Below are 115,343 nucleotides of genomic sequence, written 5' to 3'. Positions count from 1 at the left end.
GGCTGGGTAAGCAAGGGTTTTCAAAGAAAAAATAAATTACCTAAACAACCCTGTCAGTAGAACCGTACTTGTGAGTATTAGCGAGCGCTATGCCAATCAGCATATCGGGTAAGGCGAAGATGTTGATGGCTAACGGTCACGGGATTTTCAAAGCTTTATTCTACTTATCTATTTACATAAACTAGCAGCAAATACTCTTAAGCCAGAATTGAAATGAGAAGATTTGTTTGCTAGAATATAGTCAAAATGTTTAAAATAGTCAAAACTGCTATGCAGACCTATACTCTCACAGATGCTCGTAACAAACACGGTGAGGTTTTTGATAAGGCTGCTACAGAGCCAGTTCTACTCACTAAACAATCACGGCCTAGCCATGTGATTATTTCAGCCGAGAGCTACCAAAAATTAATGAATCGGCTGGAAGAATTAGAGGATATGGTTTTCGGTCAAGCTGCTGAAGTTGCTCTGATTCAGTCTAAAATGATTGGTACAGAGGCTTTTACATCTGCATTAGAGCATTTAGCTAATGGCGAAGCTTGATGGTCTAGCAACTGTTCTTGATTTTCTGAACGGTTTACAGCCTAAAATAGCAGCACAGATTGCAAAAAAGGTTTTGGCTTTGAATGTTGAGCCTTTACCAGCTGATAGTGAGCAGCTATCTGGTTATCAGGGTTTATATCGAGTTGATAGTGGTGAATATCGAATTATTTATAGGTATTTTCCCGATCGCGATTTAATAGGAGTGATTTTAGTCGGTAAGCGCAATGATGATGATGTCTACAAAAGATTGAAGCGTTTACTGGGTTAAGCTTTGGTTTTCATTAAAATGCTAGAATCTCTCCAGCACAAATGCTTTCAGGCATCTTTGATGACTTTCGACCTTCCCAACTCTCTGATTCTTGAGACAGCGCTTTCAGTATCTGGATTAACTGACTATATCCGCTTGCTGTTAGAGCAAGATGAACAACTGCGGCAAGTTTGGGTAACTGGGGAAGTTTCCAGTGCTAACTACCATCGCAGTGGTTTATTTTTTACGCTGCAAGATACCGATCGCACTGCCGGCATTAAATGTGTGGTATGGAATAGCCAATTGCCAAAACTCGCCCAAATGCCAGTTGCCGGTGAGCAAATAATTATTTTGGGTAGTATTCGCCTATATCCACAACGGGGAGAGTATCAGTTATCAGTTTGGCAGACTTTACCTGCTGGTGTTGGTTTACAGGCGTTGCGGTATCAACAACTCAAAAATCGCTTGCTGGCTGAGGGATTGTTCGACGCGCAAAGAAAGCGATCGCTCCCCATTCACCCTCAAACGATCGCTGTTGTCACTTCCCCAACGGCTGCTGCTTGGGGTGATATTCAAAAAACCCTTAAACAAAGGTATCCAGGTTTACACGTTTTATTTTCTCCGGCGACAGTACAAGGTGAGCAAGCGCCGGAATCTATCGTCAAAGCAATTGAGCGAGTGGAAAGAGATGGCCGCGCCGAAGTGCTAATTTTATCGCGGGGTGGTGGTGCTGTGGAAGAGTTAGCCTGTTTTAATGACGAACGTGTAGTGCGATCGCTGGCTAGTTGTTCTATTCCGGTAATTACTGGTATTGGGCATCAACGAGATGAATCTTTGGCGGATTTAGTTGCAGATGTCTGTGTGCATACACCAACTGCGGCGGCAGAAATGGTTGTACCAGCACTTTCAGAGTTGTATACTGAACATCGGCAGCGAGTTGTGGCTTTACATGAGGCGGTACATGACTCTTGGGAAACTGCTGAGAATAAACTGCAAGGTTTGCGGAATCGTTTGCGGCGTTTGCGGTTAGATCGGCAAGTGCAACAGGAGGTGGAAAAGCTAACTTGGAAGCGTCAGCATTTGGTGCAAATTACGATGGGGCGATCGCAGCAAGCGGCGCAGCATTTAGAATTATTACGGCAAAAGTTGGCAACTCTTGACCCGAAAGCGGTATTGCAGCGTGGTTATGCGGTGGTGAGAAGGGAAGATGGCGCGATCGCTCGTTCGGCGGCGGAGTTGGCTGTGGGAGAAGATTTGTTGATTCAGTTGGGTCAGGGTGGGGTTAGAGTGAAGGTTGTAGAAGTAAACGTAGACGCATAGCGGCTTGCCGCAGGCTACCGCAGAGGCGCAGAGGACACGGAGAGATTAATGGTTAAACGTAAAAGTGCTTCTAGTTCTGATTCGATGGAAGGTTGGAATTATGAGGCGAAGGTTGCTGAAATAGAGGGAATTATTACTCGCATTGAGGCGGGTGAGTTAGAATTGGAAGCGGTGTTTGACCAATTTGCCAGTGCTGTTGAGTATTTGCGTCAGTGTGAAAGTTTTTTGCAGCAGCGACAGCAGCAGGTGGATTTGTTGATTGAAACATTAAGCGAAGAATAGAAGCCAGACTTTTTAGTGTAAGTTCTTTAGTAAGTTAAATATAATTAAAAAGCTAAACTGGTTAAAAATAAATAATTTTTAGTATAAATACTTTTTAGTAAATCTCCGTTTTCACTCATATTTAAATCTTCCCAATATCCAATACCCAATTCAGAGTTCTAACCAGGAGTTTGAGAAGTTGAGAATAACTGATGAGACGATTGATTTAACGAACTGCGATCGCGAACCGATCCACATTCCAAATCTGATCCAGCCTCACGGAGTTTTACTGGTTTTGCAAGAGCTTACCCTGGAAATCGTTCAGGTAAGTAGCAATAGCCAGGAAGTTGTTGCCCGTAAACCGGAAGAATTGTTGGGCAAGCCTCTGTCATACTTATTCAATGCCACGCAAATTAAGCTGATTCAACAATGTCTGGCGGAAGATTTTGAGAGCATCAATCCCCTCAATTTTTCTATTAAGCGCCTAAACAAATCAATCTATTTTGATGGTATTGTACATCGTTTAGATAATATCATTATTCTGGAATTGGAGCCGAAACAAGCGAAGGGACAAATAAGCTTTTTTAACTTTTATCAACAGGTAAGAGGAACAATAACCCGCATTCAAAAAGCACCCACACTACTGGAAATGTGCCAGATTGTGGTGGCAGAAGTCCGGCGAATCACTGGCTTTGAACGCGTCATGGTCTATAAATTTGATCAAGAAGGGGCAGGCAGCGTCATCGCTGAAGACACCAATCAGGAAACGCCTTATCTGGACTTGCACTATCCACCCTCTGACATTCCCAAGCAAGCCCGACAGCTATACACTCTTAACTGGCTGCGGCTGATTCCCGATGCCAGTTACCAGCCTGTTGCCTTAATTCCAGCGAACAATCCTTTGACAAATCAACCCCTTGATCTGAGTTTATCGGTGTTGCGGAGTGTTTCTCCGATTCATCTAGAGTATCTGCAAAATATGGGCGTTACTGCCTCTATGTCTATTTCTCTGATGCACGAAAAAAAGCTTTGGGGATTGATTGCTTGTCATCATTCTTCGCCCAAATATATTTCTTACAATATTCGCACTGTGTGCGAGTTCATTGGACAGGTGATGTCTGTGGAACTGGCAAACAAAGAAGCAAGTGAAGACATTGATTACAAAAGCCAATTGAAATCATTGCAAACTCAATTTGTTGAAGAGTTATCTCAGGCTGAGTATTTTTTGGATGGTATGGTGCAACTAAAATCTCAATTACTTAATCTGGTTACTGCCACGGGAGCGGCGATATGCAGTGGCGACCAGTGTATTCGAGTGGGTAAAACACCCTCTGAGGAAGAGGTTCATGCCTTACTCGATTGGATTAAACCGCATCTTTATCATAACTTGTTTGAGACGCGATCGCTCACGAAAAATTATCCTGCCGCCGAGTCATATCAAGCGATCGCCAGTGGAGTGTTAGCCCTGGAAATTTCTAAAGTTCATCACAATTACATTCTCTGGTTTCGTCCAGAAGTAATTCAAAGCGTGAATTGGGGCGGCAACCCCGACAAACCTGTAGAAGTTTTCTCAGATGGCAGTTTACGAATGTCTCCTCGCAAATCTTTTGCATTGTGGCAAGAAACGGTGCAAGGGTGTGCCCTACCTTGGAAACCTTGCGAAGTTGAAGCGGTTACTGAACTGCGAAGCCTGGTTGTGGGTGTTGTGTTGCGGCAGGCAGACAAACTGGCATCGATGAATTTTGAATTACAACGGAGTAACGAAGAACTTGATTCCTTTGCCTATGTTGCCTCTCATGACCTGAAAGAACCTCTGCGGGGCATTCACAACTATGCCAACTTCTTAATGGAAGACTATGCAGACGTATTGGATGATAATGGAATTGCCAAACTCCAAACTCTGGTGCGCCTGACGCAGCGAATGGAAGACCTGATCAACTCACTCCTCCATTTCTCCCGCTTGGGACGCGCCGAACTGATTCGGCAACCAGTGAATCTGAATGACGTAGTGCAACAGGTAATCGGCACTTTGACCATGGCCCGACCCCAAAGCGAAGTCGAGTTTCGTATTCCTCAACCCCTAAGAAGCGTTCAATGCGATCGCGCTCAGATTAATGAACTCTTCAGCAACCTAATCAGCAACGCCATTAAGTACAATGATAAACCGCAAAAGTGGGTTGAAATTGGTTGCGTTGAAGGAAATGGCGAAAGCAAAATTGTTCCTACTTCTCTGACTTTCTACGTTCGTGATAACGGCATTGGCATTTCAGAAGAACATCTTGACAAAATCTTTCAAATCTTCCGCCGTCTACATGGGCGGGACGACTTTGGAGGTGGGACTGGCGTAGGGTTAACCATTGCCCGCAAAATTGTGGAACGGCATGGTGGTAGAATTTGGGTGGAATCTACCCCAACTCTTGGCAGTACCTTTTACTTTACCCTGTCGGCGGAGGCAAATAGATGACTCAGATTTCAGCCTCCCTAATCCAGCAAACGCCAATACTTTTAATTGTGGAGGACAGCAACGAAGACTTTGAGGCACTGCAACGATTTCTAGGGCGATCTTCCGTTGCGATCGCCATCGAACGGTGTGTGAATGGGGAACAAGCCTTAGCATTTCTTTATCGGACTGGTAGATATATTGAGCGCGAAAGTGCGCCTCGTCCCGGCTTGATTGTCCTTGATTTGAACCTGCCCGGAACCGATGGACGGGAAGTGTTGCGCCGGATTAAACAGGATGACAGCTTGAAAATGATTCCGGTAGTGGTGTTTACTACCTCTAACAATCCCAAAGATATTGAAGTATGTTATCAATATGGTGTCAACAGCTATATTGTTAAGCCAATCAATTTTGCTCAACTGAAACGAGATATTCAAATGCTAGTGGAATATTGGTTTGAAGTGACAACGCTGCCTGATTTCCTAGAGTATTAGCCATAAGTCGATATGGTTCAGTTAAGGGCTACTGGCATTTTGGGTTTTTTAGTTTTTTAGACGCGATAAATCGCCGTCTATACAAGTCTTTTGGCCTTATCTGAACTGTATTGTCTTTCCCCCTGCCCCTTTCCCCCTTCCCCTTTCCCCTTTTCCCTTTCCCCTTTTCCCTTTCCCCTTTTCCCTTTCCCCTTTTCCCTGCCTGCTAGAACCTCAGCCATTCCTACCAATCAGAGTTGCGATTGCCTTGACTAACTCATCTGGTTCAACGGGTTTAGACAGATGCCTTTGAAATCCTGATGCGATCGCTTGTTGCTGGTTGATTTCTCCAGCATAAGCAGTTAAAGCGATCGCGGGAATCTGTTTAGCTTGCTTTAGCTGCAATGCTTTAATTTGGCGCATTAGCATATAGCCATCTGTCTCTGGCATTCCAATATCACTGATCAAAATATCTGGTTCTGCCTCTGCCAATGCTTGCAGTGCTTCTTTTGCTGATGCCACAGCAATTACCCTTGCCCCAACCTGTTCTAGCACAAATGTATGAAACTCACGGGTATCATCGTCATCGTCTACAACTAAGATTTGAATGCCTGTAAGGATTTCAGTTGGAGAAGAAGCATTTATAGGGTCAATATTTATCTGTTGTTTTGGGGTTAACTCTTTTTTGATCAGGGGTAGCCTAACTCTAAAAATAGCTCCTTGCCCTTCCCCTAAACTTTCTGCCCAAATCGTGCCACCATGTAATTCTATCAAATGACGGACAATTGCTAGCCCTAACCCCAAACCACCAAACCTTCGGGTTGTTGTGCCATCAGCCTGACGAAAATATTCAAATACATAAGGGAGAAATTCAGGGCTGATTCCTTTACCTGTGTCGCTGACGGTAATCTGAGCTTGAGAATCAATGCGTTCCAGTTGAATATTAATTTTTCCTTCTTCAGGAGTGAATTTGACGGCATTCGATAACAGATTCCAGATTACTTGTTGTAAGCGATCGGAATCACCTAAAACTTGCCCCAAAGAAGCATCTAGCATTGTCTGAATTTGAATGTCTTTAGCCTCTGCTGCCAACCGTACTGTCTCCAATCCCGCCTCAATCACCAGTACTAGGTTGACGGGAAACATCTTCAGATTGAGCTTGCCTTGTAATATCCGAGAGACATCAAGCAAATCTTCAATGAGTTGAGCTTGTAATTTAGCATTCCGCTCGATGGTTGCAATAGCTTTCTTGATCTCTGCTGGCTGAAATTCACGGGTTTGTAAGAGTCTTGCCCAACCAAGAATGGGATTGAGAGGCGATCGCAATTCATGGGAAAGCACCGCCAAAAACTCATCTTTAATCCGGTTGGCTGTTTCAGCTTCAGTTCTCGCACCTTGCTCAAGTTCCAGGAGGCGATCGCGTTCGGCTTCTGCTGTCTTGCGTTCTGTAATGTCAATTACTGAGCCAATGTAACCTTTAAATTGAGCGTCCACCCCAAACCAAGGATTAGCAGCATCGATTGTCCAGCGATACTCGCCATCTTTGCGGTGCAAGCGGTACTCCATACGGAAAGCCTCACACCGCTTGCTAGCTTTCAGGAAAATATTCCTAACCTCATCGCAATCTTCTGGATGTACGGCATTCAACCAGCCAAATCCCAGACTCGTCTCTTCGTTGTGACCGGTAAAGTCATACCAGCTTTTGCTCAGATAGGTGCAATAGTTATTGGTATCTGTTACCCAAACCATGAAGGGGGCATTGTCAGCCATGTTGCGGAACTGTTCTTCGCTTTCACGAAGTGCTTTCTCTGCTTGTTTGCGATCGCTGATATCTGTAACAAAGATGCTTACTCCGTCAGCAAAGGGGTAGAGGCGATTCTCAAACCAGCGTTGCCAAGCAGGATAAAAGTATTCAAACTGAACAACCGTCTGTTCTGCCATCGCCCGATGAACCTGGGTATAAAACTCGCTTTTGGCCAAATCTGGAAACAGTTCCCAAATCATCCGATCTAGCAACTCTTCTTTTGGGATGCCCACAACTTCTGCTACGCGATCGTTGACAAAGGTGTAATTCAACTCCCGATCCAACACAAAAAATTGGTCTTGGATGCCAGCGAGGACAGTTTCTAAGTGTGCTTTTGCCACCTCAGCTTCAATGCGTAGCTCTTGCTCTCGTTGCATTGCCTCCTCACGGAGACGAGCCATTTTTAGGGCTGCCTCCACCCGTGCTAACAATTCCCGAGCCGAGAACGGTTTAATTAAATAATCATCGGCTCCCGCTTCTAAACCTTCCACCCGTGCCTCTTCCCCCGCCCGCGCCGACAGCAGAATGATGGGAACTTTTTTCGTTTGCGGATTGGCCCGTAATTCTTGCAGCAGTCCAAAGCCATCTAATCCAGGCATCATTACGTCCGTCAATACCAAATCTGGGACACGCCCACGGGCAGAATCCAAAGCCGCTAAACCGTCCGCTACTGATTCCACCTCATACTGCTGACTTAACAGCCGCTTGACATAATCGCGCATGTCTGCGTTATCATCAGCCAGCAGAATTCTGGCAGAGGTGCAGAGGGGCAGAGGGGCGGGGGAAGAACTTATATATGTGTAGTCGCCTTCTTGAATAATTTCTTCTCCTCCTGCTTCTCTTCTCCCCCTGCTTCCCCTGCTCTCTTCGGGTAGCCAACGCAAAGCTTCTTCTAGATAGGGGGTTGCACCTAATGCAGTTGAAGCTAAGGTTCGAGGGGCGCTAATCCGGGCTGGAGGCAAATGAGCATATCCCGTTGGAATTGATACAGTAAAGCAACTACCTGCTCCTAGAACACTGGTTACTTTGACTGTTCCACCATGCATTTGCACCAATTCTTGCACCAGTGATAATCCAATTCCTGACCCTTCAAAAGTTCGTCCTTGCGCCCCTTTGACGCGGTGGAATCGTGTAAAAAGATGGGGAATTTCTTCTGCTGGGATACCGATTCCTGTGTCTTTGACTGCAAACTCAATATGGTCGTTTGCCCACTGCAAGCTTACCGCGATTTTTCCAGTCATCGTGAACTTGAAGGCATTGGAGAGCAGGTTAAGAACAATCTTTTCCCACATTTCCCGATCTACATACACTGCTGCTGGAAGGGAAGGACAATTGACTGATAATTCCATCCCCGCGCGTTCTACTGCTGAACGAAATACACTAGCTAGTTCTGCGGTGAAAGTGGCCAGATCGGTGGGTTCATAAGAAGCTTGAACCCTTCCGGCTTCGATGCGCGAGAAATCTAGCAGACTGTTAACCAGTTTTAGCAGGCGGAGTCCATTTCGTTGCACCATTTCTAACTGCTCTCGTTCGTTGGCTGGCAGCAGGGTGGCACAATTAGCTAAGGTTTCCTCTAATGGCCCCAACATCAGGGTTAGAGGGGTACGAAACTCGTGGCTGACGTTGCTGAAAAAGACAGTTTTAGCGCGATCGAGTTCTGCCAAAGCTTCAGCGCGTTTGCGTTCTTCCTCGTAAGCTTGGGCGTTGGCAATGCTGGCTGCAATTTGAGCCGCAACTAAATCAATGAATCTTCTATAGTTATCGTCGAATAGCCTGAAGGGATTCAACCCAGCAATTAATATACCAGCTTTTCCCGTCTGACCGGATGGTGCAATTGGTACTGCGATCGCTTGATGGGGCGATCGCTCCCAAACACCACAGGGTAAGCTACTAAAAGACACTTCCAAATTAGAAATTAGTTTTGCCTGATGCGTTTCGATCACTTCCGCAAACGGCCAAACGCAATCAGAATCAAGATCGACTGTTTCGGGTGCTGCTACATGATTCTGCCCGATGCGGCACGTTCCAGCCAGAAAAACTTGTTGCTGATCTGGATCAACCAGATAAATCATTGCGAAAGGCAAATCGTAAGGGTTGCTTTCCAGACAATTTGCACTTAGTGTACAGGCTTGATCGAATGTCCTTGCGTCTGCCGTCCTAGCTGCTAGTTCGCGCAAAAGTGCTAACTGACGTTCACCAATGATGCGCTGAGTGTCGTCTGTATTGGCACAGATTATCCCGCCTGTTTCGCCCTGGTCATTAGGAACTGGGCTGTATGAAAAAGTATAATAGGTTTCTTCTGGATAGCCGTTGCGCTCCATAATTAGCAGCAGCGCTTCGTCATAAGTACCCTCGTTCTTCAACATCGCTGATTCTGCTCGCGGGCCAACCTGATCCCATATTTCCCGCCACACGCAGGAAGCTGGCTGCCCAAGTGCTTCTGGATGTTTGCCGCCAATAATAGCCTTGTAAGGGTCATTATAAAGGTTTATGAGTTCTTCGCCCCACCAAACAAACATAGGTTGGCGGCAAGTCAGCATAATTCGCACGGCAGTCTTTAAACTCTGTGGCCACTGCTGTGTTGGGCCAAGGGAGCTTTTTGACCAGTCCCATTCTCGCATCCTAGCACCCATTTCACCCCCGCCGATAAGGAAATTTACGTCGGCGTTGCTTGCTGACGTTGACTCGTTCTTCATTAATTCCTCTCGGTTGGTCATGCGTCGGTTACAGGCTATATCTGTGATCGTCTTTTTGGCAAAATCCCCTCTAAATTAGACGTTGATGCTCCTAAATAGTCATTTTAGAGGATATTCAAAGGCATATACAATTACATACAGGCTCTGCCGTGACTTTTCAAAGCATTGAAATCGTCTTTTAGGACAAGTTGCTGTTTTGGCTCTCTTCGATTGTCAGCTTATATGACTGATATTCCAAGCTACCAAACAAGGTCAATTCTTATTCAGAACTCACAATGCCTACTCCTCTTATCGGTAGTCTATTTTCTTAAAAATTCAACCTGGTTCACTTAACTCCTTGAGTAGATTATTAATTCGCTCTATTCTTAAGAGATAAGGTCTTACATCTCCATTTCCCAAGGGTTAATTGTTAGGGAAGTAACACTAAACTCGGCTGCAAACCTTTCTTTAGACATATTTAACTCTTGCCGCAGGGCACGAATTAGTTTGCCAATATTAGGTTGCTTTGCCACAAGTCGGCTTACACTATGAGTCATATATATTAAAGTTCATAAAGCACCATATATTAACAATTTTTACGACAAAATCTTATTTTGCGTCTACTGCTCTTGAGATAGAGATTGTGAACTCAAATCAGAGCATCACAACATTATCATAATTTTAATTTATCGTTTTAAGAAACAAGACTATTTGATTTTATTCTATAACTCGCTTTATCCTGAAATCAGTAGAGATTTGAACTTTACAAGACTTACACAAACAATACTGAAAATCTTTCTTTTCAGTATGGGCAATTTATGTAGACGCATACTCTTAGGTCGAAGCAAGCTACGCGGAGTGTCTGTCTGCGACACGTTGCGCGTTTGCGTAGCCTCCCGCAGGGAACCTAGAGAAGCAGATACTTTACGAGTTCTCCAACAGACTACCCGCAACGTATTATCCCTATAGCGTGTAGTTTTGCGTATGAGATAAAAGTAGGTGTCTTGCCAAAATTTAAATACCAAACTAACGCTAAATTTACCAAAAAAATTTTGGTGTACTGATCTTTAAACTTTGATAAAACAAATAAGGAGAATAGCTAAATGCTAGATCAGCAGATTGATTGCCCCAACAGACCTAAGACAAGCGCAATGATCATGAAACTTTTCCAAATCACTCTAGTAGTCTTAGTACTTTTAATCAACTTAGTAATTGCTTTCCCTTCTTGGGCAGAAAAAACGCCTTCTTCAAATAACAATCCTGACTATTTTCAAGTAGGGCAAAAAGTCATTTGGCTTTACAAGGCTCGTGCAGATTCTAGCGATGTCCAAAGGATTCCCGCCGAAGTAGTTCAGTTAAGTTCTAAGCAAGTACAAATCAAGGTATACAAACATAACCACGAATTTGTCAATCGTTGGGTAAATCCAAATAAGCTTGAGAATTTGAAAAAAGTCAAAGAGTCAGTATTTTAAAGTTTAGCTATATGGAAGTAAACCTACTACAGCACCAATACTTGTCGGTTAAGGGGAAAAGGGGAAGGGGAAAAGGGAAAGAAAAAACCTTTAACCCTTACCCTTTAACCTTTTCCCCAAACCAAATTCTGAGTTCAAAATGCTTAACCGAGTAGTATTGACTACAGCACGACGTAAATCCATCTATCATCTCAACTAACAATAGAGGTAGGGTAATTCATGAATTACCCCTACCAAGGTTAATAATTTTAAACTCTATTTATTTTTTATAGATCAAAAACACTGAACCAATTGGCCCAAGATTTTCTACATAAGTTTTCTGGTTATAATACAATCCTGGAGACATACCTCCATCAAATAAAATTCCTTCTTGAATATTACCTAAACAGTTATTGTTAGCAATGCCTTGTAAGACATTATCAAACATATCTGGCAGTAACTCTTGATTAAGTTGAGATAATTCAATCTCTGAATTAGCTTTCAAGTCATTAACTAATAGTATTACATAGCCTTGAGTAGTGATAGCTGCCAGAGAGCGATTAGTTGCATTTTTACAAGCAAATTCTCCCAAATCTTGACAAATATCTTTAAACTTACCCTGACGATAGAATCTGCCATTACCGCCTACTAAATTGTAATTGAGAATATCGTTGTTTCTTCTACCAGCTTGGATAGTAGCCTGCCTTTGGTTGGGTGTACCTCCTGATATCCCAAAGGAAGAACGTTTGTTTTTAAACGCTCCTGAATATTCTATACCACGAGAGACATTTAAACCTTGTGGCTTATTATCAGTATCTATGTAGTCGGCATTAATTGCGGCAATGGGTAGCTGTCCGTTCAATTTGGCATTCTCATCGCCAATGAGTTCATGAAACTGCTTTGGAATGTATTCTTTACGCAGCTTACCTCTGGCATCTTTGGCGTAGAGCTTATGAGATAGACCAACATTAACTTTGAAATCCAATTCTGCTGATTTAGGATTAAAAATAATTACATTGTTAATACCTCTGGAACTTTTTTTACCTTGATTATTGGTTTTAAAAAAATCAATACTGAATTTAGGATCTTTGCCAGGGCAAGTTTTAGATGCTTTGGGGACTGGATTTGCTTCAATCTGTTGACAACCTGATAACAAGCTTGCACCAATTATCGAGATAAATAACAAAAATAATTTTTTGGTTGACATAATAATACAAAAAAACCGCTACAGAATTACTATAGCGGGGAATAATTTAAAATTTCAGTCTGAAATTAATCTGAATAACTACAACTTAAGAGAACCATTCTAAAACAGCTTCTTCTTTAGTGTTAGTATTCCGAGATGGTGTCTCACGATTAAATTTCATCTGAATTGACCGAGTTTGCTCACCATCCGCAGCTACAGCCAGAATTGGATAGTCAATTAAACCATCCTGGAAGGACATTTGGAAGCGGAATGTCCCATCTGGATTTAGCTGAATTGGACGGCCACCAATGGTTACGGTAGCGTCGGGTTCTGTTGCACCGTAAACTATCAATTCAGCATCGGCAATTAACCAGAACTTTCGGGGACGCACTGGAACGGCGGAAGCGGAGAAGCCAACACCTGACATTCCTGCACCGGAAGCGGTTAAGCCTGAGACAGTGGGAACTGCCCACATACCCACACCAGATGGGAAAATGTAGGAACTAAGGGCTTGTTCAGGACGCGCTGAACCTGGTACTTGATGCTGAGAACCAAAGATAGAACCAGCAACTCGTAGTGCTTCAGCAGATTCGGCTAAACCAAAGATTTGGTCGTAGATAGGATTACCGTTGGTATTCACAGCATTACCATTGGTGGTAGCTGCAATCTTCTTAGCGGGGGGAACTAGTTCGTATTGAGTCTTACCGCGCAAATCTTCTTCAAAGTTGACAGTGATGAAGACATCTTCAATCCAGTCTGAAGGATAGACGGGGGGAATGTGTACTCTAGCAGAACGAGCTAGTACTAACCAGCGACCATCAGCAGCACGATAGCCGATATCTATCACATAATCGCGATCGCTAACTGGAACTGGTAGATACCATTCTCTAGCTAATTCATCAGCAGGATATTCTTGAATGCTGTGAGGGCTTTGGTATTCGATATTGATATCGGTGACATCATAAATCCGTAGCGCGAGTTGTTGTCCCCCTTGGCGGCGCAGTTCCTCTTTATGTTCATTGGGGATATCCCAGTAAGTGTAAGCCCACTGTGGATCGCGCGGTAAGAGTACAATCCGGCTTTCACCATAGCCAGAAGGCAAATCTGCGAGTCCTTCATCAACATCAGCTAGAGATCCACCTGTACGATCTTCCTGACCTAATTCAAACTTAGCAGCTTCCACGGTTTCCTGTGCCTCCAATGAACGAGATGGACTGAGCAAACTTTTGCTTCGCTGGACTTCTAAAATTGATGCCAGCAATTGTGATTTACGCATTCGGCTATAGCGAGAGATGCTATATTCGCTGGCAACTTTTCGTAGTTGCCGTAAGGTCATCTCCTCTAGGGGGGGGCGTTCTTTTGCCATTAATTTGGCCTCCAGTAGTGTAAGCGGTAAATGATTTCCCCTGGTTAAAGAATGCTATATAAAAGGTCATCCACATCCAGATGAATTTCTTATTCCTGACTCCTGGTTTTGCCCAGTTTTAAGTTTTTTAATCTGTTTTTAAATTGAGTTAACTTCTAAAATTCCTGGTTATGCCAAAATTAGCATTTCTTTGGGATCGAAGAAGTTCTGTTTGTTAAGTCAATATTAACCACTAAGCATATCTAGGGATCAAGTGGTTTCTATAGCTTTTTTGACTATATTACGAATTTATAAGCTTTTCTGGGATCAAAATGTCATGAAAACATAACATTGGTAGCTAGCACAGTGTTGCTCGCTGGCACAAATATCAATATTCCATGACATTTAGCTGTGGGGAAGGGGCAAGGGGGAATTTAACCCAGCTTGTTGAAGTAGCGGACTCAAACCCATCTTCCGGTTCCATAGCAGGAGTCATTTTCCTCTTCCCCCTGCTCCCCTGCTCCCCTGCTCCCCTGCTCCCCTGCTCCCCTGCCCCCCTGCCCCCTCGCTATGATTAGTTGACATCCTCCCAGTAATGCGAAAAAGTGAAATGAAGGGCGATCGCTCCCAGGATAAACTCAAATGACTAAACTGATTCTGGTTGTAGACGACGACAATTTTATGCGAATGCATCTGTGTAAGCAATTGACAGATGCAGGGTATCAGGTGGAAGAAGCAAGTAACGGGCTAGAGGCGATCGCTATCTATACTCGCCTCCAACCAGATATAGTACTGTTGGATATTATGATGCCGGTGATGGATGGGTTTAGTTGCTGCGCTCAACTGCAAGCACTTTCCAATGGCAAAAACACACCAGTGTTAATGATTTCTACTTTTTCCGATCAGGCAACCGTAGATAAAGCTTTTGCTGTGGGTGCAACTGACTTTATTACTAAGCCGATTCAATGGCCAATATTACATCTAAGATTGCGCCGTCTTTTGGAAGCTAATCATGTCATGCAGGAATTACGACAGCAAGCTGCACAGGCACAATTGCGGGAAGTCGAACTCAGGATAGCATTAGATGCTGCTCGTATGGGCATCTGCAACTGGGATCTGTTGACGAACAAAATTACTTGTTCAGATAATCTAGAAGCAATTTTTGGCTTAGAGAAAGGCACTTTCAACTACACATATCAAGCTTTTCTCCACTGCATTCATCCCCACGATCGCGATTTCGTCAGGCGATCGCATCAGCAAGCTGTTGAGGATAAAGCCAAATATGAAATTGAATTTCGAGTTATTTTACCCGATGGGAAAATTCGTTTTTTAGCAAACCAAGGAGTTGTCGTTGTAGATAAGTCTGGTACATCTGTGCAAATATCTGGGGTATACATGGATATCACCAAGCGCAAGCAAGCGGAGGAGGCGCTAGAAGTTCATGCTAACCAGCAAGCAATAGTGGCAGAACTAAGTCAAATGGCTCTAGCTGGTACAGATTTGACTACACTGATGAACTCATCTGTAACAATCGTCGCCCAATGTCTCAAAGTTGAGTTTTGCAAAATTTTGGAACTCCTGCCAGATAATCGAAAATTGCTGCTACGTGCTGGAGTCGGTTGGCAACCTGGACTTGTAGAAAAGGCGACTGTTAGTGCGGGGATAAATTCTCAAGCTGGCTACACCCTACTTTCCAACGAACCAGTGATTGTTGATGATCTCCGTGCCGAAACACGATTCAATGGGCCACCACTGCTACATGAGCATCAAGTAGTGAGCGGCATTAGCGTAGTGATTCATGGCAAAGAGCGACCTTTTGGTGTCTTTGGGGCACACACAACCAGACACCACATTTTTACCAAAGATGACATTTCTTTTCTCCAAGCTGTTGCCAATGTTATCGCTACAGCCATTGAGCGCCAACGCGTGGAAGAGGCACTCAAAGAAAGCGAAGAACGCTGCCAGTTAGCTGTGCAGGGCAATAATGATGGCATTTGGGACTGGAACGTTAAAAATAATCAAGTATATTTTTCTACTCGCTGGAAAGAAATGTTGGGTTACGCAGAACATGAAATTTCCAATCATTTAGACGAATGGGCAACACGAGTACATCCAGATGATATTGGATTTGTCAGAGAAGCGATCGCCGATCACTTTGCTAAGATTACCCCGTTTTTTATCAGCGAACATCGAATCCGGTGCAAAGATGACACCTATAAATGGGTTTTGGATCGTGGTCAGGCAGTGTGGGATGAAGATGGTAATGTTGTGCGGATGACAAGTTGCCATACAGATATCACTGAACGGAAACTGGCAGAAGAACAACTGCGTCAGAGCGAAGAACGTTTCCAAATAGTCGCTCGTGCTACCAACGATCTTTTATGGGACTGGGATTTGCTGACTGATGAGGTGTGGTGGAATCAAGCTTTAGAAAAACTTCTGGGTTACTCGAAAGAGCAAATAACATTTACCGCTAATTGGTGGTATGAACATATACATCCAGACGACAGGCAGAGAATCGCCTCCCAAGCGCGGACACTGATAGATAGCGGTGAAAAATTCTGGTCAAATGAATATCGTTTTCGTCGCAGCGATGGTTCTTATGCCTATATGTTCGATCGCGGTTATGTCGTTCATGACCAAACAGGTAAACCAGTGCGGATGATGGGCGCGATGATGGATATAAGCGAACGGCAAGCTGTACTGCGCGATCGCGATCGTGCCCAAGCAGCATTAGAACTCCAAAATTTGCGATCGCAACTATTCGCTAATATCACCCTGAAAATTCGTCAGTCTTTACAAATCGATGAAATTCTGCAAACCAGTGTCAAAGAAGTGCAAAAGCTACTGCTTGCCGACCGAGTATTAATCTTGCGCCTACAGCCAAATGGCTCTTTCATAGCGGTTCAAGAGGCAATAGTTCCTGGTTTACCTGTTGTACTGGGGCAGCAAATCATCGACCCTTGCTTTCGCGATGATTATATTGAGCAGTACCGCCAAGGACGAATTAATGTCATTAACGATATCAAAGAAGCTGATATCCAACCTTGCCACGTCGAATTACTGGAACGATTTGTGGTTAAAGCCAACCTTGTAGTCCCGATTTTCCTCAAAAATCAGCTGTGGGGACTGCTAATTGCCCATCAGTGCGCTCATCCCCGCCAGTGGACTAGCTGGGAAATTGAACTTTTACGACAGCTAGCAGATCAAATAGGCATTGCCTCAACTCAGAGCCTCATCCTAGAACAAGAAACTCGGCACAGAGAAGAACTCACGCGTTCTAATGAAGAACTAAAACAATTTGCATTTGTCGCCTCCCACGATTTGCAAGAGCCGCTGCGTAAAATTAAAAGTTTTGGCGATCGGCTCAAAAGCACCTGTGGCGACACCTTAAGCGAACAAGGACGTGACTATCTAGAACGAATGCAGAATGCTGCATCAAGAATGCAGATATTAATTGAAGACTTGTTAACACTTTCACGAGTTACTACCAGAGCGCAACCTTTTGTATCAGTAAATCTGACAAAGATTGCCCATGAGGTATTATCTGATTTAGAAATTTATGTGCAGCAAACTGGAGGAAGTGTAGAAATAGGACAGTTACCCACCATTCAAGCTGATCCTATACAGATGCGTCAATTGTTGCAAAATCTAATTGGTAACGCCCTCAAATTCCATCGCCCACAAATACCACCAGTTATCAAAATCTATAGTAAGATATTAAACAATCAAGCAGATAACATATCTAGTAATTCTGAATTTTGCCAAATCATCGTAGAAGATAATGGTATTGGTTTTGAAGAAAAATATCTCGACCGGATTTTTAATGTTTTTCAACGTTTGCATAGTAGCATTGAATACGAAGGCACTGGCATAGGTTTAGCGATCTGCCGGAAAATAATTGAGCGTCATCATGGACATCTCACAGCCCAAAGCAAACCTGGGCAAGGAGCAAAATTTACAATCATATTGTCAATTAATTCCCATTCTTGATTTTTATTCCTAGAGAGGGATTAATAATAAATCCCAAAATTAGCTTAATTGTACAATTGCCACTCGTAATTTCTATGACTGATTGATTGTACAAATCAACCATAATGTTAATTATTAATAAGATTAGATTATTTCAGGCTATTGGCTACCACCACAGCTATTTGTTGTTAGACATCGCCTTCTATTAGCAAAGAAATAAAACTTTCAGATCCTAGACAAATAAATTGCATAAGTAATGATTTTTGTCAACGGAAGAGTTACCATCTATGCCAGGTTAATAACTTGATTCATAATAAATTACTGCAAAGGAGACGATGTGGAGGGTCGAAAAAGAAATCTCACCATCTTAATGGCTGATGACGATGAAGACGATGGCATCTTGGTTCGTGAGGCATTGGTAGAGAGTCAAGTGCCAATTGAACTATACATCGTGAATAATGGTGAAGAGTTGATGGATTATTTGTACCATCGTGGTCGATATGCAAACAGGAGCAGTTTACCGCATCCTGGTTTGATTTTATTAGATTTGAATATACCGAGAATTAACGGTCTTGAGGCACTCAAAGAGATAAAATCTGACCCCCAACTGCGGCAAATTCCAGTTGTAATACTGACAACATCACGAAGAGAAGAAGATATATATAATGCTTACGATTTAGGTGCGAACTCCTTCATCATTAAGCCAGCGCCTTTTGCCTCATTAGTCGAGGTCATGGACACTCTAGTCAAATACTGGTTTGAAATCGTGAAACTACCACTACAAGCAGTGGGAGAAAAACATGGACAACAGCCCTATCAAAGTTTTGTTCATTGATGATGACGAAGATGACTATATTTTGACTCGTTACTGGTTCAGTGAATTTCACGTAGCAGACTGCGAGTTGGAGTGGGTGAATAATTATGAAGCAGCAAGAAATGCGATCGCTCGCCACCAACATGACGTTTATCTTGTAGACTACCGTTTGGGGCCACACAATGGACTGGAACTTTTACGCGAAGCAATTGCCAACGGCTGTTCTTCTCCCATAATTTTACTAACTGGTCAGGGCGACTGGGAAATAGATATCGAAGCGATGAAAGCTGGAGCCGCAGATTATCTTGAAAAAAGCCAGTTGACTGCACCTTTGTTAGAGCGTTCTATCCGCTACGCCATCGAGCGCAAACAGACAGAACAGAAAATCCGCGAACAAGCCGCTTTACTAGATGTTGCTACCGATGCAATTTTTGTGCGTGATTTAGACGATAAAATTTTATTTTGGAACAAAGCTGCTGAGAGTCTGTACGGTTGGAAAAAAGAAGAAGTAATTAATAAGAAGACACGATCTCTCTGGCATGAAAAACATCCGTCTAAAGTTCAAGAAGCACTCAGTGTTTTGATGAAAAATGGCTCTTGGGAGGGCGAATTACAGCAAAAAACAAAATCAGGTAAAGAAATTATTGTCGAAAGCCGTTGGACACTAGTGCATGAATTCGGCAATAAAGCACAATCCTTTCTCGTTGTTAACACTGATATCACACAAAAAAAACAACTTGAAGCGCAATTTCTCCGCGCCCAGCGATTGGAAAGCATTGGTACTTTAGCCAGTGGTATCGCCCACGACTTAAATAATATTCTTGCGCCTATTTTGATGACAGCCCAACTGTTAGAGGCACAAGTCCATGATGAGCGTTCTCGGCGACTGTTGCCAATATTGATTACAAACACTAAACGCGGGGCAAATTTAGTCAAGCAAGTATTATCTTTTACTCGCGGACTTGAAGGCGATCGCACAATATTGCAATTAAAGCATTTAATAATAGAAATTCAGCAAATTATTAGAGAAACATTTCCCAAATCCATTGAAGTTTCCACTCAAATTTCGCAAAATCTCTGGACTGTATCTGGTGATGCCACCCAACTGCATCAGGTATTGATGAATTTATGTGTTAATGCTCGTGACGCTATGCCAAATGGTGGAACTTTGAAAATTTCGGCGGAAAATCTCTTAATTGATGAAAATTACGCCAAGATGCATATCGAAGCTCAAGTTGGTCATCATATCGTTATTACTGTTACTGATACAGGAATTGGGATTAAATCAGAAATATTAGATCGCATATTTGATCCATTTTTTACTACCAAAAGACTCAATAAAGGTACTGGTCTTGGTCTTTCTACAGTCCTTGGCATTATTAAAAGCCACGGTGGTTTTATCAACGTATGTAGCGAACAGAGAAAAGGTAGCCAATTTAAGGTATATTTGCCAGCACAAGACGCGGTGGAAACTATAGAAGAAGAAGACCAAAGACTACCTTCAGGACAAGGAGAATTAATTTTAGTTGTAGATGACGAAGCTGCCATTCGAGACGTGACAAAAACATCCTTAGAAAGCCATAATTATAAAGCAATGACAGCTAGTGATGGCATTGAAGCAATAGCCTTATATGCAGAACATCGAGATGAAATATCTCTTGTCTTGACTGATATGGTAATGCCGTCTATGGATGGGATAACTACTATCCGCACCCTGCGAAAAATTAACCCAGATGTCAAAATTATTGCCGTCAGCGGACTAACTTCGACAGATAAAGTTAATACAGCCTATGATATGGGTATTAAAGCCTTTTTATCTAAGCCTTATACAGCTAGTCAATTACTGCAAATTATTAGCACAGTTCAAAAGATTTAGGAATTTGAAATTGAGCATGGGGCATTGGGCATTACTAATTTATTTGTCAAACTTGAGAGTTATAATTTAGTAAATCCTAACTTCTAACTCCTAACTATTAAATTCCCCATGACAAAGGATGAAGTCTTAGCGGCTAATGCAGCTTTTTATCGAGCTTTTGAAAGAAAAGATATTGAGATAATGAGTGCCGTATGGTCACAAGGAACTGGTAGTTTTTGTATTCATCCTGGAAGTAATATACTACGAGGTTGGAAGGAGATTCGTATATCTTGGGAGCAGATATTTAAAAACACCGCTTATATCGAAATAAACACAGATATAATCGCTACAGAAATAGTTGATAATATTGCTTATGTTGTGCTGAGAGAAAATGTATTCCAAGTAGTAGCTGGGAGAAGACTTGAAGCACAATCAACAGCTACAAATATATTTCACTTTCTTGGTGGAAAGTGGTATTTAGTTCATCATCATGGCAGTCCCATTTTGCGGTGAGGAATGGGGAATGGGGAAGAGTTTTGCAATGACTCAATGACTAATGACTAATGACTAATGACTAATCAACTCTACTGCATCTCGTCCATCGTAATTTTGTAAGTAAACTTTTACAACTTCTTCTTTAGCAGTAGGCAATTTCTTTCCAATAAAATCTGGATGGATTGGTAATTCTCGATGGCCCCTGTCTACTAACACAGCTAAACGAATCACCTCTGGTCTACCGTAATCGTTGACTGCATTCAAAGCAGCGCGAATTGTCCGTCCTTTAAAAATCACATCATCCACGAGTACAACCGTTTTCCCCGTCAGGTCAAAAGGAATTTCACTTTTCGTTGGAGTCCGCAATCCAATTTTGTCGAGGTCATCTCGATAAAATGTAATATCCAAAGCGCCAACTGACACGGCTACACCTTCTAGCGTCTCAATCTGACGTGCCAACAATTCGGCTAATAACGCACCCCTGGTATAAATACCAAGAAGCACCAACTGAGACAAATCACGCGTCCTTTCCACAATTTGAGAGGCCAGGCGAGTTAAGGTACGACGGATTTCTTCGGATGAGAGAATTTCAACGACTTTAGCAGACATAGGGAATAATAAGTTAGGAGTGATGAGTTAAAAGTTAGAAGTTTTTATTCTTAACTCCTAAATTTACTTGTTTGGGAGTATTAAGAATATTGCGATCGCTATGCCTAACCATAGCAAAAAACAATATCGAGTTAGCTGCAAAGCATTTTGAATAGAAGTTGCAGTAATGGGATAAATAGCATCTCCTAGCAGTGGTTTGTACTTAGCCACCCCACGATACCAATTTGTACCTCCCATCTGCACACCCAAAAAAGCAGCATAGACACACTCACTCCAGCCAGAATTGGGACTAGGATCGTTAATTGCATCCCGACGACAAATTCGCCAAACCTGCATTGGTTTACCCGATAACAACGCCAGAGTCACGACTGTTAACCGACAAGGTAGCCAAGTTAAATAATCTTCTAACCGCGCACAAAACCATCCCAAATAAGTATAGGGTGCTTCTCGGTATCCCACCATTGAATCAAGGGTACTGCTGGCTTTGTATGCTAAAGCCAAGGGAGTTGGCCCCACAATTGGCACAAAGACACCAACAATTGCATAAAAAAGCGGAGCCATGACTCCATCGGTAGCATTTTCTGCAACCGTTTCTAAAACGGCTCGCAAAATTTCTGTTTGTGAGAGGTTTTGGGTATCTCGACCAACGTAATTACTTAAAATCTTCTGAGCTTTCTCTAAATCTCCTGCTGTTAAAGGTTGTAAAACAGCTACTGCTGCTGCTCGCAAACTCCTACCAGCAAAACAACTAGCTAAAAGAATGGAATCAATTGCAATTCCCAACCACGGATGAACACATCTGGCACTTTGGATAATCAAAAAACCAACAAGACCGCTACCAATTATTAAAATAATCCCTAGTACAATTCCAGCTAGGCGTTGTGTAAGAGGATTTTTACACAATTGGAGAAAAAATTTGCTTAGGCGAGAAATTACCCACCCCATAATTTGTACTGGATGAGGGCAATCCCAAGGATCGCCAATTAAGTAATCTAAAAATGCAGCAATTATTAAGATATAGATGCTATCAGTCATAAGTCACGAGTCAAGGGTCAATCAATTTTGGATTTTGGATTTTGGGTCGCACCTTTGGTTCGCTTCCAGCGCAACGCCGGATTTTGGATTGACCCCGACCACGTTAACGTAGCCGTACAAAATCCAAGTACTTGGCTCTGATGGCGCAGCGTTAGCGGTAGCGTACTCCTGCGGGGAAGGAAGCTACGCGCAGCATCTTGTAGAGAGGAATGAGCATCCATAGAAGCGTCGGATTTGAAATTAAGGATTTTCGATTTGTTCCCCTCACGAAAGCGTTGCGGGACGAATTACCGATTAGCTTATCAACCAAAAAATCTAAAATTCCTAGCCAATATTTAAGCTATTGACCGGAGGCGGAGCGTCTCCGGCTCCACTCTTGGCTAAACCACAAAACTAGCTTCTTCCCCAAGGGAAGCTTGCCAACTACGAGCATCGTAATAAAGGTCTGCCAGAGTAATACTGTACAAAGCTTCTTTGAGCTTTTGGTTGAGTCTTTGCCAAAGGCTAAATGTTACCCAATCTTCAGCTTGTGTAGGTGCTGGGGTGTGATGAGGTAAATGGCTAGTCTCACCAACTGCTTCTAAAATTTGTCCTATAGATATTTGTGCAGGCTCTCTTGCCAATTGGTATCCGCCGATGCTGCCACGAATTGATTTAACTATTGATGCACGACGCATTTCTATTAGTAGTTTTTCGAGATAAGGAGCAGGGATATCTTGACGTTTAGCGATCGCTCTTACAGATACAGGCCCATATTTTGGCTGTAAACTCAAATCTAGCAACGCCTTTACACTATAGTGTCCTCTGGTAGTTAGTTTCATTTTGGCAAGCTTTGTTGTTTATCCTTTGTCATTTGTCCTTTGTAAATAACCAATAACCAACGACCAATAACTAAGGATCAGTTTTACTTATCATTCTGTAACTCAATTATCATCCTCAGCAAATAAACAACCTTTAGAGCGTTAGTTTAGAAAACTTAAACAAGTATAGTTTAGCAGTGATTTACAAACTATATATATAGCGATCAGCATTGCCAGCATTCTCTAAAATAGATTGTCTTGACAATATTGTTAATGGCATAACAATTGTGCATCTGAGTGTAATATACTTGGCTAGGTTGAGATAAAAACTAAAGGATTATGTTCCTATTAGCTCAACCTCAGCTAAAATAAAATCGATTCCAACACTTCAAACATCCATTTTTGATCTAAGTTGATGCCTAAACAGAAAAAAATTGAACCCCTACTCGGTGAAGAACTGCTCAAAAAAGTTAAAGAGCTAGAGAACGAGAGCAAAGAAGACAAAGCCAAGAAGTGCGGCTACTATACCGTTACTAAAAACGGTATAGAGCGCGTCAATATGATGAAGTTCTTAAATGCCCTAATTGATGCTGAAGGGATTCAGTTGGACAGTACACCAAGTGCTAATGGGCGTGGTGGACGTAGTGCTAGCTATAGAATTAGTGTGCAATCGAATGGTAACTTACTTATAGGTTCAGCTTATACAAAACAGATGAATCTGAAACCAGGAGATGAGTTTATCATCACTTTAGGCAAAAAGCACATTCGTCTGAGACAGGTAGATCCAGAAGATCGGGAAGGTGATGAAGCCATAGAAGCTACAGCTTAATAAATGGTCATTAGTCATTTGTCCTTTGTCCTTTGTGAAAACCAATGACTATAAAAAGTCATTAGTTAATCGTCATTTGTCCTTTGTAAAAATCAATGACTAATGACCAATGACTAATGACTAATGACTAATGACTAATGACTAATGACTATATCTGTAGTGGGTAAGGTTGGTAAATAGTGGCGAAGTGCCTTGCGCGTAACTGCTAAATTGCAGGTTAAGGCAATTTGCTCTTTTTCTAGTAAACCCAAAATGCGATCGGGTTTGTCTCGTGCTACCACTGGTAATTGATGTAAACCTCGAAGACTCATACGATCTAAAGCTTCAGATAAGAGTTCATCTTGCCATGCATAGAGAATTTCAGTAGTACAAATATCTATGAGAGTTTGACTGGATAAATTATCTGGAATTTCAGTTAGTGAATTCGGGTAACTTTGCCAAAGAGCAAGGGCACGGTTAATATCTTCTAGAGAGAGTATACCAACTAATTGCTCGGCTGCATCAATTACTAAAGCACTTCGGGTGCGATCGCGGATCATTTCCACAGCTGCATCTAAAACTCCCAGGGTTGCAAGTAACTTTTTGGGATAAGGGTGCATAGCATCTTCTACTAAAATGTGCTGCACAATTTCCGCTTGTTCATCTTTCAATTCCGAAAGACCAATTTGTTGTAGATTAGAGTTAGAGTTAAAAGTTGGTTTAATCCTTTCCACTAGCCAAACACTCAAACCCACAGCTGCCATCAACGGTAAAACAATGCGATAGTCACGGGTTAATTCAAACAGCATTAAAATAGCCGTTAACGGCGCTCTGACACTAGCAGCTAGTACTGCTGCCATTCCTACCATTGCGTAAGCAGGGGGAGCCGCCATTTGATCGCAAATAGTCGGGAATGCCACAGCTAAAAGTTTGGCATACGCTGAACCAAAAGAAGCACCTAAAAACATGGCTGGTGCAAACAAACCGCCAATGAAACCACTACCTGCACTAATTGCAGTCATCAGTAGCTTCACCATCAACAGCACTATTAACAGGGAGAGTGGAAACTCCACATCCTGAAGCATTGCTTCTACAGTTTCATAACCCACACCCAAAATTTGTGGGAAATGCAAAGCAACTGCGCCAATTATCACACCGCCAATAATTGGATGAATTGGCTCAGGAATTCGTCCCAAAAAAGCAAAACCTCGAACCTTTCCAGCAAAGCAGGCTTTTGCTAAACGAATTAATTGAGTATAAGCCAGAGAAACAAGGCTGGCCCCTAAACCCAAGCCAAGATAAAGGGGTAATTCCAAAGGACTGCGGACTTGGTAAGCAGGTAAATCAAAAGCAGGTTGTGCCCCCAAACCAATTTGGGCAATTAATGCTGCTACCACCGCCGCTAGCAGTACCACACTGACCGCAGAAGTAGCGAAAGATGTCGCTCCCATCACCACCTCTAGAGCAAAAAATACTCCAGCAATGGGAGCATTAAATCCTGCCGCAAGTCCAGCCGCCGCGCCAGCACCCAATAGCAAACGTTGTCGCTCTTGAGATACATTGAGGATCACAGAGAACAACATCCCAAAATTTGCGCCAATTTCTACACTTGGCCCCTCTGGTCCCAAAGAAGCACCGCTCCCCAAAGAAACAGATGCGGCCAGCATTTTTGTAACAGGTCGTAGTGGTCGCTTAATCTCTTTTCCCTGAGAAGCGGCGATGAGAGATGAAAGTCCAGGACCAAAATCTTGAGTGCGCCAGCGCATCAAGCCAACGATTAGCCCTCCAAGGGTGGGAACGCAGGCTAAAGTCCAAGCACCCCAGACACCGATTTGACCCATTAAATTTTCCAGCATCAGCTGGTGAATCAACTGGATTAAATAGTGAAAGGTGACTACACCCATACCCGTACCACCGCCAATCAGCATGGCTAAAAACAGGACAACTGTTTCTGGGGATGGTTGAAAACGATTAATTAGGTCAGCTAAACGAGCGGAAGGTGTAGGAAATGCAGGTTGTTCCGTTACCTTCCTCAGTTGAGTGGGAGGTAGGAGAGTCATTGAGAGGCGAGGTAAATGTAAGAAAAAATTTAAATTTTTATCTGTTACTTCTCATTGTGAGCCATTATTTAGCAACGAGACAAGTAGACTTTATTTGCTTGATTTACAAAGCTTTAGCAAAAAATGTCATTGTGCAAAATTTTTGTGGGGAGAATGGTTAAATGGGAGACAATTGTTATTTGAGGGTCAAAGATCCCTAGTGGGGTGCGAGTGAGCGCCAACACTATTTTTTCTAGAGACAACAAAGTTTTTGTGGTCTGGTGGATACACCTGCAAACATTAACTAGGAGTCATCCTTGCCTAAATCTAGCTATACTCGTGTTGCGACCATTGAGCCATCCTTGGTAGTAATACAATGTATGTATGATTTATGGCTGTTGTCAGACCATACTTGGAAGTCTGCTAAGTATTGATCGGAATTCAATATAGCTATTCTTATAGAGCGAGTAAATGGACTAGGCGGACGAGGTAAATGAATATACACACCTTTGATAATCATTATGTTACTTGCCCAATTTGCCAAAGAAATGCCACTCCCAAACCAGTTAAAACGCGCATGGGCTTGTTTTGCTGTCCCTATTGCCAAGAACGGCTAGTAGTTTGCCAAAGCGGTCATTATGTGCGCGATCCGTTTACTTGGAGACAACTGATGATTGCTTCCTCGTTACGTCGTCAAAGCCGACCTTTAGCTAGGATTATCAGAGATTTTGTCTTGCTCAAGCGTCCGATGGTAGCCTTAGCTGTAGGAAGTGCCATTTTCTTTAGTGCGATCGCCCTAACTCAAGAAAAGACAAGTTACGAGCGCCAAATCTCTCCGACAACAGAGAAAGTTAATCAACCAGGAAATAAATCTCAGTAACTGGATTACTTTGGTATAAATCAAATCTTACTTTGATTTTTGTAATATTATAACTAAATACTTTTATAAAACCGTGTCTTATTACCCCAAATAGGACGCGGTTTTACATATATTTCAGCAAAAAATGTATTTTAATTTACCAAACTATTGGCGATCGCTCTCTTTTCGATTTACTGATATTAGCCTTTTCTAGCTGCTAAACGGAAATAAACCAAAAGCTAAAAGCCGATATTTGTGTAATTATTTTTGTTTTCATAGCTTGATATGTTTGGATATTAAAATGCCACTTTCTGGTAGATAGCCTTATACATTTACTATTACCAGCATCCTAAATTGCTTTGTGTATGGTTCCCCAAAAATCAATAGCTAAAACATTAAAAGACAAGATTTTCTACAGATACTTCCAAGCTTGACCTTCTTCTGAATATAACCACACTTTCTTTAGTAAGCGGGGTTCCTCCCAGCACCTTCATAGCGTTATGGTGGAGACTTTCTAGCGCCAAGGTAGAAGATTCGGCTTCGCTGGGCGATCGCTGCGACCCATTGAAATAATCTTGCTGAAAAACGGGAAGACTATGGTTACTCCCTAATGGGGAAATTTCCATGAAAGTCGTGAATAGAAAAATGCTCAAAAAATCCCTGCTTAAATGTTTGATTTTGCCTTTTTCTCTAGTACCTTGGCTGTGCGTGGGAACGCTTTTTGATTCCCAAGCCAATGCTTTACCAGGTCAAAGTACAGAGGAAGTAGGCACTTGGATTAAAGCACATCCTACACTCCGCCCTAGAAGTGGGGAGTTATTGTTTGTGCAAAAGACTGATACTGCTGCTCAACGATTCACTTTTCAAGCGTCGGTATTGCCCCCTGGTAGGGTGCAATTTTCTAAAGACCGTGGCACAATTCGTAGTGAGCGCATTTCCATGTATGATGCCATTAACGGCATGACCTTTGCGCGTCTCCAGGAATCCTTGCGGGTGATTTATGGCTTGGAGATTTATCAAGACTACGATCGCGCCCAGGTAGTTTACCAGTATCCCAACCAAAAGGTAGTTAACTCGGCGCGTCTGGCTAAAACTCCTATTCGGGAAGCTTTAAAGGGAGAATTACGAGTAGGCGATCGCTATGTATATTGGGTGGAAATTGCTCAACCCAAGAGTGGCAAAGCTTTTACCGGGCAAATGACGGTTTTGCTCAAAACTGACTTAGACAAGTTAGAAGGTGAACTGCAAATTCGGTAATGGGCATTGGGCATTGGGTATGGGGCATTAATTATTCTTCCTCGCTCCCTCATCTTCCTCTGCCCCTGATTTTCCACTTAAAGGTTACTGAAATAGTGTTCTATAGTTTCCCTAGGCTGATGGGAGCTAGGGTTTGCCATATACCTGAAAAGATACTTTCAGATGCTAAGGAAATTCGTAGCAAATCTTCCTTTAGTAGTGGTGGCCAATCTATGCCAGCTTTACGCCCTGCGGCAAATAGCTGTTGTGCCTTAATGCTTAACTGATAAAGGGCTAAAGCCAGTTCTCGGTCTAGGGTCTTTGCATCTTTAAGGGCTTCAAACACCACTTTCAATGCCAACAAAATTGAAGTGATCTGACCGGGTACCGGCGGTTTCCCCTGTTTCATACGCGTTAACAGCGCATCTGGGTTTTCCTCGGTTGTGATTGTCTGATCTATGAGGAGTTTCCGAGCTGTTTCGTAATTCATGTAGTCAGTTTAGCGTACATTTTGCTTCAGCAGTAATACCTAATTAAAAAGTCATAAAATTGGCTTCTAGTTATTTATAGCAATCTCATTTGATTTGTGAAAAGATAAGCTTGGGAAAAATAATGGATAATTTGCGATGCTATAGGTTAACCAGATAGACTGACATATAAGAATATCTTTGAAAAATACGCCCCGCTTGGAATCAGAAGCAAAATGATATCACTGAATTTACTAGAAATTGAGCGCTCAATCCGTGCCTTGTCTGTAGAAGAGCAACTTTGGCTCTTAGAAAGCATTGCTAGACAAATCAGAGAAAGTGAATATACAAAAGATAAATTTGCTGATGTCACAAATCAGGAAGAACAACTGGAATTAATGGTTGATGAGTCAAAGATTTCAACAGAAATTGCTGCGATCAAAGATGAATTTGCAATTTCTGAAATCCTCTGATATGTAAAAGTAAAAATTATGAGTTTGCCAGATTTAAAAAGTCAAATATACAAGTTATAGGTGAGCGATCGCTTAGAGAATGTTTGAGAAGTTACTAGTTAAGATAACCCCTGCTCTTGAGAGCGGGGTTTTGTACTTGATGCATAATCCTAATGACGTGAATTATCCGTCTTTCAAGTCATTGCCGACAAGAGTAAGCGTAGCTCAACCTGGGCTACGCTTATTTTTATCCTGCTTTCAGTAGTGCATTTATTGTCTAATTTGTCAATAAATGCACTACTGAAATAGGACTTAGGAACTTGCTCGGCGGTGATAATTTGGTAAACTCTTGGGTAGCTTCGAGCAACTGGTATTGTTCCAAGCCCAAGAAGTGTAAAGTGTTAAGTGTTAAGTATTAAATAAAAAAAAATTTGAATTTGAGCCTTGGAAGAACAAAAGATAGATAATCAACGACTATTGAGTAGTGATTGTTGACTATTGACTAATGAGCATGAAATTGAGTGTTAAGCACACTGTTGATCAGTGGTTCAACAAAATAGCAAAGAATCCAGGTCTCAGTGTCACTGTGTCGGGTTTGTGGTTAATGGTGGTTGGCTGGATAGCTTTTGGGTGGAATTTGGGCAATATTGGCTTGATTGATGAGACAGAGCCACTGTTTGCCGAAGCTTCCCGCCAGATGTTTGTCACAGGTGATTGGATAACCCCATTTTTCAATGGTGAAACTCGTTTTGATAAACCTGCTTTAATTTACTGGTGTCAGGCGATTGCATATTACATTCTTGGAGTAAATGAGTGGGCAGTACGCCTTCCTTCTGCGATCGCAGCATTTGGCTTAATTTGTTTAGCTTTTTACACCGTACAGTGGTATTTCGCTAAACAAGATGAATTAGAGCAAGTTTCACGTCCTACTCGCCGCTACTTAACATCTTTTATCGCAGCAGCGCTCATGGCACTCAATCCCGAAACTATTATTTGGGCGAGAACCGGTGTCTCTGATATGCTGCTCACCGGATGCATAGCATCAGCTTTGTTGTGTTTCTTTCTAGGGTACGCAGGGAAGGAAGGGAGTAGGGAGCAGGGGAGCAGGGGAGCAGGGGAAGCAGGGGGAGCAGAATTAATAACCAATACCCAATCCCCAATGCCCTATGCCCTATTCCCTAATAAATGGTACTTGGCTTGTTATGTGCTAATTGCTGGCGCAATTTTGACTAAAGGCCCAGTGGGAATTGTCTTGCCAGTGATAATTGTTGCCGCCTTTTTGCTTTATGTGGGAAGATTTAGAGAGGTATTGCGGGAAATGCGCCTCTTCGTGGGTATACTGTTAATTCTAGGTTTGTCAGTGCCCTGGTATGCTTTAGTAATTTGGCGCAATGGCTGGAATTATATTAATGCCTTTTTTGGTTATCACAACCTGGAACGCTTTACAGAAGTAGTTAATGGTCACTCAGCACCTTGGTATTTTTACTTTGTAGTAGTGCTGCTGGGTTTTGCACCATACTCCGTGTATTTACCAGTTTCTATAATAAGACTAAAGTTTTGGCAGCGATCGCACTGGCGATCGCTTGAACGTTTTCAGCAGTTTGGTTTATTCGCCTGGATTTGGTTTGCTAGCATCTTTGGCTTTTTCTCCATTGCTGTCACCAAACTGCCTAGTTACGTCTTGCCTTTAATGCCAGCAGCAGCGATCCTAGTGACGCTTTTATGGAGCGACTTTTTGCAGGATACAGAAGACAGACAAACATCTCCTGTTTCTTCCTCTCCCACTCCTCCCCCTTCCCCTACTTTTCTCCGAGTGAGTGGTTGGTTGAATGTAATGTTTTTATCAGTTCTAGCAACAGCACTGTTTAACATAACCCATATATTAGGTACTGATCCAGCTATCAGTAACTTTCACGAACTAATTCAAAAATCTGGTTTACCAGTAATAGCTGGCGTAATGTGGTTGATTTGTGCAATATTAGTTGCTGGTTTCTTACTGAGTCGCCAATGGAACTACATTATTGGAATTAATTTACTAGGGCTTGTGGCGTTTATAATTTTTGTCTTAACGCCTGCTTCGTTTTTTATTGATCGAGAACGTCAATTACCCTTAAGGGAATTATCTGCGGTCATTCTAGAAGCAAAACAACCAAATGAAGAATTGATCATGCTTGGCTTCAAAAAGCCCAGTGTGGTATTTTACAGCCACATTCATGTAAATTATTTAGGACTTCCTCAAGAAGCTATAGAGCATATTAAAAACCAGGCCGCTAAGGGATTACAACCCCCCTCACTGTTGCTGTTGGCTGAACAGAAAAAGTTTTTACAAATGGAATTACAGCCCGATGATTACAAAAGTTTATCTACCAAAGGTGCTTATAACCTAGTTCGGGTTCCTTTTAAGAAAAAGAAAAATGAAAAAATAGACATATCTTAAAATTGTCATTAGTCATTTGTCCTTTGTCCTTTGCGAATAACCAATGACTAATGACTAATGACCAATGACACAATTAACATTTGCCATTGTAACCATTGACAGCTAAGGCTTGATTGATCTGGTTTAATAGGTCTTCCATTGATATCGATCGCGGTAATATTTGGGTAGCGATCGCACCAACAACAGTCTCTATCGATTCCAAGCTATTCTTTTTCTGCTTGTCAATTTCCTTATAAGCTACCCCAACCGGAAAACTGGTGTCTGGGCGATTTAATCGCTGATTTAGTACCAAAATTGGTGGTAATTTATCAGGTGAATTTCCCAATGTTTTCAGGGCTTTTAGCACATCTTTCTGGATAGCGGATTCTCCTAAACAAATTAGCAGTAAATCAACGCTTTGGTGGCGAATTTGTTGTAACACTTCTGCCCAACAGGGACTCATAGCTGCTTTAAAGCCTGCTGTTTGTAAATACTGAATTAAAGCTTGGAACCACTCAGACCCTCTTTCAGCAGTTTCACTACTAATTGAGCAATTTTTTGCTGTCCGATAACCCTTAGCTGGCTTACGTCTTACCTGTGGAAAATCACGCAGCATCGTCAAATCCACAACCAAGATGTTAGGAGGGCAGCAAATACCAGAAGCAATTTGCAGTACTGATAGTAAGGCATCTGTTTTTTCGATGCGACTGCTGTTGTCTTTGGTAAATGGTGTTAAGTAAGGAAATACAGATAACCCTGGTACTTTAGAAGCCACTAAGGTAGTTGCAACATCGCAAGTAACCAATGGTAGAGCTGCCAAACGTGGGTGCTGGATTAGTTGTTGCAGATAAATTTGGGCGGTGGTAGTTTCGACATCTAGTAAAATGACATCAAATTGCCATACCCGCGCCAAAAGTTCAGCTTGATCTAAATCATCTACTTCAATCACCCGATGTTCTCGAAGTGAGGGGTGAGGATTGACCGATTCCAACTGGGGATTCACCAACCTGAGAATTCGCAGTGGGGTTTTAGGTGGGATAATGGCGCTATTTTCCAACCCTACCTGCGGAGCTACTTGGGCAGTACATAATTTTTCGAGAACTGGTGCCAATAACTGATGCGCCACTGGCAAACTTAAGAAACCATCGGCTCGGTTAGCAAATGCTTTGTCCTTTTCGGCCCCCGTTGCGGTAACTATTACAGATATATGACGGGTTGCGGTGTCAGATTTTAGTAAAGTCAATACATCCCAGCCTGACAGCAAGGGTAGCAACGGATTCAAAAATATTGCTATTGGTTGTAAGCGCCGAGCTTTTTCGACTGCTTCTGTCCCGGATCGCGCAATTACTACCCGATATCCTAAAGATTTGAGTTTTTCGGTCAAGTCTTCAATATATCGGGCTACTGCCTCGACTACTAAGACCAACCGTTGAGAACTCGCGGGATGATGCTGTGTAGGCGTAACGATCTGCTGACGAGTGGCTGCGGTGTTTTCCCGTGTCTGTTGGTGTCGTGTCTTCTCGTCTGCTCTGATTACCATATCTGGCTCCGAAAAGCCTGTTTTCGGAGGACTGGGCGGCAGAAGTAGTGTAAACTGGCTACCTTTGCCTTCACGAGACAAGAAGCTGACATCTCCTCCGTGGAGCCGAGCTAAGGCCCGAGTTAATACCAGCCCCAAACCAGTGCCTTCAAATTGGCGGGTGAGGGGATTTTCTAGTTGTTGAAATTTTTGAAAAATTAGGTGTTGCTGGTGTTCTGGAATGCCAATACCTGTATCCCAAATTGTAAAGGCAATCCATCCTTCCCAACGACTTACCCGCAGCCCAATTTCGCCGGATATTTCAGTGAATTTAAAGGCGTTGGAAAGTAAATGTACTAGCATCTGGCGCAAGCGCAACTCATCTGCCACCATTTCATCTAAACCTAGTTCAATGGAAAGGCAGAATTGGGGAGCAGATGAACGGGCATTTTCTTGAGGTTGGGATGTTGTTTTAGTAGTTTGAGTGTGGATGGCTTTGGCTTCCGATAGGGCGCGATCGCACACAGCACTAATTTTCACTGGTGTCAGCGTCAAATCCATTTGTCCCGTTTCCATTCGGGTCAAATCTAAAATGTCATTAACCACACTCATCAGGTGGCGGCCACTTTGATGGATTAGTCCTGCATAACGAGCTTGACGCTCGTTAAGTTCTCCCAACTGCTGATCCACCAGCAAGCGCGATAATCCTAAAACGGCAGTTAGGGGAGTTTTGAGTTCATGACTAATACAAGCTAAAAACTCATCCTTCAACCGATTTAGTTGAATTAAATCGGCATTTTTTGCAGCTAACTCTTTGCAAAGCTGCTGCTGTTCAGTTACATCAGTAGCTAAAACTAACCATAAATCATTGCTGAGTACAACCTCTGACTCTGCACTCATGACTTTAAACTCAGGACTATCTAAGGGAATTTTGGCAAACTGCCAGATTCGCTCCTGACCATTTTGCACTTCCACAACACAGGTACAAGTACCCACTTGACTATCCAAATAGCAGCGACTGTATACAGTATCTGGTGATGCTTCTTGCTGAGTCAGTTCCTCTTCACCACCATATTCATTCTCCCTGCCATTGGGATGAACCTTGATTGCTCGTTGGGTGACATATTCAGATTTTTCGGAGGGCTTAGGGACAAGTATTGCTTCCACTTGTTGCCTAACTCCTTCTGGATCTTTTAAGGCTCCTAATTGTTGCCACCAGGCGGGATTTCGGGCTAACACTTCGCCAGTAGACGTTTGCAACATTAAAGGCCAAGGCAATCTTTCCAGCAACTGTATCAGTGGCTGGTGTCCCAATGATTTTGCTTTATTTGGGGGCTGTACATCAGCATCATACTCATGGCGCGACCCCTGGATTCCTGAGCTTTGTAAACCAACCATGCGTTCCTTAGCCAGCGATCGCAACAGGCGAGAACTATCCAGCAGACCCAAATATCGGCCATCAGAGTCAATCAGGGCCCAATCTAAGTTCTGGTGTTTTTCGGCTTGTGGATAACCCAAGTGCAAGTTTAATTGCTCTACACGCTCAGAAGCTGATATTGTCTGTATTGGCTCAATTAAACCTTGACCCCATGTAGAGAGTGGTTGATGTAAATTTAGATTTTTATTGTCACTATGTGCTAATAATTTTTGGATTAAACGGGCAGAATACAGCAATCCAATGGGGCATTGCTGCTGATTCACTACTACCAAGCGATCGCACTGCTCTTGCTCAAAAATCTCCAGCACCACTGCCAAAGAAGATGTTTGGAGGCAGCTAGCTACGGTTGCCTGAAAGTCAGAAAGCGGGTAATCTAGCATTAACATAGGGCTTTGGGGGTCATTCTTCCTGTGGGAACCTCCGGCATCTCCATCTGCCAACTGTTGATGGTCTTTTCGCCTGAAGCCATATCCTCTAAGAAGACTCATATAAGCAACTCTGGTTATTTCAACGCCATTAAATAAAACAACGGGATTTCCCCTCACGGACACTTGCTTGTGGACGAGTGCATTTTTCCAAGAGGCGACGTTTCTGATTTATAGCAACTAGCCTCCCCAGCGTCTTACTGGTATTTAAACTCCCGATCGATAGTGACGGCTACAACAATTATGGCCCCAAAGATTCGCTTTAGAACCTTGAGGAATTATAATGATTTAGAATGCGACAATCCTTTAAGTTCGTTTAAGTATCTTATCAAGGAGAAAAATTAAAAAATATATCTATTTATATACATAGATACAGATACGCAAACAATAAATTAGGTAGTGTGTCTCTTTATGGCGACAAATACCTCATCATCAAAGATTTACTAAGTCTTAACACTCAGTTGCTGAATTAAGCTTTTGAGTTGCCAGCACAAGCAGGCATAAATAAATATCCAGTTGAAAAAAACTAAAAAGTTTAAGTTTAGTGCATAAGCTTTCTTACTTCCCACCTCCAGCAAGAACTGCCTTCTTGCAGTATCTGTGAACACAGAGCGTTATTTTGGGGTAAAGTCGCTAGTTTACTGCACATCAAGAGGTATTCCCCTAGAAGCGTTAGCCAAACTTATCAGCCCACGTTTCTTGGTCAAGGCGATCAAGGAGATAGATTAAAGAGTAAATGTTATTACCGATATTGATTCTGCGACCTGATATTAACAAATGTTTAAATAATCTAGTTTACTTAGCCAAGCAAAAAGATTGGATTGCTTGGGTGTGGAAATTTATTGACGCGATTATCGCCCAATTTTACAATTTACCTGTTACTGCAACGACCTCTGAAAAAATCAACTATTTACCAAATTGGCCGCAACAAAATCCAAGTAAGGCATACACTAGCAAGTACGTCTATGTATTTGCCAGCCAGATGCAAAAAAGCCAACAGCATTTCCACGAGATGAATCCAGCCGAAAGGCAAGGATTATTAAGACAGCTTAAATTAGATTACAGTCTAATCCTTATAAATTATTTTACCACAGACAAAACACTCAAAGAAAAAATTGATAAATTCATCAATACGATATTTTATGCTAATATTCCTGTGCCCCAAATAATCGAAATTCACATGGAGGTAATTGAAGAATTTTCTATCCAGCTAAAATTAGAAGGAAGAAGCAGTGAAACCTTACTTGATTACCGCCTGACGTTGATAGATATATTGGCTCACTTGTGTGAAGTCTATAGGAGTTCGATTCCTAAATAAAATAAGTTTATTTATTAATATTTAACTTGGAACAAGCTAACACTGTTAGTTATTACCAACGTGCGAACACATCTTGTATTTCTACGATCGTAACTAGCCTGTAAATATATGATTAAAGCCAAAAAAACCTACGTTCTCAAGCTTTACGTAGCAGGGAACACCCCTAATTCAGTTCGGGCGTTGAAAACACTCAAAAATATTTTAGAACAGGAGTTTGAAGGTGTTTATGCTTTAAAAGTGATCGATGTATTAAAAAGCCCACAACTGGCAGAAGAAGATAAAATATTGGCAACGCCAACATTATCCAAAATTTTGCCTCCACCCGTTCGCAAAATTATTGGCGACCTTTCAGATCGAGAAAGAGTATTGATTGGATTAGATTTGCTTTATGAAGAACTGAGTGAAGCAGATTTTGAAGAGTAAAATAATTAATGATATAAGATAGCGTTTATAAAGTAAATTTTAACTATGTAGGGTAGCCATTATATTGCTCTAGTTAAGATAGCTTTACTACCTTTTATCCTAGAGCATTACAGCAAAATATTTATTCTAAATATTAAATATATTTATTTTTACTATTTTTTTGTCAGATTGTTACCTAATACACCCCACTTGCTTAACATTTAGTTTATAATTAGTCTGGAAAAATTGAGTAAAAATTTTACTAATAAAACAACAGTTTTTAATACCCTTTTATTATCAAGCAATGAGTCAAAACGAGCAAGTAGAACCCAATAAGACACCAAAAAATGGGGGTGTAGAAAAAATTCGCACGATGATTGAAGGGTTTGACGATATTAGTCATGGTGGTTTACCAATTGGTAGAACTACCTTAGTCAGTGGCACTTCAGGTACAGGTAAAACTTTATTGTCTCTCCAGTTTCTATATAACGGTATCACCTATTTCGATGAAGCAGGTGTATTTGTTACTTTTGAAGAATCACCCAGCGATATTATTAAAAACGCCCATGTTTTTGGTTGGAATTTACCCCGCCTAATCGAAGAAGGCAAGTTATTTATTCTTGATGCATCTCCCGATCCAGAAGGTCAAGATATCGTTGGAAATTTTGACCTTTCTGCACTAATTGAACGCTTGCAATATGCCATTCGCAAATACAAAGCTAAACGAGTTTCAATTGACTCAATGACAGCAGTATTTCAGCAGTATGAAGCGATGGGAGTAGTACGACGCGAGATTTTTCGCTTAGTAGCACGTCTCAAAATACTGAGTGTTACCACTGTAATTACCACTGAACGCAGTGAAGAATATGGCCCCGTTGCTTCTTTTGGAGTGGAAGAATTTGTTTCTGATAATGTAGTAATTGTTCGCAACGTCTTAGAAGGAGAACGCCGCCGTCGCACAGTTGAAATTCTCAAATTGCGTGGCACAACTCACATGAAAGGCGAGTATCCCTTCACAATTACTAATGAAGGAGTTAACATTTTCCCACTAGGAGCAATGCGTTTAACTCAGCGTTCATCTAATATCAGGGTATCTTCTGGTGTCAAAATCTTAGATGAAATGTGCGGTGGTGGTTTCTTTAAAGATTCTATTATTTTGGCAACAGGAGCCACAGGTACTGGTAAAACCTTGTTAGTAAGTAAGTTTATTCAAGATGGCTGCCTGAATGGAGAACAGGCAATATTATTTGCTTACGAAGAATCACGCGCCCAACTATCTCGTAATGCTTCTTCTTGGGGAATTGATTTTGAAGAATTAGAGGAGCAAGGTTTACTAAAAATAATTTGTACCTATCCTGAATCAACTGGTTTAGAAGACCATTTACAAATTATTAAATCAGAAATTGCTGTCTTCAAACCAGCTCGGATTGCCATTGATTCCCTATCAGCATTAGCTAGAGGAGTGAGCAATAATGCATTTAGGCAGTTTGTAATTGGTGTAACAGGTTATGCTAAACAAGAAGAAATTACTGGTTTCTTTACCAACACAACTGACCAATTTCTAGGAGCGCATTCGATTACTGACTCTCACATATCTACGATTACCGATACAATTCTAATGTTACAGTACGTAGAAATTCGTGGAGAAATGTCGCGGGCAATTAACGTATTTAAAATGCGCGGATCTTGGCATGATAAGGGCATTCGCGAGTATAATATAACTGCTGACGGGCCCGATATTAAAGATTCTTTCAGAAACTACGAACGGATTATCAGCGGTGCTCCTACTCGCGTTAGTATCGATGAAAAGGCGGAACTTTCTCGCATTGTTAGACGTTTTGAAGATAAACAGAGTTCCGAACCCTAAATTTAGTATCGTAGTATATTCTTTCCTAAATTTAGTATCGTGCTATATTCTGTGGTGAAGAAAGGTTTTCTGCCGCTAGATTGATTTTCGTGTGAGGGATGCGGTGAAAGGACAGCAATTATTCTATAGCTTCTTGCCTGGTGTCACGGCAGCGGTTTTAACAACTCAGCCTGCTTGGGCTGGTACTGTAAAACTAACTGGGGTACAGCTGGCTTCTTCTCCTAGTGTTTTGACTTCTACTTATGGTCAAAGCTCGGTTGTGGATATGATGAATACGCAATTGCCGCATGGTGCAAATGTTAGTGTTCCAACCCTACTACCTGGTTTTGGTTTTACTAAACTTAGTATGAAGCCTTTAAGTAATAACAGTATTCCAGTATTTACGGCTGGAAATACTGTTGTGCCAATAAAACAAGTACTTAAGAAAGATGAAGGTAGATTTGTCAGTTTGACACCTACCTCTAGTTCTTCCCAACAGCTAGATGTTAGCAGTTCTGCTCAAAATAACCAAAAACAGAGTAACTCAAGCATTTCTGGGCAGAAATCAGAGAGCATAGTAGTTCCCAACTACACTTCAAAACCTTCTTCTGTCCAAAGAAAAATTTTACCCCTGTCTTCTGCACAGCAGCCAGTGGTTAAAAAGAAAAATGCTGTGACTGAGTTGCAAACATTTTTACAAACTTCAGCTACAGGTGGAGAATCAGCAAAACTGTTGTCAGCGCCAAGATGCCCACAGGAATCAGGGAAAAGCAAGACTGATTCCTCAGCGGCTTTGCTACTGGCTTCAAACACCTGTTTACAACAAAATGCTATTGGCCGCATTGCTCAGAACAATACCTCGATTCCGGCAAATTCGACACAAGTTCCAACTGTACCAGGAACCGTAACTCCTGCACCGTCAGAGTCAGTACAACCTTCCACTGTGCCGAGAACCATAACTCCTGTGCCATCAGGGCCGGTGCAAATTCCCGAGAACTTGATTCCTAGCTCAAATCCCTTGCAATTTCCTACCAAACCGGAGGAAGTGACACTTCAGGGAAATCAGCCGATTACTTTGGCACAAGCTTTGGAGCTAGCACGGCGTAACAATCGGGATTTACAGGTGTCTATTTTGGAGCTAGAACGCAATCGAGCGGTTCTACGTGAGGCACAAGCTGCTTTATTGCCAACTCTGGGAATTAGCGCTGATATTACTCGTAGTCAGTCTGCCAGTAGTCAGCTCTCGTCGAAACTCCAAGAACAACAGACGGGTATCTCATCGCCAGATGAAGCTGGTACATCTTTTTCCGGTCAAGCACAGCTGTCATATAACATCTACACTTCTGGGAGAGTGCAAGCTAGCATCAGAGCGGCTGAAGAACAGGTACGTTTCAATGAATTGGCTGTAGAAACTCAGTCTGAGACAATCCGTTTGAATGTTGCCACTGACTACTACAATCTGCAACAGGCGGATGAACAAGTACGTATTGCTCAGTCGGCTGTGCAAAACTCCGAGGCTAGTTTGCGTGATGCGGAAGCTTTAGAGCGAGCTGGGGTTGGTACGCGGTTCGATGTGTTGCGATCGCAGGTGAATTTAGCAAATGCCCAACAAGATTTGACTAATGCTAGATCCCAGCAGGCAATTTCCCGTCGTCAATTAGCAACTCGGATAAGTTTGCCGCAGGGAATAAATATCAGTGCCGCCGACCCTGTACAATTAGCTGGTCTTTGGAACCCAACGCTAGAACAAAGTATTGTGCTGGCTTATCAAAATCGTCCAGAATTGCAACAGCAGTTGGCACAACGCAATATCAACGAACAACAGCGTAGACAGGCTCTTGCAGAACTGGGGCCTCAAGTTAGTTTGGTAGGCAGTTACAACCTACTAGATCAGTTCGATGATAGTGTCAGCATTACTGATGGTTATTCATTGGGAGTTAGAGCCACCATCAATTTGTATGATGGGGGAGCGGCAAGAGCAAGAGCAGCTCAGTCTAGTGTTAATATTGCGATCGCAGAAACTCAATTTGCTGAACAGCGCAACCAAATTCGTTTTCAGGTAGAACAAGCCTACTCTACCCAGCAATCTAGTTTGGAGAATGTTCAAACCTCTAACACCGCTTTAGAACAAGCTAGAGAAGCTCTACGTTTAGCGCGTTTGCGATTCCAAGCTGGTGTAGGAACTCAAACTGATGTTATTAACTCTGAAAACGACCTCACAAGAGCTGAAGGTAATCGAGTCACAGCAATTTTGGATTACAACCGCGCTTTAGCTCAGTTACAACGGTCTGTTACCCTCAGAGCGCTACGCTAGTACTGCTGACTTAACCTCTCAATTAAAAATTCTGAAAGCCTCATTGAAAGATGAGGCTTTTTAATTAAAAAAGACCGGAATTTTAACTCTCTACACACCTAAAATTCCCACCGATCAGCTGAAAGTGATTTAAATTGCATAACCTAAATTAAATATCAGTCTTTGTGGCAATACTTGTCGGGTTTTGGGGAAAAGGGGAAGGGGAAAGGGGAAAGAAAAAACCTTTAACCTTTAACCTTTTCCCCAAACCCAATTCCGAGTTAAAAATTCTTAACCGAGCAGTATTGGTCTTTGTGGGGTGGGCAACATGAACGCTCTCTAGATGAAAATTAAATATGGCACAGTTTAATTCTTAACTGAACCTTCTCACAGAGATTTTGAATTTTGAAAGTGCCGCGAAAACGCATAACAGGAATTTTGTGAAATGATGTAGCATAACTGAATGTTCGATTGCTAGCCTTGTCAAAGACTCATGACTAAAGTAACATCTCAAGAAATTGCACAGTTTCGCTCTCAATTGGCTGACGATCCTAGCGATATGGAAGCGCTGGATTTGATTGAAGACTGTGATGGAGATTTAGAAGATGCGGCGATGACGCTAGCTATTAGAGCAGGACAACAACCAGAAAGAGCAAATTCTGAGTGGTTAGATGCCTTGGCTAGAAAATGGCGTGTGGTTATTTGCGAACAAGAATACCGGGAAGATTTGCTTAATACTTCACCTCAAAAGATGATGGAACATCTAAAAGCAATGCCGACATTTCCCAAGATTTTGGCAACGCCAGTTTTGATATATGTCCTCAAACAAGGCGTAAACAATTTTTGTGAGCCACTAGATTCGCTCAAGTGATCGGCTCATGTATATTTAACTGATGCTTACTTGCGCGATGCCTGCGGTGGTCACTGAGCTTACCGTTCGCGGAGCGTCTCGTAGAGAAGTGCGGGCTACGCCTACGCGATTTGCAGTTGAGTTTTAATACAGACCTAACCCCCAATCCCTTCTCTACAATGGAAGAGAAGTAAGAATCAACACTTTTCGGATTTTGGGGGAAAGGGGAAAGGCAAAGGGTTTGAATTTACGTTTCCCCAGACCAAAAGAGAGATTATTGGGTTTATCCGAAAAGTATTGGAGTAAGAATCAAAGCCTTTCCAAACTCCAAACTCTTACCCAATGTAAGATCGATTCGACCAAGACTGATACGCTGTTAATTAAGGCAAAACTTATATTAGACAAATTGTAAAATCAATGAATTACCTTGTTGCCGTATTACCAGACCGCATTCAAGCCGAAGCTGCTTACTTAGCTTTAGAAGAAGAAGGCATAAACAGTACTATCCTTGGGAAGGGCTATAAAACGGCTGACGAGTTTGGCTTAATTGACCCCAAAGACCAAGCCAAAAAGCAAGCACAACTGATGGCAACCTGGCTGATACCATTTGGCTTTTTTGCAGGTTTTACATTCAGCCTCATCACTGGTTTAGATACTTTTGCCTGGGCGGGTGAAGTTGGCAATCACATCGTTGGCGGACTGCTGGGTGCTGCTAGTGGTGCTATGGGTGGTGTGGTTGTAGGTGGTGGAGTCGGTTTACTCGTAGGTGGTGGTGATGCCTTGCCTTATCGAAACCGCTTAGACGCGGGTAAATACTTAGTTGCCGTTCAAGGCTCTGAAACTCTCACTCGGCAAGCGACCCGAATATTACGCCAGTTTGATCCAGAAAATATCCAAGGTTATGCTGACACAAGTAGCGTCTGACAAAAAATCCTGGTTTACGCATTACAACACACAAGGATTTACTTTTGAAGCAGTAAAAGCACTGGTCAATTTTGCCTTTACTGGGCGAGAACTGAAGATAATTATCACTCATTCTCCAGACGGTCGTGTTGCCTCGGTTCGCATTTTGAAAAAACTAGGAATGCAACAAATTCCTAGAGATGGGAACCTGTTGAAATGGGAATTAAAGTTAGAATCAAGACAGTTATAGTAGTTTAATTCTCAATTCATAACTCATAATTTTTAAGAATGTTGCCACGAGAAGAACTTTTAAAGGGTGTTGAAAATCGAGATAGTGTAGCTCGTGTAATTGATCAAGCCGAACAAGCTATCAAAACTTGGGAAGTGGTTTTGACAGATTTTCTATCTCCCCCAGAATTAGCGGAAATTCAACGGGTGTTTAACCGATTAACAGAAGTGCAATTAGTTGCGTGGGGCGGATATCCCCAAGCTGAACGCCAAAGAATAGCGATCGCTCGTTCAGAACTTCCCCTAGACCAATCTCAAGTCAGCCTTGTCGCCGTGGAAATTGCTGGTAACTTCTTGTTTGATACCGCCTCTCACCGCGACTTTTTAGGCGCAATGTTGGGAACAGGAATTGTTCGTGAAAAGACAGGAGACGTTATTGTCTTAGGAGAACGAGGGGCCCAGGCGATTGTCGCCCCAGAGTTAGTAGAATTTTTGGAAATGAGTCTTAAACAGGTGCGATCTGTTCCTGTGAAGACTCAGCGAATTGAGATAACTGAATTAAGGGTTCGGGAACCCAAGAAAAAAGAACTAACTACTGTGGAGGCTTCTTTGCGGTTAGATGCGATCGCATCTGCTGGTTTTGGTATGTCCCGCAGCAAAATGGTTGACTTCATTGATGCTGGTGATGTCCGCGTTAATTGGAAGGAAGTTACACAAGCTAGTTCTCAAGTCAAATCAGGTGACTTAATCGCCATTCGCTCTAAAGGGCGTTTAGAAGTTGGGGAAATCGCAGTTACAAAAAAAGACCGTTACCGAGTTCAATTAACAAGGTATATGTAATCAGTGAGGAGTTAAGAGTTTTAAATTCACCAGTTTCTTTACCCCCCAATTTTTAACTCCTAAGAGGATATTTGAAAAGTCTACCCTTATATTGAGATCCCCCCTATCCCTCCTTAAAAAAGGTAAAATAACCTTCTCAAAGTCCTCCTTTTTAAGGAGTACTTAGAAGGATCTCAAGTTTTGGATACCTCATCACTACTTTTCAAAAAACCTCTTAGGCTTTAAAGTGTTTTGCTAATATATTCAGCAAAAGTCTGCGCGGTACGAGCCGAGATAATTTGCTTCTAATTTGAGTGCTAGTATCAGAACTAATAACAGTTGGATAGCCTTTTTCCAAAGCATCTAAACATTCCCAAACAATTTTTTCGGCAGAATACACTTTATCTGTAGTACTTGCCAGCGCTGGAGGAAAATTAGCTTCCGCAAAAAAATTTGTTTCTATTGGCCCTGGACAAGTGACCAAAATACGGACACCATATTGACGATTTTCTGCCCATAGTGCTTCACTAAAACTAAGAATAAAAGCTTTACTGGCAGCATAAACAGAAAGGTATGGTATCGGTTGAAATGCGGTAATAGAGGATACGTTAATAATACTTCCAGACTGTCGTTGCCGCATCAAGGGTAGAAATTTATGGGTTAAATCTACCAATGCTAAAACGTTTAATTGTACAATTTTAATTTGTCTTTCTCCATCCCCTTCAGCAAAGTCGCCATAGTAACCAAAACCAGCATTGTTGATTAATAAGTCAATAGTTAATCCCTTTGTTTTAGTGACATCAAATACAGCAGCAGCTGCATTAGGTTCCGTCAGGTCTTGGATTATAACGTCTACTTGAATTTTGTGTTGTTCTTGTAGTTGTTTAGCTAATTGACTTAGTTTCTCTTTGGAACGAGCTACGAGTATAAGATTTGTCTTGCGTGCAGCTAGTTCCTGGGCAAAAGCTTTACCAATACCACTAGAGGCACCAGTAATTAAAGCAGTTGGCATTCTAGATATTTAGATAGTTTTTAAGCAGCTTATAAATCTTACCTATGCTGGCTATAAGTTTTAACTACCTAAAGTGATATACCCAAAAGGGTAAAACCATCACTTAGTAATGAATAAGGGTCATGTCCCAAATAATGATTTTTATCATAGTGATTCAAATTTATTTTGGATTGCTAGCTACCATTTTTCAGACCAATAGATTATTTCTGAGGCGGAACTATTAATAGCGACACCATAGCTATCTCCATGATTCCATTTGAAGCCAGGTCTGCCTTTGTCGTCTGCATTTAATACTAGTATTTCATAAGTAGCTGGAAAAGATTCTGTAGAAGAGTCACTGGTGTAGAAAAAAGTTGTCGGCACACCGTTAAGTTGATTTATGTGGTCGTTTGTGTTACCACCTCTATATTTGTACTTTGCACTATTTCTGTATTGTGACAGTAATTTTTCTATCTTATTTGGTGGCTGTTTCAGCCTAATTTGAAAAAAAGTACTTCCTTGCAAAAATTCTGGAGAGTAAGCAATACGAACATCTTTAGCATCAGTAGGAATCTGATTAGGAAAATGTTTTACTCGATCATTATCAGACCATAGCTGATTACGAATTTCTTTGTAGCGTGATGTATCAGTTATTATTTTAGGCTCGCTAGTACTGCTAAAAGCTGTTCTGATAAAAAAGCTTCCCCCGACAATACAAAGGCTAGCAAGGGCTAATAGAAATGGCGATCGCTTCATGAAGTTGGGTGCGTCTAACTTTCATAGTCATATACCCAACTAATAAACTAAATTCGTACTATTGCGGATATAGCATCAGAGATATTAACAAAAACTTTGCGTATTTAGGTAAAATTGAGGATATTTGTAAAATTACTGTGAAGCTAGTCAATGATTATCTAGTCAAAAACCGCAGGTTGTCCTCGTTCAGACTAATACTACTTTTAGAGCTAACGAAATCAATTCCACAGTTATCCATTTTTTTCAATTCTTCCTGATGCAGCAAGAACTAAGGCGGATATATAAATAATAGATGCACCTTAATTAAATCATAGCCCTCAGCTAAAAGCGGAGGGCTTTTTTTAATTAAATTTATAATTTTAAAAAAATAAATTTGTTGGAAAACCTAATTTTTCCGGATATAGGAATTAATAAAGCGGATTAATAAATGGTAGATGCACCTTAATAAATTACAGCCCTTAGCTTAACGCTATGGGCTTTTTTATTACTTATAGTTTTTAATGCGTTGATAAAATAAATTTGTTAAAAAAACTAATTTTTCCGGATATAGGAATTAATAAAGCGGATTAACAAATGGTAGATGCACCTTAATAAATTACAGCCTTTAGCTTAACGCTATGGGCTTTTTTATTACTTATAGTTTTTAATGCGTTGATAAAATAAATTTGTTAAAAAAACTAATTTTCCCGGATATAGAAATTAATAAAGCGGATTAATAAATGGTAGATGCACCCTAATAAATTACAGCCCTTAGCTTAACGCTGCGGGCTTTTTTATTACTTATAGTTTTTAATGTGTCGATAAAATAAATTTGTTAAAAAAACTAATTTTCCCGGATATAGGAATTAATACAGCGGATTAATAAATGGTAGATGCACCCTAATAAATTACAGCCCTTAGCTTAACGCTGCGGGCTTTTATTATTTAAATATAGATGGCAGCAAACCAGGAGCTAACCATACTGCATAACCAATAAATCCAAACATCAAGGTAATTAAGACAGTAACGCCGTAGCTGATGCAAATTAATAAACCGTCAGATTCGATGGTGGCAACAGTTAAAAGTAAAATACCTATAGTGGGGATAGGATTCGTAAATGGAATTGGTAATATTAAAAATATTGTTAATAAAGAGATACAAAACCCATTAATTCGCCAAATCAAAGGATTATGGGCTATTTTGGCCAATCGGGGACGGGCGATTTTCTGTAAAACTTTGGTAAAACGTCCCAAATTTTGTAAAAGTAACTCGGCAAAGGGACGAGGAAACTTGTAGTTCGCGATTCTTTTCGGTAGCCAAGGCGATCGCCTCCCTAAAACCATTTGCGCTGACAACAGTAAACAAGCACCACCAAAAGGGCCAGTTAATCCTGGTGGCATAGGAAATAAAAAAGGCAAAACTAATAATGTAATTACCAGGCTGAATCCTCGTTCTGAGGTTTCTGCCAGAATATCACCTAGAGTAAGCGGTTGTTCCGCTAGGCGTTGTAACAGGGACTTTATATCTTGAGAAAATCTCAGATGCATTTGGCGTGAGTTGATGCGACTTCCCACATTTTTAGCAGAGGGAAATAGAGTAACTGGAGGAGATGAGGGAGAATACTCCTAACTCCTAATTTCTGGGGGTGCTAAAACAGCTATAGCTTTAGGTATAACCCTAAAATGAGCCGGTGTGTAAGTAGTAATTTCACCATCTGTATTGATAGGACGAGGTTTGCGAGTATATACTTTTATTTCTTGACCTTGAAGAGAACGTACACTCTGCCAATGTATATGTCGCCCTTCTCGCATATCAGGGAGTAATAGTATAATCTGCCACCAGTGTTTAATTTCCAAGCTATAGAGGTCTAGCCTTTGGTCATCTATTGTGGCATCGTCAGCCACTGCCATACCACCGCCGTAATAACGGCCGTTACCTACAGCAATTTGTACTGTTTTTACGCGAACTGATTCACCATTGATTACAATCTCCGCAGTAAAAGGTCTAGCTTCCCAAGTCACTTGCAATGCAGTGGCGGCATAAGCAAATATTCCCCAACGGCGTTTGACTTCTTTGGTAAGTCGCTGGGTAATTTTTACACTCAATCCCAGACTGGCAACGTTAAAAAAGTGCTTGCCGTTTACCCAACCTAAGTCGATGTGGCGTAAATTTCTATTTGCAATAATTTGGCAAGCTTCGCTGAGTGAATTTGGTATTTCCAAAGTCCTCGCTAGGTCGTTGGCAGTTCCTAAAGGTAAAATTCCCAAGGGCAACTGAGTCTCAACTAAAGCATCTACTGCTGCATTGAGAGTGCCATCTCCTCCACCAATGATTACTAGATCAACTTGATGCTGATAGCGAAATATGACTTCAGTAAGATGTTTTGGATCTTCTGTAGACTCCTCAATTAAATCAAAGCCGAGTGTTTTCAGATATTCAATCGCTTCCGACAGACTCTTTTGCCCTTGGCGGGCATGACGATTTATTAACAGCAGGGCGCGGGAACTCATGGGTAGTACCTTTTGTAGTTGATATGTCCAATTATCCGCATCTATGTATTCTGCTTTAAGTTGGCTCTAAAAAAGTGTTTAAATTGTTATGATTTTCATCAAAATTTTATTTTTTCAATACTTATTATGTTATTGTAAGCAACTTTTAATTTCTCTTTTATCTAGTTTATCTCTATTAGTCCTTGCTGTGTTGATACTCAGTAGATATGATTGTTACTCACTAAATGACTGTATTTGAGTATTTTTATTGTTAGTACGATATTTCTTACAATTTTATAATAACCAGACAATAATTACAAACAATGCAATATTTATTATTTGTATAGATACATACTTATAGATTAAATTGTATAAATAAATTTTATCCAGGTTGAAACCATTAGCTTTTACAGTATTGGCTGCAAACTTTATATAGCAAAAGCTACATATTTCAAATGGCTGTTGAAAAAGCTCTAGTTTTTAAGCGGTAAAAAAGACCCCTTTAAAACATTGTTTAAACTAGACTTTATCAAAATAGAATTCAGGAGTCATAATTTAGAAGAATTCTGTACGACTGGCAAGCGAATGAATAAAAAAGTCACCTGTGCCGTTTAACTGGATTCATCCACAGTTCTAAGTGACTAAATGCCTGTGAAAAAAGTAACGTTAAACATAAATAAACCACCGCTACACCTGCGTAAATTTCAAAGGCGCGATAGTTGTCAGCAACAATTAACTGTCCTTTACGTAGTAATTCTTCCAACCCAATTACAGAAACTAAACTAGTATCTTTCAATAAACTGATAAAGTCATTACCCAAAGGTGGAATCATCCGGCGAAAAGCTTGGGGAAAAATGACATAACTCATCGTTTGTATAGAACTCAAACCTAATGATTTTGCTGCTTCTGCTTGTCCTATTTCAATCGATTGAATCCCTGCACGCACAACTTCGGCGGTGTAGGCGGCGTTATTCAAACTTAAGGCAATTATTCCAGCAGTTAGGCGATCAAAAGTAAATGTAAAACTAAGTTCTTGCGAAATTGCTGGTAAACCAAAGTAAATCATAAAAATTTGCACCAATAAAGGTGTTCCCCGAAAAAAATCTACATAGGCTCTCGCTAGCCAACGCACAGGTGCGATGCGAGAAAGTCGGACAATACCAATTAGGGAACCTCCAATTAAACCAAAAACTACAGAAATTATTGTTAATTGTAACGTTACCAATGCTCCCTGTAATAAAGTTGGAAAAGCCTGCAAAATTACGGCAATTGAGGTAAATATTTTAGGTGAGCTAGTACTATTCTGGTTTTCAAATGGTGATTTAGCTGGTAGTGATGGCGGTTTGATTTTAAACCATTTTTGGTAAATTTGGGAATAGGTGCCATTTTTAAACACTCTCTCCAAACCATCATTTATTAATGCCAAATTTGGCGAATTTTTAGCTGTAGCAATGCCATAGAACTCCTCCGTCAGCAATTGCTGTACTATTTTTATTCCCTGAAGATTGCCCGTATTAATAGCATATAAAGTCACTGGCGCATCATTGATTACCGCATCCACATTACCATTGGCCAATTCTTGTAGGGCTACAGGTGCTGAATCAAAACTACGAAGTTGCACTCCAGGAATACTCTTAGCTTTTGCAGCTCCAGTTGTACCAATTTGAACAGCAATTTTTTTATTTTTGAGACTGTCAAAGCCAGTAATATTTTGATCGTCTGCACGGATTGCGATCGCTAACCCAGCTTTAAAATAAGGACGGGAAAAAGAAATTGTCTTTGCCCTTTCCTCTGTAATCGTGATCGAACTAATCGCCGCATCTACCGTTTTGGCTGCCAAAGCCGGTATCATACCATCAAAAGGCATACTTTGAAAATCGACTTTAAATTTAGCTGCAACTGCGATCGCATTCATCAAATCAATCGAAAAACCCTGTAACTCACCACCTTGTTTTTTAAACTCAAAAGGTGGGAATGCTGGTTCTGTCGCAACTCGCAAAGTTTTTCCCGCATTAGAGTTCACAGCACACCCAGCCAATAACAAACAACCAAAACTAACAACCACACACCAGCGCAGCCAACGCCCAAAACCAAACTTAGCCATATTATTTTCTCTTACCTCTGCGCCTCTGCGGTTCCTTAAAACCTTACAATCAACTGTAGAGCAGCTTGACACAAGTAATGAACAATACCATCCCCGCAATTATTTTTGACAATATCGAAAAAAACTTTGGTTCCCTAAAAGTCCTCAAAGGAATCACAGGCGAAATCAACCGGGGAGAAGTTGTTGCAGTTATCGGTTCCTCCGGCTGTGGTAAAAGTACTCTATTACGCTGCTTTAATCGCTTAGAAACCATTGACAACGGGCGTTTAATAATCAACGGTATCAACTTATCTCGCCCCACTGTCAACTATAATCAACTGCGCCAACTACGGACACAAGTAGGTATGGTTTTTCAACAGTTCAACCTGTTTCCTCATCTCAGCGTCCTGGAAAATATGACACTTGCACCGCGTAAAGTTCTGGGTAAAACACCCAAGGAAAGCGCCCAACTAGCGAGATTGTATTTAGAGAAAGTTGGCTTACATGACAAAGCAGCTGCTTATCCCGAACAACTTTCTGGCGGACAAAAGCAACGAGTAGCGATCGCTCGTAGCTTATGTATGAATCCCCAAATCATGTTATTTGACGAACCCACCAGCGCCCTAGATCCCGAACTCGTCGGCGAAGTTTTGCAAGTAATGCAACAATTGGCAGCAGAGGGAATGACAATGGTGATTGTCACCCATGAAATGCAATTTGCAAAAGAAGTAGCCCATCAGGTGATATTTTTAGACAAAGGTATTGTGGCAGAAAAAGGTTCAGCTTATGAAGTACTGACCAATCCTCAAAGCGATCGCCTGCGTATTTTCCTCAGTCGCCTTCAAGTAATTCGTAATTCGTAATTAAAGGCTTCCTTTAAACTCACGATACTCAGCACTAAGTAAGTCGGCGCGAAAAAATCCAAGTATATTACGAAACGTAAATAGGCTTAAAATCTTTACTAATGACCAATGACAAAGGACAAATGACAGCCTTAGCTAGTTAGCTTTAATTGCGCCGACCTACTTACTTAAAGATACTCGCGCAAGAAATCAAAGGGATCGTCTTCCCAACAAGGCTCAGGTATCAGCCAAAACAAACTAGCACTGATGTCGGCTTCAATTTCATCACCATCGTCTCTATCAAATAGTTCTATCAAAGCTGTCAAATCACGTTCTCTCAGAGACGTTAACGATGGGGTATATACCTGGCAATTATTTGAGTAATTCACGCGCAAAGTTGTGCTTGACAGCCGTAAAAATTTAGTATAGAAATTTGTAAATAATCGGATTTTAGGTTTGACAACCGTAGTTAAATAGTTATTTTGATACTATTTAGATATAGGCTACTCTCATTAGTGTCTCATAATTTCCATAGGGCTGCTATAGTATTTGTTACATAAATACAGACTAAATTTACTCAGACCGGAAAAAGTCTTGAGGCTGTGATTCGATTACTTCCACTCCAAATACTTCAGCAAAGCACTGTGCCATATAAAAACGGACTTCTTGGCAAGTAATACCTGGAATCCACTCGGCTAAACTGCCTACAGGTTTATCAGAAATACCGCAGGGTACAATGCGCTCAAAGCCTTTCATATCTGGACAAACATTTAATGCAAAGCCGTGCATAGTAATCCAACGGCTGACTTTAATCCCAATAGCCGCAACTTTTCGCCCTTGTAACCAAACACCAGTAAAAGCTGGAATTCTTTCTCCCTGCAACCCATAAACTCTCAATACGCGAATTATGACTTCTTCGAGTTGGCGTAAGTACCAATGCAGGTCTTTACGATAACGTTGCAGATTTAAAATTGGATACCCCACTAGTTGACCGGGACAATGATAAGTAACTTCGCCGCCTCTTTCAACTCGATGCACATCATATTCACCTTTATCAATATCAAATTTGATAAAGTCTGAGTTGCTTCCTTGCCCCAAAGTGTAGACAGGTGGATGTTCTAGCAAAATTAACACGTCATCTAGACTAGGGTCATGGATGCGTTCAGTGAGGAGCGATCGCTGCCATCCATGAGCATCTAAGTAAGGCATTAATCCTTGGTTATACAGCAAACAAAGGTTATTGTGTGATTCTTTACTACGGATCATGCCAAAAATCAACTGGTATTAGGAATAAAATATATTGCGATTTACAGGATTGAAGTCCAAAAGTGTCAAGATTTGCAAAGGATTTTAAAGGAAAGTCAAGGGAACATGCATTAGAAAATACAAAGTGCTAGTTTGAATATACAACCTCAATAGGTTTTAGGAGGAATTCTCTGCAATAAGCATCATGCCAAGACAATTAAGAACGATGCACTGGCTGATGACTCTAATAATCTTGTTTTGCATATTAAAGCAAGATCAACTTCTATAAATACTCGTGTTGTCGATCAACAGAGAGTAAACCTCAATCGGACACAGAAGGAGCAACTATCAACAGTTCTGTAAGCGTTGTTTTAATAGAGAAGACAGTTACGAGAGCTACCGCTAAAATTTCCTCACCAAATAGTTCTATGTGGAAATCCAATTGGATATCAGCGCAGAGATGAGGAGGAAAATTAAGGGTATAATGAGCAAAAACTTAGATGCAGTAAGCTTAAAGATAGCTTACCAGCATTAGATAGAAACAGTTCACAATTTGTTTTGGCGGGAGTAATAGACCTTACCGCAATTTCTTTTCATACAAAGCAAATTCACACATCAAATATTCAGTGGGAGAGTTTACATGAAGCTTGTCATCCACAGCAAAAATATTGAAATCACCGATGCGATTCGGGAATATGTACATCAAAAGATTGAAAAAGCAGCTAGTCACTTTCAGAGCATCACAAATGAAGTGGATGTGCATCTTAGCGTAGCCCGTAATCCTCGAATTAATACTAGACAAGCAGCTGAAGTAACTATTTACGCTAATGGTAGCGTTATCCGTGCCGAGGAAAGTAGCGAAAATCTATATGCCAGCATTGACTTAGTTGCAGATAAAATTGCCCGTCAACTGCGGAAATATAAAGAACGCCGTCAAGATCAAAAAACTCAGCCCCAACCAACAGAAGTAGTTGTTGCAGAGTCGGTAGTCCCAGATTTAATTGGCGATCGCACTCCCGAATTGCCCAACGAAGTCGTCCGCACCAAATACTTTTCCATGCCACCGATGACCCTTGCAGAAGCCCTGGAACAACTGCAACTTGTGGGACACGACTTTTATATGTTCCGTAATTCTGAAACTGGAGAGATTAATGTAATTTATGAACGCAACCACGGCGGTTATGGTGTGATTCATCCCCGCAATAGTAACGGTCATACTAACGGCAAGAATGGCAAGTCAAGCCACAATAATATTGTCATGCCGGAAAAGTTGCATTCTAAATAGGGGCTAGGGAGAAGCGACTGGGGACTGGAGACTGGGTACTGGGAAAGAGTTTCTCAATCCCCAGTACCCAATCCCTAATCCCCAATCCCTCATTTTGCAATCTGTTGCAAAGTTTTCAATGCTTCCTCAACATGACCTTTAAAGTTCAACATTGAATCAAAAACGTATTGCACAACTCCCTGTTGGTCTATGACGTAAGTAACGCGACCAGGGAATAAGCCAAAGGCTGCTGTTGCGCCATATAGCTTCCGTACTTGGTCGCCTTTGTCAGTTAACAGGGTAAAAGGTAGATTATATTTTGCAGCAAATTTTTGGTGAGATTCGCTAGAGTCAGCACTCACGCCGACAACTTCAGCACCAACACTTTTAAACACTTCATATTGATCACGAAAGGCGCAGGATTCAGCCGTACATCCGGGTGTGTCATCCTTGGGATAAAAATATAGGACAACAGCTTTCGTGCCGCGAAAATCTTGAAGGCTCACTGTTGAACCGTTTTGAGCAGGTAGAGTGAAATTAGGAGCAGTATCTCCAACTTTGACTGGCATAACAAATGGTGGTAATTACTTAACAAAATTTTACCTTGTATCCGAGTATATAAATTTTGCTTGATTAGCTGCATGAGGCGGAGTAACTTAGATACTCATCAAAGAAAAAATTCCCTTTATGCGCCTGACTTCACTGGATGTTTTTCGCGGCATTACGATCGCTGCTATGATTCTCGTCAATATGGCGGGAGTCGCAGATGATGTATATCCTCCCTTAGCCCACGCCGATTGGCACGGTTGCACGCCAACTGATTTGGTATTCCCTTTCTTTCTCTTCATTGTTGGTGTAGCGATGACTTTCTCGCTGTCAAAGTACACCGAAGATAACAAACCAACTTCAGCTATTTACTGGCGTATCTTCCGCCGCGCCGCTATTCTGTTTGCCTTGGGATTGCTACTAAATGGCTTTTGGAATCAAGGTGTTTGGACTTTTGATTTGAGTAGCATCCGCATTATGGGAGTATTACAGCGCATCAGCATTACCTATCTCCTGGCTTCCTTGATAGTTCTCAACCTTCCGCGCAAAGGTCAATGGATACTTGCAGCAGTAATACTCATTGGCTACTGGCTAATGATGATGTATCTACCAGTGCCAGATTATGGCGCGGGAGTTCTAACACGAGAAGGTAATTTGGGCGCTTATATTGACCGGATGATTATTCCCAAAGCACATCTATATAAAGGTGATGGTTTCAAATTTATGGGAGATCCAGAGGGACTGTTCAGTACTATTCCTGCGATAGTAAGCGTTCTCGCTGGCTACTTTACAGGTCAATGGATACGCAGCCAACCTGTACAATCACGCACAAGCATCGGGTTAGGATTATTTGGAGTTGGTTGTTTAATTATCGGTTGGGCGTGGGGCTGGACATTTCCCATCAACAAAAAGCTGTGGACAAGTTCTTATGTAGTCTTTACTAGCGGTTGGGCATTACTTTTGCTAGCAGCTTGTTATGAACTCATCGAAGTCCGGCTGAATCGTCGCTGGAGTAAACCTTTTGAAATTATGGGCTTAAATGCGATCGCTCTTTTCGTTCCATCTGTTTTGTTGATTAAAATCTTAGTGAAAACCACTATCGGCACAGGCAAAGACGCTCCCAGTACCTACAATTGGATTTACCAGAATTTTTTCGCATCTTGGGCAGGACTTCTGAATGGTTCCCTGTTGTTTGCTCTAGTCACCGTGTTTTTGTGGTGGGGTATTGGTGTTCTGATGTATCAGCAACGTTGGTTTCTCAAAGTGTAATATTATATCTGGTAAATCACACGTCATTAGTTAATTGCGAGTAAAATTAGCGATCGCCTACGGCGGGCACTTGCGCCATCGCAAGGTTCTTTTCGGGCTTGTTTCCCTGCACTGAAAAAAAGCGATCGCAATAACACTTGTTTAAGCGGACACAATATCAACTCTGCGTTTTACTGTTAAACGCAAATATGCAAATAAAAAATTTGCATTATATTTTCTACTAGCCAATATTCTGAATTAATTTACTTCAAAGCAGCCGTAATAAAGTAAAAATATTTTTTTTAGTTTACGTTTGAGTGTTAACTAGGTTACAACAGGTATTAAGTAATCTTTTTTTAACACTCAAGGAACAAAGACGATCGCAGGGTTATCTATAACTCTTAATAAACTCATTTTCGTTCTTATTAGGCAACTGATAGAAATTCTGATGTCTGACAACAAGCCGTTTCTAAAATTTAGAATAAAGAAGCGTCTAGAAACTTCTCTACGTGTTGAAAATTATTATTTCTTCTAATTCACTAAATTAATGCATACAAAAATTGTGAGGTAATGAATGCATCGCATTAAACTTTGGGTACTTTTGCCAGTTACCCTGATATTGGGTTGCTCAAATCAACTATTGCAATCTAGCCCATCTGTGGCAAACTCGAATCCAGCCGTAGTTCAACCAACCAGTCCAACGCTATTAGCAAGTGCGAGTTATCTTTCACCGTTGGAACAACAGGTAATTATTGAAACGAATAAGGTACGAACAAATCCCAAATCATATCTCCCGATTCTGGAAAACTATAAGAAGCGCTTTGAAGGGAACCGAGTCAAAATTTCTAATAATACCTATTTGCGAACTCAAGAAGGAGTCAAAGCAGTCGATGAAGCGATCGCATTTTTGAAATCTGCACGTCCTGTAGGAGCGTTGAGTGCCTCTAAAGGTATGTCTTTAGGAGCAAAAGACCATGTTAAAGACCAAGGGCCAAAAGGTGTTACAGGTCATGATGGTAGCGATGGTAGCAACCCTTTTACTCGCATCAACCGCTATGGTGCATGGCAAACAACGGCTGGCGAAAATATTAGTTATGGCCCAAACACTGCCCAAGATATCGTCATGCAATTAATTATTGATGATGGCGTGCGCGATCGCGGCCATAGAAAAAATATATTTAACGGCGCTTTTAAAGTGTCTGGCGTTGCTTATGGAACTCACAAATCATATAGAACAATCTGCGTAATTGACTACGCTGGAGGTTATAGGGAAAAATAATTTGAGTAGGGGCGGTTTGTAACCGCCCATTTAGCTATTACTGTGCAACCCAAGCACCATGAAATCCATAAGGTACTCGTTGAGGAATTATCACCCGCGCTACAGGTTCAGCAGTTAAATCTTGGGCATTCACGACTACTAATTCTGAAGTGTTTGAATTCTCATCATGAACGAAAGTCACAAGCCAGCCATCATCCTCAGCAATTGCACCAGGACGCGGCGCAAACACAGCTTCACCACCATAGCGTCCCTGTCCGAATTCGTGGGTTTGAGAATTTCCACTGTTTAAATCGTACTTAATGATACCTTCAAATAAAGGTAATGAACTATTCGCCATTTTGTTACTGTAGCCATATCGGGTTTGCCGCCCCAATAGATTTTCGTTGACGCGGGGAAATTCTGACGCTACATCATCTAACATCTCCTCACGCACTGTCCCCGTGCTGAGATTAAATCGCCAGCGATACAAACGCGGGATATTTCCTTCTGGGTCGGGTTGGGAATCATCAGAAATCAACACAGTAGTAGAACTCATACGACAGGCGATAAGCACTACTTCATCTCCATCTTCGTAAGCATTGAGGGTATGGAAGACGTAGCAAGAGGGGCTCTCAAACCATCGGATATTACTGTTATCACCATGACGTGGTAGAATGCCAAAACGACTGGGGCGATCGCGCTCAAACATCATCACAGGTTCTCCTCGTTGCGATCGCTCGGCGCTAAAAGTCAACGGCAAATCCATAAAAATGGTGTAGTTTTCAGTGATGGCGAAATCGTGCATCATCACTCCTATGGAGAGGTCAATTGGCACTGTCCGCAAAAGTTCGCCTTGTGCTGAGACAACACTATATTGCAGGTATGGTGGCGTAAACACAGAGTAGCCAAAGAAGATCATCTCGCCCGTCACCGGGTCTACCTTGGGATGAGCTGTGAAGGCAGAAATTAGCTTCCCATTGTAGCTATACTCCCCAATGGTTTCTAATTCAGGAAGCTTGATGGCGTGAGGTTTACCACTTTCGTTCAGTGCCAACATCTGACCCGCGTGCCATACTAAGGCGGTATTGGCAGTGTTTTTGCGGGGGCCGTGGGGATTATCCATTCGCGGTGGTTCTAAAAGCCCACTCCACAGAGCCTCACCCGCTTCTCGTTCTTTTTTCCATCCGTCTGTCTGAACGTAGCGGTTACGATAAGTGGCTACGCCGTTGCTAATTTGCACACCATGTAGCATCCCATCTCCGTCAAACCAGTGATATTGACCAATGGGTGTCCATTGAGGGTTAGGGCCATTCCGTACAAACATCCCCGATAAATCAAGGGGTAATTCACCGATGACTGGCAATTTGTCGGTGGTGATTTCTTCACGGATTGGAGCAAAATTGCGATCGAGATAAGGATTTACTGCTATTGTTGGCATTTATAAAATTTGGTAATGTGATGGATATGGCTTTTGGTGAGCGATAACATTAATCGCTGTCTTCAACCAATTAATATAAGTCTGTTCTCTTCTGATTAACAACTCCAGCACCAGCCTTTGCATTACCTGCTCACGGTTGGCAGAATCATCACCAAGTGAAGGCAAATCAATGATTTCGCATTCAGCAAGCTTTTTGCTTCGAGCCGCCAATTGTTGCTCCAGTAGGTGAATGATTGCTTCATTCGACAACTGATCTGCAAAATGCAACTGGACTAGCAAAGGTTCTCGTAAAGTTGGTAACGGCTGATGAGTCCCAAGCCATTGGGCAAATTCAGCTTTCCCTAGCTCCGTCACAGTGTAAACTTTGCGATTGGGGCGATCGTGCTGAATCTCAATCGTACAGGTAATCCAGCCTTGCTCAACTAGCTTATCGAGAGTTCTGTAAATTTGTGCCTGGTCTGCTGGCCACAAATGGGCAATACATTGATCAAAGCAGCTGGTTTTAAGGTCGTAGCCCGTCATTTCTTGCTGCTGAAGAAGACCTAGAATTACGTATGCTAGGGACATTAGGACTGTTTTCCCATAATTGACATTTTCTCACTAGGTTCTATAACTATCTACTTCTTATAAGTTTATGCTAATATATGATTAATCCGATATAAGATGTAACGCTTATAAAAAGATATGTTGATTTTTATACGTCTTAACAAGGAAACCGAATAGATTAACTGAGTGCAGATGGCTAATAGTGCTGTTTGCACAAGACAATGAGGGAGTGGCGATATATCTTGACTGTCGATCTAGTTAGAGTGTCTTGGAGAGAAAGTTGGAGCGGCAAGCGTCTATGCATCGCTACGGTATCACTCAACAAGCCAGTTGTTCGCTACAGTCTATTGGTGATAAATACTGACGCAGCAATTATTTAAGCTATTGAAGACTATTGTAACGAGAGGATGATTAACATTGACTTCTAACACACTTTCACAAAGAATACGTCAACATCAATATCTGCGTGATTTACGAAATAAATTACTCCACCTTCATAAGATGTTGTTGGAAACAGAACGCATTGCCTATGAACAGGTTAGTGGACGAGTATCAAGCGGAGAATTACTTCAGCTAGTTATCGCTCATGAACAATTTGCTTGGCTGCATCGCATTTCTGAGGTAGTTGTGCAAGTTGATGAAATGCTCGAAGCTGATGAACCGATATCAATGGACGATTTTGAAAAGTTGATTACTGATGTCCGCACGCTGATTGTACCGTTAGAGACAGGCAATACCTTCGAGAGAAAGTATTATAATGCTCTCCAGCGCGAACCATCTGCTGTGTTGGCACATGCGGAAATATCAAGGTTTCTCACGTCTAAAGTTTAAGTCTTTCCCTGTGACTTCGACAGGGCAAGACTTGGGGTAAAATCCACTAGTATCAGAATAACGAGCTTTGCGATCGCTAAATGCTAGATAACAAAGAGTTGATGCGAGTAGGGAGGTTGCAATGCAACCTCCCTACAGTGGTATTGTTTAGTTTACAGCAGCACTGACTAAACCATTGTGTCTGAGTAAAGCGATCGTACTTGGTTCACGACCCCGAAAAGTTTTAAATACCTCCATTGGGTGCTGACCACCACCAAGTGCGAGTACCGTATCCCGATAACGCCGACCTGTAGCTTTTATAGCCTCTTCATCTTCTAGACCAGCTTCTTCAAAAGCGGCAAAAGCATCAGCACTCAGTACCTCGGCCCACTTATAACTGTAGTAACCCGCCGCATAACCACCCTCAAAAATATGCCCAAAAGCACATAAAATTGCATCTTCTGGAAGTGGCTGTAAAACGGTAGTAGTCTTGGCTATGCGATGACGCACATCTGATGGAGTTTCACTACTACCAGGGTGATAGCGGTAGTGTAGTTCTAAATCAAGACTGCTTAGGTGAATCTGCCGCAACATAGCAGTGCCACTCATATAATTACGCGCCGCTAGCAGCTTTTGATAATAATGCTCCGGTAGGGCTTCACCAGTTTCATAATGCTTCGCCATTCCAAAGAAAGTGGTTCGCTCATAGCACCAGTTTTCCATAAACTGACTAGGTAGTTCCACTGCATCCCACTCCACATTATTGATGCCTGCAGCTCCGGGATAATTAACCTTAGTAAGCAGATGGTGCAATCCATGACCAAACTCGTGGAACAAAGTCTCTACTTCATAGAAGGTCATTAAACTAGGTTTACCATCTACGGGAGGACTTTGATTACACACTAAATAAGCTATTGGTAAGCGGATGGTAGTGACACCATTTTCAGTGATTTTGGCCCGATTGATGCACACATCCATCCAAGCACCACCGCGTTTTTCGGCTGGACGGCTGTAAGGGTCTAAGTAGAAGTAGGCTATGGGAGAACCAGTTTCGTCAGCAATTTGGAAATAACGTACATCCTCATGCCAGACTGGGGCTTGACCATCGGCAGAAGTGACAGTAACACCAAACAGCCGCTTGACTAATCCAAATAAGCCGTCTAACACTTGGGGAAGCGGAAAGTAGGGACGCAATTCTTCAGCAGTAAAGGCAAATTTTGCTTCTCGTTGGCGTTCTGCCCAAAAGCTGATATCCCAGTGTTTTAAATCCTCAGCTTCTGCTGCTCCCTGTGCTGCTGCAAAAGCTTTGAGTTCTACCAAGTCTTTGACAGCAGCATCATAACTAGCATGGCGTAGTTCTTCTAATAGGGCGTTGACTGCCTCAACATTAGGAGCCATTTTACTAGCCAGACTCAATTGAGCAAAACTTTTAAAGCCTAATATATCTGCGAGTTCTTGGCGCAACTTCAAAATGCGCTCAATTAAGGGGTTGTTATCTAAATCGCCAGTAGAAGCGCGGGTGATATGAGCTTTGTAGAGCTTTTCACGCAAATCTCGCCGGGTGCTGTGCTGCATGAAAGGGCCATAGCTGGGGAAGTCTAAAGTAATCCGCCAAGGGCCATTTTCTGGGGTGGCGTTACTTTCGCCTGCTGCACGAGCAACTTGGGCTGCTAGACTCACTAAGCTTGGTGGTAAACCTTCAATTTCCGCTTGTGTTGTCAGGGTTAAGCTGAAGGCTTTCGTGGCATCAAGTACATGGTTAGAAAATTTGGTAGAAAGTTCTGCTAACTCCATCTGTATGGCGTTGAAACGCTCTCTGACCTCTCCTTCTAAGCCAACACCAGAAAGTTCTGCATCTCGAATGGCGGCTTCTACAATGCGCTGTTGGGCTAATTCTAAAGTTGCCCAATTGTCACTGGTACGGAGTGCTTTAAAAGCATTGTAAATAGGTTGACTTTGACCGAGCTTGTTGATAAATTGTACGACTAGTGGCTGTACGATTTCATGAGCTTCGCGCAGTTCCGGGCTATTTTTAACACCCATTAAATGATTCACCACCCCCCAACTCCAGGTAAGCCGTTCTGTCAGCTTTTCTAAAGGTTCTACTAAACCACTCCAAGTAGGCTGTACACTAGCTTCTAAGGTGGCAAGCTGCTGGTCAAGTTCTGCCAACAGCTGATTGAAGGCTGGTACTACTCGTTCTGGTTTAATCTCTGCAAAGGGAGGTAAGCCAACGCCTTGGAGTAAGGGATTTTCGGAAATAATGGTACTTGCACTCATGGTTTTGTGTGAACTGCGAACGAATAAAAATCAACAATGATTTTTATTTATATATATCTTCTAATGTAGCGATCGCTGTACTAAATAGTCTTGCCATTCTGATAAAAAGGCAAAAAAAGCGAGAATGACTCACAAATTTATCCTGATACAGCTATTTTGTTTCCTTTGTGAAAGATGTCTCACACAATGACAGTTCCAGAAATATCAGCGAAAGTGTCTGAGATAATATAGTTATCCACCCATATTTTCAATCAGGTGGCTAATTATGACTAGCCTTTTACCGAGTTCTCAATCAACAGAAGTTTTTTATCCAAGCTCGGATGGTGAACCTTTGGCAGAAAGTTATGTTCATTTATGCGCTCTACTGGCAACTTTAGAAGTATTGAGGCAATATTTGCTGGGTAGGCAAGCAACAGTTTTGAGTAACCAGTTTCTCTACTATGCTCAAGGTTTTCCGAGATTGCGAGTAGCTCCAGATGTAATGGTGATTTTTAATGTTGCTCCTGGAGGTCGGGATAATTACAAAATATGGGAAGAGGGACAAGTACCTGTAGTCGTCTTTGAGATGACCTCGGAGGGTACTAAAAACCAGGATATGGGCTTCAAAAAGACGTTGTATGAGCAGTTAGGGGTACTGGAATACTGGTTATTTGACCCCAAGGGAGAGTGGATTAAGGAGCAATTGCAAGGGTATCGGCTGCGAGGCGAGGTGTATGAACCAATTACAGATAGTCGATGTGAACCTTTGCAGCTGCGGTTGCAAATAGAGGGAGAACTGATTGGTTTTTATCGAGAAGACACTGGGGAAAAGTTACTGATTCCAGAGGAATTGGCAGAGGCGCTGAAACAAGAAAGATTAGCGAGGGAACAAGCCCAAGAGCAAGTAAAACAAGCAGAGTTGCAGGTAGAAAGGTTGAGGGAACAGTTACGATCGCTTGGTGTTGACCCTGATAGTATTTAGCTAACTTAACTTGAATTTATGCGATCGCCAAAAGACATCATAATGTAGTATGTCAAACAGGTAGCTCGTCCGCCAGCATCGGCGTTAACCTAAAAGCGCAGTTTCAGTTCAAGAATCTTACGCTTTTTAAGCGTGGGAGTGTTAAATTAACTGAGCGCGATCGAGCATCTTTACCGAACCGAGAAGGAAGGCTCGACTTTTATGATTTTATTTGGCAACTCATCTTTTTACTCGTAAAATCGAAGACAAGATCAAGGTCAGTAGAAAAGAGTCCCTAAATTAATGAATACGTTAATCAGTCAGGGTGGAAGAGTTATCACCAAACCTCAGATGGTAGATCGAATAAATGATATCGGTTGGCAAGCTCACCAAGGGAGCGTTGCTGCGATTATTCAGTTATTAAATGAAAAGCTAGCCAAATCTGGTGTCAGAACTAGAGCCATTTTTTCTGATGGTGTTTTACAACTTCTGTGTGAGGCGGCTAGGATAGAGCAACTTGAGCAATCTCACCTCGTAGAACAAATCCAGCAAATTCTTGAGTCTATTGCTCCGCGCCACATTCGCCGAGTCAATATCAACAGTCGGATTGTTCGAGAACAACAATTACTATGGTTAAAAGAGATAGATAGCGATCGCGACAACCAATTGCTCTGGTCACAGGAAATCGCCTTAATTCAGCCTAATATTGTAAAGCAATTAATTAAAGATTTTACAGAAGCTCAAGCTGACTTAGGAAAACCAAATTTTCCTAAAACTCAAGTCTCTCGTCCTTTGGTACTTATTAACAAAGAAAAACATAGTAATACACCTAAAACCAAAGTATTAGCAGCTGCTGGTTTATGCTCACTGTTGTTACTTAGTTGGATTGTTTATGCCCAGTTAGGTGATAAACTGAAAAACCTAATGCAACCACAAACTTCCAAATCTTTAACTACAGAAAATACTAACCAGAGGAAAGCCCAAACATCATCTCGTGTTCCTAGCAATAGCTTTGATGAGCCATCTGATGACCCATTTGCAATATCTGTGCGAATTGCAAATCAAGCTTCTACATCTGGTAAAACAGCCACAAGCTCAACTCAATGGCTAGAGATCGCTGCTAAGTGGCAACGAGCTTCAGATTTAATGGGTACGGTGCCACAAAACCACAGCCGTTATCAGGAAGCTAAAATTCGGACTCAACTATATAAGAAATATAGTGAGGCGGCACAAAAAGAAGCAGATAAGAGTAAACTTTAGTACCGTTTTGTGTGAAATCGTAGCGTTTTTAAACGCACTAGGTAGCAAAGCTAAGTGCATAAGCGCTTCTCTACGAGACGCTACGCGTAGCTTGCTTCCACGAAGTGGTACGCCTTCGCGTAGGGTAGGGGCACAGAGTCTTGCCAAATTTAACTCGCTACGAATTAGTTAAATCTGTACTTGGTTTTTAACATCTCAATAACAACTTTAATAAATAGCCAATTCCTTGTACTAATGTGAGGATAGCTAATTCTAATTTAGACTTCCAAAAAATTAAATATTCAATAATTTATAATGATTATTAAAAGGCTACTATTTGGTAGTTTTTTAGTACTGCTTTTTATAGTAAATTTTGTAATGATATAATTTTAATATTTTTATATAATATAGAGATATTAAATTGCAAATTTTTATCTTAAGCGATTAGATATACATTAATTAGTAGTAAGATAATGCTGTTAGTTACAATTGGGAAAAATCGACCTTACTGTTAATAAAGTCGATTTAATCAAGCGGATTAATTCATGGAGTCAATCTCAAATCCAAAATGTGGTATTATCCCCTAACTTAGGAGTTCTCCTGTTTCTTGCAGGGAGTGCAAACGGCGGTAAATGCCTTCTTGATGCAAGAGTTCATCGTGGCTACCCACTTCTACAATCTTTCCTTGCTCCAAAACTACAATTTTATCTGCTTCTCGCACTGTACTTAAACGGTGGGCAATCACAATAGTGGTGCAAGTGCCCTGAATCGATCGCATCGCTAGCTGAATTGAACGCTCAGATTCATAATCTAAGCTAGAAGTGGCTTCGTCGAAAATCAGCACATCTGGTTCCACTAGCAACGCCCTTGCAATTCCTAACCGTTGTCTTTGTCCTCCAGATAACCTGACACCTCTTTCTCCTACAACGGTGTAATAACCTTTGGGTAACTGCTGCACTACTTCATCGACTCTGGCGATTCTACAAGCTTCCTGAACCTGCTCAAAACTAGCATGCCGCCTACCATAAGTGAGGTTATCTAATATAGTACCGTTGAAAACGTCTACTTCTTGGTGAACGATCGCTAGCCTTCGTCTATACTTACCCACATTCAAAGTGCTAATATCTTGACCATCAATCAGAATTTGACCTTCTTGAGGTTCAAAATATCGCAACAGCAATTTAACTAAAGTAGACTTACCAGAACCAGAACGCCCAACTAATGCCACTGTTTGGTATGGCTCAATCAACAAGTTAATATCTTGCAAAACTTGACGGTTGGCATCATATCCAAAACTGACGCGGGACAACTCAACTTTCCCAGTAAATTTATAGGGTGATTCTGTCTGGTTGCTCTCTTCTAAAAGACTAGCTGAATCAGATGGAATTGGCTCTTGGAGAAATTCGTGAAACCGCAGCATAGAAGAATAACGACGGGCAAAAAGTTCTCCCAATGTGCTAATAGGTTCTAATTCGGCATAAGCCATGCTAGAAAGAGTTAATGTCATGACAAAGTGACCGAGAGAAATTCTACCGTCTACTGTTGCTGCTAGAGTCAAACCCAAGATAGTAAACACGCAAAACTGAATTACAGTCCTTTGCCAAGTAGCCAGTTTCACATAACCTTTGTGAACGCGATACTCAACTACCATTAGCTCACGATCCAAACGTTGTTTTTGCCGCTTTAGTTCATGAGCTTCAGTAGCAAATGCTTTTACCGTTTTGATGTTGGTGATCAGTTCGGAATTACGGCTTTCCGTATCTTCTGAATATTTATCCAGAATAGTTTCATGCCAAATCAGGTGCTTTAAATCCTTCAAGCTAAAGCCAAGAATAACTACAAAGGAAATCAAATATAAAATCGCAATTCGCCACTCAATCACCAAGATAAACAAGAAAATTCCCAGTACCCGAACTAGTTTAGGAATTAACTGTCCGGCAACTTCGGGGTAAGTAAAAGTGTGGTTAGAAATACCTCTAGCTATTCTTCCAGCAATGCGTCCGGGGTTGTTTTCATCATAAAATTCTAGTGGGAGAGTGAGAATTTTTTCTACGGCTGTTTGGGCTTTCTGGCGACGCAACCTTAAGGATATATCCCAATGAAACCAATGGGTTAACCAAGGTTGGGTTGGCGCTTTGACTACGGTGACAACGAAAACTAAACCCAGTAATACACCCAAAGATAGAGTTTTATTAATAGGGTAATTAGTTATGTCTGAAAAAGTTGCTATCGCACTTTGAAGTGGTTTATCCAAAGGTTGATTAGACAAAACGTTTAAAATCTGCCCAATCGCATAAGGAACAACCAAATCAATAATTTCGTAAATGCTAGATGCTGTAATACTAAAAAGACTCAGCTTCCAGTCAGAGCGAAAGTAATTGACAATATCTTGAAATTTGGCCATGATGCACACCGTCCAAGAGCGCGATCGTGAGCTTGGAATTTATATACTACAAGCGTATTACAAAGTAGTCAAGGGCTATTAGGTTTAAATCATTCTTTTTGAGTACTAGGCATTTGTGCTGGGATAAATTCTAGGCGATAGCGATAGAGAGCAACTGGTTGAGAATTAGCTTTAAAGTAATCTGGATCTTGGGGTGAAAGATAGACAGCAGTAACTTGATCTGCCTCAATTGCCGGATTAGCTGTTGGAAGTTTATGATAAGCAGTGGTAGATTCTACAGAGTTTAAATAGGGGCGTGAACCACCTTTGAATAATTGTTGAAACACTTCTGTGGTGATGAACTTGCCATCAGGAAGAGTTTCTGTAGCTCGTGCAGTCACAATGGAAACTAGTTGGCGACTGCTACGCAGGAATGTAATCTGACGATTAGGTGAATCTGGATCTACTTTGACTGATAACACTGCTTCATCCCCTAAATAAGCTCGTGCCAAATTCAAACTATTAAACGCTCTATCTGCCACCAAATTTGGGGATTTGTAATCTATCTGAGGAAATATTTTTAACCTAGAAATATCTGGTTGTTCTTTTACAAATCTTACTACAAAACTCACAGGCTGATTTAATTGTCGGCGATTACCTTCAAACCCTGGAGTTACGATATCTGGTGCTAAAGGTGCAGCTAAATCTATTAAAGTACTGGTAACTTGCCAATCACCAGCCATCCATTCAGGGTAAACCAAATCACCCGAAGCCGATTGCACTGAAGTTAGTTTTTCCCATTGGGGAAAATTTGCTAACCTTTCAGACAACTCACCTGCAAAAGCTTCGCCACTCCATAGTAGAAACGAAACAACCAAGCAAAAACTCCAAATCGACCTCATTGCAAGCATCGGTAGTGTTTGTTTAATATTTATTTGTTATGGAATAAAAATTTATCTCCAGAAAAATAATGCATTTGAGCTATTGCTCATTATCCAGCTAGCTAATCACACATTGAGCTATGATATCTAGTACATAAATTTTTCAGATATCATAATTGACCATTTGAAAAGTAATTATTACTAGTGTACAATTTCATAAAATGCTAATTATCTAATTCTATAGTATATCAATATATCAATACCATAAATTTTGGTGAGAGCTAAGTAATTTGCAAAATTAGGAAAATAATAAATGAATGCACGTCAAAATGAAGTTTGTTTGCTCTACTCCGAATCGGATAAAGCTATAGCAAGTCTCCTAGAAGATGCTTTAAATTATTATAGTATTAATGTTTGGAAAGCACAAAATATTTCCATAGGAAGTAAAATCATAAATCAAACAACAGAAATGCTAGATAAAGCTAAATTTGTTATAGTTTTATGGTCAAATAATTCTGTAAAATCTGCCTTATTGAAAAACTTGGCTTCGGAAGCAAAAAAAAATAATAAGATTCTGATTCCTGTATTAATTGAAAATATTAGAATCCCTGGAGAATTTTTAGATATTCAACCAGCTTATCTAGTAAATTGGGATGGAGATCACGAAAATGAACAAATTGTCAAACTTTGGAGACTCATCCAAGACAAAGTTTTGAAATATCGTAGTAAAAAAGTAGGTTTTAATCAATTTATCGCTATTTTCGGTCTAGTATTAACAGGATTAAGTGTAATTATTGCTATTACAACTCCAGAAGTTAGATGTTTTTTCAAACTCCAATGTTCCGAAAATACATCTAGCGAAAAAACTATAAAATCTTCTGAAGTTACCTCACAATCACCTGTTGAAACTGATTTGCCAAATCCGATTAAATCAACACCAACACCTCAGCCTATTATTGAAAATCCTTTACCAAATAAAACTTCTGCACCTACAGTTCCTGACAAGAATAACCCAAGTATTCAACAAGAAACAGTATCTCAACAATCGGTCGAAGTAGAAGGGTTTATTTTTAAACTTAAAAGCTGCAAAAGATTAAATGAAAATGTAAAATGTGATGTATTAATAACAAATACCCTCAAGGATAGAGAACTGAGGTTATATGGTAATTATACCTCTAAAAGAAGCAAATTTTTGGATTTAGAGGGTATTACATATCCTGCTGACTCAGTTGAAATTGATGCAATTAAAAATAATTATTACGTTAGTACACAACTTATCCAAAATGCTAATGTTAGGTTGAGTGTGAGTTTTATCGAAATTCCTTTACAAGTCAAGAAAATACAAGTGCTTAACATTCAAGCAGAAGGATTTGACTCACCTAAATCACTTAAAGATATTCAATTTCGTGACATCGTATTATCTAAATAATTGGTGATTGACGGTTTTCTCCAATTACCAATTATCTATATTAAATCTCTGCTGGTAAAGGTTCCCAAACTTCTCCATACTTCTCTTTTAGAGTCTCCCAAGTTTCCACCTGACCGGGTTCATATTCCCCCGGTTTCCCCCATTGTAAAAATAGGCTCAAAGCAGATTCTTGTTTCTCATCTAAAAAGCGAATTGCATAGGTTGTAAAGTTACCTCTTTTTGCCTCACCTGTTTCAAATTTCACCTGAGTGATTTTATCCATATTCAAGTGAAACTCAAAGCCTTCGGTGTGCATATTCGCATACTTACCTTTAGGCAATTCTGCATAAAATAACTTTTCTAGCTTACCTCTTGCTTCTAATACAGCAGCGCTGCTAGTCACAATTAAACGCAAAGTTCCCAAAGTCTCACAAGCTGCTAAAAATTCTTTCAATGTTGTGGTCATTTGTCATTTGTCCTTTGTCAATTGTTATTTGTCGTTGGTTAAACGATGAGTACTAACTAATGCCCTATGCCCAATTCCCAATTCCCAATTCCTATTTTTCGTATTGTTCATAAGCAGCAACAATGCGTTGAACAAGAGGATGGCGCACGACATCTTTTTGGGAAAATTCGCAAAAGGCAATACCTTCAACGTGTTTTAAAATTTGTAAAGCCACTCCTAAACCTGATTGTTGGTGAAGTGGTAAATCTGTTTGTGTCATGTCGCCTGTAATCACCATCCGCGAACGGAAACCCAAACGAGTCAAAACCATTTTCATCTGAGCGGGTGTAGTATTTTGAGCCTCATCGACAATTATAAAGGCGTTATTTAGAGTGCGTCCTCGCATATAGGCAAGTGGCGCGACTTCAATTACACCGCGTTCCATTAAACTGGGTACTTTTTCTGGGTCGATGAATTCGTAAATAGCATCGTAAAGTGGGCGAAGATAGGGATTAACTTTCTGCTGTAAGTCTCCAGGCAAAAAACCAAGTTTTTCACCAGCTTCGACGGCAGGGCGAGTTAAAATTAGCTTTTCAACTTGATTGGCCAGGAGTGCTTGCACGGCAACAACAACGGCAAGATAAGTCTTGCCAGTACCAGCAGGCCCAATCCCAAAGGTGAGATCGCGCCTACGGAGTGCTTCGATATATTGACGCTGGCGAAAGGTTTTAGCACGGACTTCTTCACCCCGGCGACTTTTAGCAAGGACATCTCGCTGTAAATCTTGCAGTTCCCCTTGCCGATCGCTATCTATGGCTTGACGGGCTGTTAAAATATCGGCACTGGTGATGGTATTGCCTTTAATCCAGAGTTCTTCAAGCGATCGCACCAATCGAGAAGCCAGATCAATTTGCTCTTGATTACCAGAAATCATTAATTCCTGTCCGCGTAGCACTAAATTGGCTCCTGTTTGCCGAGATAGGATTTTGAGATTTTCTTCTCCATCTCCCCCAAGAGCGATCGCACTGGAAACATTCGGCAGCTGAATTGTGAAAGCACCTGCCATAGTATTTCTTAATTCGTAAGGATCTATTTTTGACAAAGGTTAATATTTTCTCGCCAAAGGCGAAATTACGCTTTTTTACTTACATTTTAGAAAAATTTTTGCAACAAATTATCGACACTGGTCAAAAAGAGGAAAAGGGGCTGGGGGGAGAATCCCTATAAATGAATGTATTGGCTCTGAAATAAGAATGTATTATTTTTCGTGTTACACATCTCGTTCGCGCAGCGTGCCGTAGGCATAACAAATACTTTTACTTTTGAGCATAAATAAATTTAGTTGCTCTCTAACCCTTGTATCAGGGTAATTTCAGTATATTTCTCCCTGCCCCCTGCTCCCTGCTCCCCTGCCTCTTCGGTGAAGAGTTCAAAAAAAGATCCAAAAATCTTTTTGCTACTTTCCATCTTTACAAAAATTCTGAGCGGAGGTAACTACAACCGCTCAGATTTGCTCTCTAGTTTTAACCTAGCGGAGGCGGGGTTTAACAATGGGTTTAGGCCCATCATTTCCACGCGCTTCTCTCCTAGTCGGCGGTGGCGATCGCTCTTCTGTGTCTTCATCAAAAGACATACCTTCGCGGCCCGGAGTGGTACTGCCGTAGATATCCAGGTATGCTGATTGCCCAGCTGCGGCTGCGGCTGCGGCAATTACTGTACGAATCGCCTGAATATTGCGTCCCCCTCGACCAAACACTTTCCCTTTATCTGTGCTTTCAAAGGCGATGCGAACCCAAACCCGGTTGAGGGCCTGAGAAATTTCACAATCGACACTTAAAGTCTCTGGAGATTCCAAAAATGGCTGCACCAAAAACCGAACCAGATCAACATAGTTGGGACTGGCTGTTGGCAATTTTGTTCCGAAATTATGATGCGGCTGTTGCACTGACCTGTTCAAAAACATTAGCTTTTACTAGAATGCGACGTACGGTGTCAGTGGGTTGAGCGCCTTGTTGTAGTCGCTTGACGATACCGGGAACGTCTAATCGCACTTCATCAGTTCTGGGGTTATAAAATCCCAATTCTTCTAGGGGACGGCCATCGCGGCGAGCGAGGTTGTTAATGGCGACAATGCGGTAACTTGCTTCCCGTTTTTTACCGAATCGCTTCAAGCGCAGTTTGATCATGTTGAAGAATCGTTCTCCTGTTTAGATATTATTTAGCAACTAGTGGGTGAGGAAGCAACCTAAATCTGGCTGTTGCCGAGAAATAGAGGGTTAGTTTCCTCTGCTGATAAATTCTGAGGTCGAAATGCTAATTTTAGCACTGCCTAGCATTTGCTGCTATTAGTCCTTTGTCATTTGTTCTTTGTCATTGGTTAATGACTAAAGATTACCGAAGCCTTTTTTCTTTTTCTCTTTGGTTTTTTTCTTTTTCGTGCCTGCATCACCACCATAACCCCGCCATCCGGGGGCTGCGGGACGATTACCTGCCCCTGCGAAGGCGTTGCCCATACCGCCGCCACCGCCGAACATTCCTGGCATTCCAGGGAAGCCACCTTGACCCATTTGCTGCATGAGCGATCGCATTTTTTGGAAATCACCCACCAATTTAGTCACATCTGACTCTCTATAACCGGAGCCAGCAGCAATCCGCCGCCGCCGACTGGGAGAACTGGCTAATAAATCGGGGTCGTGGCGTTCTTGGCGAGTCATGGAGTTAATCATCGCCTCACAGCGCTTTAGCTGGGTTTCTCCTTGCTTGAGTTGGTCGTCTGAGAGCTTGTTCATCCCTGGGATCATCTTGATGAAGCCTCCCAGAGAACCCATATTCTTCAGCATCCGCAACTGCTTGAGAAAGTCTGTAAAGTCAAACTTTGCTGACAGGATTTTCTCCTGCATTTTCTCAGCATCGGCTAAATCGAACTCTTCCTGGGCTTTTTCTACTAGGGTTAGCACATCGCCCATTCCCAAAATTCGGGATGCCATGCGATCGGGATAAAAGGGTTGCAGTGCCTCGACTTTCTCACCCACGCCCACAAATTTAATCGGCGCTCCCGAAATCTTTCGCACTGACAGCGCTGCACCACCACGGCTATCACCATCCATTTTGGTGAGAATCGCCCCAGTAATTCCGATCTGCTCATGGAAGGTGCGAGTCAGATTTGCTGCCTCTTGACCAGTCATCGCGTCCACCACCAACAGAGTTTCATGTGGTTGGACAGTTGCTTTGATGCGGGCTAATTCCGCCATCATATCTTCGTCAATTTGCAAGCGACCAGCAGTATCAATAATTACTGTGTTTACACCCTCTGCCCTAGCGCGTTCTACGCCCTGTCGAGCAATTTCTACGGGATCGGCATCGCTTCCTAGTTCAAATACTGGTACGTCAATTTGCTTACCCAACGTTAGCAACTGATCGATCGCGGCAGGGCGATATACATCTGTCGCCACCAATAAACAGCTACGATCTAATTTTCTCAGATGTAAGGCTAACTTAGCCGTCGCTGTGGTTTTACCAGTACCTTGCAAACCAGCCATCAACACAATAGTAGGCTTTTCCTTAGCTTCTGCGATGGGAACATTTTCTTCTCCCATCACCTCCACCAGTTCATCGTGAACAATTTTGATGAACTGTTGGTCAGGTCGCACGCCGGTAACTACCTCGGCTCCCTGGGCTTTGGCTTCGACTTCGCTAATAAAATCTTTGACTACCTGGAGATTGACATCTGCCTCCAACAAGGCGCGGCGCACTTCGCGCAATGCATCTTGAATGTTGGATTGAGAAATTTTGTCCTGTCCCCGCAGTTTTTTCCAGGCGGCTTCTAAACGGTCAGATAGAGCATCAAACATAATGTAATTACAGGTAGTTCGCCAATGAGGAATCTTAAACCGCCGATAAATGCGATTCCGAATTTCCGCTAAATTTTAAACGTGCTATTTACCAGCTTAGTAGTTTTCACCGCGACTGTAGCAACCAGATACCTACCTTTATAGAAGATTGAGCTTAAAGTACAATGAGGCGAAGAAGGGCTATTGTACAGCGAGAACCTACATCACATATCGCTATGACTAGCAACACACTGCTTCAACCCACAGAAATCGTCCACCTATCGGGTATCAGTTGGCAAACATACGAAAACTTGCTAACTGAACTTAGTGCTAGTCGCCGCCTCCGGCTTACTTACAATCGAGGTACTTTAGAAATCATGGTTCCTTCACCTGAACATGAGAGTTATAAAAAAGTCTTGGGTCGATTTGTTGAAACTCTAGCGGAAGAATTAGAAGTCAATATCCAACCCCTTGGTTCTACTACTTTCAAGCGTCCAGAACTGAGTGGTGCAGAACCAGATGAATGCTTTTACATTAGAAATATCCAGTTAATCAAGGGCAAAAAAAGAATAAATTTGCAACAAGATCCGCCGCCAGATTTGGTAGTAGAAATCGATATTACTAGCAGTTCTAAAAATCGCTTTGAAGTCTATGCTGATATGGGTGTGCCCGAAATCTGGCGATATGATGGCAATTCTTTTAGTATTAACGTTTTACAAAATCAGAAATATATATCTGTTGAACAAAGTTTAGCATTTCCCAATCTGCCATTAACAGAAATTTCTAATTTTTTAGAGCAGGTGGGAGAAAAAGATTATTTGGAATTAGTTAAAGAATTTCGCCAATGGGTTAAAAGCCAAATTTAATATTAAAATAGCAAATTAATTTAGATAGATGTCGCAGCGAATCAAAGTATATTCATACTCGATCTACCACTCGTCAAATTCATATATTGGTATTGCTCTTGCGGAAAAAGCATTGCAGGGTTTACCTGTTGATATTGAACGAAGACCAATCTACATACCGAAAGAGCGAGGTATAAAGGTTGTTGATTTACAAGGACGAAGTGAAAGCGCTTTGTTATCGTCGTATCACAAAGAAGATTGTTTGCGGTGGGCGAAAAAGTACGGCATTGAAATTCGGCTCAAGGAACTTGAAGAATTTGGTCGGTGGGTCAAGCGCTGGGAAAAAATGAAATTTGGTCGGGAAGAACTTCCTGCAAGAGCGTATTACGCTGCTTGTGGAACTGGGAAGGAGCATCTGCTGGATGCAGCTTTTTTTCGAGCGACGTACATCGATCTTCTTGATGTTAACGATGAGTCTGTGATTAGGAAAGTTGCAAATGATGTTGGGTTGAATGGCGATCGCATTCTTGAGTTAATCTACGGGGAAGCAGCCAAACAAGCAGCAGTGGCAGCTTTGGCAGAATACGAACAGTTTGGCTGTCCCGGAGTCCCGACTTGGGTAGTCGAAGGCGAGAGATTTTGGGGAAAAGATCGCGTTGATTGGGTTGCCGAAAAGGTAAAGCAATTATGTAATACAACTGCTACCAAAACAGTAATGTGTGCCGAGTGATAATTTGTCAAGTGAGTCGGCAAAAATCATCACTTTGCCTCTTTGCTTATTCCTGGTCTAACCCCTTAACTAGCTACTGATTTTCTAGTTGTAACTTGACAAATCGGCAACTCAACCACAAACTCTGTACCTTTGCCAAGTTCAGATTGGCAGTAGATTTTGCCGTTATGTTTCTCTGTTACTATCTGGTAGCTGATAGATAGTCCCAGTCCTGTGCCTTTACCGACAACCTTGGTAGTAAAAAATGGATCGAATAGTCGAGAGAGGACTTTTTCATCTATGCCGAGTCCATTATCGGCTATGCGAATCACAATCCAGTCTTTATTGAGCAGGGAGGTAGAAATTCGGATTTTGCTGGGGTTTTTTGCCAGTCCTTCAGAAGATTCCTGCGTGATTCGTTCTTCTAGAGCATCAATGGCATTGGACAGCAAATTCATAAATACCTGATTCAACTGACCGGGATAGCATTCTATCAGAGGTAACTTACCATAGTCTTTGCTCACATGAATGGTGAGGCTATCACCTGAAGGCTTCAAGCGGTTTTGCAAAATCATCAATGTACTGTCGATGCCTTCATGAATGTTTGCTGGCTTGAAATCGGCTTCGTCTAAACGTGAGAAGTTCCGTAAAGAGGTGACAATTTCACAAATCCGCTCAGTGCCAACCTGCATGGATTGGAATAATTTAGGTAAGTCGTCGACCAAATACTCTATTTCGGCTTTTTTGAAAAACTCTTTGATTTCTGGTGCGGCATCAGGATAATGATGCCAATAAAGCTGCACATAGCGAAGCAATTCTTGCGTGTATTGGTGGGCGTGTTCTAAGTTGCCATGGATGAAATTAATCGGGTTATTAATTTCATGGGCAACTCCCGCTACCAGTTGCCCCAAGCTGGCCATTTTTTCAGCGTGGATAATTTGCATTTGGGCAGTCCGCAGTTCATTTAGAGTCTGCGCGAGTTGATTCGCTTCTTCACGAGTTTGACCAAGCAAACTAGATTGTTGAAACAAGTTGGCTTGACGCAGCGCTACACTCAGTTGAGCCGCCACTTGGGTGACAAATTCCAATTCCGCTTCTTCCCAATGACGTGTATGGGTGCATTGGTGAATGCACAACAACCCCCACAGTTCATCACCTTCCATCAATGGCACAATAATCTGTGCTTTGACTTGGAATCGCTCAATCACATCAAGATGAGGTACTTTGGAGCCAACGCTGTTGACATCAGATATAACTTGCACTTGCCCTTGGCGATATTGCGGTGCATATTGATCGCCAAAGCAATAGTCTTGCACCTTCACAGCGAGAGCAGAATCGAATTTGGGTAACACATCTTCAGCAATAAATTCACCACTGCAAAAACCGACGTTCGGATCGAAGCGGAAGATGCCGACTCGATCTGTATTCAGCGATCGCCGCACTTCCTGTACTGTAGTCTTAAGGATTGTCTCTAAATCTAACGATTCCCGAATTTTGACGACCAAATCAAATAAAATCCGGCGCTGTTCAGCCGATTGTTGCAGTTCATCAGCACGAGTTTGAATTTGAGTCACCATTTGAGAACTTTGCAGTGCTACTCCCAGTTGGCTAGCAACCTGTCCCAAAAATTCTACTTCCACACTATCCCACTGGCGCGGTGCAGAATGTTGATAGGCAGCCAGCAATCCCCACAAATTCCGTCCTACAAAAATTGGGGTTAACGCATAAGCACGAATCTTGAACTGCTCCAAAATCTCAAGGTGACAGCGCGAGTGTCCAGCTTGGTAAATATCCTCTACAGCAAAATTTTCATTGTTGCGGTAGCGTCCGCCTTTGGTTTCTTGGAGGTGGGTATCCTCCCAAACGAGATTTTTGCCAAAGGGATTGATGCTGTCCCACTGTGCCTCAACCATGCCGAAATTACTCACGAATTCACCACTCCAATCTTCATTGAAGCGATAAACGCCAACTCGCTCAACTCGCAGCAGTTTGCACACTTCTTGGCAAGTAGTTTTTAGGATTAAATCAATATTGAGAGAGGAGCGAATTTTACCGACTACTTCAGTTAGTGCCCGTTGGCGAGCGATCGCATCTTTGAGAGCAACTGCCTGTTGTTTCGACTGAGCCAAATTCTCGGCTTGCTGAATCGCCACTCCCAATTGTGCCCCTACCTGTGCCAGGAACTCCACTTCGTAATTTGCCCATTGGCGCGGCCCGGAGTGTTGATAGGCTGCTATCAGTCCCCACAGTTTTGGGCCGATGAAGATGGGTGCTAAGGTATATGCCCGAATCTTGAATTGCTCCAGAATATCGATGTGACAACGCGAGTGTCCGGCTTGGTAGATGTCGTTAACAACAAAACTTTCGTTATTGCGGTAGCGTCCACCTTTGGTTTCTTGGAGGTGGGTATCTTGCCAAACGAGATTTTTGCCAAAAGGATGAATTCTGTGCCACTGCGGCTCTAGCATCCCGAATTGGCTGACAAATTCGCCGCTCCAATCTTCATTAAAGCGATAAATTGCTGCCCGCTCTAACTTCAGGAGTTTGCATAGTTCTTGACAGGCAGTGTCTAGAATAATTTCGGGATTCACAGAGGAGCGAATATTTCCTACCACTTCCGTCAAAGCACGTTGCCGTGCGATCGCATCTTGCAGTTCTGCTGTGCGTTGTTTAGTCTGTTCTAAATTTTCTGCTTGCTGCATTGCCACACCAAGATGACTGGCAGCTTGGGCAAAAAATTCGACTTCGTGAGGATACCATTGCCGAGGAGCCGAGTGTTGATAGGCTGCAAGCATTCCCCATAATTTTGCACCAATAAAAATCGGTGCGATCGCATAGGCCCGAATCTGAAACTGTTCTAATACTTCAATATGACAACGAGCGTGCCCTGCATCGTAAATGTCAGTCACAGCAAACGGCTCATTTTTGCGATATCGCCCTCCCTGAGTTTCTTGCAAATGCGAATCTTGCCACACCAAGTCCTGTCCAAAGGCAGTCAATGCATCCCAAGGATGTTCTGCAAAGCCAAAACGATTAATAAAACTACCGCTCCAGTCAGTGTTGAAGCGGTAGATTGCAACTCGCTCAATCTTTAATTGCCGACAAATATCTTGACAAGAAGTCGAACAGATGGATTCTATATTTACAGAAGCGCGAATCTTAGCCAGAATTCTCGCCAATATTTTTTGGTACTGAACCGTCAACTGTAGCTGTTTGTGACACTCTTGCAGGTCTAATAAGTTCGACGTTTCAGGACTGTTTGTTATCATAAAGTATAAAGAAACTGAAATACCTACTTTTAGTATTCCCTTCTTTATTTTTCAGATTATAGGTTGAGATGACTATTTATAAAGTAAATCTTAAATATAGGAATCTGGTTTGATTTTGGTTCGCGTAGCGTAGCTATACTTACGTGGGAAGGCAAGAGGCAATAGGCAATAGTCAAGAAGGCTTTTTGAGTTGTACGGAGTTTTTTCACGCAATCAAATATGAGTTCTATTGCGTATGTTAGCGATAGCGTAACGCACCGTGTTAAATAGGGGCGCGTTAGGCACTTTGATGAAATTTTATGATTGAGTTGCTGTCGGTTTAGAACGCTGTTGTTGGTAAAAACGGACAACTTTCTGCACATACTCAGCAGTGAAACCTTTGTTGCAACCTGTATAGCTACCAGTCATCCACCAACAAGCTGCGCCACGCACAGATGCAATTTCATTATTGTTGGTGGCGCGAAACTGATTGGTTAACTCACGGCGGGTAATGCAAGAGACAACTTGGCGAGCGATCGCAGGATTGTTTTCAAACTGTGTCGGTGTTAGTTCTCGTTTGAGACAAGTTCTTGTCCAGCCTTTGAGGGTTTCTGGTTTCACTTGCCATTCACTGTAATATCCATCGTTGGGATTTTTTGTCTGCGGTGCAGCCTGTCGCAATGCTTCTACCATCGCCGCAACTTGAGCATCAGAAAACGATACTGGCTGCTGTGCTTGAGCTAATAATGGCAATAGTCCGAAGCTGACAATAACTCCGTTGAGTAGTAATCCTATAGGGTTTTTTATCATTAGGTAACATCCTGACTTAACAAAGCATTATGGACAGATTAGCGACTAGCCCTTTCAAGGTGACTCGTAAAATCTCTTATTTTTTCTCAGCGCTCTCTGTGACTCTGCGGTTTATAATTTTTTGAACCACAGAGGCGCAGAGGACACAGAGTAAAGAGTTATTCACCAAAATTTTTACCACTTTTAAAGGTTAGATTAACGACCTACTAAATTTTCTATAGTATCGGCATCATTCGGTAATGCGGCTGTTAAAACTTCGCTACCTTCTGCGGTAACTAAAACATCATCTTCAATGCGAATTCCGCGCACATCGGCAAATTCAGATAAACGTTGCCAGTTGACCACATTCTGATATTTTGAGCGAACATTGGCATCATTTAAAATTGCTGGCACTTGATAAAAACCAGGCTCAATTGTAACTAACATTCCTGGACGCAGGGGACGATTTAAGCGGAGGTAGCTTAAGCCAAAGCGATCGCTCCTTTTCCGTCCTTCTTCATACCCCGCTAAATCTCCCAAATCTTCCATATCATGGACATCTAAACCCAGTAGATGACCGATACCATGAGGGAAAAACAGCGCGTGGGCATCCATCTCTACTAAATATTGGGGATTCCCTTGGAAAATGCCTAACTCTACTAAACCTTCAGCTATAACTGTGGCAGCTAATAGATGAATATCCTCATACTCTACACCAGGCTGTATTCTGGCAATGCAAGCATCATGAGCCTCCAGCACTACATTATAAATATCTCTCTGGGTAGATGAAAACTTACCAGAAACTGGCCATGTGCGAGTGACATCACCTGCCCAACCCATCTCAGTTTCAGCGCCAACATCGGCAAGTAGTAAATCACCTGGTTGCAAGGGGTGGTGATAGTGTTCGTTATGCAAAACTTCGCCGTGAACGGTGACAATACTGTTGTAAGAGGTGGTCATATTATGGGCAATAATTACCCCTTCCATCGCTGCGCGAACTTCTGCTTCTAGTTTGGCTTGAGGTGTTGCTGCCATCCCAGCTTTGTGTGCTTCAACAGTGACAGCAGCAGCTTTTCGCAACTCGGTTAATGCAGCTTCATCGTGAGTGAGGCGGATAGAGGCGATCGCTTTAGCTAAATCTAAGTCAATTCCTTGGGGAGGACTTTGGGGTAAAACCCATCTATTTAATAGCTGCGATTGTTGCGTCCATGTCGCTGCATCTTGTACAGCAAGTGTGACAGCATCTTCCACCCAAGACTCTAATTCTGTCATTGGTCGAGCCACATCTGCCCCAATCTTCTGGGCTATTTCATTGCGCGTTGGCATTTCTCCATGCCAAAGGGTGCTACTAGGTGATGGATCGTCCATGAATAGTTCTAGCTTGCCGTTTTCTAAACGAATTGCCGCATTTGATAATGGCAGTCCGGCAAAATAGAGGAAATGACTGTTAGCGCGAAATGGAAAGGGATTTGCTGGAAAGTTGCGGGGACTGTTGCTACCTGACCACAGAATTACGGGAAAGCTAATGAGGTTTGCTAATTTTTGCCGTCGCAGGCGTAAACAATCGGTGAGGGAAGTAGAAGTTTGTGGGATAAGCATAAATGGAAACCCAAGGTTATAGTTTTGCCTTTATTTAAGTAAGTCGGCGCAATTAAAGCTAACTGGCTAAGGCTGTCATTTGTCCTTTGTCACTTGTACTGAGTTTCGACTACGCGGTAGTTGCGCGCAGTCGTACCCCTCCGGGGAAGCAAGCTACGCGTAGCGTCTCGCAGAGAAGTATTGGTCATTAGTAAGGGTTTTAAGCGCCAACTTATTTAGTCGTTATCATCTTTCTCGTCTTTCTCGTCGTGTTTATCATCTTTGCGATCACTATTTTTGTCATCATCATCATCATCTTTGTCGTTCTGGTTAGGTTGTTGGTTAGGTTGTACGACTGGTTTTTGTTGCTCTGTTGGTGCAAGTGGCTGTGGTACTTCAACAGCACAACTAACTAATCCTCCAGAAATTAGCGCTAAGTTGACAGCAGCAAAGATGCTTCTAAAGATTTTTATCCCCATATTTCCGTTTTGCTTAGACATTGACCCTAGTTTTTGGAGATTGTATTCCTAATTTATAAGGTACTGTATATGGCGATTTCCATTTTGATGTAACAGCATGGTTGTGTGCCCTTATGAACCAGTGGCTCTATTCCACATCGAAAACTCCTATAGACTAATACGCTTGGGTTAAAGCTATAAATTTTTGTCTTTGGAACAAGGCGCAGAGGATACAGAGAAAAACAATAAATGCTTAAATGAACTCTAGTGCGGTTTAGACGCGTAGCAATGGGCTTAAAAATAATCTTAACTATTGGCATAAATCTCTAACACACTCCTGATAAGTATATTGCTGTCTAATTTTTAGGGTGACTCTAATGGGACAAATCATTACTCAGGTTGATGCTTTTACCAATAGACCTTTCGCAGGAAATCCTGCTGCTGTCTGTGTTTTGCCTACTCACCAAAATGAGCGCTGGATGCAAAATGTAGCGCAGGAGATGAATTTATCTGAGACAGCTTTTCTATTTAGACAGGATGATGGCTTCAATCTGCGTTGGTTTACGCCGACAATAGAAGTACCTCTTTGTGGTCACGCAACCTTAGCTAGTGCCCATGTACTTTGGTCAGAGGGGCATTTGTCAGAGAATCAAGTTGCGCGGTTCTACACCAAAAGCGGAGTGCTGATTGCTAAGTTGCAAGGTGAGTGGATTGAGTTAGATTTTCCTGTTAATCACTCACAAGAAACAATCGCCCCACGAGAACTTAAGGCTGCTTTGGGTGTACCATACAAATCTGTTTTTTTAAATTCTTTTGGCTATTTAGTGGAATTGGAATCTGAAGATTTGGTACGGCAAGTACAGCCAAATTTTCAAATATTAAAAACTTTGCCTATTTCTGAGATCATTGTCACCAGCCTCACCGACTCTGATTCTGAATATGATTTCGTCTCTCGTTTATTTGCACCGGGTTTAGGAATTGATGAAGACCCTGTAACTGGCGCTACCCATTGCTGTCTTGCTCCCTTCTGGCGCGATCGCTTACACAAAGATGAGTTATTGGCTTATCAAGCATCTCGTCGCGGTGGAGTGGTAAAAGTACGCTATGACGGAGGCGATCGCGTTTTTCTGGCTGGACAAGCGGTAACTGTTCTGCGAGGTGAGTTATTTACCATTTGAAGGAGGCAGGTGGCAGAAGGCAGGAGGCAGGAGGTTTTGTTCAGAAGGGGATTCTGGACCCCTCCTAGCCAAAACAATGGCATTGTCAGGCGATACAATGGCATTGTTAGTTGATGCAATGGCATTGTCAGGCGATGCAATGGCATTGTCAGTTGATGCAATCACATTGTCAGTCGATGCAATGGCAATATTTAGTTTTAAAATGTCTACTAAAAATACAAATAATCGAAATCTGGTTGCATCTCGTGACTGGCCAATCGAGCAATTACCTGGACTAAGCCACGACGAACAATCACAACTGCAAAATTGTGGGATTGATACCACAGTAGCGCTAGTCAAACAAGGAAAGACTCTAGAGGCACGGCTGGCGTTAGCAAATAAATTACAGATTCATCTTCAGTATGTAAATAAATGGATGGCTTTAGCTGACTTGGCGCGTATTCCTAGTGTAGGCATACAATATTGTGGTTTATTGCTCCACGCAGGTATTGGTTCCGTGGCACAGTTGGCACAGACTCCCACTCATCGATTGCACCAACAAATTATGCGCTTGCAAGTAGCAACAATGCAGCGACGAGATTTGTGTCCAGCAATTGAGCTAGTACAACAGTGGAGTCAGCAAGCGCAAGCAATTAGGTGATTGGGGATTGGGGATTGGGGATTGAGGAAACTACCCAGTACCCAGTACCTAGTACCCAGTCCCTAATCCTTAGCTAAAACACCATTAAGGAAAATATCAGCAAGTCCTTCAGCCATTTCTTGCATTTGTTGGGGGGAAGCGTCAGGTTCGATGAGGGTATTGTTAGAAAAACCTGCGATCGCAAACATTCCCAAGAAGACTTTAGCAACTAGCTTTGCATCCATTTTGCGATAAATGCCTTTATCCATAGCTGTTTGAAAGAATGCTTCGCCGACATCGGTCATTTTGGTAATGACTTCTAATTGAATGCGATCGCGCAAATCGGGATGAAACTGCACCTCCATAAAACAAACGCGCATCAAATCGGCATTTTTTTGAAAGTTCCACATCCGGCGACGCATCACTTGAGCTACAGCTTTATAGCTGCCCATTTCACTTAATTCTGTTAGCAAATCTGTTAAAATTTCTACCCAGCCACTCGTGGCTACTTCTACTAAAATTGCTTTTTTATTGGGAAAATGACGAAATAAAGTGCCTTCAGCTACACCTGCCGCCTGCGCTAAATCACGGGTGGTAGTGCCGTCAAATCCCTGAGAAGCAAACAGCCGTTGTGCTGCCTGTAAAATTCGGGTGCGCGTCTGAGCCTCTGAGGGTGGGGAAGAATTAAAAACTCGCATAACAGTTATGGTGAAATGTGCGGAACACGATTTGTAGCATTATTGTCTAACGTCAAGTAAAAAAGCTCAACAAGCTTAATACAACATTAACGTCCTTTTGCTAAGTATCCTGTTTCTCAGGTAGTGTAACTTTATCTTAATTTTTGCTTATGAACCAGATCAGTCGGTCATTTTTGGATTTTAGATTGGGGATTTTGCAGGACTTACGCACTCAAAGCCTAAAAATTAGATCCCCCCTAACCCACGCCAGTCGCTCCACTTGGGGAGACCCCAGACGCTCGATGACTCGCTACCGCTTCGCTATCGCGCAGCGTCTCGCAGAGAAGACCGCGCTGGCTCCCCTTAAAAAGGGGGGGATCTCAAAAGCCCCCTTTTTAAGGGGGTTGGGGGATCTCTTCTGTGTAACTTCTGTATCTGTCATATTACGGCGGTTGTTTGTCACTTTGTTGGCTTTGATCGTTTTCTGGTGGGGATTACTACCAGAAATTGCTCTAGCTCAAACTCAAATTGCACCTCCTCAAGAAACCAAAACTCAAACTCCACCAGTTCAAAGTTCGATCCAACCTTATCTGGATCGAGTCATTAAACAATTAACGGAGTTTCGCCTCGACAATGGTCTAAAATTCCTTGTCTTAGAACGGCATCAAGCGCCTGTGGTTTCTTTCCTGACTTATGCAAATGTTGGTGGTGTGGATGAGCCAGATGGTAAAACCGGTGTAGCTCACTTTCTGGAACATTTGGCGTTTAAAGGTACAACGCGCATTGGTACACAAGACTACAAAGCAGAAAAACCTCTACTAGATAAATTGCAGCAGTTAGATACTCAAATTAAAGCAGCGAAAGCCGACGGCAAAAAAGATGAAATTGCGCGGTTAGAAACTGAGTTTAAGCAAGTAGAATCACAAGCAGGTAAGCTTGTCAAGCAAAACGAATTGGGACAAATTGTCGAACAAGCAGGAGGTGTGGGTTTAAATGCCAATACTTCAACCGAAGCTACCCGTTATTTTTACAGTTTTCCTGCCAATAAGCTGGAACTGTGGATGTCATTGGAGTCGGAACGGTTTCTCGATCCGGTAATTCGTCGTGAGTTTTATAAAGAGAAAGATGTAATTTTAGAAGAACGACGGATGCGGATAGAGAATTCACCCATTGGACAAATGGTGGAAAAGTTTATTGATACTGCTTACAAAGTCCATCCATACAAGCGTCCGGTGATTGGTTATGACCAAGATATCCGCAATCTGACACCAGATGATGTCCAGAATTTCTTTGATACTCACTACGTACCAAGTAATTTAGCGATCGCTATTGTCGGAGATGTTAACCCGGCTGAGGTGAAAAAACTGGCGCAAACTTATTTTGGCCGCTATAAAGCAAAAACCAAAGCTGTTGAACAAATCCCGGTGGAACCGCCACAAAAACAAACACAAGAAGTTACTGTACAACTACCTTCTCAACCCTGGTATTTAGAAGGTTATCATCGTCCGGCAGTTACCCACCCAGATAATGCAACCTATGAAATCATTGGCAGTTTATTAAGTGATGGGCGCACGTCACGCTTGTATAAGTCTTTGGTAGAAAAACAGCGTTTGGCGCTAAATGCTCAAGGTTACAGTGGATTCCCTGGAGATAAGTATCCAAACCTAATATTTTTCTATGCTCTTACGGCTCCTGGTCATACAGTTGATGAAGTAGCGGTGGCCTTGCGCCAAGAAATTGACAAATTAAAAACTGAGCCTGTCGCGGCGGTTGATTTGGAACGGGTGAAAACCCAAGCACGGGCGGGTTTGCTGCGTACCCTCGATTCAAATATGGGGATGGCTCAACAATTATTGGAATATGAGGTGAAAACTGGCTCTTGGCGGAATTTGTTTAAGCAGTTGGATGATATTTCGGCGGTAACGACGGCTGATATTGTGCGAGTGGCGAAGGAGACTTTTACGCCGGGGAATCGCACGATTGGGAAATTATTGTCGAAAGAAGGTTAAGAGAAACGAACCGCAAAGGGCGCAAAGGAAGAGAGATATGCAGAGGTACAAGGTGAAGGGTAAAAGGCGGATGGCGTTGAAAATCAAAAATGGGAAGGGGTTAATTTATGCTTTGGTTGCTGTTTTTGCGTGTTTACTTTTAACTTGTAATTTTTCTCTGGCGGCGACGACTGAGGCAAAGCATTATAGTGAGTTGCAGCTGCCACCGTTACCTGAGATTAAAATACCGAAATATGAACGGTTTGTTCTCCAAAATGGCTTGGTTGTCTATTTGATGGAGGATCACGAATTGCCGTTGGTGAATGGGACGGCATTTGTGCGGACAGGAAATCGCTTGGAACCAATGGAGAAAGTTGGGTTAGCTGGTTTTACAGGCGCGGTAATGCGAACTGGGGGAACTAAGCAACATTCGGCTGATGAACTCAACGAAATGTTGGAACAACGAGCGGCATCTGTAGAAGCTAGTATTGGTGAAAGCTCTGGTAGTGCTAGCTTTGATGCATTGAGTGAAGATTTAGAAACGGTGTTTGGGCTATTTGCCGAGGTACTGCGATCGCCAGCATTTGCTCAAGAAAAGCTAGACTTGGCTAAGACGCAAGCGAAAGGTGGCATTGCCCGTCGTAATGATAATCCAGATGGAATTGCTAGTCGAGAATTTAAGAAATTGATCTATGGGAAAGATAGTCCATACTCTCGCACCATAGAGTATGCAACGGTGGATAAGGTTGAACGTGAGGATTTGCTCAACTTTTATCAGCAATATTTCCACCCCAATAATATAATTTTGGGGATTGTGGGGGATTTTGACTCTAAGAAAATGCGATCGCTCATTCAAGCTAAGTTTGGGGGCTGGAATCGCAACCCAGGTATTGCCAAACCCAAATTACCATCAGTTTCGCCAGCTAACACAGGCGGAGTCTTTTTTGTCAATCAGCCACAATTAACCCAAAGTAGTGTGCTTCTCGGCCATTTAGGCGGACGGTTTGACAGTCCCGATTATGCAGCGCTGGATGTATTAAATGGGGTGTTAAATGGATTTGGTGGACGCTTATTTAATGAATTGCGATCGCGCCAAGGTTTAGCTTACTCTGTTTATGGCGAGTGGAGTCCCCGCTACGACTATCCTGGGATATTTGTTGCTGGTGGACAAACGCGATCGGATGCTACCGTGCAATTTGTCAAAGCCTTACAAGCTGAAATCAAGCGCATTCAAACTCAAAGAGTGCCAGCAAAAGAACTGGCTTTTGCCAAAGAGTCTACACTCAACTCCTTTGTATTCAACTTTCAAGACCCCAGCCAAACCTTATCAAGGTTGATGCGATACGAATATTACGGCTATCCGGCTGATTTTCTCTTTCGCTATCAAAAAGCCGTCGCCGCCACCACAGCTGCTGACGTGCAACGGGTAGCACGAGAATACCTCAAGCCAGAAAAGCTTGTGACTCTAGTGGTGGGGAATCAAACCGCCATTCAACCGCCATTGACGCAGTTAGCAGCAACGGTGACACCAATAGATGTAACGATTCCTGGTTCGCAACCACAGGCGAAGAATTAATCCAAATTGCGATCGTAACAATAAGTAGAGACGCGATTTATCGCGTCTCTACTCATTTAGGGAGACAAACGATATCAAAATATAAATCATCTCTTTTAAAGACGAAAATCCTTTAGTTATGTCTTGAAAATTAGCCCCAAAAAGTTAAATGACTAAGATTTTATTGCAAAATACAAATGATGGAGTCTGGATTTTTAGCTTAATGTTATCTCAGACTAGATCAATTAATATCACTAGATTTTGGGAGGTACATCAATAGTCATGATCTTAATATCTAACCTGCATCCTAATAGTGACGTGAATCTGCTCACCGAACTAACCGATTGGGAAATGAGAACTGTAGAGGGTGGAAGAAGAAGAAGATCAAGAAGAGACGATGAAGATACTTCTGGCGCGCTTTCAAGGGAAAATGTAAAAGAGACTGTTAATGATTGGTTAAGTAACATAGAACAGCAAATAGTAGACCTACGGCAACAACTGACTGGTTTACAATAATTGTGAACAATCAGAATTTTATAGTCATTAAGCTCGTGCGCTCTTAGATAAATTAAGAGCGCACGATTTTTGTTTACAGATGTTTGCAATTGATTGAATACACAACTCTATACTTTTATTAAAGTCAGTCTAGCCCTGTCGAATATCATGCCTATCTACACAGGATTTCACAAGTCTGAAAACTTTCATTCGGTACTTTGATGAAATACACCCCTCTCGTCTCCAAGGTTCGTGACAGAGCAGGTGAAGTATTTTTGTATTTTACAAACTTGAAATATACTAATCAGCGACCAATGCGGTTCAGTTAAAGCTAAAAACTAAAAATGGTGTAGGTGTAGGTTGGGTTGAGGAACGAAACCCAACAAAGCCTTGATACAGCAGTTTTCTTTTGTATGAGGTACAAAGTCACTGGTTTTGAGGCAGGAGGCAGAAGGCAGGAGGCAGGAGGGAGAAGAATAATTTGATTTGTGAATCCTTGGTTTTGTACCTCATTTAGCTGCAAATTGCTGTAATGTTGGGTTTCACTGTTGCTCAACCCAACCTACTATTCTTCTTAACCCAAGCGTATTGATTTATGAAAAGTTAGACTCTCGACTTATCAAAGAAGTTTGTAATCTTTAGATCGCTAATTTTTACAAAAAAATAGGATGTTTTCTAAACATTTTTTGAATAAAAATAAAGCCATCAATAAAGACGTAACCCATTGATTTATGTCTTACAAATCAGGCTTACAAGCTTGATTTTTATAAAATTTATGAATAAAAATGGAATCAGCAGTTAAGCAATACACAGCTTAATCGCTGCCAAAGTCTCTTCAAATGGGACGAATTATTGTAGGAGAAAATTATGGCTAGTATCGCTCTTTCACAACTAAATACCACTGGTTCTGAACTGTTCCAAGATTCTGAAAGCTTCCTCAACGACCTAAATAATGTAGATTCCATCACTATTTATGGTGGTGGTGATGGTGATGTTTCTGATGTTGGCGAAGGTATAGACCCACTATTAGCTTATGGTATTAAGGGACAAGAATTTGCATTATTAGCCTTTGGAGCTAGCTTGACTGCACACATCGTCAAGTCCTTCAGCGATGCTGATCCTTGGATTTAATTTGTAGTTTACTACTGAGCTATATTGCTCTGTGGAACTTGTTGAATTAGCGATTAAGCAATACACAGCTTAATCGCTGTCAAATCTGCTGAATTGTGACAATTATCTTAGGAGAAAATTATGGCTAGTATCGCTCTTTCACAACTAAATACCACCGGTTCTGAATTGTTCCAAGATTCTGAAAGCTTCCTCAACGACCTAAACAATGTAGATTCTATCACTGTTTATGGTGGTGGTAATGATGTTTCCAGTGTTGCCAGTGGTTTAGGCCCACTATTAGCTTACGGTGTTAAGGGACAAGAGTTTGCATTGTTAGGCTTCGGAGCTAGCTTGACTGCACACATCGTCAAGTCCTTCAGCGATGCTGATACTTGGATTTAATTTGTAGTTTACTACTGAGCTACATTGCTCTGTGGAACTTGGTGAATTAGCGATTAAGCTGTGTATTGCTTAATCGCTCTCAAATCTGCTGAATTATGACAATTATCTTAGGAGAAAATTATGGCTAGTATCGCTCTTTCACAACTAAATACCACTGGTTCTGAACTGTTCCAAGATTCTGAAAGCTTCCTCAACGACCTGAACAATGTAGATTCCATCACTATTTATGGTGGTGGTGATGGTGATGTTTCTGATGTTGGCGAAGGTATAGACCCACTATTAGCTTACGGTATTAAGGGACAAGAATTTGCATTATTAGCCTTTGGAGCTAGCTTGACTGCACACATCGTCAAGTCCTTCAGCGATGCTGATACTTGGATTTAATTTGTAGTTTACTACTGAGCTATATTGCTCTGTGGAACTTGTTGAATTAGCGATTAAGCAATACACAGCTTAATCGCTGTCAAATCTGCTGAATTGTGACAATTATCTTAGGAGAAAATTATGGCTAGTATCGCTCTTTCACAACTAAATACCACCGGTTCTGAATTGTTCCAAGATTCTGAAAGCTTCCTCAACGACCTAAACAATGTAGATTCTATCACTGTTTATGGTGGTGGTAATGATGTTTCCAGTGTTGCCGGTGGTTTAGGCCCACTATTAGCTTACGGTGTTAAGGGACAAGAGTTCGCATTGTTAGGCTTCGGAGCTAGCTTGACTGCACACATCGTCAAGTCCTTCAGCGACGTTGATACTCATTTTTAATTTGTAGTTTACTACTGAGCTACATTGCTCTGTGGAACTTGTTGAATTAGCGATTAAGCTGTGTATTGCTTAATCGCTCTCAAATCTGCTGTAATAAATAGCTTTGAATAAACCGATATGATTAATAATCAGCTTTCTTTATTACCAAAAATAACGATAGCCTATCGGATTAAGCAATTTACAGCTTCATCAATATCAATCATAGCAGTTGATCAATTTTATTAATTTTTTCCTGACTACGAGTGAGATGATTAAGTAATTGATGCTTAATTATTCTCATATTGACTAATTGATCAATGTTTTTGGGAATTGAAATCCATGTCAAGAATTACTATTTCTGATCTTCATGTCGATGATTCAGAAGGTTTACTCATAGATATTAGCAACATAGATTACATATCTATATATGCTGGTGCAGATGACGATATTGCTCAGATTCTTAACTATGGTTTGAAAAATCTTCAATTTGCATTGTTGGCATTTACTATCCATGAAGTTGCAGAGTTAGCAAAATCATTCAATACTCAATAGTGAATCGATTCAAAAAGTGCAAAAATACTGGAGTTGCTTTAAGATTTTATTGATTGATTCGTACATCCGGAAACAATAGGTATTGTATGACAATCTCCACATAGCGATGTAGACATAATAGATGATCAATCTATTAAGAATGTCTTCTAATTACGCAAGAATTTTTAGTTGTTAACTTTGACGATTAACTGAAGCTATGACATCATTCTTATTGAGTTCTCAAAATGCTTTTGATTACCTGATTCTTCAGGGATTATGTACTCAAGATGAAAAGTCTTTAAGCAAAATAGAGCTAAAACCTGCTAAAAACTTTAACTTATTAGTCAGCTTACCAGATGAGCGGAAACTCCTAATTAAGCAAGAGCCTTACAAACGAGAGGGAAGGACTGCTGGCGAATTTTTCAAAGAATGGCGAGTTCACAATTTTTTGCAAACTTTCCTAGAACTAACCGACATTCGCTCATATTTTTCGGAAGCAGTACATTTTGATCCTGAAAATTCAATCTTTGTTTTCAATTATCTAACTAACTATCGGGATTTGATGGATTTTTATGTGGAAAAGAATTTGAATTTATTTCCCGTAGAGATTGCCAGGGTAGTTGGAACTACTTTAGCATCAGTCCATCGCCTATCTATTGACCGTCAAGACTATCAGGAGTTTTTCCAAATATTCAGCCAAGGAACTCCTAACCTGAATCTTGGCATAGATAGAGTTACCCCGGCAGTTTTTGGCAAGTTGCCCACCGATGGACTAAAATTTTTGTCTCTTTATCAACGTTATGATAGCTTAGGACAGGCGATCGCAGAGTTGAGTAATGCCTTCACTCCCTGTTGTTTAACCCATAACGATCTGAAACTAAACAATATTCTCCTCTCCCTGAGTTGGGAAGAAGCCGCTTTTAATGAATCGTCCTCAGATGATAGTCTTATTCGATTAATTGATTGGGAACGTGGCGCTTGGGGAGATCCAGCTAGTGATTTAGGAACACTGATAGCCAGCTATCTACAACTTTGGCTACACAGCATGATTACTAGTAAAACAATGGCGATTCAAGAGTCTTTACGTCTAGCAACAACTCCTCTACATTTGCTGCAACCTTCCATTAGAGAGTTGGTAATTGCTTATCTCTCTGTTTTCCCCGAAATTATAGAACATCGTCCTGATTTTTTACAGAGAGTTATGCAGTTTTGCGGTTTCGCTTTGATTAAATCTATTCAAGCCAAACTCCAGCACGAAAAAACTTTTGGTAATAAGGGTATTTGCATACTCCAGGTTGCTAAGAGTTTATTATGCCGTCCAGAAGCATCGATACCAACAATTTTTGGTGTAGATGCATCAGCCCTCTCTCCCGTTAACTTATCTCCTGCTTCAAAATAAATTCCAAGTCAACAAGGGGACGCAAACATTTTTTGTTTGTCTGTCCCTATATCTCCACATTATTGACAGGCAAGTTTTTATGCAACTATTAGATTCGCTGGGAAATCAACTGTCAGAGATTCCAGAGTTATTGGAGACATCACTACAAGATATCGCTCATAAGGTTGAAATCCAATCTCACCACTGTATTAGACATCCAGATTTTGGTTCAGTGGAAGTACCAGAATCATTAGTCTCTCACTTTCAGCAATTATCTTTAGATTTTCAAAATAAGTTTTTGAGTTATCAACTACGTAGTTTACTTTACGCCCTCTACTACAACGGCTCATCGAAAAGTATTTTGTCATCCAATGCAGAAGCAACGAATTTGGGTTTGAATCAAAATCTCGAAAACAATACATTATTTGGCGTAGATATAGCTTTTTACGATCGCTTGCATGAAAATAACAGAGGTGTAGGCTACTGGAGTCATGATTGGCTGGTTATAAAAGAAGACATCGATGGTACTTTGGTAGTGTATAAAAACGATTTAAAGCTGTACACTGAACCCGATAGCTTACAACAAGCGGCTAATATCGGTGACTCGGTAGCAATCAAAATGCCTAAGAATCTTGTACAAAACGGATTTTATATGGCAGTTGCTAATGCAGCTATGGCTCGAAATTATCAAACTCTGGTACGTGTCTACTTCAATTTGACTCCTGAAGGCTCAGTTGCAGTCATGAACGATTTGACTACCCAACTCAATGCTATACCTATTGCTTTCTCATTTAAAGCATTGTATAACCCTTCTGAGTATGGGCGTTACGACTCAGCAGTGCTTTATTTTGATAAAAAAGACTATGAACTTGTTCGTCCAGTCATAGAGAGAGTATATAAAGAAAATCAAGTGTATTTTCAGGAGCAAGTACCTTTATTTACCAAGTTTATAGCACCAGGGTTAGCGATCGCTGAAGAACCAGACCGTAAATTTGGCGACCAAGAAAGTTTTGGTACACATCGATGCCAAATTGTTGCTAATGGTTTGCTTGAGGCTTGGCATCTAGGTAATGATACGCCAGAGGATAGGATAGCAGCAATTCTGCGGCATTTTTCATTATGGGAAATTGAATTGCAACGTCCTTACCTCAATGCAAACTCGGATGATATCTACACTCCCTTAAATCTCTGAACTGCCGAATATGATACTCATGATTTCTGATTGAAAATCATATTTTCGCTCACTGAATTTTAGATTTCAAATAACAAGACTTGGGATTTAAGCATTAACTCTTAATAGGGGGCTTAAGTTCCAAGTCTTCTTAATACACTTAGTTTTATTCCTCTTTTATCAACGCAAAACTATACGTTGTAGGGGCAATTCATGAATTGCTCCTACGCGAAAATAAGGGTTTAGGTATTGACAAATACAGTAGCCCTAAATCAGTTGTGAGAAAATAATAAGGTTGTGAATGTCACTAAGTATTGGGTGCAAAATGTGGAGACGTTCGCTAACTGAATTGAACGAAGCCTATTGAAAACTTCGTGAAATCAAAAGCGCATTTACACACAAACTTATAAGGTAGTTAAAATGACTTACGATTCAGAAGATGTGCAAAAAATCCTTGAAATAGCACTCACCCGGAAACAGGAAGGTGAATTTTCACGAGAACAGCTTATAGAAATGGCATCTGAATTAGGTATTTCTTCTGATATTTTGGAAAAAACTGAAAAAAAGTGGTTAGTTCAGCAAGAAGAGGAACGCTCACGACGCACATTTAATACTTTCCGACGCAGAGCTTTTTGGGGGCATTTTGTTTCCTTCCTGGCAGTAAATTTATTTCTCATTCTCTTGAATTTAATCACTAGTCCTGGTTATTTTTGGGCTATTTTCCCAGCATTAGGATGGGGTTTAGGATTATTTTTTCATTGGTGGAGCGTTTATCAGAGTAAATCAGAGGATTACGAGATTGCCTTTCAGAAATGGCGTTCACAAATTTAACTAAAATTCAAGTCGGATTATGATAATTTTTTGGGGCGATCGCTTCACTAGTCACTGTGACAAAAGTTGAACTACCCTCAACAATTAGGGGTAAAGCGGCTTTCCGCAGGATATTGCCCCTATTTGTCTAGTTAATTGGGATGCAATACTTCTCGCTTTGTGCATTTTTAACTCGGAATCGGGTTTGGGAAAAGGGAAAAGGGAAAAGGTTAAAGGTTTTTTCTTTCCCTTTACCCTTTTCCCTTTAACCGAGAAGTATTAAATTGGGATGGTGGCTGAATTTACGCTGTACTTCATTAGTGGCTGTGACGGAATTTTACTTACCTTCCAACAAGGGGCAAAATCCCCTTGTTTTGGTTAATTGAGACTGTTCGCCATAACTTATGTAGGATAGTTGAGGTTGATCCAGACCTCTTTACCGAGAAAACCAGGATATTCAGCCAGCGCTGTTGTTCAAATTTGCGTGTCTTTCTGGATAAAATTTTCCCTTAAATGCGGGGCAGCCTCAAACTTGAGTAGTTCTATAATCACACCCTACGATCCTGTGTTTGCTAATTTGCCAAAATAGAGATGTAGGCTAGAAGAACTACGCTTTTCGCATAGCTTGATTGCCTACACTCAGGAGCAAGGGTCAGCTGCTTTGACACAAGTAAGAGGAAGGGAATATGGATAACAACAACTGGTTACAACAGCTAATGATGATGGGTCTTGGCACAACGTCTTTAGTAGCAGAAAAACTGCGCCAAGTCAGCGATGACTTGGTTAAAGATGGTAAGCTCAATCCTGAGCAAGCTAAGGCAGTTATAGATGATATTGCCCAGCAGTTAAAGTCGGAGCAGGGAAACTGGGATGTCCAAATGCAACGACAAATGCGAAATATGATGCAAGATTTAGGGGTAGCTCGACAGTCGGAAGTGGACGAACTACGGGGTAGAATTGACCGTTTAGAGCGGCAGTTGCGCGATTTGGAAAATAAGCTTTGGCGTTAAGATGTCCTTTCTGATTTAAACTAATTGTGTCCTATTGGTAATCTTTTTGCCAGGATACTTAAGTAAGGAGAACTGATTTTGAAACCAATTTTCCTCAGCGTGGCGTTCATGCTGGTGTGTGTTGTGCTTTTGGCTGTGGGGCAAGTAGGCAGTAAACAGAATACTGCCATTGCTGCCCAGTTAACCCAAACGCCGCCAGCGGCCACAACTGTAACTGAAAACAATATCTTAATTGCGAGTAATACTATGTCTGACGCTAATGCCGTAACCACTCCGTCTGGATTGAAGTATGTGGAGTTAAAAGAGGGGACTGGGGCGACTCCTCAACCAGGACAAACGGTTGAAGTTCACTATGTCGGCACTCTAGAAGATGGTACTAAGTTTGATAGTTCACGCGATCGCGGCCAACCCTTCAGCTTTAAAATTGGTGTAGGACAGGTAATCAAAGGTTGGGACGAGGGAGTTAGCACGATTAAAGTAGGCGGTCGTCGTAAGTTAATCATCCCATCTGAGTTAGGCTATGGCGCTCGTGGTGCTGGTGGCGTGATTCCACCCAATGCAACTCTAATTTTTGATGTGGAATTGCTGGGAGTTAAGTAAAGATTGGGGCATTGGGCATTGGGCATGGGGCATTGGCTTTTCCCAGTACCCAATCCCCAGTCCCCAATTCAACGGCTAAATTTTTAAATTTTGAAACTTTGTAAACTGTGGATTAAACAAAAGTTTCGCTGTCCCTGTAGGCCCGTTGCGGTGTTTAGCTATAATTACTTCTGCAATGCCGCGATCAGGAGTATCGGGAGAGTAGTATTCATCGCGGTACAACATTATTACTAAATCCGCATCCTGTTCAATCGAACCTGATTCTCTCAAATCTGACAACATCGGACGCTTATTAGTACGCGCTTCCACCCCTCGACTTAACTGAGATAAAGCAATAACTGGTACAGATAATTCCCGCGCTAAACCTTTGAGTTGACGCGTAATTTTTGACAATTCTTGAACTCGATTATCGCCTGCTCCTTCCATCAATTGCAAGTAATCTATTACAATTAATCCTAATTCAGTTCCAACTTCCGCTTGCAGCCTTCTTGCCTGACTACGCATTTGTGTAACTGTAATATTCGGCGTGTCATCAATATAAATTGGCATCTCGGAAAGGATACCAATAGCACGGCTTAAAGGTTCCCATTGTGTTTGACTGAGGCGACCAGTTCGCAGATAACTACTTTCAATTTGTGCTTCACTAGCTAATAAACGTTGTGTCAATTGCTCTTTGGACATTTCCAAGCTGAAAAAAGCAACTGGTAATTTATAAGAAGCAGCTATATTATGAGCAAGGTTTAAGCAAAAGGCTGTATTGTGTACACAGATATCATTAGCAACAAAATTGTGTGTTTCTGGAATTGTTAAGTCATAAACCTGCTTGTTACCCATTGACTCAATCGCAACTATTTCATCCCAATAAACATCACTGGTTGCTAACTGTTGAAGTGGTAAATTATCTAAAGCTGTAGCTAGTATCCAAAGCCTTTCCCGCTTTAGGGCACGTTTACCAACATGCATATTTGTATAACCTTGAATCCCTGCATGTCTAGCTAAATTACTCCAAGTTTCATTACCTTTTGCTAATGCTATTTGTTCCCAAATCTCTACAGGTATCAAGTCACGATTGGTTTGATATCTTTTTTGAGATATTGCTGCTGCAACTTTTTCTATTGCTTCTTCTTTACTGAAGATACCTATTTCGGCGATAAAGGTTTTAATAGATAAGGCATCAGTAATATCTAATTGCCACGCTGTCCTTCGGGTGTTTTTATACTTAACAGACCGTTTTTTGAGAGATGCAATAATGCCAAATCGTAATAAAAGATGTTGAATTTGTCTGGCTAGTTTTTCGCTGACTGTTGCATAGCCTAACTGTGATTGACCGCTAGTAAGCAGTGCAGCCCATCCATCAGTAGCAAAGAGACGATTAAGGAATAAGGCTATTTGCGATCGCTTTAACTTAAAAATGATGTTTGGTATAGTTTTAGAATGAGCATCTTTGCCCCACAAACCTAATTCTTCTAACCAAAGCGTTAGCGAATTCTTCCGAGATTTGCTCATGCAGGCAAATCCATAAGATACAAACTCTTCTGACTCTAATTGTAAAATTTCGCATAATAGCTCAAAAGTTTCTAAATTTGGTACACAGACTCCTTGCTTCCAAGCGCAAAGTAAAGTAGGACTGACTCCAATTAATTGACTTATTTCTTTTCCTGTCAATGAGTGTGATTGAATCGCTAGTTTAAAACTTTCAGCAAAAACCTGTCTTTGACTAGCAATAAATTCTAAATCTCCTCGAACACAAAGTGATGGTGTGCGTTTTCCTTGAGAAGTTTCCCAACGCACTGTTAAACCATCAAAATCCGCAACTGCTTGCAAAAAATCGGTTTGCAGTAATGAATTACCATTTGTAAATCGTGGAGTGCAGTTAGTTAAGCCGCCATCGCCAATTAAATAAGCTAATAACTTGACTTCGCACTCGCGCATAGAATGTGAGCCAAACACATCTATTTTTCGCGGGATAGCGATTTTATCACCAACTTTCAGATTTTCTAGTTTTTGCCAGCCTTTGATAGTCAAATACGGGTGGGTGATTGTAGTTTCAATAGACCTACCTAAGCGAGTTGTTACCCGAAAAACTGGTTTGATACCATCATCTACAAATGCACAGGGTTGAGTAAAGGTAAATTTCCAGTCATTATTTAACGTCAATAATGAGCCATGACGTTGTTTATATAATTCTTCAATTGTGGTAATTGTTCCATCTGCCAAAACTATTTCTGAATCATGGCTAAGGCATTTCCCCATTGATGGCCTGCCCGCGACAATAATCAAATCAGAGCGTTGAAAGCCACTGGTCATGGCATCTAAATCATAAAATCCGCAGGGAACACCAGGTAAGGCGATACCTTGATTTCGATCCTCAATATCCTGGAAATTATTAATTAGAGTATCAGAAATGTGAACTAAACCCGACTGGGGACGCTCTTGGGTTACGCCGAATACTTTCTGTTCTGCCTGATCTAAAACAGTTGGTAACTCGGTTTCTGTCTCATAACCAAGATGTACAATTTCATTGCCAGCTTTAATTAACTGCCGCCGCAGGTATTTTTCCATCACCAACCCTGCGAGGGCATCGATGTTCACGGCTGAGACTGTGCGGTCTACCAGAGTTGCTAGTTTATTTCTGCCGCCTATGCGGGTAAGCATCTCATGGTCAGTCAGCCAACTTGTGACTGAAAGCAAATCTGTGGGTTTACCTTGGGTGTGGAGCCTTACAGCTGCCTGATAAATATCTTTATGGGCGCTAATGTAAAAAGCTTCGGGAAGGAGGCGATCGCTAACTCGACTAATCGCTTCTGGATCTAGCAAAATACCCCCCAAAATCGCTTCTTCGGCCTCAATATTTTGTGGGGGGAGGCGATCACTACCATCACCTTTAAAATTCAGTTCTTCAGCCATAAACGATTTTAGTTTTGACGATTTTGCTAGCCGGGAGTATGGGAGTCATGCAATTTTAGATTTTAGATTTTAGATTTTTTTCTTCAATCAAAAATCCAAAATTCCAAATCTAAAATTGGCAGAGTCAGGAATTGTTACCCCTGCTCCCTCGTCCCCTTTCTGAGTTAACTAGCGACGACTTGAATATCGACTTGTGCCGCTACATCAGAATACAGCTTGATTTCGGCTTGGTAAGTACCAAGGTGGTTAATATCGGGGATGGTAATTCCACGCCGATCCACTTCTTGACCGGTGGCTGCCTTAATTGCATCTGCAACATCTTGGGTGGTGATAGTACCGAAAATTGCTTCGTTTTCACCAACTTGCTTGGCAATTGTCAAGCTACCAACTTTTTCAAGAGATTCTTTTTGCTCAAGAGCTTGTTGTCTGAGTTCTAATTGCCGTTGACGCTCTTGCTCGCGACGGCGTTCTACTTGCTTGAGAATACCAGGAGTGGCATTAGTTGCCAATTTCTGGGGAATCAGATAATTACGAGCGTAGCCAGGAGCTACTTCCACTAAGTCGCCAGATTTCCCCAGCTTGCTGATATCTTGATTTAAAACTAACTGTACGCGTTTCGCCATCGTTTTTCCTGTAAAATCTGATTAATTTGGGTAAGGCTTGATAGCTCACAATGTCACTGCTGTATTCCAAGCTTCTTTGCCTACACCCTAAAGCTTACAGATCGTAGCGAAAGGAAGGGTGCGATCGCAACTATTCCCACTAAAAAGTTGAAGGGAATGGAGAATGGGCAAGAAGCAAGGGGGCAGGGAGCAGGGAGCAGGGAGCAGGGAGCAGGGAGCAGGGGAAGCAGGGGGAATTATTGAACAAGTCTCTCTCTCGTCTCTTCTTCATGTTGAATTCCCAATCCCCAATCCCCAATCCCCAATCCCCAATCCCTAATCCCTAATCCCTAACCCCTAAAAGTTATTCTTCATTTCCCGTATCCGCGCAAAGGTTTGCACTCCATCGCTACTCTTAACAGTTGATTGTAATGATGGCTGATCCCAACGTAAAAATGGATTGGTGTGCTTCTCCACTCCTAGCAGTGAGGGGATGGTAGCTTCTCCTCGACTACGGTAAGCTTTTACTTCGTTGAAGCGTCTTTGTAAGTCAGCGTTGTCGCCATCCACAGTTAAGGCAAATTGCAGATTTTTTAAGGTGTATTCATGGGCACACCAGATACGTGTATTATCAGGTAGAGAACGCAGTTTGCTTAAAGAATCTACCATTTGGGTCGGTGTTCCTTCAAATAAACGACCGCAACCGCCGGAAAATAGGGTATCACCACAAAATAAATCGCCTGTCTCACTAGCTTCTTGGGGTGGAAAGTAGTAAGCGATGTGAGCGCGGGTATGTCCAGGAACGAAGATAACTTCAGCTATGCGGTCTGCAAAATCGACGCGATCGCCTTGTTGCAAAAATACCTTTTGTCCCGGAATTCTACCACGATCCTCAGCTCCTCCATAAACTATCAATTGGGGAAATTGTTCGATTAATTGCTTATTACCACCCACATGATCGTTATGGTGGTGCGTGTTAAAAATTGCTACCAAATCAGCTTTTAACTCTGCCAGTTTCTTTAATACTGGTTGAGCCTCTGCTGGATCGACAACAGCCGCGATATTGCGTTTGTCGTCATATAACAAGAATATGTAGTTGTCTGAGAGTGCTTCCAGACGGATTACCTGCATTACCTCTGCTCCCTTACAACATAAATGTTTGGTATTGAGTAGCAATCCTAGATTCCAGTGAATAATAGTGCTACATTCACAAGCTATATCAAGTGTTTATACTTTGTTTATTATAGCTGGAGTGCAATATTACCTATGATATTATACTTCTGTGTTTACACAGTAATTTTACCTAAATAAAGTAAAATTTAGATGAATTTATCAGTGAATTTTCTCTGGGAATAGTTATAAATATAAAGTTAAATTTATTTTAATATTTTTTTGCTTAAACGTAATCAATATTCAAATTCATATTTTGCTGATCTCTACTCTATCGAATTTGACTATAACTCAAACTAGAGTAAGATTTTATGACAATAAATACCTATCTAATTTTCAAATTCAACAAAAATTATTCATTTTATTTATGTCAACACCAACTAAAGGTTTTATTACAATTCTAACTGGGCTTTATTCGTTTCAAGATTGTATTCATTTTTTAGCAGCAGTTAGAAAGTTTCATCAAGAACCAATCATTATTTTAATTGACCAAGTTCCAATAGCTCTTTATCCTTTGCTAAAGGCATTCAAAAATGTAATTTTGAAACCAGCACCTGCAAACAAAAATACTGTTTTAGCATCGCGACAAGCAAAATTGGCTCTATATGAAGCTTCTGAGTTTGATAAAACGATTTATCTAGATTCGGATATTTGTTTACTTACAAATATCGATGATGTATTTGACTATTTAGATGAATATGAGTTTTTACTAACGGAAGATGTACAACCTTCTATTCTTAAGGCTACAAACTTATTACGTGGTAAACAAGAAGACCTTTTGCCAAATGTTCTGCCAATTTTGCAATCGGTAGGATTGCCATTACAAGCAGATAGTGTGCAGTATAATGGCGGTTTTATGGCTTTTCGAAAAACAGAAGTAACCAAGATATTTTTTGACGAATTTAAACGTTATTTTGAGATTGTCAAAAATAATCAAGATAAATTACTTTTAAAAGACCAAGGGGCTTTTGCTTCTGCGATCGCATCTGTACAACCTCATAAGAAAATCTTACCACCAACCTATAATTATCTCAGTAAGTGGCAGGATGCTTATGATATTCAGGATACAATTAAAGTTCTTCACTGTACTTATCCTTATCGTCCTCAATATGCTAAAGATATTAGTCGTTCCTTATATACAAGGGTTTTTGATAGATTCGCTAAAGTATTTTTACCGAATCAAGTTACAAATCCTTGGCGCATTAAATAAAAATTAAGTATAAAAACAGTGAAAAAATTTTCCAAGATATCGCTGTTGGTTTCAGATTTATCAAGTGCAGCTATTTTGCGTGCATACTTGATAGCAACAGCCCTAAGAAACTTAGAATATGAAGTTGAAATCATGGGGTTTTTATTTGGAAATAACTTATATCGAAATTTACCATCAGAATTAAACGTTTATAATTTGCCGGGTAAAAATTTCCCCGATTTTTTCGGAGAAATTAACCAATTTTTACCAAAAATTAATGGAGATATAATTTATGCAATCAAACCACAAATAGCGAGTTTTGGAGTTGCCCTACTAAAGAAAATATTTAGCCAAAAAGCATTAATTTTAGACATAGATGATTGGGAACTCAGTTGGTATGGTGGCGATGACTGGCATTATCGTTTCACGCCCAAACAATTAGCCAGAGACTTGTTGAAATCAGACGGCGCACTTAGGAATCCTTATCATCCTTTGTACGTGAAATGGATGGAAGGTTTGGTAAGTAGAGCTGATGCGGTGACAGTGCATACTAAATTTTTGCAGCAGCGTTTTGGGGGTACATTTGTTCCCAATGGTAAGGATACTGCTTTATTTGATCCTGCTCGATATGATGCTGAGTCCAGCAGAAATCGTTATGGTTTATCTGAATATCGTATTTTAATGTTTCCTGGTGCGCCAAGACCCTACAAAGGTCTAGAAGATGTTCTCATAGCGCTCGATAAAATCAATCAACCAGACTTAAGACTAGTGATTGTAGGTGGCAGTCCTTATGATGATTACGATCAGCAACTTCAACAAAAGTGGGGACGCTGGATTATCAAATTACCAAAATATCCAGCGGATGTGATGCCTGACTTAGTAGCAGCAGCTCACATTGTAGTTGTTCCCCAACGAGATACCCCAGAAACTCGCGCTCAATTTCCCCTGAAGTTGACAGATGGAATGGCAATGGCTAAACCTGTATTATCAACGCGTGTTGGAGATATTCCCAAAATATTAGGTGATACTGGTTATTTAGTCGAGCCTGCTTGTCCTGAACAGATTGCTGAACAGATTCAATGGATTTTTCAGAATTTAGAGTCAGCAAACCAGCAAGGTATCAACGCAAGAAAAAGATGTGTAGAACACTATAGTATAGATGCTATGGCTTCGGTGTTAAAGTCGGTAATTTCTCGGTTGTAAATATTAATATGGAATGAAGCGTAAATTGAAGAAAGCGGGAGGTAGAGGAACTTTTAAGTTGGGGGTTCGATCTTGGATAAATTGAGATCACGCTGAAGTTGTGAAGACTCAAACCACAAGATCACTTTGATGGCAGCAGTAAAAAAATTGCTCTCGTAATCTCCCCTTGTGATAGGGCAATATTCTTCCAGCAATAACTGCCTCTTTTGTTGGGATATTGAAAATTATATAGTTTGTCTATTTGATATTAGCAATTTTGGCAAGTAATTTGTGAATAATATTAATAATTGAAAATTGCATAGTAAATACCCAATGTCTACCAGAAAACTGCTATTACGATTCGCTAGACCCTATCCAGGTTTGATTCTACTGACAATATTGTTAGGATTTTCTGGAGCTTTATTTAATGGGATTAGCACCGCTTTAATTGTGCCGGTGGTTTTAAAAATCGTGGGACAAGAAGTAGATTTAAGTACTGCTCCTCCTATTCTAAAAACGATGATATCTCCCTTTGATAATACTCCAGAACCTTACCGGATAGGAGTAATGGCTGGGGCGATTATCTTCACAATTATTTTAAAGAATTTAGCTACTTATGCCAGTTCATTAGCATCGAGTTCTTTAACCCGAAAGCTAACATCAGATATGCGCGAAACGGGGTTAAAGCTATTACTAGAAATTGATATAGATTATTATGCCAAAACTAAGGTTGGTGATTTAATCAACCGTCTTGGTGGAGAAATTGGTCGGTCTGCAAGTTCTATAGGTAGTATCGTCAGGGTAGTTATCCTGGGAATCACAATTTTAGTTTTTGTCAGTTTATTGCTGTCAATTTCTTGGCAGTTGACAATTGCTGCTACGCTTTTGTTATCGTTGGTGACGTTAGTAAATCAGTATGCCATTTCCCGGTCGAGAAATTTTGGGAAGCAGCTGAGTGAGATGTCTAGAGCATATTCAGTTTCCGTACTGGAAACTCTGAACGGAATTCGATTGGTAAAATCGACGGGAAATGAAGAAAAAGAATATCAACGGATTAAAAAACTAATTCGCGATCGCGAATTAGCAGATTTCCAATCTCAAGTTAATTCGGAAGCCATTACACCTCTAAGTGAGGTAATGGGTATTACAGCTTTACTGCTGATTGTACTTTTGAGCAAAACCTTCTTTGCTCAACAGGTTTCTTCTCTTTCTACCGTACTCCTGACATATTTATTAGTGCTGCTGCGAGTGCTGCCATTGATTTCTCAGTTAAATACTATTCGCAGCAACTTTGCTAGTACCGCAGCTAGTGTGGATGTGACGAATGAGTTTTTAAGCTTGCATGATAAGCCGTTCATGGAGAAAGGTAAGATTCCCTACACAAAATTAGAAGAGGGAGTGTCTTTTAATTCTCTTTGCTTTGCCTACCCTGGTCATGAAAAGTTGGTACTCAAAGATGTAAATTTATATTTACCGCGTGGTACGACCTTAGCATTGGTAGGCGGTTCTGGGGCTGGTAAATCTACTTTGGCAGACCTTTTACCCAGATTTTATGACCCGATCGCTGGCAGTATTACCATTGACGGCACCGATTTGCGGGAGTTCGATCTAGTATCGCTACGGAAGCGGATGGGGATTGTCAGTCAAGATACCTTTCTTTTTAATGACTCGGTGCAAAATAACATCGCCTATGGGCGAGCAGAGGCTACTGACGATGAGATTTTGACAGCAGCAAAGCGGGCAAATGCTTATGAGTTTATTAGCAAATTGCCTCAAGGATTTGACACCCTAATTGGCGATCGCGGCGTAATGTTGTCTGGTGGACAAAGGCAAAGATTAGCGATCGCCCGCGCCCTCCTCCAAAATCCCGAAATTCTGATTTTAGATGAAGCCACCAGCGCTTTAGATACGGTTTCCGAACGATTAGTACAATCTGCACTTGACGATCTTAGTCGCGATCGCACCACCCTAGTAATTGCTCACCGCCTTTCCACAGTCCAAAAAGCCGATCAAATAGCTGTGTTAGATCAAGGACAGGTGGTAGAAGTGGGAACCCATGAAGAACTTTTGCAAAAAGGTGCTTACTACTCACGCTTGTACTCCATGCAATTTAGCGATCGCCCTAATAAAAATTTGATTCAGACAAAAATTATTAAGGCAATGCGCCTAAACTCAAAGAAATTTGTTGATCGTCCTGAAGCCGCTACTAAACACAATCAAAGCTTGCTCCGTATCTCTCACGAAATTCGGACACAGTTGAACTCAATGATTGGATTACTGCGCTTATTGCTTGATGATCTGGAAAACGATTCTCAAGAACGGCACAAATTAATTGAAGACTCTTACAAATCAGCCTGGAGAATTCTCAACACTATTGATATTTTTGAGGATGTGATGAGCTTACAAAGAAGGGGGCAGATTATCTCAATTTCTGACCAAAATCAAAATATCATCAGCGACTATTATCAAAGCTTTAATCATCTCTCCGTTGAGTTTAGAACTTCTCTTAATCTCATACTTAGCTCTCTCCGCTCTCTAGCAGATAATTTGATAGATACTCCCCAAGAGCCAAATGAATTAATTAGTGAAACTTATGAATCTACTATATGTCTTCTGAAGAATTTAGAAAAATTTGAGGATAGTATTAATGTCTAAAATTATGAAAAATAATACTTTAAAAAAACACTACATTTTTTTCATTGGTGAAGAATTACCCCAGCCAGAGGCTCACCTAGTACAGTCTACAAATGCAGCTAATGCTGCCGCTAACTTGGGATACTCAACAGTTTTGGTATACCCTGAAAAAGGAGCAAAAGCTAATAACCCAATTAATTTATTACGCCCTTTTAAACCGATAAAAACACCAACAGAACTTATTGAATATTACAATCTCCATGACAAATTAAAAGTTGCTCCATTACCGATGCCTTGGCCGATTGACCATTTTGCGAGCAAATTTACTGACTCCAACACCATTGCAAGCAAGTACTATTTACCATTTCATATACTTCCAACTACTAAACTTGTCCATAGCCGCAACTGGAATTTTGTCAAAGCTGCCATCAAAAATGGCATTCCGGCAATTTATGAACACCACCACCATGAAGAGAAACCATTTGAGCAAGAAATTGTTACAAATCCACTCTTACAAATAGCTGTCACCGTTGTAGAAACAATCCGTGAAAGCATGATTAAAAATGGAATGCCGCCAGAAAAAGTAATTAAGCTGCACAATGGTTTCAATCGCTTGTTTATGCAGAGGCAACCAGAAAAAGCCACAGAATGGCGACAAAAACTATTGCGAGATGAAAACCAAAAATTGGTAGTTTATGCGGGAGCATTACAGCAATTTAAAGGTATTGATGTACTAATTGATGTGGCTAATGAAATGCCTAATGTGCAATTTGCCTGTGCAGGTGGTAAGCCAGCAGAAGTAGAATATTATCAGCAATTGGTAAAAGAAAAACAGGTTAATAATATTCAGTTTTTGGGCTATGTCTTGCATAATGAGTTAGCGTCTTTGCTACAAGCAGCAGATGTTTTAGCTCACCCTCATTGTTCCGGGAAAGCGGCAACTTTCACATCTCCTTTAAAGCTGTTTGACTACTTCGCCTCTGGAACTCCCATTGTCTCGACGGAAATTCCTTCACTAGTTGAGTTTCAAGATACAAAAGCGATCGCTGCTTGGTGTGAACCAGATAACCCAAACAAATTTGCTGAAAGTCTGAAGCAGGTTTTAGAAACTCATCCTAGAAGAATAGAAGGTTATCCAGATAGTATCGAATTTGTCAAGCAGTTTTCTTGGGAAAATCGAGCCGCAAAAATTCTTAGTTATGTTGATGAATCTCTGCTACCCCTATTTATCGCATAAAAAGAATCTAGAAGACAAATGATAAATGACAAATGATTAATAACTAAAATGACTATAAAAACTGTAGGTATGATTAGTGGCTATCGAGGTTTAGAAACTAGAGCCGACTGGCTGTGGCAACAAACCCCGCATCAATTTGGAGTTTGGGGCAATATGCAAATGCAGGCACTAGCAACCAAACCAGATTTTCTACTGATGTATCAATTTGATTTTCCTCAAGCAGCGCCACAAAAATCTTGGTTAGATAGCTTTCGCAAACGGCAGCAAAAATCAGTAGTAAATGTTGATTCTCTACTGCGCGGTGTCAACAAAGAGCGGATTATTTATTTGCTAAGAGAACCGCCTTTAGATGAAATTGTCAAAATAACTAATCATAATTATCAACAAGCCCAGAAGTATTGCGGCTACATTTCTGGCCCCGATGATTTTGCCCCGACTCCTGACTATATGCCTGCTATTTGGTATCACTCAAATTCATTTCAAGATTTAAATGAAATGCCACCACCTCAAAAGGTTGCCCCATGTAGTTGGATTACTTCGGGAATTAGTCGTACAGCCAAACATCGCCAGCGTTTAGACTTTTTGCAGTCGCTACAATCTAGTGGCGTGAAATTTGATTTATATGGGCGTAACTTACCAGAATCGGCTAAAAAATCGGGAGAACTGGGTAACAAATGGTATGGGATGGCACCATACTATTACAATTTGGCAATTGAAAATTATGCTGACAATAATTGGTATGTCAGTGAGAAACTTTGGGATAGTTTACTTGCCTGGTGTCTACCAATCTACTATGGTGGCCCGGCTGCTGATAAATTATTGCCACCGGGTAGTTTTTTGCGGTTGCCCAGTTTAGATGAAAAAGGTATTGCCTACATCAAAGAAGTGACAGCTACACCTGATGCTTGGTATGCTGCCAAAGATGCGATCGCAGAAGCACGTCAAATTATTCTACATAAATTAAACTTACTTAACTGGTTATCAAACTTTGTTGATCAACACTCATAAATTATGAATGGTATTTGTACCCTTGGCAATGATTATGTTTTCGATCAACTGGTGGCTTTGCTCAACAGTATTGATGTTATCTTAGGTTCAGAAACTCCTGTTTGTATCTATCCTTTCGACGATCAGACACAGCGAATCGCTGATGAAATAGCTAAACGCCCTAATGTATTTCTTTACGATAATCAAGAATCAATCAACTGTTGGGATCAATTTATGCTCTCAGCAGCACCAGAGCGATTGAATCGGAGTAAATCACGGTTGTATGGCGCTCACCGCCGTTTTTGTGCCTTTGATGGGCCATTTGATAAATTTATCTATTTAGATGCAGACACCTTGGTGATGAATTCTCTGGCATCGGTGTTTGAAAAGCTAGATACTTATGATTTTGTTGTCTACGATTTCCAATTTAAAGACGTTAGTAAGATATATAATGTTAACTCGCCAAAATTACTAGAGGTTTTCGAGCAAAAACGCATTGATTCCGAAATCTTTTGCTCCGGTTTCTATGGTGCAAAACGAGGAATATTTAACTCAGAACAAAGAGAGATCCTAATATCGCATTTACAAAATGGTGAGGCGGAAATTTTGTATGGCGGTGCTGGAGAGCAACCACTGATAAACTACATGGTAATGAGGTCTAATCTTTCTATTTATAACTTTGCTCGTCAACTACCAGATAATGCAAAGACAGGATGTTCTGCCACATCTAAGCACTTTGAGGAACGAGAACACCTTCTTTATGACAAAGGTAATCGGCTAACCTACCTTCATTATATTGGTATTCCTCCTAATATTAATCAAGCAGTCTGTGCTGGAGAAAATATTGATTTTCCCTATCGAGATTTATTTCTCCACTATCGTTACTTAAACGAACCAGATAAGCGTCCCATCTTTCAAAACCCTCCTAAGAATTATAATGACGCTCCAGTACCAAATTTACTTACAAGAGCTTTGCGAAAACTTAAGTTAATTAACCAAGGATAATTTATGAGTAGGGGAATTTATATTGTTGCAAACGATCGTGTTATTGATAATGCGATCGCTTTACTAAATAGTATTCGTTACTATGATCCAGGAGTAACCATTTATCTGATACCATTTAACGAAAATTATCACAAGGTAGCAGAACAGCTTTCTACCTTACACAAAGTGCAAATTTTCCCCGATTTGGAACTTATTGATAAATTTACCAAACGCATCGGAGAAATTTTTGATCGAGATTTCCTCGCCTTACCAAACAAAATGCGTAAACTGGTGGCGTGGTTTGGCCCTTTAGATGAATTTATTTATATTGATACAGATATTGTCGTTTTTGAAAAAATCGCCGACAATTTAGACAAACTTTCAGAAGTCGATTTCTTCTGTTGTGATTACCATCATGCCAATGACAAACTGCGAAATATCTTTTCCCCATTTGTGAAAGAGCAGCAAATTTTTTCTGATGCTCAACTTCAAGATGTTTTTAACAGTGGCTTTTGGGCTTCGAGAAAAGGAGTTATTACCGAAGAACAAATGGATGAAGCTTTGCGCGAGTGTGCCGCGCATCGTGAATATTTCGATTTTTCTGAAGGAGTTACAGACCAACCAATTTTAAATTATCTTGTTCTCAAACTGATTGCCAAACGAGGAAATCTCGTCAAAATTCCTGGTGGTGGGCCTGGTAGTTGGGCGGGTTCACAAAATTTCCAACAGCAAGATTATGCCCTCTATGACCGAGGACAACGACTCAAATATCTCCACTGGGCTGGTACGCGGATGAAAACTGGTAGTCCCTATTGGCAATTGTGGGAACACTATCGCTATCTCCATGAGGGGAAATTTGCTTTCATCTCCAAACTGACTCGCCGCTTATTTCCTTTTGTTGCTGCCCGCACTTAATATTAGGAGTATCCCAATGATTGATGGTATCTACATCCTAGCCAATGATGTTGTCTATGACCAACTAGTAGCATTGCTCAACAGTATAGAAGCTAATGCTGGTAGGAAAATTCCTATTTGTATACTTCCATATAATCAGCGCTTAGATAAGGTGAAGGCAGAGATTGCATCTAGAGATAATGTCAGCTTATTTGAAGATTCTGATTCCATAGCTTATTGGGATAACTTTGCCACTCAGATATGGAAAAATTATCCGAGAGCGCAAAAAACTTGGCGAGAGTGGGGTTTTTCAGAACTCTATGAGTTACCAATGCACCGCAAATTTTGTGCTGTGGATGGTCCCTTTGATAGATTTATTTATTTTGATGCAGATACATTGTTAATGGGGCCAGTAGATTATGTATATGAAAAATTAGATACATCTGATTGGGTAGTCAATGATTTTCAATATAAGTCTGACTTAAAATTTATTTTTGATGGTTCACCAGAGCTTATGCAGCAAGTTTTCAATTCAGAAAACTTGCAAGATAAAGTATTTTGTGCTGGTTGGTTTGCAACCAAGAAAAATATTTTTTCTCCAGCGATAAGAGCCGATTTAATGGGCAAATTAATCTCAGGTGAGGCAGATGTCATGGCTTTTTTAGCACCTGACCAATCTTTATTTAACTACATGGTCTTAAGAAGTGGAATTTCCTATTATAACTTTGCTTTTTATGACTGCGAGCAGGCAACTGGTAATCATTGGAGTTCTAAATTTGATGTGGTAGATAATATCCTCTATGACCAAGGGCGGAGATTGACCTACTTACACTATATGAGTGTGTCTTCTTCAGGTTTTGTGCGGCTTTGTGGAGGTGAAGATGTAGATATTCCTTACCGTGATGTTTTCTTATATTATCGCTATTTAAAATCACCTGAAAAACGACCTCAAAGTTTTACCCGCCCAAGCCAGATAACGCTTTTGCAAAAGTCTACTAGTAGTTTTATTCAACAAAGAGTAAACAATATTAAATTAAAGTATCGTAACTTCAAGGATAAAATTAATGGTTACTAATAACTCAGCAAAGATATGCCAATTAAATCAGCTTCTTGTTTTTTCCAAGTTTCATCGGTGATAAAAATTAAAATTACTCAATGCGGCAAGTCTTAAACGCAAGTACCGATAGTAATAACCAATAAATTTATTTAGCTTATGCAATAGCTTTTGGAAAAGTGAATTTTTGTGGTATTCAATCGCTTCGTGCTGTTGAAAATATATCAGCGTTTCATCTGGATTTGCTTGTCCCTTTTTGATTTTCTGCCGTTCTACCCAATCCTTGAAATAAACAATACCGTCCATAGCGTCCCATCGAACTGGTAATCCAGCCTTAGCAGCAGCTAATCCTATTGCATAACCCTCAGCACTATAAAAACCATTTAGCTCACAGTAAAGTGCAATAGTTTCCCAGTGCTTAATAAATTCGATTTCCCGTCCATCTTGCCTTGTAACTACAAATAACATTTCCATGACAAACTGAATATTAGTATCTTCTAAATCCAGGTCTAGTTTTTGTGCTAGTTTGTTCAGAATGGTCAAATCTCTAAGTCTATTTGCCTTGTAATCATCATTTGCTGAATTAATATATTCTTGATTGTGTTTGACAATACTTGTACAACTTCTTGCTGTTATGCCAGGAAGCCATTTTATATCTGGTTGTAACTTATCTAATATTCTGATATCTGCATCGACAAATATACAAGTATTAAACAGTGATATTGCTTTGGCAATTACAAACCTTTTATCGTGGTAACAACCAATGCTCTGTTGTTCATGGTGAAATGCTAAAACGTTAGGATATATTTTAAATTCTTCTAGCTTATCTGTTAGGACAATTAAATATACTCCTGGCGAATGTTTTTCAATATCTTGAGCTAATAGGAAAGCATGAGAGCGATACCTTTTCCCTAAAGCTAAAGTGCAAAAACAAATGTCTGATTTTTCTTGGTTCATAAGATTTTATTGTTGAAATAAAATTTGGCTGAGACTAATATTAAAAATTTGTTTAGAGACAGAAGAATTATGCAAATTGTTTCGATTTAAATCAAACACTATGTTCACATATATAATATGGGTACTGACTACTGTAATAGTACCTATTTTTCCTAATTACTAAAATTCTATTTAATCCCTAAAAGATGTTAAGAGATGAATTAATTGCATCTATACTTAAGCCTTGAGAAAAGCTGACTACAAAAGTATAAATGCTCACCATATCTGGTGAGCATTTAAGTTTATTCTTATATTAAGACAGTTCAGTTAATAATAACTTAAACATATTTTATCAATCTAAGAAAAAGAATCTAAATCTAGAGATTGCATCCCTTCACGTTCTATAAAAGTCATCATACTTCCTAACTGCAACCAAACTAATAAACAAGTAAACAGACTAATTGGTAGACCGACTCCTAAAGCCAAGGCGGAGGGAAAGCCAAATATCTCTAAGCCTGAAGATAGAAATAGACAAGTCCCGCCAGTAATACCGATAAATGGCACAAGTAATTGTTTTAGAGAGGAACGTGGTTCAGTATTTTCTGCTTTTTCGCTTGGCCAATTTTGCACAATTACTTTCAAAGTGCCAGATAATGCCAAACCAGATGTTAATGCTGTCAAAAAGCCAACGAGTAAGAGGAAATAGGGTGGTTGTAGAGGAAAATAGTACATTATTAAAACTCCTGATTTATAGGTTTTTAGTTTTTAATTGCTGACTGGTTTCCAGTAAAAGGTACTAGAAATGTAGCTTTTGGCAGAATAGCCGCTGCGCCTTCTCTAGATAAATTAGTTAAGATGCCGATCGCTACATTTAATAAACGATCCGGTTTTAAGTCGTCTTTAACTAGGTTCCACAGGCGTTGGACATCTTCGGTGTGGAGGCGGTCATCTTCAGTGAGAGCCATTACCAGCTGTCGCCGCAGAAATTTGCCTTCTTCGGACATTAAATATTGGAAACCCATCTGGGCTGTCGGCAATACATCAAAGTTGTTATCGCTACGAGCGATCGCAATTAAATTCTCTAAACGCTGCCACTGAAATTTACCATCTTTGAATAACACATTCAATAATCGCCGCCGTAACTCAGGCGATTCCCCTGTCAGCAAGCGCCGTGCTATGTAGGGATAACCCACTTCCACAATTTTGAAATCTGGGTTGAGACTCAGGGCAATACCTTCTTGAGTCACTAAGGAACGAATAATCAAAGCAAACTTCGCCGGAACTCGGAAAGGATATTCGTACATCAGTTCCGAGAATTCATCGGTAATAGTTTTGAAGTTAAAATCCTTGACATTTTTGCCAATGGCGTTTCCTAGCACCGCTTCTAATGCTGGCACTATCGGGCAAATATTCGTGTCTGGAGTCAGAAATCCTAATTTTACAAAGTCTTCGGCTAAGTCGGTATAGTCTTTATTCACCAAATGCACTAACGCATCTACTAGTGTTTCTTTGGTGTTTTCTTCCAACTGATCCATCATGCCGAAGTCGATATAAGCCATCCGACCATCGGGTACAGCAAATAAATTACCGGGATGGGGGTCAGCATGAAAGAAACCGTGTTCTAGGAGCTGTTGCAATCCTGAAGTAACGCCAATTTGGATAATCGCTTCTGGGTCTAAACCTGCTTCGCGGATGCTTTTAGTATCCGTCAGCTTGAAGCCGTTAATCCATTCCAGGGTTAAAACGTGGGTATTTGTATAACGCCAGTAAATTCCTGGAACTTTAACTTGTGGGTCGTTGCGGAAATTGCTAGCAAATTTTTCGGCGTTGCGGCCTTCATTTATATAGTCGATTTCTTCAAATAGCTTCGTGCCAAACTCGTCCACGATTAAAGTTAGGTCGTGACCGAGATTCAGGGGCAACCAAGGAGCTACCCAACTCGCACCCCAGCGCAATAAATAGAGGTCGCGGGTAAGAGTTGGGCGTAAGTTTGGGCGTTGCACCTTCACTGCGACTTCTTCGCCACTGATTAGACGACCACGGTATACTTGACCCAAGCTAGCTGCTGCGACTGGGTGAGGTGAGAGTTCGCTAAAACATTCATCAATTGGACGATCTAGCTCGGTTTCGATAATTTTGTAAGCGATCGCATTATCGAAAGGTGGTAACTGATCTTGTAACTTGATTAGTTCTTCTAGAAAATCCTTACGTATTAAGTCAGGTCTGGTGGAGAGGGCTTGACCAACTTTAATAAAAGTCGGGCCGAGGCGGGTGAGCAGTTCGCGCAACTGGATAGCTCGTTTGCCTTTGTTCTGCTCAACTTTGTCTTGCCATTCGTCCCACTTGAGACTGATTATAAATACTGCAAAAGAGGAGATAATTCTCAGCAGTCGCCCCCAGGCTAGCCAAGGACGGTAACTATAATAGCGAGCGATCGCATCTGGATTATAGAGCTTTAGCTGAGTAGGTTGATACTGACCCACGCCTTTATTTGCCTCTTCAACTGAAAAATTTACAATGATTCTTTCTCTACTAAACCCACAAGTTAGTTGTAGGCAAAAGATAGCGGTAGTTTTTTATCTGAAACAACTCGAACCCTGCCTTTCTGGGGTACTGTTCGAGGCAGTTTTAGCCTAAATTACTTCCTAGATTTGTTTATCTTTTTCTTAATTATACTTTATAAAACTACAACTACTTATCCATCTTTTCGGTGATTTTATCTTTTCTTAACCTTATTTTATATAAATATAAATATCTACCTGTATCTGTAAATTTGGGTAGGATATGAAAAATCCGTAACCATGTTTGCTTTCAGCTACATATCACAGTAGTAAGTAGATAAACTTAAATTAAACAGAAATCGCTCAGGATAAGGATTCAAGACTTCTGTGGGAAGTCTTGAATCTTGATATTATGTTTATTTATACCTACCGGATTAAGTGAAAATTATAATATTCTATGTGTAAAAGATAACTATTTAAGTAAAATAGATTTTTGTAAGAGAGTGTATATTAAGAAGCTTTTTGAATAATAAAAATTAGAGCGTTAAATACAACTTTGGTAATTGGTAGTGGTTTTACCACAATTACCAATTACCAACTTTTAACTATTACGCCGTAATGCAAAGTTAGTTGAAATTGATAGATGGTTCCCCAGTTCTAAGCTCTGTTGTAATTGTTTCTATCAAATAGGTGAGATGCGATTGGATGTCCGTGAATGGACTTGCCCACATTGCAATACTCATCACGATCGTGATGGAAATGCAGCGATAAATATTAGAGCAGATGGTATCAGAATGATAAAGGCGGAAGGTTCAGCCGTCTCTGCTGTAGGAGGGGATGTAAGTCTTAAACTTGGGCGAAAGCCTAAGTTTGGGCATTCCCCCGTGATTACAGAAGCCCAAACTGTACTTGGTACTCCAAGTCAGTGTGGGTAGTTCACTTATCATCTGCTGCTATTTAGATTTGGCCTCCAAGTTTTCTAAACGGCTTCTCAATTCCTGGTTTTGTTGTTTGAGTTGGTCGAAATCTTCACGCAATTGACGGAGGGTTTTTTCTGAACCGATGTTCTTTTGCACCCTGGAAATTTCTTCTTCAGCATTGCGACGGACACGCCCATCGGCTGTTTGTTCAGCTAGCGATCGCAAAATTCCGACTGCTTTAGGTGTTTCCATTTGTCCCAATGCTGCTGCTACCGCCACTTGCGTTAAAAAGAAGGTTTCTTTGGCTAGTTCTGCTAGTTTTTCTAAAATCCGTTCCAAATTAACCGGACTTTGACCTACAGAAATCTTTCCTAAAGCGCGAATTGTGGCTAAACGTAGAGGTTGTGGTACACCGATTTTGGTGTATTCGAGTAGTAGATTTAAAGCTGCTTCCGAGGTTTTGAATTCAGCTAAACCAGCGATCGCACCACTCCGCACTACTTCATTCCAACCCGCCTTTTCTTCTAAAATGCCCTTGAGTTGCTTTAATACCTTGTCTTCCTTGGGTTTTTCTTCCAAGTTTGCAGATGCGATCGCGCCAATCACACGAGAGGCTGCTGCTTCCACGTAGTAGCTAGGATCGCCCTTTTGCAACAACCCTCTTACAACTTTATAGCTTTCGGCAGTTTTGATTTGAGCAAGTGCTTCCACTACAGATCGTCGCACATAAGCATTTTTATCTTTTAATCCCAGAACTAAGCCATCAAAAGCTTGGTCTAAATTAATTTTGGCTAGTTGTTTTGCCACTTCCACCCGCACACCCCACAATGGGTCATTTTTGAGGGACGTAGATAGTGCTTTTGTCGCTTCTAACCCGCCTTTTTTCGCTAAAGCTTCTGCTGCATAGATGCGCGAAATTGGGTTGGGGTCAGATTCTAATTGTGCTTTTAATTCTGCTATTGGATACTCTAAAGCTACTGTTTTTAGGTAATTATTCTCAACATCAAAGCTGATATATTGGGGCTTATTTTCTAGAGGAAAATAGAAACTTTGTTCTCGTTCATTTATCCGTACTACAAAAATTTTGAGTTGTGAGTTAGGAGTTGTGAGTTTGGAATTATTTTTAACTCCTAACTCCTCACTTCTTACTTCTTGTTGGGTATAGCCAAAACCAATAGGTACTTTTAAATCAAACAAATCCTTACTGCCATTTTTATCTTCAGCAGCTTGGGTTTGAGTTACCGTAATTTTTGCCAACTTAGCATCCCCATCCCAAGAGTAAGCTACCTTAAAATCGGGATGGCCACCACGATAAACATATTGGTCAAAGAGGAACAAAAGATTATGTCCAGTAGCTTTTTCAATTGCCCTGAGTAAATCTATTGTTTCTACAGTTTTGTGGGCATTATCTTGAACAAATGTTTGAATAGCCTGCCAAAATAATTCATCTCCCAATTGGGCCCGAATCATGTGATAAACACAAGACCCTTTTTCGTAGATGTGGCGATCGTAAAGTTCAATAGCTTCGCGGTAAACATGTGTTACCATCGGGCGACGGTAGCGGCTGCTATCTTCACTAATATAACGACCTGACTTTTACCGTTAAGTCTCTTTTGCAAGCTGCCAACCTTCACAGAGGTCGTGTAATTTTAACCAACCTCGCCATAGTACCTGGATACCAATAGGGGTTTTATGTCGATGTTCAAGATA

At 41.2% G+C, this 115,343-nt stretch carries 99 protein-coding genes and 3 pseudogenes; 59 read left to right on the top strand and 43 right to left on the bottom strand.

Annotated features, from left to right (window positions below; all coding sequences use genetic code 11):
- Nucleotides 1–270: 270 nt before the first annotated feature.
- The 6 genes from IQ274_RS15900 to IQ274_RS15875 all read left to right on the top strand — a co-directional run bounded on the left by IQ274_RS15900 (nucleotide 271) and on the right by IQ274_RS15875 (nucleotide 5,302).
- Nucleotides 271–540 (top strand): type II toxin-antitoxin system Phd/YefM family antitoxin, encoded by a 270-nt coding sequence (locus IQ274_RS15900; protein ID WP_194142820.1) that lies wholly within the window; start codon nucleotides 271–273, stop codon nucleotides 538–540.
- Entirely contained in the window at nucleotides 527–808 is a 282-nt protein-coding gene (locus IQ274_RS15895; RefSeq protein WP_194142819.1) for a type II toxin-antitoxin system RelE family toxin, read from the top strand. Before IQ274_RS15900 ends, IQ274_RS15895 begins: the two co-directional genes overlap by 14 nt.
- 60 nt (nucleotides 809–868) lie before the next feature.
- A complete protein-coding gene (gene xseA, locus IQ274_RS15890) occupies nucleotides 869–2,107 on the top strand; it encodes an exodeoxyribonuclease VII large subunit (RefSeq protein ID WP_194142848.1) in 1,239 nt (412 codons plus the stop codon).
- Between the two features lie 48 nt (nucleotides 2,108–2,155).
- Nucleotides 2,156–2,389, top strand: coding sequence for an exodeoxyribonuclease VII small subunit (gene xseB / locus IQ274_RS15885; protein WP_114082459.1), 234 nt, complete (start codon nucleotides 2,156–2,158; stop codon nucleotides 2,387–2,389).
- Nucleotides 2,390–2,573: 184 nt separating this feature from the next.
- The gene (locus IQ274_RS15880) at nucleotides 2,574–4,832 is read left to right on the top strand and encodes an ATP-binding protein (protein ID WP_194142847.1); all 2,259 of its coding nucleotides are present in this window, start codon (nucleotides 2,574–2,576) and stop codon (nucleotides 4,830–4,832) included.
- Complete coding sequence (locus tag IQ274_RS15875; RefSeq protein ID WP_163939029.1) at nucleotides 4,829–5,302, top strand: response regulator; 474 nt, start codon at nucleotides 4,829–4,831, stop codon at nucleotides 5,300–5,302. Before IQ274_RS15880 ends, IQ274_RS15875 begins: the two co-directional genes overlap by 4 nt.
- Before the next feature lie 213 nt (nucleotides 5,303–5,515).
- On the opposite strand, the gene IQ274_RS15870 is transcribed toward IQ274_RS15875, so the two are convergent.
- The gene (locus IQ274_RS15870; RefSeq protein ID WP_194142818.1) at nucleotides 5,516–9,781 is read right to left on the bottom strand and encodes an ATP-binding protein; all 4,266 of its coding nucleotides are present in this window, start codon (nucleotides 9,779–9,781) and stop codon (nucleotides 5,516–5,518) included.
- A 380-nt stretch (nucleotides 9,782–10,161) separates the two neighbouring features.
- Nucleotides 10,162–10,317, bottom strand: coding sequence for an XRE family transcriptional regulator (locus IQ274_RS15865; RefSeq protein WP_163938312.1), 156 nt, complete (start codon nucleotides 10,315–10,317; stop codon nucleotides 10,162–10,164).
- A 600-nt stretch (nucleotides 10,318–10,917) separates the two neighbouring features.
- Here IQ274_RS15865 and IQ274_RS15860 point away from each other — a divergent pair.
- Nucleotides 10,918–11,232, top strand: coding sequence for a hypothetical protein (locus IQ274_RS15860; protein WP_114082531.1), 315 nt, complete (start codon nucleotides 10,918–10,920; stop codon nucleotides 11,230–11,232).
- 259 nt (nucleotides 11,233–11,491) lie between these two features.
- On the opposite strand, the gene IQ274_RS15855 is transcribed toward IQ274_RS15860, so the two are convergent.
- Together IQ274_RS15855 and IQ274_RS15850 are read right to left on the bottom strand one after the other, a co-directional pair.
- On the bottom strand, nucleotides 11,492–12,418 hold the full coding sequence (locus IQ274_RS15855; RefSeq protein ID WP_194142817.1) for a phosphodiester glycosidase family protein: 927 nt from the start codon (nucleotides 12,416–12,418) through the stop codon (nucleotides 11,492–11,494).
- Nucleotides 12,419–12,503: 85 nt separating this feature from the next.
- Nucleotides 12,504–13,763, bottom strand: a complete 1,260-nt coding sequence (locus tag IQ274_RS15850; protein ID WP_194142816.1) for a DUF4912 domain-containing protein — start codon at nucleotides 13,761–13,763, stop codon at nucleotides 12,504–12,506.
- 621 nt (nucleotides 13,764–14,384) lie between these two features.
- Between IQ274_RS15850 and IQ274_RS15845 the strand changes: the two genes are divergently transcribed.
- From IQ274_RS15845 to IQ274_RS15830, 4 genes are all read left to right on the top strand, one after another.
- Entirely contained in the window at nucleotides 14,385–17,735 is a 3,351-nt protein-coding gene (locus tag IQ274_RS15845; protein ID WP_194142815.1) for a PAS domain-containing protein, read from the top strand.
- 349 nt (nucleotides 17,736–18,084) lie between these two features.
- A complete protein-coding gene (locus IQ274_RS15840; RefSeq protein ID WP_175586919.1) occupies nucleotides 18,085–18,549 on the top strand; it encodes a response regulator in 465 nt (154 codons plus the stop codon).
- Nucleotides 18,515–20,404: a response regulator gene (locus IQ274_RS15835; protein WP_194142813.1), complete on the top strand. Its 1,890-nt coding sequence runs from the start codon at nucleotides 18,515–18,517 to the stop codon at nucleotides 20,402–20,404. The genes IQ274_RS15840 and IQ274_RS15835 overlap by 35 nt, the downstream gene beginning before the upstream one ends.
- A gap of 108 nt (nucleotides 20,405–20,512) precedes the next feature.
- Nucleotides 20,513–20,896, top strand: a complete 384-nt coding sequence (locus IQ274_RS15830; RefSeq protein ID WP_163935529.1) for a nuclear transport factor 2 family protein — start codon at nucleotides 20,513–20,515, stop codon at nucleotides 20,894–20,896.
- A gap of 54 nt (nucleotides 20,897–20,950) precedes the next feature.
- Here the strand turns inward: IQ274_RS15830 and pyrR are convergent, their stop codons facing one another.
- The 3 genes from pyrR to IQ274_RS15815 all read right to left on the bottom strand — a co-directional run bounded on the left by pyrR (nucleotide 20,951) and on the right by IQ274_RS15815 (nucleotide 23,343).
- A complete protein-coding gene (gene pyrR, locus IQ274_RS15825) occupies nucleotides 20,951–21,487 on the bottom strand; it encodes a bifunctional pyr operon transcriptional regulator/uracil phosphoribosyltransferase PyrR (protein WP_114082469.1) in 537 nt (178 codons plus the stop codon).
- Between the two features lie 63 nt (nucleotides 21,488–21,550).
- Nucleotides 21,551–22,522, bottom strand: coding sequence for an adenosylcobinamide-phosphate synthase CbiB (gene cbiB / locus IQ274_RS15820; protein ID WP_194142812.1), 972 nt, complete (start codon nucleotides 22,520–22,522; stop codon nucleotides 21,551–21,553).
- A 380-nt stretch (nucleotides 22,523–22,902) separates the two neighbouring features.
- Entirely contained in the window at nucleotides 22,903–23,343 is a 441-nt protein-coding gene (locus IQ274_RS15815; protein WP_012409421.1) for an Rrf2 family transcriptional regulator, read from the bottom strand.
- 394 nt (nucleotides 23,344–23,737) lie between these two features.
- Here IQ274_RS15815 and IQ274_RS15810 point away from each other — a divergent pair, with 394 nt between their 5' ends.
- Nucleotides 23,738–24,151, top strand: a complete 414-nt coding sequence (locus IQ274_RS15810; protein WP_012409420.1) for an AbrB family transcriptional regulator — start codon at nucleotides 23,738–23,740, stop codon at nucleotides 24,149–24,151.
- Between the two features lie 134 nt (nucleotides 24,152–24,285).
- Here the strand turns inward: IQ274_RS15810 and IQ274_RS15805 are convergent, their stop codons facing one another.
- A complete protein-coding gene (locus IQ274_RS15805) occupies nucleotides 24,286–26,190 on the bottom strand; it encodes a chloride channel protein (RefSeq protein ID WP_194142811.1) in 1,905 nt (634 codons plus the stop codon).
- A 472-nt stretch (nucleotides 26,191–26,662) separates the two neighbouring features.
- On the opposite strand from IQ274_RS15805, the gene IQ274_RS15800 reads away from it, so the two are divergent.
- On the top strand, nucleotides 26,663–27,049 hold the full coding sequence (locus IQ274_RS15800) for a hypothetical protein (protein WP_114082473.1): 387 nt from the start codon (nucleotides 26,663–26,665) through the stop codon (nucleotides 27,047–27,049).
- A gap of 374 nt (nucleotides 27,050–27,423) precedes the next feature.
- Here the strand turns inward: IQ274_RS15800 and IQ274_RS15795 are convergent, their stop codons facing one another.
- Nucleotides 27,424–27,654 carry a hypothetical protein gene (locus IQ274_RS15795; RefSeq protein ID WP_194142810.1) on the bottom strand — a complete coding sequence of 77 codons (231 nt, stop codon included), beginning with the start codon at nucleotides 27,652–27,654 and terminating at the stop codon, nucleotides 27,424–27,426.
- A gap of 19 nt (nucleotides 27,655–27,673) precedes the next feature.
- On the opposite strand from IQ274_RS15795, the gene IQ274_RS15790 reads away from it, so the two are divergent.
- Nucleotides 27,674–28,285, top strand: a complete 612-nt coding sequence (locus IQ274_RS15790; RefSeq protein WP_194142809.1) for a hypothetical protein — start codon at nucleotides 27,674–27,676, stop codon at nucleotides 28,283–28,285.
- A gap of 100 nt (nucleotides 28,286–28,385) precedes the next feature.
- Here IQ274_RS15790 and IQ274_RS15785 read toward each other — a convergent pair whose 3' ends face one another.
- The gene (locus IQ274_RS15785) at nucleotides 28,386–28,754 is read right to left on the bottom strand and encodes a hypothetical protein (RefSeq protein WP_012409416.1); all 369 of its coding nucleotides are present in this window, start codon (nucleotides 28,752–28,754) and stop codon (nucleotides 28,386–28,388) included.
- Between the two features lie 213 nt (nucleotides 28,755–28,967).
- On the opposite strand from IQ274_RS15785, the gene IQ274_RS15780 reads away from it, so the two are divergent.
- Both IQ274_RS15780 and IQ274_RS15775 read left to right on the top strand, forming a co-directional pair.
- Nucleotides 28,968–29,204, top strand: coding sequence for a hypothetical protein (locus tag IQ274_RS15780; RefSeq protein WP_163935513.1), 237 nt, complete (start codon nucleotides 28,968–28,970; stop codon nucleotides 29,202–29,204).
- A gap of 484 nt (nucleotides 29,205–29,688) precedes the next feature.
- Nucleotides 29,689–31,620, top strand: coding sequence for an ArnT family glycosyltransferase (locus tag IQ274_RS15775; RefSeq protein ID WP_194142808.1), 1,932 nt, complete (start codon nucleotides 29,689–29,691; stop codon nucleotides 31,618–31,620).
- Between the two features lie 73 nt (nucleotides 31,621–31,693).
- Here the strand turns inward: IQ274_RS15775 and IQ274_RS15770 are convergent, their stop codons facing one another.
- Nucleotides 31,694–35,044 (bottom strand): ATP-binding protein, encoded by a 3,351-nt coding sequence (locus IQ274_RS15770; protein WP_416209838.1) that lies wholly within the window; start codon nucleotides 35,042–35,044, stop codon nucleotides 31,694–31,696.
- A gap of 673 nt (nucleotides 35,045–35,717) precedes the next feature.
- Between IQ274_RS15770 and IQ274_RS15765 the strand changes: the two genes are divergently transcribed.
- The 8 genes from IQ274_RS15765 (at nucleotide 35,718) to IQ274_RS15730 (ending at nucleotide 43,661) form a co-directional block, all read left to right on the top strand.
- Entirely contained in the window at nucleotides 35,718–36,299 is a 582-nt protein-coding gene (locus IQ274_RS15765) for a KaiA family protein (protein WP_163927352.1), read from the top strand.
- A 108-nt stretch (nucleotides 36,300–36,407) separates the two neighbouring features.
- Nucleotides 36,408–36,722 carry a circadian clock protein KaiB gene (gene kaiB, locus IQ274_RS15760; protein ID WP_114082480.1) on the top strand — a complete coding sequence of 105 codons (315 nt, stop codon included), beginning with the start codon at nucleotides 36,408–36,410 and terminating at the stop codon, nucleotides 36,720–36,722.
- A gap of 283 nt (nucleotides 36,723–37,005) precedes the next feature.
- Nucleotides 37,006–38,568, top strand: a complete 1,563-nt coding sequence (gene kaiC, locus IQ274_RS15755; protein WP_163927353.1) for a circadian clock protein KaiC — start codon at nucleotides 37,006–37,008, stop codon at nucleotides 38,566–38,568.
- A gap of 103 nt (nucleotides 38,569–38,671) precedes the next feature.
- Complete coding sequence (locus IQ274_RS15750; RefSeq protein WP_194142807.1) at nucleotides 38,672–40,861, top strand: TolC family protein; 2,190 nt, start codon at nucleotides 38,672–38,674, stop codon at nucleotides 40,859–40,861.
- A 472-nt stretch (nucleotides 40,862–41,333) separates the two neighbouring features.
- Complete coding sequence (locus IQ274_RS15745) at nucleotides 41,334–41,711, top strand: hypothetical protein (protein WP_012409408.1); 378 nt, start codon at nucleotides 41,334–41,336, stop codon at nucleotides 41,709–41,711.
- Between the two features lie 396 nt (nucleotides 41,712–42,107).
- Entirely contained in the window at nucleotides 42,108–42,614 is a 507-nt protein-coding gene (locus IQ274_RS15740; RefSeq protein ID WP_163927355.1) for a hypothetical protein, read from the top strand.
- Nucleotides 42,592–42,843: a GNAT family N-acetyltransferase gene (locus tag IQ274_RS15735; protein ID WP_194142806.1), complete on the top strand. Its 252-nt coding sequence runs from the start codon at nucleotides 42,592–42,594 to the stop codon at nucleotides 42,841–42,843. The genes IQ274_RS15740 and IQ274_RS15735 overlap by 23 nt, the downstream gene beginning before the upstream one ends.
- A 38-nt stretch (nucleotides 42,844–42,881) precedes the next feature.
- Nucleotides 42,882–43,661: a photosystem II S4 domain protein gene (locus IQ274_RS15730; RefSeq protein ID WP_012409406.1), complete on the top strand. Its 780-nt coding sequence runs from the start codon at nucleotides 42,882–42,884 to the stop codon at nucleotides 43,659–43,661.
- 214 nt (nucleotides 43,662–43,875) lie between these two features.
- Here IQ274_RS15730 and IQ274_RS15725 read toward each other — a convergent pair whose 3' ends face one another.
- From IQ274_RS15725 to IQ274_RS15705, 5 genes are all read right to left on the bottom strand, one after another.
- A complete protein-coding gene (locus IQ274_RS15725; protein WP_194142805.1) occupies nucleotides 43,876–44,652 on the bottom strand; it encodes an SDR family NAD(P)-dependent oxidoreductase in 777 nt (258 codons plus the stop codon).
- Between the two features lie 177 nt (nucleotides 44,653–44,829).
- Nucleotides 44,830–45,387 (bottom strand): hypothetical protein, encoded by a 558-nt coding sequence (locus tag IQ274_RS15720; protein ID WP_163927359.1) that lies wholly within the window; start codon nucleotides 45,385–45,387, stop codon nucleotides 44,830–44,832.
- Between the two features lie 920 nt (nucleotides 45,388–46,307).
- Nucleotides 46,308–46,913 carry an exopolysaccharide biosynthesis protein gene (locus IQ274_RS15715; RefSeq protein ID WP_175586511.1) on the bottom strand — a complete coding sequence of 202 codons (606 nt, stop codon included), beginning with the start codon at nucleotides 46,911–46,913 and terminating at the stop codon, nucleotides 46,308–46,310.
- Between the two features lie 78 nt (nucleotides 46,914–46,991).
- The gene (locus tag IQ274_RS15710) at nucleotides 46,992–47,876 is read right to left on the bottom strand and encodes a lipid kinase (protein ID WP_194142804.1); all 885 of its coding nucleotides are present in this window, start codon (nucleotides 47,874–47,876) and stop codon (nucleotides 46,992–46,994) included.
- A gap of 577 nt (nucleotides 47,877–48,453) precedes the next feature.
- Nucleotides 48,454–49,959: an ABC transporter permease subunit gene (locus IQ274_RS15705; RefSeq protein ID WP_194142803.1), complete on the bottom strand. Its 1,506-nt coding sequence runs from the start codon at nucleotides 49,957–49,959 to the stop codon at nucleotides 48,454–48,456.
- 77 nt (nucleotides 49,960–50,036) lie between these two features.
- Between IQ274_RS15705 and IQ274_RS15700 the strand changes: the two genes are divergently transcribed.
- Nucleotides 50,037–50,801 (top strand): amino acid ABC transporter ATP-binding protein, encoded by a 765-nt coding sequence (locus IQ274_RS15700; RefSeq protein WP_163927363.1) that lies wholly within the window; start codon nucleotides 50,037–50,039, stop codon nucleotides 50,799–50,801.
- 167 nt (nucleotides 50,802–50,968) lie between these two features.
- Here the strand turns inward: IQ274_RS15700 and IQ274_RS15695 are convergent, their stop codons facing one another.
- Entirely contained in the window at nucleotides 50,969–51,106 is a 138-nt protein-coding gene (locus IQ274_RS15695) for a hypothetical protein (RefSeq protein ID WP_372726496.1), read from the bottom strand.
- Nucleotides 51,107–51,353: 247 nt separating this feature from the next.
- A complete protein-coding gene (gene lipB, locus IQ274_RS15690) occupies nucleotides 51,354–52,046 on the bottom strand; it encodes a lipoyl(octanoyl) transferase LipB (RefSeq protein WP_163927365.1) in 693 nt (230 codons plus the stop codon).
- 619 nt (nucleotides 52,047–52,665) lie between these two features.
- Between lipB and hpf the strand changes: the two genes are divergently transcribed.
- Entirely contained in the window at nucleotides 52,666–53,310 is a 645-nt protein-coding gene (hpf, locus tag IQ274_RS15685) for a ribosome hibernation-promoting factor, HPF/YfiA family (protein ID WP_194142802.1), read from the top strand.
- 89 nt (nucleotides 53,311–53,399) lie between these two features.
- Here hpf and IQ274_RS15680 read toward each other — a convergent pair whose 3' ends face one another.
- The gene (locus IQ274_RS15680) at nucleotides 53,400–53,858 is read right to left on the bottom strand and encodes a peroxiredoxin (protein WP_114082494.1); all 459 of its coding nucleotides are present in this window, start codon (nucleotides 53,856–53,858) and stop codon (nucleotides 53,400–53,402) included.
- A gap of 118 nt (nucleotides 53,859–53,976) precedes the next feature.
- On the opposite strand from IQ274_RS15680, the gene IQ274_RS15675 reads away from it, so the two are divergent.
- The gene (locus IQ274_RS15675; protein WP_194142801.1) at nucleotides 53,977–55,104 is read left to right on the top strand and encodes an acyltransferase family protein; all 1,128 of its coding nucleotides are present in this window, start codon (nucleotides 53,977–53,979) and stop codon (nucleotides 55,102–55,104) included.
- 26 nt (nucleotides 55,105–55,130) lie between these two features.
- Here IQ274_RS15675 and IQ274_RS37370 read toward each other — a convergent pair whose 3' ends face one another.
- Complete coding sequence (locus IQ274_RS37370) at nucleotides 55,131–55,259, bottom strand: hypothetical protein (protein WP_265578547.1); 129 nt, start codon at nucleotides 55,257–55,259, stop codon at nucleotides 55,131–55,133.
- Between the two features lie 398 nt (nucleotides 55,260–55,657).
- On the opposite strand from IQ274_RS37370, the gene IQ274_RS15670 reads away from it, so the two are divergent.
- Nucleotides 55,658–56,362, top strand: a complete 705-nt coding sequence (locus IQ274_RS15670; protein ID WP_194142800.1) for a CAP domain-containing protein — start codon at nucleotides 55,658–55,660, stop codon at nucleotides 56,360–56,362.
- A 37-nt stretch (nucleotides 56,363–56,399) separates the two neighbouring features.
- Here the strand turns inward: IQ274_RS15670 and IQ274_RS15665 are convergent, their stop codons facing one another.
- Nucleotides 56,400–57,779, bottom strand: a complete 1,380-nt coding sequence (locus tag IQ274_RS15665; RefSeq protein WP_194142799.1) for a carotenoid oxygenase family protein — start codon at nucleotides 57,777–57,779, stop codon at nucleotides 56,400–56,402.
- Nucleotides 57,780–58,346, bottom strand: a complete 567-nt coding sequence (locus tag IQ274_RS15660; protein ID WP_163927369.1) for a PadR family transcriptional regulator — start codon at nucleotides 58,344–58,346, stop codon at nucleotides 57,780–57,782. It lies immediately after the preceding gene.
- Nucleotides 58,347–58,742: 396 nt separating this feature from the next.
- On the opposite strand from IQ274_RS15660, the gene IQ274_RS15655 reads away from it, so the two are divergent.
- Nucleotides 58,743–59,156, top strand: a complete 414-nt coding sequence (locus IQ274_RS15655; protein WP_194142798.1) for a hypothetical protein — start codon at nucleotides 58,743–58,745, stop codon at nucleotides 59,154–59,156.
- A gap of 147 nt (nucleotides 59,157–59,303) precedes the next feature.
- On the opposite strand, the gene IQ274_RS15650 is transcribed toward IQ274_RS15655, so the two are convergent.
- Nucleotides 59,304–61,415, bottom strand: a complete 2,112-nt coding sequence (locus tag IQ274_RS15650) for a M3 family metallopeptidase (protein WP_194142797.1) — start codon at nucleotides 61,413–61,415, stop codon at nucleotides 59,304–59,306.
- 265 nt (nucleotides 61,416–61,680) lie between these two features.
- Here IQ274_RS15650 and IQ274_RS15645 point away from each other — a divergent pair, with 265 nt between their 5' ends.
- The gene (locus IQ274_RS15645) at nucleotides 61,681–62,376 is read left to right on the top strand and encodes a Uma2 family endonuclease (protein WP_194142796.1); all 696 of its coding nucleotides are present in this window, start codon (nucleotides 61,681–61,683) and stop codon (nucleotides 62,374–62,376) included.
- Nucleotides 62,377–62,658: 282 nt separating this feature from the next.
- Complete coding sequence (locus IQ274_RS15640; protein WP_163927372.1) at nucleotides 62,659–63,615, top strand: hypothetical protein; 957 nt, start codon at nucleotides 62,659–62,661, stop codon at nucleotides 63,613–63,615.
- Between the two features lie 562 nt (nucleotides 63,616–64,177).
- On the opposite strand, the gene IQ274_RS15635 is transcribed toward IQ274_RS15640, so the two are convergent.
- On the bottom strand, nucleotides 64,178–65,998 hold the full coding sequence (locus IQ274_RS15635) for an ABC transporter ATP-binding protein (protein WP_163927373.1): 1,821 nt from the start codon (nucleotides 65,996–65,998) through the stop codon (nucleotides 64,178–64,180).
- A gap of 89 nt (nucleotides 65,999–66,087) precedes the next feature.
- Nucleotides 66,088–66,888, bottom strand: a complete 801-nt coding sequence (locus IQ274_RS15630) for a DUF6816 family protein (protein ID WP_163927374.1) — start codon at nucleotides 66,886–66,888, stop codon at nucleotides 66,088–66,090.
- A gap of 283 nt (nucleotides 66,889–67,171) precedes the next feature.
- Here IQ274_RS15630 and IQ274_RS15625 point away from each other — a divergent pair, with 283 nt between their 5' ends.
- Nucleotides 67,172–68,287 (top strand): toll/interleukin-1 receptor domain-containing protein, encoded by a 1,116-nt coding sequence (locus IQ274_RS15625; RefSeq protein ID WP_163927375.1) that lies wholly within the window; start codon nucleotides 67,172–67,174, stop codon nucleotides 68,285–68,287.
- A gap of 40 nt (nucleotides 68,288–68,327) precedes the next feature.
- On the opposite strand, the gene IQ274_RS15620 is transcribed toward IQ274_RS15625, so the two are convergent.
- From IQ274_RS15620 to ffh, 5 genes are all read right to left on the bottom strand, one after another.
- Nucleotides 68,328–68,732, bottom strand: coding sequence for a ChuX/HutX family heme-like substrate-binding protein (locus tag IQ274_RS15620; protein WP_163927376.1), 405 nt, complete (start codon nucleotides 68,730–68,732; stop codon nucleotides 68,328–68,330).
- Between the two features lie 91 nt (nucleotides 68,733–68,823).
- Nucleotides 68,824–69,777, bottom strand: a complete 954-nt coding sequence (locus tag IQ274_RS15615; RefSeq protein ID WP_163927377.1) for a PhoH family protein — start codon at nucleotides 69,775–69,777, stop codon at nucleotides 68,824–68,826.
- Between the two features lie 462 nt (nucleotides 69,778–70,239).
- Entirely contained in the window at nucleotides 70,240–70,674 is a 435-nt protein-coding gene (locus IQ274_RS15610) for a KH domain-containing protein (RefSeq protein WP_163927378.1), read from the bottom strand.
- The gene (gene rpsP / locus IQ274_RS15605; protein ID WP_012409382.1) at nucleotides 70,637–70,897 is read right to left on the bottom strand and encodes a 30S ribosomal protein S16; all 261 of its coding nucleotides are present in this window, start codon (nucleotides 70,895–70,897) and stop codon (nucleotides 70,637–70,639) included. Before rpsP ends, IQ274_RS15610 begins: the two co-directional genes overlap by 38 nt.
- Before the next feature lie 198 nt (nucleotides 70,898–71,095).
- Nucleotides 71,096–72,562: a signal recognition particle protein gene (ffh, locus tag IQ274_RS15600; RefSeq protein WP_193946963.1), complete on the bottom strand. Its 1,467-nt coding sequence runs from the start codon at nucleotides 72,560–72,562 to the stop codon at nucleotides 71,096–71,098.
- A 215-nt stretch (nucleotides 72,563–72,777) separates the two neighbouring features.
- Between ffh and IQ274_RS15595 the strand changes: the two genes are divergently transcribed.
- Together IQ274_RS15595 and IQ274_RS15590 are read left to right on the top strand one after the other, a co-directional pair.
- Nucleotides 72,778–73,407 (top strand): Uma2 family endonuclease, encoded by a 630-nt coding sequence (locus IQ274_RS15595; protein ID WP_163927379.1) that lies wholly within the window; start codon nucleotides 72,778–72,780, stop codon nucleotides 73,405–73,407.
- A 28-nt stretch (nucleotides 73,408–73,435) separates the two neighbouring features.
- A complete protein-coding gene (locus IQ274_RS15590; RefSeq protein ID WP_194142795.1) occupies nucleotides 73,436–74,116 on the top strand; it encodes a 2-hydroxychromene-2-carboxylate isomerase in 681 nt (226 codons plus the stop codon).
- A gap of 65 nt (nucleotides 74,117–74,181) precedes the next feature.
- Here IQ274_RS15590 and IQ274_RS15585 read toward each other — a convergent pair whose 3' ends face one another.
- The 4 genes from IQ274_RS15585 to IQ274_RS15570 form a co-directional block, all read right to left on the bottom strand.
- The gene (locus tag IQ274_RS15585) at nucleotides 74,182–77,364 is read right to left on the bottom strand and encodes a GAF domain-containing protein (protein ID WP_194142794.1); all 3,183 of its coding nucleotides are present in this window, start codon (nucleotides 77,362–77,364) and stop codon (nucleotides 74,182–74,184) included.
- Nucleotides 77,365–77,661: 297 nt separating this feature from the next.
- Nucleotides 77,662–78,153 (bottom strand): hypothetical protein, encoded by a 492-nt coding sequence (locus IQ274_RS15580; RefSeq protein ID WP_175586514.1) that lies wholly within the window; start codon nucleotides 78,151–78,153, stop codon nucleotides 77,662–77,664.
- Nucleotides 78,154–78,348: 195 nt separating this feature from the next.
- Nucleotides 78,349–79,731: an aminopeptidase P family protein gene (locus IQ274_RS15575; protein ID WP_194142793.1), complete on the bottom strand. Its 1,383-nt coding sequence runs from the start codon at nucleotides 79,729–79,731 to the stop codon at nucleotides 78,349–78,351.
- A 215-nt stretch (nucleotides 79,732–79,946) separates the two neighbouring features.
- Nucleotides 79,947–80,210, bottom strand: coding sequence for a hypothetical protein (locus tag IQ274_RS15570; protein WP_194142792.1), 264 nt, complete (start codon nucleotides 80,208–80,210; stop codon nucleotides 79,947–79,949).
- Nucleotides 80,211–80,545: 335 nt separating this feature from the next.
- On the opposite strand from IQ274_RS15570, the gene IQ274_RS15565 reads away from it, so the two are divergent.
- Together IQ274_RS15565 and IQ274_RS15560 are read left to right on the top strand one after the other, a co-directional pair.
- Nucleotides 80,546–81,346 carry a PhzF family phenazine biosynthesis protein gene (locus IQ274_RS15565; RefSeq protein WP_194142791.1) on the top strand — a complete coding sequence of 267 codons (801 nt, stop codon included), beginning with the start codon at nucleotides 80,546–80,548 and terminating at the stop codon, nucleotides 81,344–81,346.
- A 202-nt stretch (nucleotides 81,347–81,548) separates the two neighbouring features.
- A complete protein-coding gene (locus tag IQ274_RS15560; protein ID WP_163927394.1) occupies nucleotides 81,549–81,986 on the top strand; it encodes a DUF4332 domain-containing protein in 438 nt (145 codons plus the stop codon).
- 62 nt (nucleotides 81,987–82,048) lie between these two features.
- Here the strand turns inward: IQ274_RS15560 and IQ274_RS15555 are convergent, their stop codons facing one another.
- On the bottom strand, nucleotides 82,049–82,663 hold the full coding sequence (locus tag IQ274_RS15555; protein ID WP_012409372.1) for a TetR/AcrR family transcriptional regulator: 615 nt from the start codon (nucleotides 82,661–82,663) through the stop codon (nucleotides 82,049–82,051).
- A gap of 149 nt (nucleotides 82,664–82,812) precedes the next feature.
- On the opposite strand from IQ274_RS15555, the gene IQ274_RS15550 reads away from it, so the two are divergent.
- The 11 genes from IQ274_RS15550 (at nucleotide 82,813) to IQ274_RS15500 (ending at nucleotide 92,847) form a co-directional block, all read left to right on the top strand.
- A complete protein-coding gene (locus IQ274_RS15550) occupies nucleotides 82,813–84,651 on the top strand; it encodes a M16 family metallopeptidase (protein WP_228058206.1) in 1,839 nt (612 codons plus the stop codon).
- A gap of 37 nt (nucleotides 84,652–84,688) precedes the next feature.
- Entirely contained in the window at nucleotides 84,689–86,206 is a 1,518-nt protein-coding gene (locus tag IQ274_RS15545; RefSeq protein WP_163927385.1) for a M16 family metallopeptidase, read from the top strand.
- Nucleotides 86,207–86,467: 261 nt separating this feature from the next.
- Complete coding sequence (locus tag IQ274_RS15540) at nucleotides 86,468–86,701, top strand: hypothetical protein (RefSeq protein WP_163927386.1); 234 nt, start codon at nucleotides 86,468–86,470, stop codon at nucleotides 86,699–86,701.
- An 846-nt stretch (nucleotides 86,702–87,547) separates the two neighbouring features.
- A complete protein-coding gene (locus IQ274_RS15535) occupies nucleotides 87,548–87,811 on the top strand; it encodes a hypothetical protein (RefSeq protein ID WP_194142790.1) in 264 nt (87 codons plus the stop codon).
- 120 nt (nucleotides 87,812–87,931) lie between these two features.
- A complete protein-coding gene (locus tag IQ274_RS15530; protein ID WP_163939754.1) occupies nucleotides 87,932–88,192 on the top strand; it encodes a hypothetical protein in 261 nt (86 codons plus the stop codon).
- 120 nt (nucleotides 88,193–88,312) lie between these two features.
- Nucleotides 88,313–88,576, top strand: coding sequence for a hypothetical protein (locus IQ274_RS15525; protein WP_163927387.1), 264 nt, complete (start codon nucleotides 88,313–88,315; stop codon nucleotides 88,574–88,576).
- A 120-nt stretch (nucleotides 88,577–88,696) separates the two neighbouring features.
- Nucleotides 88,697–88,957, top strand: coding sequence for a hypothetical protein (locus IQ274_RS15520; protein WP_194142789.1), 261 nt, complete (start codon nucleotides 88,697–88,699; stop codon nucleotides 88,955–88,957).
- Between the two features lie 318 nt (nucleotides 88,958–89,275).
- On the top strand, nucleotides 89,276–89,488 hold the full coding sequence (locus IQ274_RS15515; protein WP_194142788.1) for a hypothetical protein: 213 nt from the start codon (nucleotides 89,276–89,278) through the stop codon (nucleotides 89,486–89,488).
- A 196-nt stretch (nucleotides 89,489–89,684) separates the two neighbouring features.
- Nucleotides 89,685–90,866, top strand: a complete 1,182-nt coding sequence (locus IQ274_RS15510; RefSeq protein ID WP_194142787.1) for a phosphotransferase family protein — start codon at nucleotides 89,685–89,687, stop codon at nucleotides 90,864–90,866.
- Nucleotides 90,867–90,945: 79 nt separating this feature from the next.
- Nucleotides 90,946–92,037 carry a T3SS effector HopA1 family protein gene (locus IQ274_RS15505; protein WP_163937857.1) on the top strand — a complete coding sequence of 364 codons (1,092 nt, stop codon included), beginning with the start codon at nucleotides 90,946–90,948 and terminating at the stop codon, nucleotides 92,035–92,037.
- A gap of 399 nt (nucleotides 92,038–92,436) precedes the next feature.
- Nucleotides 92,437–92,847, top strand: coding sequence for a 2TM domain-containing protein (locus IQ274_RS15500; protein WP_163937860.1), 411 nt, complete (start codon nucleotides 92,437–92,439; stop codon nucleotides 92,845–92,847).
- Nucleotides 92,848–93,231: 384 nt separating this feature from the next.
- On the opposite strand, the pseudogene IQ274_RS36555 reads toward IQ274_RS15500, so the two are convergent.
- Nucleotides 93,232–93,378 (bottom strand): annotated as a pseudogene (locus IQ274_RS36555) (TIGR03792 family protein); the annotation flags it as partial.
- 134 nt (nucleotides 93,379–93,512) lie between these two features.
- Here IQ274_RS36555 and IQ274_RS15495 point away from each other — a divergent pair.
- Nucleotides 93,513–93,836: a phasin family protein gene (locus IQ274_RS15495; RefSeq protein ID WP_012409359.1), complete on the top strand. Its 324-nt coding sequence runs from the start codon at nucleotides 93,513–93,515 to the stop codon at nucleotides 93,834–93,836.
- Between the two features lie 78 nt (nucleotides 93,837–93,914).
- Complete coding sequence (locus IQ274_RS15490; RefSeq protein ID WP_041565406.1) at nucleotides 93,915–94,436, top strand: FKBP-type peptidyl-prolyl cis-trans isomerase; 522 nt, start codon at nucleotides 93,915–93,917, stop codon at nucleotides 94,434–94,436.
- 75 nt (nucleotides 94,437–94,511) lie between these two features.
- Here IQ274_RS15490 and dnaB read toward each other — a convergent pair whose 3' ends face one another.
- Nucleotides 94,512–97,343 carry a replicative DNA helicase gene (gene dnaB, locus IQ274_RS15485; protein ID WP_194142786.1) on the bottom strand — a complete coding sequence of 944 codons (2,832 nt, stop codon included), beginning with the start codon at nucleotides 97,341–97,343 and terminating at the stop codon, nucleotides 94,512–94,514.
- Nucleotides 97,344–97,507: 164 nt separating this feature from the next.
- The gene (rplI, locus tag IQ274_RS15480; protein ID WP_012409356.1) at nucleotides 97,508–97,966 is read right to left on the bottom strand and encodes a 50S ribosomal protein L9; all 459 of its coding nucleotides are present in this window, start codon (nucleotides 97,964–97,966) and stop codon (nucleotides 97,508–97,510) included.
- 163 nt (nucleotides 97,967–98,129) lie between these two features.
- Here rplI and IQ274_RS15475 point away from each other — a divergent pair, with 163 nt between their 5' ends.
- Entirely contained in the window at nucleotides 98,130–98,285 is a 156-nt protein-coding gene (locus IQ274_RS15475) for a hypothetical protein (RefSeq protein WP_194142785.1), read from the top strand.
- A 17-nt stretch (nucleotides 98,286–98,302) separates the two neighbouring features.
- Here IQ274_RS15475 and gloB read toward each other — a convergent pair whose 3' ends face one another.
- On the bottom strand, nucleotides 98,303–99,076 hold the full coding sequence (gene gloB, locus IQ274_RS15470; RefSeq protein ID WP_194142784.1) for a hydroxyacylglutathione hydrolase: 774 nt from the start codon (nucleotides 99,074–99,076) through the stop codon (nucleotides 98,303–98,305).
- A gap of 406 nt (nucleotides 99,077–99,482) precedes the next feature.
- On the opposite strand from gloB, the gene IQ274_RS15465 reads away from it, so the two are divergent.
- From IQ274_RS15465 to IQ274_RS15430, 8 genes are all read left to right on the top strand, one after another.
- On the top strand, nucleotides 99,483–100,325 hold the full coding sequence (locus IQ274_RS15465) for a hypothetical protein (protein ID WP_194142783.1): 843 nt from the start codon (nucleotides 99,483–99,485) through the stop codon (nucleotides 100,323–100,325).
- A gap of 18 nt (nucleotides 100,326–100,343) precedes the next feature.
- Nucleotides 100,344–101,507: a glycosyltransferase gene (locus tag IQ274_RS15460; protein WP_163937157.1), complete on the top strand. Its 1,164-nt coding sequence runs from the start codon at nucleotides 100,344–100,346 to the stop codon at nucleotides 101,505–101,507.
- A 312-nt stretch (nucleotides 101,508–101,819) separates the two neighbouring features.
- Nucleotides 101,820–104,141 (top strand): ATP-binding cassette domain-containing protein, encoded by a 2,322-nt coding sequence (locus tag IQ274_RS15455; RefSeq protein ID WP_194142782.1) that lies wholly within the window; start codon nucleotides 101,820–101,822, stop codon nucleotides 104,139–104,141.
- 4 nt (nucleotides 104,142–104,145) lie between these two features.
- Nucleotides 104,146–105,357 carry a glycosyltransferase family 4 protein gene (locus IQ274_RS15450; protein WP_194142844.1) on the top strand — a complete coding sequence of 404 codons (1,212 nt, stop codon included), beginning with the start codon at nucleotides 104,146–104,148 and terminating at the stop codon, nucleotides 105,355–105,357.
- Nucleotides 105,358–105,405: 48 nt separating this feature from the next.
- Nucleotides 105,406–106,365, top strand: a complete 960-nt coding sequence (locus tag IQ274_RS15445) for a glycosyltransferase family 10 domain-containing protein (protein WP_194142781.1) — start codon at nucleotides 105,406–105,408, stop codon at nucleotides 106,363–106,365.
- 3 nt (nucleotides 106,366–106,368) lie between these two features.
- Nucleotides 106,369–107,349 carry an Npun_R2821/Npun_R2822 family protein gene (locus IQ274_RS15440; RefSeq protein WP_194142780.1) on the top strand — a complete coding sequence of 327 codons (981 nt, stop codon included), beginning with the start codon at nucleotides 106,369–106,371 and terminating at the stop codon, nucleotides 107,347–107,349.
- Between the two features lie 3 nt (nucleotides 107,350–107,352).
- A complete protein-coding gene (locus IQ274_RS15435; protein WP_194142779.1) occupies nucleotides 107,353–108,243 on the top strand; it encodes an Npun_R2821/Npun_R2822 family protein in 891 nt (296 codons plus the stop codon).
- Between the two features lie 16 nt (nucleotides 108,244–108,259).
- Nucleotides 108,260–109,297: an Npun_R2821/Npun_R2822 family protein gene (locus tag IQ274_RS15430; protein WP_194142778.1), complete on the top strand. Its 1,038-nt coding sequence runs from the start codon at nucleotides 108,260–108,262 to the stop codon at nucleotides 109,295–109,297.
- A 51-nt stretch (nucleotides 109,298–109,348) separates the two neighbouring features.
- On the opposite strand, the gene IQ274_RS15425 is transcribed toward IQ274_RS15430, so the two are convergent.
- The 3 genes from IQ274_RS15425 to IQ274_RS15415 all read right to left on the bottom strand — a co-directional run bounded on the left by IQ274_RS15425 (nucleotide 109,349) and on the right by IQ274_RS15415 (nucleotide 112,695).
- Nucleotides 109,349–110,233, bottom strand: coding sequence for a hypothetical protein (locus tag IQ274_RS15425; protein ID WP_194142777.1), 885 nt, complete (start codon nucleotides 110,231–110,233; stop codon nucleotides 109,349–109,351).
- Nucleotides 110,234–110,569: 336 nt separating this feature from the next.
- Nucleotides 110,570–110,944, bottom strand: a complete 375-nt coding sequence (locus IQ274_RS15420) for a hypothetical protein (RefSeq protein WP_163938540.1) — start codon at nucleotides 110,942–110,944, stop codon at nucleotides 110,570–110,572.
- A gap of 26 nt (nucleotides 110,945–110,970) precedes the next feature.
- On the bottom strand, nucleotides 110,971–112,695 hold the full coding sequence (locus IQ274_RS15415; RefSeq protein ID WP_163938536.1) for an AarF/UbiB family protein: 1,725 nt from the start codon (nucleotides 112,693–112,695) through the stop codon (nucleotides 110,971–110,973).
- A gap of 623 nt (nucleotides 112,696–113,318) precedes the next feature.
- Between IQ274_RS15415 and IQ274_RS15410 the strand changes: the two are divergent.
- Nucleotides 113,319–113,648: pseudogene (locus IQ274_RS15410) on the top strand (zinc ribbon domain-containing protein); the annotation flags it as partial.
- An 18-nt stretch (nucleotides 113,649–113,666) separates the two neighbouring features.
- On the opposite strand, the pseudogene IQ274_RS15405 reads toward IQ274_RS15410, so the two are convergent.
- Nucleotides 113,667–115,217, bottom strand: a pseudogene (locus tag IQ274_RS15405) (HEAT repeat domain-containing protein); the annotation flags it as partial.
- Nucleotides 115,218–115,343 lie beyond the last annotated feature (126 nt).

Origin of the sequence: Nostoc sp. LEGE 12447, assembly GCF_015206985.1 — a bacterium.
Lineage (GTDB): Bacteria > Cyanobacteriota > Cyanobacteriia > Cyanobacteriales > Nostocaceae > Nostoc.
The sequence above is the reverse complement of the archived record's forward strand: the minus strand, read 5'-3'. Positions and strand labels throughout refer to the sequence as shown.

Bases quoted from the DNA above. Each gene is read 5' to 3' on its own strand.
- lipB (WP_163927365.1), bottom strand. From the start codon at position 52,046: ATGATCCGTAGTAAAGAATCACACAATAACCTTTGTTTGCTGTATAAC.
- IQ274_RS15435 (WP_194142779.1), top strand. From the start codon at position 107,353: ATGAGTAGGGGAATTTATATTGTTGCAAACGATCGTGTTATTGATAAT.
- cbiB (WP_194142812.1), bottom strand. From the start codon at position 22,522: ATGACTGATAGCATCTATATCTTAATAATTGCTGCATTTTTAGATTAC.
- IQ274_RS15545 (WP_163927385.1), top strand. From the start codon at position 84,689: ATGCAGAGGTACAAGGTGAAGGGTAAAAGGCGGATGGCGTTGAAAATC.
- IQ274_RS15800 (WP_114082473.1), top strand. From the start codon at position 26,663: ATGAATATACACACCTTTGATAATCATTATGTTACTTGCCCAATTTGC.
- IQ274_RS15535 (WP_194142790.1), top strand. From the start codon at position 87,548: ATGGCTAGTATCGCTCTTTCACAACTAAATACCACTGGTTCTGAACTG.
- IQ274_RS15540 (WP_163927386.1), top strand. From the start codon at position 86,468: ATGATCTTAATATCTAACCTGCATCCTAATAGTGACGTGAATCTGCTC.
- IQ274_RS15830 (WP_163935529.1), top strand. From the start codon at position 20,513: ATGACAAAGGATGAAGTCTTAGCGGCTAATGCAGCTTTTTATCGAGCT.
- IQ274_RS15425 (WP_194142777.1), bottom strand. From the start codon at position 110,233: ATGAACCAAGAAAAATCAGACATTTGTTTTTGCACTTTAGCTTTAGGG.
- IQ274_RS15445 (WP_194142781.1), top strand. From the start codon at position 105,406: ATGACTATAAAAACTGTAGGTATGATTAGTGGCTATCGAGGTTTAGAA.
- IQ274_RS15530 (WP_163939754.1), top strand. From the start codon at position 87,932: ATGGCTAGTATCGCTCTTTCACAACTAAATACCACCGGTTCTGAATTG.
- IQ274_RS15525 (WP_163927387.1), top strand. From the start codon at position 88,313: ATGGCTAGTATCGCTCTTTCACAACTAAATACCACTGGTTCTGAACTG.
- dnaB (WP_194142786.1), bottom strand. From the start codon at position 97,343: ATGGCTGAAGAACTGAATTTTAAAGGTGATGGTAGTGATCGCCTCCCC.
- IQ274_RS15635 (WP_163927373.1), bottom strand. From the start codon at position 65,998: ATGGCCAAATTTCAAGATATTGTCAATTACTTTCGCTCTGACTGGAAG.
- IQ274_RS15670 (WP_194142800.1), top strand. From the start codon at position 55,658: ATGCATCGCATTAAACTTTGGGTACTTTTGCCAGTTACCCTGATATTG.
- IQ274_RS15895 (WP_194142819.1), top strand. From the start codon at position 527: ATGGCGAAGCTTGATGGTCTAGCAACTGTTCTTGATTTTCTGAACGGT.
- IQ274_RS15465 (WP_194142783.1), top strand. From the start codon at position 99,483: ATGTCAACACCAACTAAAGGTTTTATTACAATTCTAACTGGGCTTTAT.
- IQ274_RS15680 (WP_114082494.1), bottom strand. From the start codon at position 53,858: ATGCCAGTCAAAGTTGGAGATACTGCTCCTAATTTCACTCTACCTGCT.
- IQ274_RS15845 (WP_194142815.1), top strand. From the start codon at position 14,385: ATGACTAAACTGATTCTGGTTGTAGACGACGACAATTTTATGCGAATG.
- IQ274_RS15430 (WP_194142778.1), top strand. From the start codon at position 108,260: ATGATTGATGGTATCTACATCCTAGCCAATGATGTTGTCTATGACCAA.
- IQ274_RS15640 (WP_163927372.1), top strand. From the start codon at position 62,659: ATGAATACGTTAATCAGTCAGGGTGGAAGAGTTATCACCAAACCTCAG.
- IQ274_RS15810 (WP_012409420.1), top strand. From the start codon at position 23,738: ATGCCTAAACAGAAAAAAATTGAACCCCTACTCGGTGAAGAACTGCTC.
- ffh (WP_193946963.1), bottom strand. From the start codon at position 72,562: ATGTTTGATGCTCTATCTGACCGTTTAGAAGCCGCCTGGAAAAAACTG.
- rpsP (WP_012409382.1), bottom strand. From the start codon at position 70,897: ATGATCAAACTGCGCTTGAAGCGATTCGGTAAAAAACGGGAAGCAAGT.
- IQ274_RS15575 (WP_194142793.1), bottom strand. From the start codon at position 79,731: ATGCTTATCCCACAAACTTCTACTTCCCTCACCGATTGTTTACGCCTG.
- IQ274_RS15675 (WP_194142801.1), top strand. From the start codon at position 53,977: ATGCGCCTGACTTCACTGGATGTTTTTCGCGGCATTACGATCGCTGCT.
- IQ274_RS15510 (WP_194142787.1), top strand. From the start codon at position 89,685: ATGACATCATTCTTATTGAGTTCTCAAAATGCTTTTGATTACCTGATT.
- IQ274_RS15720 (WP_163927359.1), bottom strand. From the start codon at position 45,387: ATGAAGCGATCGCCATTTCTATTAGCCCTTGCTAGCCTTTGTATTGTC.
- IQ274_RS15560 (WP_163927394.1), top strand. From the start codon at position 81,549: ATGTCTACTAAAAATACAAATAATCGAAATCTGGTTGCATCTCGTGAC.
- xseB (WP_114082459.1), top strand. From the start codon at position 2,156: ATGGTTAAACGTAAAAGTGCTTCTAGTTCTGATTCGATGGAAGGTTGG.
- IQ274_RS15570 (WP_194142792.1), bottom strand. From the start codon at position 80,210: ATGTCTAAGCAAAACGGAAATATGGGGATAAAAATCTTTAGAAGCATC.
- IQ274_RS15785 (WP_012409416.1), bottom strand. From the start codon at position 28,754: ATGAATTACGAAACAGCTCGGAAACTCCTCATAGATCAGACAATCACA.
- IQ274_RS15505 (WP_163937857.1), top strand. From the start codon at position 90,946: ATGCAACTATTAGATTCGCTGGGAAATCAACTGTCAGAGATTCCAGAG.
- IQ274_RS15620 (WP_163927376.1), bottom strand. From the start codon at position 68,732: ATGACCACAACATTGAAAGAATTTTTAGCAGCTTGTGAGACTTTGGGA.
- IQ274_RS15580 (WP_175586514.1), bottom strand. From the start codon at position 78,153: ATGATAAAAAACCCTATAGGATTACTACTCAACGGAGTTATTGTCAGC.
- IQ274_RS15850 (WP_194142816.1), bottom strand. From the start codon at position 13,763: ATGGCAAAAGAACGCCCCCCCCTAGAGGAGATGACCTTACGGCAACTA.
- IQ274_RS15725 (WP_194142805.1), bottom strand. From the start codon at position 44,652: ATGCCAACTGCTTTAATTACTGGTGCCTCTAGTGGTATTGGTAAAGCT.
- IQ274_RS15565 (WP_194142791.1), top strand. From the start codon at position 80,546: ATGGGACAAATCATTACTCAGGTTGATGCTTTTACCAATAGACCTTTC.
- IQ274_RS15870 (WP_194142818.1), bottom strand. From the start codon at position 9,781: ATGAAGAACGAGTCAACGTCAGCAAGCAACGCCGACGTAAATTTCCTT.
- IQ274_RS15815 (WP_012409421.1), bottom strand. From the start codon at position 23,343: ATGAAACTAACTACCAGAGGACACTATAGTGTAAAGGCGTTGCTAGAT.
- IQ274_RS15660 (WP_163927369.1), bottom strand. From the start codon at position 58,346: ATGTCCCTAGCATACGTAATTCTAGGTCTTCTTCAGCAGCAAGAAATG.
- IQ274_RS15900 (WP_194142820.1), top strand. From the start codon at position 271: ATGCAGACCTATACTCTCACAGATGCTCGTAACAAACACGGTGAGGTT.
- IQ274_RS15790 (WP_194142809.1), top strand. From the start codon at position 27,674: ATGCTCAAAAAATCCCTGCTTAAATGTTTGATTTTGCCTTTTTCTCTA.
- IQ274_RS15705 (WP_194142803.1), bottom strand. From the start codon at position 49,959: ATGGCTAAGTTTGGTTTTGGGCGTTGGCTGCGCTGGTGTGTGGTTGTT.
- rplI (WP_012409356.1), bottom strand. From the start codon at position 97,966: ATGGCGAAACGCGTACAGTTAGTTTTAAATCAAGATATCAGCAAGCTG.
- IQ274_RS15865 (WP_163938312.1), bottom strand. From the start codon at position 10,317: ATGACTCATAGTGTAAGCCGACTTGTGGCAAAGCAACCTAATATTGGC.
- xseA (WP_194142848.1), top strand. From the start codon at position 869: ATGACTTTCGACCTTCCCAACTCTCTGATTCTTGAGACAGCGCTTTCA.
- IQ274_RS15745 (WP_012409408.1), top strand. From the start codon at position 41,334: ATGACTAAAGTAACATCTCAAGAAATTGCACAGTTTCGCTCTCAATTG.
- IQ274_RS15590 (WP_194142795.1), top strand. From the start codon at position 73,436: ATGTCGCAGCGAATCAAAGTATATTCATACTCGATCTACCACTCGTCA.
- IQ274_RS15615 (WP_163927377.1), bottom strand. From the start codon at position 69,777: ATGGCAGGTGCTTTCACAATTCAGCTGCCGAATGTTTCCAGTGCGATC.
- IQ274_RS15740 (WP_163927355.1), top strand. From the start codon at position 42,108: ATGAATTACCTTGTTGCCGTATTACCAGACCGCATTCAAGCCGAAGCT.
- IQ274_RS15610 (WP_163927378.1), bottom strand. From the start codon at position 70,674: ATGTTTTTGAACAGGTCAGTGCAACAGCCGCATCATAATTTCGGAACA.
- IQ274_RS15520 (WP_194142789.1), top strand. From the start codon at position 88,697: ATGGCTAGTATCGCTCTTTCACAACTAAATACCACCGGTTCTGAATTG.
- IQ274_RS15455 (WP_194142782.1), top strand. From the start codon at position 101,820: ATGTCTACCAGAAAACTGCTATTACGATTCGCTAGACCCTATCCAGGT.
- IQ274_RS15550 (WP_228058206.1), top strand. From the start codon at position 82,813: ATGAACCAGATCAGTCGGTCATTTTTGGATTTTAGATTGGGGATTTTG.
- pyrR (WP_114082469.1), bottom strand. From the start codon at position 21,487: ATGTCTGCTAAAGTCGTTGAAATTCTCTCATCCGAAGAAATCCGTCGT.
- gloB (WP_194142784.1), bottom strand. From the start codon at position 99,076: ATGCAGGTAATCCGTCTGGAAGCACTCTCAGACAACTACATATTCTTG.
- IQ274_RS15650 (WP_194142797.1), bottom strand. From the start codon at position 61,415: ATGAGTGCAAGTACCATTATTTCCGAAAATCCCTTACTCCAAGGCGTT.
- IQ274_RS15780 (WP_163935513.1), top strand. From the start codon at position 28,968: ATGATATCACTGAATTTACTAGAAATTGAGCGCTCAATCCGTGCCTTG.
- IQ274_RS15495 (WP_012409359.1), top strand. From the start codon at position 93,513: ATGGATAACAACAACTGGTTACAACAGCTAATGATGATGGGTCTTGGC.
- IQ274_RS15860 (WP_114082531.1), top strand. From the start codon at position 10,918: ATGAAACTTTTCCAAATCACTCTAGTAGTCTTAGTACTTTTAATCAAC.
- IQ274_RS15420 (WP_163938540.1), bottom strand. From the start codon at position 110,944: ATGTACTATTTTCCTCTACAACCACCCTATTTCCTCTTACTCGTTGGC.
- IQ274_RS15500 (WP_163937860.1), top strand. From the start codon at position 92,437: ATGACTTACGATTCAGAAGATGTGCAAAAAATCCTTGAAATAGCACTC.
- IQ274_RS15875 (WP_163939029.1), top strand. From the start codon at position 4,829: ATGACTCAGATTTCAGCCTCCCTAATCCAGCAAACGCCAATACTTTTA.
- IQ274_RS15715 (WP_175586511.1), bottom strand. From the start codon at position 46,913: ATGCATCTGAGATTTTCTCAAGATATAAAGTCCCTGTTACAACGCCTA.
- IQ274_RS15835 (WP_194142813.1), top strand. From the start codon at position 18,515: ATGGACAACAGCCCTATCAAAGTTTTGTTCATTGATGATGACGAAGAT.
- IQ274_RS15730 (WP_012409406.1), top strand. From the start codon at position 42,882: ATGTTGCCACGAGAAGAACTTTTAAAGGGTGTTGAAAATCGAGATAGT.
- kaiC (WP_163927353.1), top strand. From the start codon at position 37,006: ATGAGTCAAAACGAGCAAGTAGAACCCAATAAGACACCAAAAAATGGG.
- IQ274_RS15585 (WP_194142794.1), bottom strand. From the start codon at position 77,364: ATGATAACAAACAGTCCTGAAACGTCGAACTTATTAGACCTGCAAGAG.
- IQ274_RS15795 (WP_194142810.1), bottom strand. From the start codon at position 27,654: ATGGAAATTTCCCCATTAGGGAGTAACCATAGTCTTCCCGTTTTTCAG.
- IQ274_RS15710 (WP_194142804.1), bottom strand. From the start codon at position 47,876: ATGAGTTCCCGCGCCCTGCTGTTAATAAATCGTCATGCCCGCCAAGGG.
- IQ274_RS15770 (WP_416209838.1), bottom strand. From the start codon at position 35,044: ATGAGTCTTCTTAGAGGATATGGCTTCAGGCGAAAAGACCATCAACAG.
- IQ274_RS15700 (WP_163927363.1), top strand. From the start codon at position 50,037: ATGAACAATACCATCCCCGCAATTATTTTTGACAATATCGAAAAAAAC.
- IQ274_RS15765 (WP_163927352.1), top strand. From the start codon at position 35,718: ATGTTATTACCGATATTGATTCTGCGACCTGATATTAACAAATGTTTA.
- IQ274_RS15840 (WP_175586919.1), top strand. From the start codon at position 18,085: ATGGCTGATGACGATGAAGACGATGGCATCTTGGTTCGTGAGGCATTG.
- IQ274_RS15645 (WP_194142796.1), top strand. From the start codon at position 61,681: ATGACTAGCCTTTTACCGAGTTCTCAATCAACAGAAGTTTTTTATCCA.
- IQ274_RS15855 (WP_194142817.1), bottom strand. From the start codon at position 12,418: ATGTCAACCAAAAAATTATTTTTGTTATTTATCTCGATAATTGGTGCA.
- IQ274_RS15665 (WP_194142799.1), bottom strand. From the start codon at position 57,779: ATGCCAACAATAGCAGTAAATCCTTATCTCGATCGCAATTTTGCTCCA.
- IQ274_RS15595 (WP_163927379.1), top strand. From the start codon at position 72,778: ATGACTAGCAACACACTGCTTCAACCCACAGAAATCGTCCACCTATCG.
- hpf (WP_194142802.1), top strand. From the start codon at position 52,666: ATGAAGCTTGTCATCCACAGCAAAAATATTGAAATCACCGATGCGATT.
- IQ274_RS15475 (WP_194142785.1), top strand. From the start codon at position 98,130: ATGGGCAAGAAGCAAGGGGGCAGGGAGCAGGGAGCAGGGAGCAGGGAG.
- IQ274_RS15625 (WP_163927375.1), top strand. From the start codon at position 67,172: ATGAATGCACGTCAAAATGAAGTTTGTTTGCTCTACTCCGAATCGGAT.
- IQ274_RS15630 (WP_163927374.1), bottom strand. From the start codon at position 66,888: ATGCTTGCAATGAGGTCGATTTGGAGTTTTTGCTTGGTTGTTTCGTTT.
- IQ274_RS15775 (WP_194142808.1), top strand. From the start codon at position 29,689: ATGAGCATGAAATTGAGTGTTAAGCACACTGTTGATCAGTGGTTCAAC.
- IQ274_RS15440 (WP_194142780.1), top strand. From the start codon at position 106,369: ATGAATGGTATTTGTACCCTTGGCAATGATTATGTTTTCGATCAACTG.
- kaiB (WP_114082480.1), top strand. From the start codon at position 36,408: ATGATTAAAGCCAAAAAAACCTACGTTCTCAAGCTTTACGTAGCAGGG.
- IQ274_RS15515 (WP_194142788.1), top strand. From the start codon at position 89,276: ATGTCAAGAATTACTATTTCTGATCTTCATGTCGATGATTCAGAAGGT.
- IQ274_RS15555 (WP_012409372.1), bottom strand. From the start codon at position 82,663: ATGCGAGTTTTTAATTCTTCCCCACCCTCAGAGGCTCAGACGCGCACC.
- IQ274_RS15735 (WP_194142806.1), top strand. From the start codon at position 42,592: ATGCTGACACAAGTAGCGTCTGACAAAAAATCCTGGTTTACGCATTAC.
- IQ274_RS15805 (WP_194142811.1), bottom strand. From the start codon at position 26,190: ATGACTCTCCTACCTCCCACTCAACTGAGGAAGGTAACGGAACAACCT.
- IQ274_RS15450 (WP_194142844.1), top strand. From the start codon at position 104,146: ATGAAAAATAATACTTTAAAAAAACACTACATTTTTTTCATTGGTGAA.